The sequence below is a fragment of the Enterococcus sp. DIV1726a genome (genome assembly GCF_051710985.1).
Lineage (GTDB): Bacteria > Bacillota > Bacilli > Lactobacillales > Enterococcaceae > Enterococcus_B > Enterococcus_B hirae.
Genome location: NZ_JBIOLS010000001.1, coordinates 1 through 115,343, shown reverse-complemented (window position 1 = coordinate 115,343; position 115,343 = coordinate 1). Strand labels below are relative to the sequence as shown.

Annotated in this window: 115 protein-coding genes (1 of these 115 running past the window's edge); 13 read left to right on the top strand and 102 right to left on the bottom strand. The window is 37.2% G+C overall.

Translation table 11 applies throughout. From position 1 onward, the window contains the following. The 12 genes from smc to IGJ27_RS00520 all read right to left on the bottom strand — a co-directional run. Nucleotides 1-2,154, bottom strand: the 5' portion of a protein-coding gene (smc, locus tag IGJ27_RS00575) for a chromosome segregation protein SMC (protein WP_096709756.1). 1,425 nt of this gene lie to the left of the window's left edge; the window shows 2,154 of its 3,579 coding nt (coding positions 1-2,154); the start codon lies at nucleotides 2,152-2,154; its stop codon lies beyond the left edge, outside the window. 21 nt (nucleotides 2,155-2,175) lie between these two features. Continuing rightward, nucleotides 2,176-2,862: a ribonuclease III gene (gene rnc, locus IGJ27_RS00570; RefSeq protein ID WP_010720414.1), complete on the bottom strand. Its 687-nt coding sequence runs from the start codon at nucleotides 2,860-2,862 to the stop codon at nucleotides 2,176-2,178. Nucleotides 2,863-3,153: 291 nt separating this feature from the next. Further along, the gene (locus tag IGJ27_RS00565; protein ID WP_010720415.1) at nucleotides 3,154-4,932 is read right to left on the bottom strand and encodes an oligopeptide ABC transporter substrate-binding protein; all 1,779 of its coding nucleotides are present in this window, start codon (nucleotides 4,930-4,932) and stop codon (nucleotides 3,154-3,156) included. 27 nt (nucleotides 4,933-4,959) lie between these two features. Beyond that, the gene (locus IGJ27_RS00560; RefSeq protein WP_010720416.1) at nucleotides 4,960-5,874 is read right to left on the bottom strand and encodes an ABC transporter permease; all 915 of its coding nucleotides are present in this window, start codon (nucleotides 5,872-5,874) and stop codon (nucleotides 4,960-4,962) included. Between the two features lie 27 nt (nucleotides 5,875-5,901). Then, nucleotides 5,902-6,864 (bottom strand): oligopeptide ABC transporter permease, encoded by a 963-nt coding sequence (opp4B, locus tag IGJ27_RS00555; protein WP_010720417.1) that lies wholly within the window; start codon nucleotides 6,862-6,864, stop codon nucleotides 5,902-5,904. After that, a complete protein-coding gene (locus IGJ27_RS00550) occupies nucleotides 6,864-7,808 on the bottom strand; it encodes an ABC transporter ATP-binding protein (RefSeq protein WP_010720418.1) in 945 nt (314 codons plus the stop codon). Before IGJ27_RS00550 ends, opp4B begins: the two co-directional genes overlap by 1 nt. Then, nucleotides 7,809-8,813: an ABC transporter ATP-binding protein gene (locus IGJ27_RS00545; RefSeq protein ID WP_010736807.1), complete on the bottom strand. Its 1,005-nt coding sequence runs from the start codon at nucleotides 8,811-8,813 to the stop codon at nucleotides 7,809-7,811. A gap of 270 nt (nucleotides 8,814-9,083) precedes the next feature. Next, nucleotides 9,084-9,326 (bottom strand): acyl carrier protein, encoded by a 243-nt coding sequence (gene acpP, locus IGJ27_RS00540; RefSeq protein ID WP_010720420.1) that lies wholly within the window; start codon nucleotides 9,324-9,326, stop codon nucleotides 9,084-9,086. A 121-nt stretch (nucleotides 9,327-9,447) separates the two neighbouring features. Further along, nucleotides 9,448-10,449 carry a phosphate acyltransferase PlsX gene (plsX, locus tag IGJ27_RS00535; protein ID WP_178306272.1) on the bottom strand — a complete coding sequence of 334 codons (1,002 nt, stop codon included), beginning with the start codon at nucleotides 10,447-10,449 and terminating at the stop codon, nucleotides 9,448-9,450. Between the two features lie 47 nt (nucleotides 10,450-10,496). Beyond that, complete coding sequence (recG, locus tag IGJ27_RS00530) at nucleotides 10,497-12,533, bottom strand: ATP-dependent DNA helicase RecG (protein ID WP_178306273.1); 2,037 nt, start codon at nucleotides 12,531-12,533, stop codon at nucleotides 10,497-10,499. Nucleotides 12,534-12,656: 123 nt separating this feature from the next. Then, nucleotides 12,657-14,330: a DAK2 domain-containing protein gene (locus IGJ27_RS00525; RefSeq protein WP_034698624.1), complete on the bottom strand. Its 1,674-nt coding sequence runs from the start codon at nucleotides 14,328-14,330 to the stop codon at nucleotides 12,657-12,659. Between the two features lie 52 nt (nucleotides 14,331-14,382). Then, on the bottom strand, nucleotides 14,383-14,745 hold the full coding sequence (locus tag IGJ27_RS00520) for an Asp23/Gls24 family envelope stress response protein (RefSeq protein ID WP_010720424.1): 363 nt from the start codon (nucleotides 14,743-14,745) through the stop codon (nucleotides 14,383-14,385). A 270-nt stretch (nucleotides 14,746-15,015) separates the two neighbouring features. On the opposite strand from IGJ27_RS00520, the gene rpmB reads away from it, so the two are divergent. Together rpmB and IGJ27_RS00510 are read left to right on the top strand one after the other, a co-directional pair. Next, nucleotides 15,016-15,204: a 50S ribosomal protein L28 gene (gene rpmB / locus IGJ27_RS00515; RefSeq protein ID WP_010720425.1), complete on the top strand. Its 189-nt coding sequence runs from the start codon at nucleotides 15,016-15,018 to the stop codon at nucleotides 15,202-15,204. Nucleotides 15,205-15,564: 360 nt separating this feature from the next. Beyond that, nucleotides 15,565-18,189 carry a YfhO family protein gene (locus tag IGJ27_RS00510; protein ID WP_126344849.1) on the top strand — a complete coding sequence of 875 codons (2,625 nt, stop codon included), beginning with the start codon at nucleotides 15,565-15,567 and terminating at the stop codon, nucleotides 18,187-18,189. A gap of 486 nt (nucleotides 18,190-18,675) precedes the next feature. On the opposite strand, the gene IGJ27_RS00505 is transcribed toward IGJ27_RS00510, so the two are convergent. The 50 genes from IGJ27_RS00505 to rpsL form a co-directional block, all read right to left on the bottom strand. Next, nucleotides 18,676-20,913, bottom strand: a complete 2,238-nt coding sequence (locus IGJ27_RS00505) for a hypothetical protein (RefSeq protein WP_256733884.1) — start codon at nucleotides 20,911-20,913, stop codon at nucleotides 18,676-18,678. 145 nt (nucleotides 20,914-21,058) lie between these two features. Then, nucleotides 21,059-21,502 carry a hypothetical protein gene (locus IGJ27_RS00500; RefSeq protein WP_178306274.1) on the bottom strand — a complete coding sequence of 148 codons (444 nt, stop codon included), beginning with the start codon at nucleotides 21,500-21,502 and terminating at the stop codon, nucleotides 21,059-21,061. Between the two features lie 344 nt (nucleotides 21,503-21,846). Further along, nucleotides 21,847-22,185 carry a hypothetical protein gene (locus IGJ27_RS00495; protein WP_096709759.1) on the bottom strand — a complete coding sequence of 113 codons (339 nt, stop codon included), beginning with the start codon at nucleotides 22,183-22,185 and terminating at the stop codon, nucleotides 21,847-21,849. A gap of 310 nt (nucleotides 22,186-22,495) precedes the next feature. Continuing rightward, nucleotides 22,496-25,198 (bottom strand): hypothetical protein, encoded by a 2,703-nt coding sequence (locus IGJ27_RS00490; protein ID WP_178306275.1) that lies wholly within the window; start codon nucleotides 25,196-25,198, stop codon nucleotides 22,496-22,498. 361 nt (nucleotides 25,199-25,559) lie between these two features. Beyond that, nucleotides 25,560-27,116, bottom strand: coding sequence for a hypothetical protein (locus IGJ27_RS00485; RefSeq protein WP_256733885.1), 1,557 nt, complete (start codon nucleotides 27,114-27,116; stop codon nucleotides 25,560-25,562). Nucleotides 27,117-27,500: 384 nt separating this feature from the next. Further along, nucleotides 27,501-28,247, bottom strand: coding sequence for a tRNA pseudouridine(38-40) synthase TruA (gene truA, locus IGJ27_RS00480; protein ID WP_010720434.1), 747 nt, complete (start codon nucleotides 28,245-28,247; stop codon nucleotides 27,501-27,503). Between the two features lie 15 nt (nucleotides 28,248-28,262). Continuing rightward, nucleotides 28,263-29,060, bottom strand: a complete 798-nt coding sequence (locus IGJ27_RS00475) for an energy-coupling factor transporter transmembrane component T family protein (RefSeq protein WP_178306276.1) — start codon at nucleotides 29,058-29,060, stop codon at nucleotides 28,263-28,265. Next, on the bottom strand, nucleotides 29,050-29,919 hold the full coding sequence (locus IGJ27_RS00470; RefSeq protein WP_178306427.1) for an energy-coupling factor ABC transporter ATP-binding protein: 870 nt from the start codon (nucleotides 29,917-29,919) through the stop codon (nucleotides 29,050-29,052). The genes IGJ27_RS00475 and IGJ27_RS00470 overlap by 11 nt, the downstream gene beginning before the upstream one ends. Continuing rightward, nucleotides 29,895-30,734, bottom strand: a complete 840-nt coding sequence (locus IGJ27_RS00465; RefSeq protein WP_034697737.1) for an energy-coupling factor ABC transporter ATP-binding protein — start codon at nucleotides 30,732-30,734, stop codon at nucleotides 29,895-29,897. Before IGJ27_RS00465 ends, IGJ27_RS00470 begins: the two co-directional genes overlap by 25 nt. A gap of 272 nt (nucleotides 30,735-31,006) precedes the next feature. Continuing rightward, on the bottom strand, nucleotides 31,007-31,387 hold the full coding sequence (gene rplQ, locus IGJ27_RS00460; RefSeq protein ID WP_005880733.1) for a 50S ribosomal protein L17: 381 nt from the start codon (nucleotides 31,385-31,387) through the stop codon (nucleotides 31,007-31,009). A 27-nt stretch (nucleotides 31,388-31,414) separates the two neighbouring features. Beyond that, entirely contained in the window at nucleotides 31,415-32,353 is a 939-nt protein-coding gene (locus IGJ27_RS00455; protein ID WP_005880735.1) for a DNA-directed RNA polymerase subunit alpha, read from the bottom strand. Nucleotides 32,354-32,432: 79 nt separating this feature from the next. Next, nucleotides 32,433-32,822, bottom strand: coding sequence for a 30S ribosomal protein S11 (gene rpsK / locus IGJ27_RS00450; protein WP_002288714.1), 390 nt, complete (start codon nucleotides 32,820-32,822; stop codon nucleotides 32,433-32,435). A 27-nt stretch (nucleotides 32,823-32,849) separates the two neighbouring features. After that, nucleotides 32,850-33,215 carry a 30S ribosomal protein S13 gene (rpsM, locus tag IGJ27_RS00445; protein ID WP_002288713.1) on the bottom strand — a complete coding sequence of 122 codons (366 nt, stop codon included), beginning with the start codon at nucleotides 33,213-33,215 and terminating at the stop codon, nucleotides 32,850-32,852. A gap of 17 nt (nucleotides 33,216-33,232) precedes the next feature. Next, on the bottom strand, nucleotides 33,233-33,349 hold the full coding sequence (gene rpmJ, locus IGJ27_RS00440) for a 50S ribosomal protein L36 (protein WP_002288710.1): 117 nt from the start codon (nucleotides 33,347-33,349) through the stop codon (nucleotides 33,233-33,235). Between the two features lie 32 nt (nucleotides 33,350-33,381). Then, nucleotides 33,382-33,600, bottom strand: coding sequence for a translation initiation factor IF-1 (gene infA / locus IGJ27_RS00435; protein ID WP_002288695.1), 219 nt, complete (start codon nucleotides 33,598-33,600; stop codon nucleotides 33,382-33,384). A 191-nt stretch (nucleotides 33,601-33,791) separates the two neighbouring features. Then, a complete protein-coding gene (locus IGJ27_RS00430; protein WP_010720438.1) occupies nucleotides 33,792-34,439 on the bottom strand; it encodes an adenylate kinase in 648 nt (215 codons plus the stop codon). Between the two features lie 59 nt (nucleotides 34,440-34,498). Further along, nucleotides 34,499-35,794 (bottom strand): preprotein translocase subunit SecY, encoded by a 1,296-nt coding sequence (secY, locus tag IGJ27_RS00425; protein WP_010720439.1) that lies wholly within the window; start codon nucleotides 35,792-35,794, stop codon nucleotides 34,499-34,501. Next, nucleotides 35,794-36,234 carry a 50S ribosomal protein L15 gene (gene rplO / locus IGJ27_RS00420; RefSeq protein WP_010720440.1) on the bottom strand — a complete coding sequence of 147 codons (441 nt, stop codon included), beginning with the start codon at nucleotides 36,232-36,234 and terminating at the stop codon, nucleotides 35,794-35,796. Before rplO ends, secY begins: the two co-directional genes overlap by 1 nt. Nucleotides 36,235-36,295: 61 nt before the next feature. After that, entirely contained in the window at nucleotides 36,296-36,475 is a 180-nt protein-coding gene (gene rpmD / locus IGJ27_RS00415) for a 50S ribosomal protein L30 (protein WP_010720441.1), read from the bottom strand. A 14-nt stretch (nucleotides 36,476-36,489) separates the two neighbouring features. Then, complete coding sequence (rpsE, locus tag IGJ27_RS00410) at nucleotides 36,490-36,990, bottom strand: 30S ribosomal protein S5 (protein ID WP_002288681.1); 501 nt, start codon at nucleotides 36,988-36,990, stop codon at nucleotides 36,490-36,492. 20 nt (nucleotides 36,991-37,010) lie between these two features. Beyond that, nucleotides 37,011-37,367: a 50S ribosomal protein L18 gene (gene rplR, locus IGJ27_RS00405; protein WP_005880747.1), complete on the bottom strand. Its 357-nt coding sequence runs from the start codon at nucleotides 37,365-37,367 to the stop codon at nucleotides 37,011-37,013. Between the two features lie 158 nt (nucleotides 37,368-37,525). Further along, nucleotides 37,526-38,062 carry a 50S ribosomal protein L6 gene (rplF, locus tag IGJ27_RS00400; RefSeq protein WP_010720442.1) on the bottom strand — a complete coding sequence of 179 codons (537 nt, stop codon included), beginning with the start codon at nucleotides 38,060-38,062 and terminating at the stop codon, nucleotides 37,526-37,528. 31 nt (nucleotides 38,063-38,093) lie between these two features. Then, nucleotides 38,094-38,492, bottom strand: a complete 399-nt coding sequence (rpsH, locus tag IGJ27_RS00395; protein ID WP_002288675.1) for a 30S ribosomal protein S8 — start codon at nucleotides 38,490-38,492, stop codon at nucleotides 38,094-38,096. Between the two features lie 36 nt (nucleotides 38,493-38,528). Further along, entirely contained in the window at nucleotides 38,529-38,714 is a 186-nt protein-coding gene (locus tag IGJ27_RS00390) for a type Z 30S ribosomal protein S14 (RefSeq protein WP_002356214.1), read from the bottom strand. Nucleotides 38,715-38,732: 18 nt separating this feature from the next. Beyond that, entirely contained in the window at nucleotides 38,733-39,272 is a 540-nt protein-coding gene (rplE, locus tag IGJ27_RS00385) for a 50S ribosomal protein L5 (RefSeq protein ID WP_002288671.1), read from the bottom strand. A 25-nt stretch (nucleotides 39,273-39,297) separates the two neighbouring features. Next, nucleotides 39,298-39,609, bottom strand: coding sequence for a 50S ribosomal protein L24 (gene rplX, locus IGJ27_RS00380; RefSeq protein WP_010720443.1), 312 nt, complete (start codon nucleotides 39,607-39,609; stop codon nucleotides 39,298-39,300). A 36-nt stretch (nucleotides 39,610-39,645) separates the two neighbouring features. After that, on the bottom strand, nucleotides 39,646-40,014 hold the full coding sequence (rplN, locus tag IGJ27_RS00375) for a 50S ribosomal protein L14 (protein WP_002288669.1): 369 nt from the start codon (nucleotides 40,012-40,014) through the stop codon (nucleotides 39,646-39,648). Between the two features lie 57 nt (nucleotides 40,015-40,071). Then, on the bottom strand, nucleotides 40,072-40,338 hold the full coding sequence (rpsQ, locus tag IGJ27_RS00370) for a 30S ribosomal protein S17 (protein ID WP_010720444.1): 267 nt from the start codon (nucleotides 40,336-40,338) through the stop codon (nucleotides 40,072-40,074). Between the two features lie 24 nt (nucleotides 40,339-40,362). Next, complete coding sequence (gene rpmC / locus IGJ27_RS00365) at nucleotides 40,363-40,551, bottom strand: 50S ribosomal protein L29 (protein WP_002288664.1); 189 nt, start codon at nucleotides 40,549-40,551, stop codon at nucleotides 40,363-40,365. Beyond that, nucleotides 40,541-40,975, bottom strand: coding sequence for a 50S ribosomal protein L16 (gene rplP, locus IGJ27_RS00360; RefSeq protein ID WP_010720445.1), 435 nt, complete (start codon nucleotides 40,973-40,975; stop codon nucleotides 40,541-40,543). Before rplP ends, rpmC begins: the two co-directional genes overlap by 11 nt. A 2-nt stretch (nucleotides 40,976-40,977) precedes the next feature. Further along, the gene (gene rpsC, locus IGJ27_RS00355; protein WP_010720446.1) at nucleotides 40,978-41,634 is read right to left on the bottom strand and encodes a 30S ribosomal protein S3; all 657 of its coding nucleotides are present in this window, start codon (nucleotides 41,632-41,634) and stop codon (nucleotides 40,978-40,980) included. 13 nt (nucleotides 41,635-41,647) lie between these two features. Beyond that, the gene (gene rplV / locus IGJ27_RS00350; protein ID WP_002288657.1) at nucleotides 41,648-41,995 is read right to left on the bottom strand and encodes a 50S ribosomal protein L22; all 348 of its coding nucleotides are present in this window, start codon (nucleotides 41,993-41,995) and stop codon (nucleotides 41,648-41,650) included. A 21-nt stretch (nucleotides 41,996-42,016) separates the two neighbouring features. Further along, nucleotides 42,017-42,295 carry a 30S ribosomal protein S19 gene (rpsS, locus tag IGJ27_RS00345; RefSeq protein WP_010720447.1) on the bottom strand — a complete coding sequence of 93 codons (279 nt, stop codon included), beginning with the start codon at nucleotides 42,293-42,295 and terminating at the stop codon, nucleotides 42,017-42,019. 42 nt (nucleotides 42,296-42,337) lie between these two features. Further along, nucleotides 42,338-43,171, bottom strand: a complete 834-nt coding sequence (rplB, locus tag IGJ27_RS00340; RefSeq protein ID WP_010720448.1) for a 50S ribosomal protein L2 — start codon at nucleotides 43,169-43,171, stop codon at nucleotides 42,338-42,340. 39 nt (nucleotides 43,172-43,210) lie between these two features. After that, a complete protein-coding gene (gene rplW / locus IGJ27_RS00335; RefSeq protein WP_002290449.1) occupies nucleotides 43,211-43,501 on the bottom strand; it encodes a 50S ribosomal protein L23 in 291 nt (96 codons plus the stop codon). Then, a complete protein-coding gene (rplD, locus tag IGJ27_RS00330; protein ID WP_010720449.1) occupies nucleotides 43,501-44,124 on the bottom strand; it encodes a 50S ribosomal protein L4 in 624 nt (207 codons plus the stop codon). The genes rplW and rplD overlap by 1 nt, the downstream gene beginning before the upstream one ends. Nucleotides 44,125-44,151: 27 nt before the next feature. Continuing rightward, nucleotides 44,152-44,781 (bottom strand): 50S ribosomal protein L3, encoded by a 630-nt coding sequence (rplC, locus tag IGJ27_RS00325; protein WP_002290445.1) that lies wholly within the window; start codon nucleotides 44,779-44,781, stop codon nucleotides 44,152-44,154. A gap of 30 nt (nucleotides 44,782-44,811) precedes the next feature. After that, complete coding sequence (gene rpsJ / locus IGJ27_RS00320) at nucleotides 44,812-45,120, bottom strand: 30S ribosomal protein S10 (RefSeq protein ID WP_010720450.1); 309 nt, start codon at nucleotides 45,118-45,120, stop codon at nucleotides 44,812-44,814. Between the two features lie 459 nt (nucleotides 45,121-45,579). Next, nucleotides 45,580-46,479, bottom strand: coding sequence for a ketose-bisphosphate aldolase (locus tag IGJ27_RS00315; protein ID WP_096708610.1), 900 nt, complete (start codon nucleotides 46,477-46,479; stop codon nucleotides 45,580-45,582). An 18-nt stretch (nucleotides 46,480-46,497) separates the two neighbouring features. Then, nucleotides 46,498-47,349 carry a class II fructose-bisphosphate aldolase gene (locus IGJ27_RS00310; protein WP_010720452.1) on the bottom strand — a complete coding sequence of 284 codons (852 nt, stop codon included), beginning with the start codon at nucleotides 47,347-47,349 and terminating at the stop codon, nucleotides 46,498-46,500. Between the two features lie 24 nt (nucleotides 47,350-47,373). Then, complete coding sequence (locus IGJ27_RS00305; RefSeq protein ID WP_010720453.1) at nucleotides 47,374-48,456, bottom strand: PTS fructose transporter subunit IIC; 1,083 nt, start codon at nucleotides 48,454-48,456, stop codon at nucleotides 47,374-47,376. A 15-nt stretch (nucleotides 48,457-48,471) separates the two neighbouring features. Next, nucleotides 48,472-48,786, bottom strand: coding sequence for a PTS fructose transporter subunit IIB (locus IGJ27_RS00300; RefSeq protein ID WP_010736797.1), 315 nt, complete (start codon nucleotides 48,784-48,786; stop codon nucleotides 48,472-48,474). A 20-nt stretch (nucleotides 48,787-48,806) separates the two neighbouring features. Next, nucleotides 48,807-49,295 carry a PTS sugar transporter subunit IIA gene (locus IGJ27_RS00295; RefSeq protein ID WP_053766556.1) on the bottom strand — a complete coding sequence of 163 codons (489 nt, stop codon included), beginning with the start codon at nucleotides 49,293-49,295 and terminating at the stop codon, nucleotides 48,807-48,809. 1 nt (nucleotide 49,296) lies between these two features. Continuing rightward, nucleotides 49,297-50,766 (bottom strand): BglG family transcription antiterminator, encoded by a 1,470-nt coding sequence (locus IGJ27_RS00290; protein ID WP_178306277.1) that lies wholly within the window; start codon nucleotides 50,764-50,766, stop codon nucleotides 49,297-49,299. A 240-nt stretch (nucleotides 50,767-51,006) separates the two neighbouring features. Next, nucleotides 51,007-52,983: an N-acetylglucosamine-specific PTS transporter subunit IIBC gene (gene nagE, locus IGJ27_RS00285; RefSeq protein ID WP_081128374.1), complete on the bottom strand. Its 1,977-nt coding sequence runs from the start codon at nucleotides 52,981-52,983 to the stop codon at nucleotides 51,007-51,009. 9 nt (nucleotides 52,984-52,992) lie between these two features. After that, nucleotides 52,993-53,829 carry a PRD domain-containing protein gene (locus IGJ27_RS00280; RefSeq protein WP_010736794.1) on the bottom strand — a complete coding sequence of 279 codons (837 nt, stop codon included), beginning with the start codon at nucleotides 53,827-53,829 and terminating at the stop codon, nucleotides 52,993-52,995. A 353-nt stretch (nucleotides 53,830-54,182) separates the two neighbouring features. After that, the gene (tuf, locus tag IGJ27_RS00275) at nucleotides 54,183-55,370 is read right to left on the bottom strand and encodes an elongation factor Tu (protein WP_010720459.1); all 1,188 of its coding nucleotides are present in this window, start codon (nucleotides 55,368-55,370) and stop codon (nucleotides 54,183-54,185) included. Between the two features lie 171 nt (nucleotides 55,371-55,541). Next, on the bottom strand, nucleotides 55,542-57,626 hold the full coding sequence (gene fusA / locus IGJ27_RS00270; RefSeq protein ID WP_010720460.1) for an elongation factor G: 2,085 nt from the start codon (nucleotides 57,624-57,626) through the stop codon (nucleotides 55,542-55,544). 78 nt (nucleotides 57,627-57,704) lie between these two features. After that, nucleotides 57,705-58,175: a 30S ribosomal protein S7 gene (rpsG, locus tag IGJ27_RS00265; protein WP_010720461.1), complete on the bottom strand. Its 471-nt coding sequence runs from the start codon at nucleotides 58,173-58,175 to the stop codon at nucleotides 57,705-57,707. 91 nt (nucleotides 58,176-58,266) lie between these two features. After that, nucleotides 58,267-58,680: a 30S ribosomal protein S12 gene (gene rpsL / locus IGJ27_RS00260; RefSeq protein WP_002294318.1), complete on the bottom strand. Its 414-nt coding sequence runs from the start codon at nucleotides 58,678-58,680 to the stop codon at nucleotides 58,267-58,269. Nucleotides 58,681-58,988: 308 nt separating this feature from the next. On the opposite strand from rpsL, the gene rpiA reads away from it, so the two are divergent. The 3 genes from rpiA (at nucleotide 58,989) to gpmA (ending at nucleotide 61,386) form a co-directional block, all read left to right on the top strand. After that, entirely contained in the window at nucleotides 58,989-59,672 is a 684-nt protein-coding gene (gene rpiA, locus IGJ27_RS00255) for a ribose-5-phosphate isomerase RpiA (RefSeq protein ID WP_010736793.1), read from the top strand. 137 nt (nucleotides 59,673-59,809) lie between these two features. Further along, nucleotides 59,810-60,391 carry a recombinase family protein gene (locus tag IGJ27_RS00250; RefSeq protein ID WP_010720463.1) on the top strand — a complete coding sequence of 194 codons (582 nt, stop codon included), beginning with the start codon at nucleotides 59,810-59,812 and terminating at the stop codon, nucleotides 60,389-60,391. 308 nt (nucleotides 60,392-60,699) lie between these two features. After that, a complete protein-coding gene (gene gpmA / locus IGJ27_RS00245; RefSeq protein WP_010720464.1) occupies nucleotides 60,700-61,386 on the top strand; it encodes a 2,3-diphosphoglycerate-dependent phosphoglycerate mutase in 687 nt (228 codons plus the stop codon). A 54-nt stretch (nucleotides 61,387-61,440) separates the two neighbouring features. Here gpmA and deoD read toward each other — a convergent pair whose 3' ends face one another. The 13 genes from deoD to IGJ27_RS00180 form a co-directional block, all read right to left on the bottom strand. Beyond that, entirely contained in the window at nucleotides 61,441-62,148 is a 708-nt protein-coding gene (deoD, locus tag IGJ27_RS00240; protein ID WP_010720465.1) for a purine-nucleoside phosphorylase, read from the bottom strand. 21 nt (nucleotides 62,149-62,169) lie between these two features. After that, complete coding sequence (locus IGJ27_RS00235) at nucleotides 62,170-62,988, bottom strand: purine-nucleoside phosphorylase (RefSeq protein WP_010736792.1); 819 nt, start codon at nucleotides 62,986-62,988, stop codon at nucleotides 62,170-62,172. A gap of 211 nt (nucleotides 62,989-63,199) precedes the next feature. Next, complete coding sequence (gene deoB / locus IGJ27_RS00230) at nucleotides 63,200-64,366, bottom strand: phosphopentomutase (RefSeq protein WP_010720467.1); 1,167 nt, start codon at nucleotides 64,364-64,366, stop codon at nucleotides 63,200-63,202. A gap of 97 nt (nucleotides 64,367-64,463) precedes the next feature. After that, the gene (locus IGJ27_RS00225; RefSeq protein ID WP_010720468.1) at nucleotides 64,464-65,420 is read right to left on the bottom strand and encodes an ABC transporter permease; all 957 of its coding nucleotides are present in this window, start codon (nucleotides 65,418-65,420) and stop codon (nucleotides 64,464-64,466) included. Beyond that, a complete protein-coding gene (locus IGJ27_RS00220) occupies nucleotides 65,420-66,553 on the bottom strand; it encodes an ABC transporter permease (protein WP_010720469.1) in 1,134 nt (377 codons plus the stop codon). Before IGJ27_RS00220 ends, IGJ27_RS00225 begins: the two co-directional genes overlap by 1 nt. Then, nucleotides 66,546-68,108: an ABC transporter ATP-binding protein gene (locus tag IGJ27_RS00215; RefSeq protein ID WP_010720470.1), complete on the bottom strand. Its 1,563-nt coding sequence runs from the start codon at nucleotides 68,106-68,108 to the stop codon at nucleotides 66,546-66,548. Before IGJ27_RS00215 ends, IGJ27_RS00220 begins: the two co-directional genes overlap by 8 nt. Nucleotides 68,109-68,610: 502 nt before the next feature. Continuing rightward, on the bottom strand, nucleotides 68,611-69,693 hold the full coding sequence (locus tag IGJ27_RS00210) for a BMP family lipoprotein (RefSeq protein ID WP_010720471.1): 1,083 nt from the start codon (nucleotides 69,691-69,693) through the stop codon (nucleotides 68,611-68,613). 73 nt (nucleotides 69,694-69,766) lie between these two features. Then, complete coding sequence (locus tag IGJ27_RS00205; protein WP_010720472.1) at nucleotides 69,767-70,165, bottom strand: cytidine deaminase; 399 nt, start codon at nucleotides 70,163-70,165, stop codon at nucleotides 69,767-69,769. Between the two features lie 17 nt (nucleotides 70,166-70,182). Continuing rightward, on the bottom strand, nucleotides 70,183-70,845 hold the full coding sequence (gene deoC, locus IGJ27_RS00200) for a deoxyribose-phosphate aldolase (RefSeq protein WP_010720473.1): 663 nt from the start codon (nucleotides 70,843-70,845) through the stop codon (nucleotides 70,183-70,185). A gap of 14 nt (nucleotides 70,846-70,859) precedes the next feature. Next, on the bottom strand, nucleotides 70,860-72,161 hold the full coding sequence (locus tag IGJ27_RS00195) for a pyrimidine-nucleoside phosphorylase (protein WP_010720474.1): 1,302 nt from the start codon (nucleotides 72,159-72,161) through the stop codon (nucleotides 70,860-70,862). 140 nt (nucleotides 72,162-72,301) lie between these two features. After that, complete coding sequence (locus tag IGJ27_RS00190; RefSeq protein ID WP_010720475.1) at nucleotides 72,302-73,318, bottom strand: LacI family DNA-binding transcriptional regulator; 1,017 nt, start codon at nucleotides 73,316-73,318, stop codon at nucleotides 72,302-72,304. 168 nt (nucleotides 73,319-73,486) lie between these two features. Continuing rightward, the gene (locus IGJ27_RS00185; protein WP_438791682.1) at nucleotides 73,487-75,808 is read right to left on the bottom strand and encodes a hypothetical protein; all 2,322 of its coding nucleotides are present in this window, start codon (nucleotides 75,806-75,808) and stop codon (nucleotides 73,487-73,489) included. A 353-nt stretch (nucleotides 75,809-76,161) separates the two neighbouring features. Continuing rightward, nucleotides 76,162-76,767: a class I SAM-dependent methyltransferase gene (locus tag IGJ27_RS00180; RefSeq protein WP_010736788.1), complete on the bottom strand. Its 606-nt coding sequence runs from the start codon at nucleotides 76,765-76,767 to the stop codon at nucleotides 76,162-76,164. A 265-nt stretch (nucleotides 76,768-77,032) separates the two neighbouring features. Between IGJ27_RS00180 and coaA the strand changes: the two genes are divergently transcribed. Then, nucleotides 77,033-77,956, top strand: coding sequence for a type I pantothenate kinase (coaA, locus tag IGJ27_RS00175; RefSeq protein ID WP_010720479.1), 924 nt, complete (start codon nucleotides 77,033-77,035; stop codon nucleotides 77,954-77,956). 59 nt (nucleotides 77,957-78,015) lie between these two features. Continuing rightward, on the top strand, nucleotides 78,016-79,581 hold the full coding sequence (guaA, locus tag IGJ27_RS00170; RefSeq protein ID WP_010720480.1) for a glutamine-hydrolyzing GMP synthase: 1,566 nt from the start codon (nucleotides 78,016-78,018) through the stop codon (nucleotides 79,579-79,581). 81 nt (nucleotides 79,582-79,662) lie between these two features. Here guaA and IGJ27_RS00165 read toward each other — a convergent pair whose 3' ends face one another. The 6 genes from IGJ27_RS00165 to IGJ27_RS00140 form a co-directional block, all read right to left on the bottom strand. Next, the gene (locus IGJ27_RS00165) at nucleotides 79,663-80,793 is read right to left on the bottom strand and encodes a hypothetical protein (protein ID WP_178306278.1); all 1,131 of its coding nucleotides are present in this window, start codon (nucleotides 80,791-80,793) and stop codon (nucleotides 79,663-79,665) included. Nucleotides 80,794-81,277: 484 nt separating this feature from the next. Beyond that, nucleotides 81,278-82,444, bottom strand: coding sequence for a helix-turn-helix domain-containing protein (locus tag IGJ27_RS00160; RefSeq protein ID WP_096708617.1), 1,167 nt, complete (start codon nucleotides 82,442-82,444; stop codon nucleotides 81,278-81,280). 36 nt (nucleotides 82,445-82,480) lie between these two features. Then, complete coding sequence (locus IGJ27_RS00155) at nucleotides 82,481-82,861, bottom strand: hypothetical protein (protein WP_256733888.1); 381 nt, start codon at nucleotides 82,859-82,861, stop codon at nucleotides 82,481-82,483. Nucleotides 82,862-82,865: 4 nt separating this feature from the next. After that, nucleotides 82,866-83,186 (bottom strand): hypothetical protein, encoded by a 321-nt coding sequence (locus IGJ27_RS00150; RefSeq protein WP_256733889.1) that lies wholly within the window; start codon nucleotides 83,184-83,186, stop codon nucleotides 82,866-82,868. A 781-nt stretch (nucleotides 83,187-83,967) separates the two neighbouring features. After that, entirely contained in the window at nucleotides 83,968-84,519 is a 552-nt protein-coding gene (locus tag IGJ27_RS00145; RefSeq protein ID WP_178306279.1) for a hypothetical protein, read from the bottom strand. Between the two features lie 374 nt (nucleotides 84,520-84,893). Beyond that, nucleotides 84,894-86,342: a helix-turn-helix domain-containing protein gene (locus tag IGJ27_RS00140; protein WP_010720482.1), complete on the bottom strand. Its 1,449-nt coding sequence runs from the start codon at nucleotides 86,340-86,342 to the stop codon at nucleotides 84,894-84,896. Between the two features lie 532 nt (nucleotides 86,343-86,874). Between IGJ27_RS00140 and IGJ27_RS00135 the strand changes: the two genes are divergently transcribed. Continuing rightward, a complete protein-coding gene (locus IGJ27_RS00135) occupies nucleotides 86,875-87,324 on the top strand; it encodes a hypothetical protein (RefSeq protein ID WP_010720483.1) in 450 nt (149 codons plus the stop codon). Between the two features lie 513 nt (nucleotides 87,325-87,837). Here the strand turns inward: IGJ27_RS00135 and IGJ27_RS00130 are convergent. Together IGJ27_RS00130 and IGJ27_RS00125 are read right to left on the bottom strand one after the other, a co-directional pair. Further along, nucleotides 87,838-87,978, bottom strand: coding sequence for a hypothetical protein (locus IGJ27_RS00130; RefSeq protein WP_014834373.1), 141 nt, complete (start codon nucleotides 87,976-87,978; stop codon nucleotides 87,838-87,840). A 90-nt stretch (nucleotides 87,979-88,068) separates the two neighbouring features. Further along, nucleotides 88,069-88,650 carry a TMEM175 family protein gene (locus IGJ27_RS00125; protein WP_010720484.1) on the bottom strand — a complete coding sequence of 194 codons (582 nt, stop codon included), beginning with the start codon at nucleotides 88,648-88,650 and terminating at the stop codon, nucleotides 88,069-88,071. A 216-nt stretch (nucleotides 88,651-88,866) separates the two neighbouring features. Between IGJ27_RS00125 and IGJ27_RS00120 the strand changes: the two genes are divergently transcribed. Beyond that, nucleotides 88,867-89,058, top strand: a complete 192-nt coding sequence (locus IGJ27_RS00120) for a hypothetical protein (RefSeq protein WP_010720485.1) — start codon at nucleotides 88,867-88,869, stop codon at nucleotides 89,056-89,058. Between the two features lie 98 nt (nucleotides 89,059-89,156). Here the strand turns inward: IGJ27_RS00120 and IGJ27_RS00115 are convergent, their stop codons facing one another. After that, the gene (locus tag IGJ27_RS00115) at nucleotides 89,157-89,975 is read right to left on the bottom strand and encodes a ZIP family metal transporter (protein WP_178306280.1); all 819 of its coding nucleotides are present in this window, start codon (nucleotides 89,973-89,975) and stop codon (nucleotides 89,157-89,159) included. A gap of 167 nt (nucleotides 89,976-90,142) precedes the next feature. On the opposite strand from IGJ27_RS00115, the gene spxB reads away from it, so the two are divergent. Beyond that, nucleotides 90,143-91,873, top strand: coding sequence for a pyruvate oxidase (gene spxB, locus IGJ27_RS00110; RefSeq protein WP_178306281.1), 1,731 nt, complete (start codon nucleotides 90,143-90,145; stop codon nucleotides 91,871-91,873). 99 nt (nucleotides 91,874-91,972) lie between these two features. Here the strand turns inward: spxB and IGJ27_RS00105 are convergent, their stop codons facing one another. Then, nucleotides 91,973-92,494, bottom strand: coding sequence for an HdeD family acid-resistance protein (locus IGJ27_RS00105; protein WP_010720488.1), 522 nt, complete (start codon nucleotides 92,492-92,494; stop codon nucleotides 91,973-91,975). A 394-nt stretch (nucleotides 92,495-92,888) separates the two neighbouring features. Here IGJ27_RS00105 and IGJ27_RS00100 point away from each other — a divergent pair, with 394 nt between their 5' ends. Further along, complete coding sequence (locus IGJ27_RS00100; RefSeq protein WP_178306282.1) at nucleotides 92,889-94,511, top strand: ABC-F family ATP-binding cassette domain-containing protein; 1,623 nt, start codon at nucleotides 92,889-92,891, stop codon at nucleotides 94,509-94,511. 306 nt (nucleotides 94,512-94,817) lie between these two features. Here IGJ27_RS00100 and IGJ27_RS00095 read toward each other — a convergent pair whose 3' ends face one another. The 6 genes from IGJ27_RS00095 to dnaB form a co-directional block, all read right to left on the bottom strand. Next, nucleotides 94,818-94,904: a putative holin-like toxin gene (locus IGJ27_RS00095; RefSeq protein WP_223603319.1), complete on the bottom strand. Its 87-nt coding sequence runs from the start codon at nucleotides 94,902-94,904 to the stop codon at nucleotides 94,818-94,820. 367 nt (nucleotides 94,905-95,271) lie between these two features. Next, complete coding sequence (locus tag IGJ27_RS00090) at nucleotides 95,272-95,358, bottom strand: putative holin-like toxin (RefSeq protein WP_223603319.1); 87 nt, start codon at nucleotides 95,356-95,358, stop codon at nucleotides 95,272-95,274. Between the two features lie 383 nt (nucleotides 95,359-95,741). After that, nucleotides 95,742-95,834: a putative holin-like toxin gene (locus tag IGJ27_RS00085; RefSeq protein WP_370566778.1), complete on the bottom strand. Its 93-nt coding sequence runs from the start codon at nucleotides 95,832-95,834 to the stop codon at nucleotides 95,742-95,744. A 248-nt stretch (nucleotides 95,835-96,082) separates the two neighbouring features. Beyond that, nucleotides 96,083-96,946 (bottom strand): DegV family protein, encoded by an 864-nt coding sequence (locus tag IGJ27_RS00080; protein WP_373191516.1) that lies wholly within the window; start codon nucleotides 96,944-96,946, stop codon nucleotides 96,083-96,085. Between the two features lie 336 nt (nucleotides 96,947-97,282). After that, nucleotides 97,283-98,575: an adenylosuccinate synthase gene (locus IGJ27_RS00075; RefSeq protein ID WP_010720491.1), complete on the bottom strand. Its 1,293-nt coding sequence runs from the start codon at nucleotides 98,573-98,575 to the stop codon at nucleotides 97,283-97,285. Between the two features lie 437 nt (nucleotides 98,576-99,012). Continuing rightward, nucleotides 99,013-100,380: a replicative DNA helicase gene (gene dnaB / locus IGJ27_RS00070; RefSeq protein ID WP_010720492.1), complete on the bottom strand. Its 1,368-nt coding sequence runs from the start codon at nucleotides 100,378-100,380 to the stop codon at nucleotides 99,013-99,015. A gap of 468 nt (nucleotides 100,381-100,848) precedes the next feature. Here dnaB and IGJ27_RS00065 point away from each other — a divergent pair, with 468 nt between their 5' ends. Beyond that, nucleotides 100,849-101,511, top strand: coding sequence for a glycine zipper family protein (locus IGJ27_RS00065; protein ID WP_256733890.1), 663 nt, complete (start codon nucleotides 100,849-100,851; stop codon nucleotides 101,509-101,511). A 393-nt stretch (nucleotides 101,512-101,904) separates the two neighbouring features. Here the strand turns inward: IGJ27_RS00065 and rplI are convergent, their stop codons facing one another. Together rplI and IGJ27_RS00055 are read right to left on the bottom strand one after the other, a co-directional pair. After that, nucleotides 101,905-102,357: a 50S ribosomal protein L9 gene (gene rplI / locus IGJ27_RS00060; protein ID WP_010720494.1), complete on the bottom strand. Its 453-nt coding sequence runs from the start codon at nucleotides 102,355-102,357 to the stop codon at nucleotides 101,905-101,907. Between the two features lie 5 nt (nucleotides 102,358-102,362). Beyond that, the gene (locus IGJ27_RS00055) at nucleotides 102,363-104,342 is read right to left on the bottom strand and encodes a DHH family phosphoesterase (RefSeq protein ID WP_081115160.1); all 1,980 of its coding nucleotides are present in this window, start codon (nucleotides 104,340-104,342) and stop codon (nucleotides 102,363-102,365) included. Between the two features lie 238 nt (nucleotides 104,343-104,580). Between IGJ27_RS00055 and IGJ27_RS00050 the strand changes: the two genes are divergently transcribed. Further along, entirely contained in the window at nucleotides 104,581-104,988 is a 408-nt protein-coding gene (locus tag IGJ27_RS00050; protein WP_178306283.1) for a hypothetical protein, read from the top strand. A 148-nt stretch (nucleotides 104,989-105,136) separates the two neighbouring features. Here IGJ27_RS00050 and rpsR read toward each other — a convergent pair whose 3' ends face one another. The 9 genes from rpsR to dnaA all read right to left on the bottom strand — a co-directional run. Beyond that, nucleotides 105,137-105,373, bottom strand: a complete 237-nt coding sequence (gene rpsR, locus IGJ27_RS00045) for a 30S ribosomal protein S18 (RefSeq protein ID WP_002288370.1) — start codon at nucleotides 105,371-105,373, stop codon at nucleotides 105,137-105,139. A gap of 25 nt (nucleotides 105,374-105,398) precedes the next feature. Then, nucleotides 105,399-105,911: a single-stranded DNA-binding protein gene (gene ssb, locus IGJ27_RS00040; protein WP_010720497.1), complete on the bottom strand. Its 513-nt coding sequence runs from the start codon at nucleotides 105,909-105,911 to the stop codon at nucleotides 105,399-105,401. A 51-nt stretch (nucleotides 105,912-105,962) separates the two neighbouring features. Next, the gene (gene rpsF, locus IGJ27_RS00035; RefSeq protein ID WP_010720498.1) at nucleotides 105,963-106,262 is read right to left on the bottom strand and encodes a 30S ribosomal protein S6; all 300 of its coding nucleotides are present in this window, start codon (nucleotides 106,260-106,262) and stop codon (nucleotides 105,963-105,965) included. Between the two features lie 399 nt (nucleotides 106,263-106,661). Next, complete coding sequence (gene gyrA / locus IGJ27_RS00030) at nucleotides 106,662-109,160, bottom strand: DNA gyrase subunit A (protein WP_010720499.1); 2,499 nt, start codon at nucleotides 109,158-109,160, stop codon at nucleotides 106,662-106,664. A gap of 19 nt (nucleotides 109,161-109,179) precedes the next feature. After that, nucleotides 109,180-111,126: a DNA topoisomerase (ATP-hydrolyzing) subunit B gene (gyrB, locus tag IGJ27_RS00025; RefSeq protein WP_010736776.1), complete on the bottom strand. Its 1,947-nt coding sequence runs from the start codon at nucleotides 111,124-111,126 to the stop codon at nucleotides 109,180-109,182. Further along, entirely contained in the window at nucleotides 111,127-112,248 is a 1,122-nt protein-coding gene (gene recF / locus IGJ27_RS00020) for a DNA replication/repair protein RecF (RefSeq protein ID WP_034697664.1), read from the bottom strand. Beyond that, entirely contained in the window at nucleotides 112,235-112,477 is a 243-nt protein-coding gene (gene yaaA / locus IGJ27_RS00015; protein WP_010720502.1) for a S4 domain-containing protein YaaA, read from the bottom strand. Before yaaA ends, recF begins: the two co-directional genes overlap by 14 nt. A 211-nt stretch (nucleotides 112,478-112,688) precedes the next feature. Continuing rightward, on the bottom strand, nucleotides 112,689-113,819 hold the full coding sequence (gene dnaN / locus IGJ27_RS00010) for a DNA polymerase III subunit beta (protein ID WP_010720503.1): 1,131 nt from the start codon (nucleotides 113,817-113,819) through the stop codon (nucleotides 112,689-112,691). 189 nt (nucleotides 113,820-114,008) lie between these two features. Further along, nucleotides 114,009-115,343, bottom strand: a 1,335-nt coding sequence (gene dnaA, locus IGJ27_RS00005) for a chromosomal replication initiator protein DnaA (RefSeq protein WP_010720504.1), incomplete at its 5' end; no start/stop codon positions are given.

Genomic DNA, 115,343 nt, shown 5'->3' with positions numbered 1-115,343 from the left:
CAACTTTTCTTGTTTTTGGCTCAAGTCAGCGACTTTGGTTTGTAGTTCTTGAACAATTTTTTCTTGATTTTGCAACTGCTGATCTGCTTGTTCATATTCTGCTGTCAGCTGTTTCAATTCTTGATTTTGAGAGAAGAGACTGCCTTGATTCCCCCGTTTATTTGCTCCACCCGTCATGGAACCACCAGCATTCATCACGTCTCCTTCCAGAGACACTACTCGGTATTGGTATCGTATGGTCTGAGCAATAGCATTGGCACTAGTTAGATCCTTCGCTAATAAGATCGTTCCCAATAAATTGTGGACCACGGTTTGAATTTCTGCAGGGAATGTCACCTGTTCACTTGCAATACCTAAAAACCCATCTACCGTTGCTGCTTGCGAAAGAACGTGCGCAGGTAACTGTCTAGGTTTAATCGTTGTTAACGGTAAAAAGGTCGCTCTACCCCCTCTTTGCTTTTTCAAATAAGTGATTGCTTGACGTGCATCGTGTTCGTTTTCAACAATGACGTGTTGCGCTGCTCCGCCTAGAGCTGTTTCGATTGCAAGGGTAAAAGAGCTAGGTACATCAATCAACTCAGCGACTGCACCTACGATACCAGATAATTGTTGTTTATGTTGTAAAACTAACCGAACGCCCTGGTAAAAACCAAAATAGTTTTCTTGGATTTCTTGTAAACTTTTTTGGCGTGCCTTTAATTGTTGGACTTGGTTCATCAATTGGTACATTTTAGGTTGTTCATTGGTTAATTTAGTTTGTACTGTTTTCCCTTTTGTTTGAACCTCTTCCAACTCATGTTGGTTCTTAACTAAAGCTTGTTGAAGATTTGCTTGTTTTTCAGATAGTTCCTGTTTTTGAGAGGATAACGCCAAGACAGAGGCTTCTACTTCTGATTGCTTCGCTAATGTTTGTTTACTTTTGGACGTTTCTTGTAAATATTGACGTTCAAGATATTTCAATTCATTTCCGACATTCGCTTGTTCTTGCATCAAATCAACATATTGATCTCGTAATTCAGATAATAATTCCTTCGTTGATTTTTGATATTTTTCCAATTCTTGTTGTGTCTTCATCAACTGTTGTTGTGCTTCTTGGATTTCTGTTTCTTTTTCAGTTGTTTCTTTTGTCAATTTTTCCTGAAGTTCCTCAAAATGCGCTACTTTCTTTTGCGCCTCGGCCAAAGAAGCCTGATATTCTTGCGTACTCTTTTGTGTATGCTTTGTCCGCTCTATTAAGACATCTTTTTGCCCTTCTGCTTGTTTTAATCTTTCAGACAATGCCAACAGACTTTGTTGACCTTTTTCAATTTGACGGTCTTTTTTGGCGTTTTGCTTTCTTTTTTCTGATAGCACGGCTTCTTGCGATTGGATATGTGTCGCTAATTTTGTCAGCTCTTGATTGAATTGTGTCAGCTGAGTTTGTTTTTCTTCCCACTCTTTTTTCGCTACGTTGATCTCTGTAATCATCAACGCTATATCCGTTTGGGTTAATTCTTCTTTTAACTGCAAAAATTTCTTAGCGATTTCACTTTGCTCAGCTAGAGGTGTTAATTGCTCTTGCAACTCGTAAATAATGTCTTGCACTCGACTAAGATTATCTTCTGTTTCAAATAACTTTTGTTCCGCTTTTTTCTTGCGTTGTTTATATTTTAATACACCTGCTGCTTCTTCAAATATTCCCCGACGGTCTTCTGGCTTACTACTAAAAATTGCTTCTACTTTCCCTTGTGAAATGATCGAAAACGATTCTTTTCCTAAACCTGAATCTAAGAACAGTTCTTGGATGTCTTTCAATCGACAAGGTTGTTTATTGATAAAAAAATCACTTTCGCCTGTTCGTCGATAGCGACGAGTCACGCTGATTTCTTGATAATCCAATGGTAAATAATGATCGGTATTATCCAAAAGTACTGTAACTTCTGCCACATTCAAAGGCTTACGAGAGTCTGAACCAGCGAAAATAATATCGGGCATTTTCCCACCTCGAAGGCTCTTAGCAGATTGCTCGCCTAAAACCCAGCGGATTGCTTCAGTGATATTACTTTTGCCACTCCCATTTGGTCCAACGACGGCTGTCACACTATTTTCAAAATCAATCACTGTTTTATCTGCAAAGGATTTAAATCCAGCTATTTCAATTCGTTTTAAATACACGAAGCGTTCCCTCACTTACTTTTACAGTGCTGCCAGTGCATTTTCTGCAGCAGCTTGTTCTGCTAGTTTTTTCGATTTTCCTTGCCCAGTCCCAATCAACTTGTCATCTACATAGACTTCGATCCAAAAAATCCGTTCATGTGCCGGACCTTCCTCTTTTATTAATCGGTATTCAATAAATACATCACCTGATTTTTGCAACACTTCTTGCAACTTCGTTTTATGATCCATCTCATGTGAAAAAGCACCTGCTTTGACTTTTGGAAAGACAACTGTTTGAAGAAAGGCATGGGCTGCTTCAAACCCTTGATCAAGGTACAAAGCACCTAGAAAGGCTTCAAATAAGTCACAAAGAAGAGCTGGTCTGGTTCTTCCCCCAGAATTTTCTTCTCCTTTACCTAACATGATATATTTATCAAATCCACATTCTTTGGCAAACTTGGATAAACTATCTTCACGAACGATCGCCGCACGTGTCTTTGTTAGTTTACCTTCTGGGATATCTGGATATAAACGATATAAATATTCTGAAACCATTAATTCTAATACGGCATCTCCTAAAAATTCTAATCGTTCGTTATCTGATAGTTGAAGGTTGCGATGCTCATTCACATAGGATGAATGGGTAAAAGCTTGTTCAAGTAGATTGAGATCGTGAAAAACGATAGTATACTTTTCTTTTAATTCATTTGTCAGCTGATTGTCCATTTTTCACATTCCTTTATGGATATTTTTTCAATACTTCCTTATTATACTGGTTTTTGTCTAAATTTGAAATGGTTCCGACAAAAGGTAAGTAAAGGTTTAATAAACCTCAAGGATCCAATGATTTTTTCGATTAAAGAATTTATTAGCTGATCATTTGATTGATTTGATAAATAGTATTCAAAAGTTGCCAGCTATACGAAAAGACCTCCCAAACCGTTTCCGTGTTTGGGAGGTCTTTCTCATTGCCAGATTCATTCATTACTTTCGCTAAACGGCATGTATGTCCTTATTTTAAGAACGTGATTCTGCTGTTACCGTTACTTTCGCCCATGGATTTGGTGCATCATATGACCAATCCCAATCTTTAGTACGATCGCTTACTGGTAGTACTTCATTACGGAACAATGTTGGAATTGCGAAAGCTTCTTCAAATGCATATGCTTGCCATTTTTTATATGCTTCTTTTTGGTAATCTGCATCAAATGCTTCACTTGAATTGATATCATTGATCAATTTCGTATTTTCTTCTGATTCAAAACGAGTGTAGTTGAATGCTGCATTTGGTCCCCATAGTCCGTTTGGATTTGGATCAGTTCCTGTACTCCAAGCTGCTTGATATACATCAATTTCAGGATCGTCATTTTCTAATTTATCGTAGAATGAGTTAAATTCGATTAAACGTCCAGTCGTGTATTTCACATCTAAGCCGATTTTTTTCCATTGTTGCACATAGTAATCAGATAATGGTTGCGCTGTTTCGCCACCTGACATTGAAGCAAAGTTGATCGTTAATTTATTTCCGTCTTTATCTTCACGTAACCCATCACCATCTACATCTTTATAGCCAGCATCATCCAATAATTTGTTTGCTTTATCGATATCTTGCGTAAATCCTTTTAGATCGTCATCGTGGAATGATTCAAATACAGGAGGAATCAATGAAGTAGCATTGCTTCTTAACCCTGCATAGAAACGTTCCCCTACTGCATCGTTATCTAATGCATAACCCATTGCTTGTCGCAATGATTTATCTGCCATTTTAGAATTTGGATCGTATTCGACACTGCTCTTTTCAGCATTCCATTTACCTAATTTGAAGCCTAAGTAAGTGTATGATGTTTGTTCACGTCCTAAGTTTGTGTAACCTGAGACATCTTTATATGTGTCATACGTATCTGTAGGCATTTGGAAAATCATGTCATAAAGTTTTGAGTTCAAAGCTTCTGTTGCACTAGCAATCGGCAATGATTTCATCGTGATTTTTTTCAATTGTGGTTTGCCATTCCAGTAATATTCATTTGGTAGATACTCTACTGATTCTCCTGCAACGATATTACTCATGTAATATGGACCAAAAGTCACTGGATTTTTACGTACTTGATCACTTGATTCCATGTCTTTGATTGCTACACCTTCAAGTGTGTGTTTTGGAGCTGCATATGCCCAAATCCCACCACCTGATTGAAGCATACTTGGTTCCACTTTTTTATATTCGATTTCAACTGTCTTATTGTCCACTTTTTTGATACCTGAGATTGTCGGAGCGCTACCGCTATGGTATTCTTCCATCCCAACGATGTTTCGGAAGTTATCATCATAACGGATACCTGTATAATCCTTGTTACCGATAATTTCATAAGGGAAAATCACGTCATCTGCGGTTACATCTTTACCATCTGACCATTTTACATTGTCTTTTACTTTGATCGTTGCTTTTTTCGTCTCTTGGTCTAAATCTAAACTCGCTGCACCATCATTTGTGATCTTGAAGTCCGCATCATTTGTAAATAGTGCTTCATGAGAAGGTGCCATAAATGCTGCATCGTAAGAATCTTGATAAAATTCCCATTGGAACAATCCTTTGAATTGACTATCGGTTGCTACTGCAGCCTCCAATTCGCCATCTTTTATTGCATCTTTATCATTTTTCGTTGAGATTGGAAATGTTAATTCCTTCTTCTCACCGTTATTTGCTGAACTCCCAGAAGAGTTAGAACCTCCGCCGCTTCCACAAGCAGCTAATGCCATTACTGAAAAAAGTGTAACAACGCCTAAAATTGATTTCTTCATTCCTTATTTCCCCCTTTGCTTTCTTCTTTAACCTAATCGTTGGCGTGCATCGGCAGAACGCTTAAACGCTTGTCCAACATAGTTTATACTCAACATCAATACTAAAATTAGAATTGACGCAGGTAACCAGATCCATTGTCGATTCACTAAAACCTCACCGTTGCTGGCGTAACCGATTAGTGTTCCTAAACTAGGAACATTTGCTGGTAAGCCAAACCCTAAGAAAGTCAAAGTGGTCTCGATCCCAATATTTGCTGCAAAGTTCATCGTTAAGTTGGTAATGATCAATGAACTTAAGTTAGGCATGATTTCACGGAACATGATTTTAAAATCACTTGTTCCCATTGTTTTTGAAGCACTCACATAATCACGCCTTGCTTCTGATAAAGTTTTACTTCTGAATAATCGAGCTTTAGCAACCCAATAAAATGCACTCATAATGAAGATGAACGACCAAACATTATATCTAGAGATAATCGATACAAATACGATAATAATCAACATAATCGGTAAAATCATAATGAAGTCAACGATACGCATCAAAATGTTATCGATGATCCCCCCATAAAACCCAGAAATGATCCCTAGTCCAACCCCGATAATCGAAGTGATGACTGTGATTGCAAAACCAATGGTGACGGAGTTTCTTGCACCGATAATCAGTTGTCCTAAAACATCCCGACCACCTTCATCTGCTCCTAAAATAAATTTTGTCCCCTCGGTAGAAATAGCACCTGGAGCTGCATATTTATCAAAGATGCTGACATACATTACTTTATCTTGGTCTGTAAATAACGCACCGATAAAGATAACTAACAATAAAATAACGAGTAAGCCTAATGAAAAAATAGCGATTTTATCTTTTTTAAATTCACGGGCAATCATTCGTAACCCCATTGGCGGGATACTTTCTTGCACAACGTCTTTCTTTTTATCACTCATTTGTCTTTTCTCCTTTCTGATTGAATTTTATTGGATACGGATACGTGGATCAACAATGCTCATGATGATATCTGAAAGCAAGGTTCCGATCAACGTCGCAATTCCTAAAATCAATACTAAGGAGGTAATAACTGTATAGTCACGTTGTCCGATCGAATCAATAAACAATTTACCGACTCCTGGGTAGCCAAAAATCTTTTCAATAACTACTGAACCAGCAATCAAGGAAGTAATTTCATAACCCATTTGTGAAGCCATCGGCAATGCCGCGTTTCGGAAAATATGACGACTAAATACTTTATTGGTTGGTACCCCTTTTGAACGGGCAGTTCGCACAAAGTCTAAAGATTTTGAATCAATGACTTCGCTACGTAAATACTGGATCGTTACAGCTGTAGCTAAAAAGGCTTGAGTGATCGATGGTAAAATGATGTATTTCATGCGATCAATCAACTGGGTGAAAAAGCCCCCTTGGATTCCTAACGTCTGGGAGCCGCTGGTTGGAAACCAACCTAGACGATAACCAAATACAAATAACATAATCAATCCAAAGATAAATAACGGAACAGCAAAACTAAAGAAATTGTAGATTACAACAGCTTTATCCAAAAATGAGTTTTGGTATCTGCCCGCCAACATACCTAGTGGTACAGCAATCAAATAAGTAATGATAACTGTTAAGATCGACAAGTAAAGAGTATTGACGATACGCTCACCAATCAAATCAGAAACTGAACGTTTGTATAAGAAACTTTGACCGAAGTCACCTTGTAACGCATTCCCGATCCATCGGAAATACTGGACATACCAAGGATCATTCAAACCAGCTGCCTGTCTCATTTGCTCGATGACTGCTGGATCTTGGTTGGGGTTAATCAACCCGGTAAAAGGATCACCAGGCATCGCTTTTGCCAACATAAAGATCAAAATACTAAGAATAATAACTTGTGGGATCATTAATAATACACGTCGTAATATCGTTTTCCACATTAGCTGGCACCTCCATCTTTCAACGCTACTTTATGCGTCGGTGTGATCGTACGGAGATCGTACACTCGACCAGTTGCATCGTAGTACTCCTTTTGATTTTGGATGTACTCACGTTCCACTCTTCGTCGATTCTCTTTGTGTAACTCCCGATTTTCGACATCAATCCGAGGGATAGCAGACAGTAAACGTTTCGTATAGATATGACGTGGATCATTATAAATATCTTCTCGTGTACCAATTTCAACGAATCGACCTTTATACATAATTGCGATATTATCACACATATGTTTCACGACTCCCAAGTCATGAGAAATAAATAAATAACTTAAACCAAATTCTTGTTGGATTCGTTTCATGAAATTTAATACTTGCGCCTGAACGGATAAATCCAATGCAGAAACTGGTTCATCTGCTACGATGAGTTTTGGGTTTGTCGCAACTGCACGTGCAACCCCTAAACGTTGACGCTGTCCACCTGAAAACTCATGTGGATATTTATACAGCGCATCTTCCGGCATCCCTACGATATCCAGTAGATTTTTCACTTTTTTCTTTTCCTCTTGATCACTCAAACGTTCAAAGTTACGGATCGGTTCTGCAATAATATCCAATACTCGCTTTTTAGGATTCAAGCTGGACATTGAGTCTTGGAAGATCATTTGAACATCTTTGTTATAGCCAATTTTTTGTCGGTTACTTTTTTTAGTGACATCTTTACCTTCATAAATGATTTGTCCTGAAGTCACTTTTTCTAATCCAACGACTGCTTTCCCTGTCGTTGATTTACCAGAACCAGATTCTCCGACTAAGCCATACGTTTTTCCTTTTTCAATAATGAAGTCGACACCATCTACTGCATATACATGATCCGTTACTCGATTAAAGAATCCACTACGAATAGGATAGTGTACTTTCAAATCGCTGATTGTAATTAATTCTGTCATCTACACCTCTCCTTTTTCGTCTCTAAAGTGGAAATGTTTGTAGCAAGAGCAACGAACCAAATGATTCGGAGCAATTTCATGAAGGACAGGGTTTTCTTCGTGATCACTGGCTGGAATCCAAGGAATCCGAGGAGCAAAACGACAACCAGTTCGTGGCATATTTTTCAAAGAAGGAACAACGCCTTCAATCACATGGAGCTCAGCTTCATGGTTCCCCTCTTGAGGAATAGAGTTCAACAATGAACGGGTATAAGGGTGTTTAGGATTTTCAAAAAGTTCTTTGACCCCAGCTACTTCAACAAATTGACCGCCATACATTACCGCTACCCGATCAGCCATTTCTGCCACGACACCTAAGTCATGCGTGATCAGAATGATTCCTGTTTTGGTTTCTTCTTGTAAGTCTTTTAATAAATCAAGGATTTGCGCTTGAATCGTTACATCTAGCGCTGTCGTTGGCTCATCCGCAATAACAATCGGTGGCTTACACGCAATCGCAATGGCGATGATTACCCGCTGTCTCATCCCCCCAGATAATTCATGGGGATATTGTCGTCCGACTCTGGCAGGATTAGGAATCCCAACTTGCTCCAACAATTCCAAGGCACGAGCTTGCCGTTGTTCAGCGTTCATTTTGGTATGATAAGATAACCCTTCCTTAATTTGATCTTCAATACGCATCAAAGGGTTTAACGCAGATAACGGATCTTGGAAAATCATCCCAATATCATTCCCGCGGATTTTGTTATACAAAGTTTCATTCAATTCAATCAAGTTTAAATCATTATATAAAATTTCGCCTGTGATCTTTGTGTTGTTTGGATCAAGTAACCCCATAATAGTAGTCGCTAATGTACTTTTCCCGCAACCAGATTCTCCAACGATTGCTAAGATCTCGTTTTTATCTAATGTAAAAGAAACGTCATCTACTGCATCGTAATACTCATCTTTAAGACGGAAGCCTGTATGTAGGTTCTGAACATCTAATAGTTGATTATCTGACAATCGAATACCCCTCTCTGCTCCCTGGTTGGAAGTTTTCTTAATAAAAAATGATATCCCACAGAATAAAACGTTTTATAATAAGCGTTATTCTAAGGATAGTGCAATATATTATTAATAATTATATATAAAACCCCTCTACAATGCAAGAAAATTTCAGTCAGTTGCCAGAATTGTCAGAAAAATCTATTTAAAATAAAGATAAATCACTTGAAAAATTAAAAAAAAGTGAGTAAAGATCCGATTGATCTTTACTCACTTTCATGCTGATGATTAGTTAAGATGATTGCTGATGTAGTCAACTGCCCCACCAACTGTTTCAATTTGTTCTGCATCTTCGTCAGAAATTTCTGTTCCAAACTCATCTTCAAGTTCCAAAACAAATTCCATGATGCTGATTGAGTCAGCTTTTAGGTCATCTTTGATATTTAATTCATCAGTTACTTTATCTGTATCAATTTCAAAATGATTTGAAATAATTTTCGCTACTTTATTAAATACTTCTTCACGTGACAATGTTTTCACCTCCAACAATTATCAAAATTGCCGATTTCCTTCACCAAGGCTAATTTTACTGACATTTTCTAAGATTGTCCACCTTTTTTTCTATAGGGTCATCGACAAGCACCCACAAACATTATTCTGCAGGTTTTTCGAATTGTTCAACTAACTGCCCTACCACATTGGTTTCCAGCATAGTGTGGATTTGTCTGATGGTATGTCTCACTGCATCTGGTCCAGTCGCACCGTGAGTTTTGATGACTGGTGCCTTTAATCCAAAAAGAACTGCTCCGCCATGTTTTGAATAATCCATTTCTGATTTTAATGAACGTAACCCATCTTTCAACAATAGTGCGCCCATTTTTCCTTTGATACCTTCATTTAAAATGGCAGCTTTCAAAAGGTCCATCAGATTCATTGCTGTCCCCTCAATGGATTTCAATACTGCATTGCCTGTAAATCCATCGGTTACAACAACATCTGCTACCCCGTTCAATAGTTCCCTCGCTTCAACGTTTCCAATAAAATTCAAACTGGTTTCATTTTGAAGTAATTCGAAAGCTTTTTTAGTTAATTCGCTTCCTTTTGTTGCTTCCGTCCCATTATTCAATAAAGCAACTCGAGGTCTACCGATTCCTCGGACTTTTCTTGCATAAAATGAGCCTAAGATTCCATATTGTAATAAATGTTCCGGTTTATTTTCAGCATTTGCACCTAGATCAAGCATATCAAACCCTGCATTGGGTTGACCGACTACCGGTAAAGTAGACATCAGACCAGGGCGTTCGATGTTTTTGATACGACCAACAATAAAGAGTCCAGCTGCTAATAATGCGCCAGTGTTCCCCGCTGAAAAAATCGCGTCTGCTTCACCATTTTTGACAGCTTGTGCTGCCAAAACCATCGAAGCATTCTTCTTACGGCGAATGGCTTTAACTGGTTCATCATCACTATCGATTTTTTCATCTGTATGAATGATCGTCACATTGTGTTCTGTTGTTAGATATTTTCTTATTTCATTTTCCTTACCATAAAGGATAAATTCCACATCTGGGAAATCTTTTTGAGCTAAAGCCACACCTTCCACAATGGCTTGTGGTGCGTGATCTCCACCCATTGCATCTACGGCAATTTTCATTATTTCCACTCCTTTTTTATCATCACTATAAAGTATAGCACAGTCTATTAATCAAAATAACGATTATCTTGATTTTCCAAGTCTAAACTACGGACCAAATGTTGGTATTCTGGCAATAGTTGCCAATCCTTTAACTGCCATAGCTTTTGTGCCTCATCACGAGCTACCTCTAATATATTACTATCTGTTACAAGATCAGCAATTGCAAATTGCGGTAAGCCTGATTGGCGAAAACCAAATACTTCTCCTGGTCCACGCAACTCTAAATCTTTCTCACTTAGAATAAAGCCATTGTTCGTTTCTGTCATTATTTTCATTCGCTCAATCCCTAATTCATTTTTAGGATTAGCTACCAATACACAATAAGAAGCATCACTACCACGTCCAACACGTCCACGTAATTGATGTAACTGTGCTAATCCAAAACGATCAGCATCCATGATCAACATGACTGTAGCATTCGGAACATTTACACCCACTTCGATGACCGTCGTTGAAACCAAGATTTGCATCTTGTTTTCTTTAAATGTTTCCATAATTGCTTCTTTTTCCTGGTTCTTCATTTTACCATGTAACAATCCGACTTCATACTGAGGCGCAAAAAGCGCACTTAATTTTTCATAAATTTCAACAGCGTTTTTAACGTCTAATGCTTCTGACTCTTCAATCAACGGGCAAATGACATACATTTGATGTCCTTTCGCCAGCTCCTTCCATGTCCAATCTAACACACTATTTAATTGTGGCGTACGAACCCATCTCGTCTCTATTGGAATCCGGCCAGCTGGAAGTTCGTCAATTACCGAAACATCCATTTCTCCGTATGCAGTAATCGCTAAAGTCCGAGGAATTGGTGTGGCTGTCATAAATAAAACATCTGGACGCCAGCCTTTTTCACGGAGTACTTTTCGCTGATTCACACCAAAACGATGTTGTTCATCCGTAATAACTAAACCTAAGTGTTGAAATTCGACTCCTTCTTGAATCAACGCATGGGTACCGACAACGATATCGATTTCTCCTTGTTCCAGCAATTCGAGTAGTTCTCTTCGTTCTTTGGCTTTCGTCGAACCCGTTAACAGAGCAAGTTTAACTTCTTGCGCATCAAATAATTGAAGAAGGCTTTCCATGTGTTGTTGTGCCAAAATTTCAGTTGGTACCATCAATGCGCCTTGAAACCCTGCAGTGACCGCCGCATATAAGGCAATTGCTGCAACAATCGTCTTTCCGCTACCTACATCACCTTGCAATAGGCGTTGCATATGTTGCGGACTTCTTAAGTCACGACAAATTTCATTCGTGACTCTTTTTTGGGCATCCGTCAATTCAAAAGGTAGTTTTTGAATAAATTGTTTCAAGCGCTGGATGTCATATAAAATTTCAATGCCATTTGTTTCTGCTTTTTCCGATTTTTTAAGCCCTTGAAGTCGTATTTGAAATAAAAAGAATTCTTCAAAGACAATTCTTCGTTTTGCTTGATGGTTTTCTTCATGATTTTTCGGAAAATGCATGCTCTTAACAGCTGTTGGCCGATCCAACAGTCGATATTTCTCAACTAATCCATTGGGAAGATTCTCTTCGATCAAATCACCATACTCTTCGAACCCTCTTCGAATCAAATCGACTAAAGTTGTTTGACGGATTGATTTATTGACATGATAGATTGGAGAAAAATCATCCACCGCTTGAGAACCCAAAATTTTCATACCATTTAATGACTTCCGTTTCGCATCCCATTTTCCATAGACAGCAATTTCTTCGGATAAGATCACTTTATCTTTCAAATATGGTTGATTGAAAAAAGAAACATTGAAAACAGCATGATCCTGCATCATACGAAATTGGAGTCGATTCTTTTTGTAGCCAAAGCGACTCATTACTGGTGGTGAAACAACCAGGCCTTTTAAAGTCACTTTTTCTTGATCAAGTATTTCATTTAAATTTCTTTCTTGAATGTCTTCATAGCGAAAAGGATAATAGGTCAATAGGTCTTCGATGGTTTGGATTCCCAGACTAGCAAGACTATCCGCCCTTTTTGCTCCCACACCGGCTAACATCGTCACTGGATCATTTAAAGACCTCATATTTCACCCTCCTTTACCGTATGTTTCACTATCAATCCATTCCTTAGAAATAGGGCTGCACCAACAACCTGGTACAGCCCCCGTTCTTTTACCGTTCGTTCAGGCGAAAAGGATTGTCCTTTTCTATTCTGCAGAGAATAAATACGGATAAACCGGTTGATCGCCTTGATGAATTTCAATTTCTAAATCTGGATATTGTTCAACTAATTTAGCTGATAATTCTTCTGCTTGATGAACCGAACCACCTTCACCTGCTAAAATCGTCACAATTTCTGTTTCTTCAGTGATCATTTTTTCTAAGGTAGCGAATGAAGTTGCCATCATGTCAGAATCTGAGATAACGATTTTCCCATCAATCATCCCTAAGAAATCGCCCTCAGTAATTTTCACACCATCAATGGTTGTGTCACGAATCGCATGAGTAATTTGCCCACTAACGACACTTGCAAGCATTTCTGTCATAGTCGCTTTGTTTTCTTCCAACGATACTTGATCATTAAATGAAAGCATCGCAGTTAGTCCTTGAGAGATCGTTTTTGATGGTACGACCGCTACTGGGATATCTGCTACTTCAGCCGCTTGATCCGCAGCCATGAAGATATTTTTATTGTTTGGTAATACGATGACTTTATCCGCATTGACTTCCTTGATTGCTTTAACGATATCTTCCGTACTTGGGTTCATCGTTTGTCCACCACTAATGACGTAGTTTGCTCCTAAACTTTCAAATAACTCTTGCACTCCTTTACCGGCTGCAATCGCTACGATCCCATAAGGTGTACGAGCTGCTTTTTGTGGCTTCGCTTGCTCATCGTGTTCTAAAATCGTTTCATGCTGTAAACGCATGTTGTCGACTTTGATTTTTACTAATGAACCAAATTTTTGTCCATAATTTAATACTTCACCTGGATTTTCGGTATGCACGTGGACCTTAATGATCTCATCATCATTAACAACCAATAATGAATCACCGATTCCATCTAAGTAATTACGAAATTCTTCATAGTCAAATTGGCTATCAACGGTTGGTCCTTCACCGATTTTTACCATGATTTCTGTACAGTAACCATAATGGATATCTTCTGTTGCTAATTGACCTTGGACACTGCGATGATGCTCAGCGTTGACCATTTCATCCATTTCAGCTGGTGATGGTTCATAGACTTCTGTCATTTTGAACTCACCATTCAAGGCACTTAAGAAGCCTTCATATACAAATAGCAAACCTTGACCGCCACTATCGACGACACCGACTTCTTTTAACACTGGTAACAAATCTGGTGTTTTCGCTAAGGCACGTTTCCCACCTTTTACCACAGCCGTCATCACTTCAACAACGTCGTCACTTGTTTTAGCTTTCTTTTCTCCAGCTTTTGCAGCTTCACGGGCTACTGTCAAAATGGTTCCTTCAACAGGCTTCATGACTGCTTTATAAGCTGTCTCAACGCCATGCGTAAAAGCCGCAGCTAAATCTGCAGCGTTTAACACTGTCACGTCAGGTATTTGCTTTGAAAAGCCTCGGAATAATTGAGACAAAATAACTCCTGAATTTCCTCTGGCTCCCATTAGTAGGCCTTTTGATAACATTGCTGCTAACTCGCCTACTTTTTCAGAAGTAGAATCAGCAACTGCTTTAGCTCCACTTGTCATAGATAAATTCATATTGGTACCTGTATCTCCATCAGGAACTGGGAATACATTTAACGAATTGACATATTCTGCATTTACTTGCAGACGATTCGCGCCCGCCTGAACCATTTCCTGGAATTGGCTTGCACTGATTTCTGTTACACTCACCTAGATAATCCTCCTTCAGATCGACTGCTGAATCATTCAGCAAGCCTTCTGCCTAGTCTGGCAGTACACGAACACCTTGGACGAAAACATTAACAGAATTGGCTGTTACACCTAGTAATGTTTCCAAGTTGTATTTTACTTTTTCTTGGACATTGCGAGAAACTTCTGAAATTTTTGTACCATAACTAATGATCGTATAAACATCTACTGCGATACCATTAGCTTCTTGGCGAACAACTACTCCTCGAGAATAATTTTCTTTTCGTAGAATTTCAGTAATATTATCTTTTATTTGGTTCTTGCTGGCCATTCCTACAACACCGAACACATCTGTTGCGGCGCCACCAACAACTGTTGCAATCACATCATTGGTAATTTCAATGGTTCCAGCTGACGTTTGAATTTTTACAGCCATGAATGAGCCTCCTTAACGGGCAAAATACTCCCATTTTTCTTCTATCATATTTTATCATAGCGTCACCCGAAATAAAAGGCAGTTACCCTAAAGTACTCAAAAACCGCTGAAAATTTTAAAATTAGTCCTGTATAATTTACAATTATTCCCATGGATTGTCAATTCTTGCTATGAAAAGACACTTGCATATTACCCCTTCATATGATATGTTATTCTGGTATGAGCTGAATTATTCTATCGCTCCAAATCGAGGTAAAGGGGGAAAATTACATGGCAAAAGTTTGTTACTTTACTGGTCGCAAGACAAAAAGTGGAAACAATCGTTCTCATGCGATGAACTCAACAAAACGTACTGTTAAACCTAACTTACAAAAAGTTCGCGTTATGATCGACGGAAAACCTAAAAAAGTTTGGGTGTCAACTCGTGCTTTGAAGTCAGGAAAAGTTGCACGCGTTTAATTGAATGAAGTTTGAACCGTTCGGTGCGTGAACGGTTTTTATTTTTATTATAATGCCTTACTTTTCATAAAAGAAGTTAGTTGAAAAGCCTACAAATGATCTTGATGAACGATCATTTGTAGGCTTTTTAGGTTTTGCCAAGTCCTAAATATTAAACATGTATTCTTTTAAAAACTGGTATTTTATTATTTATAAAATCAGTTTATATAAGTTTTTTTGCCTTTTATTTTCAAAATAAACGTTATTTATTATTGTTTTTTTATTTTTTTGGAAATGCCAAGTCTTTTCATGTAGTTAAAAATATGAATATGATAAACTAGAGATAACTTCATATTTCATAGAAATTTGGTGAATGAATCAATGAAAACAAAAATCAAACTTTTTTTTAAAGAAAATGGTCGTTATGCTTTTGCTAGTTTTCTGATCCCTTTTTTGATACTTGCGTTAGTTTACTTAAGTATCGGAATTTATCCAGGAAGTAGCCGAAGCATTCTTGCAAGTGATGCATTTTCTCAATTTTCAAATTTCCATGCAAGCTTTCGGAACATGTTATTAGGAAAGCAAAGTATTTTTTATACTTGGAACGCCTCATTAGGTCTGAATTATTTATCTTTAATTTCATATTACTTAGGCGGATTATTTACTCCGCTTGTTCTTTTGTTTCCTAATAATATGATGCCTGATGCTTTATATTTTCTAACTCTGCTTAAAGTTGGGTTTGCTGGATTATCTTTTTGGTTCCTTGCGCGGACGTATAAAATTCCACGTTGGGGACAAGTGGCTTTAAGTGTTAGCTATGCTTCGATCTCTTTCATTACCGCTCATTCTGAGATCATTATGTGGTTGGATGCGTTTATTTATCTTCCACTTATTATTTTGGGTATCCATCGGGTCATGGATTATAAACGACCAACATTATTATTTGTTAGTTATTTATTGCTCTTTTTATCCAGTTTTTATATGGGCTTTATGATCGGTATTTTTTCTTTTCTTTATTTTATGGCAAGGCTGTTTACAAAATGGTCACTCTACAAAAAATCGATTGTACCTTATGGGATTACTTCCTTATTAGCTGGTGGAGCATCAATGATCATTATTCTTCCAGCAGTCTTGGATCTCCGATCAAATGGCGAAACATTAACACAGATCACTACACTAAAAACCGAAGCTACCTCATATTTGGATATCATCATGAAAAACATGATCGGTGTCTATGACACAACCAAATATGGCTCCATTCCTTTTATTTATGCTGGTTTGTTTCCATTAGTTTTATGTCTATTTTATTTTGCTAGTCGAAAAATCAACTTAAAGAACAAACTTTTGTATGGTAGTTTATTTGCTTTATTGATTGCTAGTTTCTATCTTGTACCACTCAACCTCTTTTGGCATGGTATGCATGCGCCTAATATGTTTTTGTTCCGCTATTCCTATTTGTTTTCTTTTCTCGTCCTTTTGTTAGCGGCCAAAGGATGGGAACGAATAACTAAAGAGGATCAAGGCTTACTCCTCAGTATCATCATCATTTTAGCAGCAGTTTTTGCTATCGCATGGGGCCTTAAGCCTAATAATAGTTACTCTTATATTACAACGACATCGTTTGTCTTAACGATTGTTTTCTTGAGTCTTTACGCATTAACAATTGGCTTTTTCCAGCAACCAAAACAGCCCGTTAAATACCTTAGCTTATTGTTACTGTTACTGATGACAGGAGAAGCAAGTGTCAATACGAATAGTATGATTCATGGGATATTAGATGATTGGAATTATGCTTCACGAAGCTTATATACTGATCCTGCTCCTAGCATCAAGTCACTTGTTGACCAGACAAAAAAAGAATCGGATACTTTTTATCGATTAGAAAATCTTGATCCGATTTCTCCTAATGATTCCATTAACTATGGCTATAGTGGTATCAGTTTGTTTTCTTCTATTAGAAACAGGAACTCTTCTGCTTATCTAGATTCGTTAGGCTTTCGTTCAAGGGGAACAAATCTTAATATCCGATACGCAAACAATACCTTATTGATGGATGGGTTTACAGGAATAAAATATAACATTGCTAAAAACGACAGTAGCTTTAGCAAATATGGCTTTGTGAAAGAAAGTCAGAGCGGTGACTATACACTCTATAAAAATCTAAATGCTTTACCGCTAGCTTTTACAGCACCATTAGATATTAATCACGTGGAACAACCATTAACTGACAATCTCACGAGTCAAACCAATTTGATCAATCGGCTGGCTGATTTAAATGAGCGGTATTTTACTTTCTACACACCAACTTTGAAAAGCCAACAAAACGTTACAGTAAACAAGACGTCTACCGGGGTGACTTATTCTGAAACCACGAATAACCAGCCCAAAACGCTCACTTGGGAAGTGCGTGTACCAGCAAACACACAAGCTTATCTCAGTTTGTTCCCTACTAACTATGCCCAATTAGAAAGTTCTACCGCCACGATTACTGTCAACGGTGTGTCACGAAAGACTCAGATCAGTATTTCTGGACAATATTATGATCTAGGATATTATCCTCAAGACACAACAGTTACTTTCTCCGCTAGTTTTTATGGCACAAAAGAGGTTAGCTTTATGGAACCTAAAGTTCTTGGACTTGATGTTGTTGCTTATCAAGCAGCAATGAACCAAATCAAAGAAAATGGTGTTGCTATGAAAACGACCGGCCGAACAGCCACTGGTACTGTCAACACATCCGAAGAAAGAATGCTAGTCACAACGATCCCTTATGATGCTGGCTGGTCCGCAAAAATCGATGGAAAGGCAGTCAAAGTCGAAAACTTCAAAGATGCCTTTGTAATGATCAAACTACCTGCAGGCAAACATACCGTCACTTTTAGTTACTTACCTCAAGGTTTTATCATCGGATCGATTTTGTTCGTTCTTTGTATCGGACTTTTTATCCTATATGTGTGGTATCAAAAAAAAGAGCCCAAAGTAAATAAGCGATATAAACATAGTTAATGATCCAATCAGCGCCATCATTTCTAAAATTGAAATGATGGCGCTGATTTTTACGTTGATGACTCTTATAGTTCTGATTACTTATCTACTACCGTATTCAGTAATTTCATTATGTTCTGTTATCTTCCTTACAGGACTTGTGGAGCCTGCAATCCTTGACGTTGATTGCAGACTCGAACTTGATTCACGTCTTTTCTCCAAAAGCTCTCTTAAGCGTTGAACATCACCCTGTTGATTAGATGAACTGCCCTTATTTAAATTCCCACCTCCGGAAAGAGAGGGTGAATTGTCAAGGATCCAATCGCTTATTTTTATTATTTCAACCTACAAAACATGTTCCGTCATGGCAAAACCTACCAAATAAAAAAAGACAGAAAGAAACTTTTCTTCTTTCTGTCCCAATTATTCTATCTCTCATAACCAACATCAATTTCTGATCATTCCTCAACGAAGTTAAAAAGTTAAATGTTCTGGTTTATTGATTACTCATCTGTCGTACCCAACGGCGCCCTTAGGATTATTTACCCGGCTTACAAGATTTGGAGATGCTGTAGGTCTTTCAGACTGCGAATCTATTTTGGCCTCCTGTGTGCCACAGTTTCCTAAAATTACTCTCAGTTCTTTTTTCTGACTATTACTCAACCTACCGTTATCTACCTTTCCATTATCTACTTCTCCGTTATTAAACTTGCCATTATTCCCCACTTCATTACTTAATTGTCTAGCTTTTTTTTGATATATTAAGTTGTCTTGCAAGTCTCTGATATCCGCATATGTAGCTCTAAACAAAGATGTTTTTTTGGTTTGAGAGGTATGTTGATCTAAACTGCCTGTTTTTCCTTCTTCCTTGCTGTTTCCACTAAGCTGTGTTACTTCTGGATTTGGATTAATCTCTTTATCTGTTAAACTACTCTGGTTTGAAGTATTGGAGCCAGTTTTAAAGTTACAAGCGGGTTTGCCTAAACCGTCTGTTGCTCCTTTTATCTCACTAGCTAATGTAGTATTTCTCGCTTCTAGATATAAATTTGTTTCTTCTGGATTTACATCATTTTCTTTATCCAATAAACTACTACTAATTGAAAATTCGGAGCCGGCTTGAGAGCTACGAGCTGATTGATCGAAACTACTTCTACTTGATTGTCCTTCTTCCACAGATAATCGTGGTTCCTGTAAGTGTTGATTTTCGGTTAACTCATCCGTTTCAAATACATTGTTTATTTTTGAAATAAGGGTGTTTATCTCCCTATTCGCTTTCTTCCAGTATTTTTTTTTATCATCCTGTTTTATGCTCTCGTAGCTCTCAGCAACAAATTTTAATTCTGACTTTGTTTCTTCAACATTTCCATTATACGTTTTTAATGTTTCTACTGCTTTTTTTTGAAACATATAATGTAATTTTTGTGGATCTTCCCCTACTCTTCGAGCATATTTTTCACAAAACTCTTGGAGGTCAATACCAACAAATCCGTTTATATCTCGCAATACACGATGATGAAGAGAAGTGTCCTCTATTTGAGCTGTTAATTCAGCTAATCCCACTTCCATTTGCTTTTTCAGCCGAGGATCTGTTTGTTCACTTGATTGTTTATCAAGTGTATTCTTCAGATTTTTCAAATCAGCTAATTCTTGTTCCAATTCTTGCTCATTTTTTGTAAGATATTCTTGATCTTGTTCATTTAATGTGTATTCATTTTCCTTACTGAGAATCATCTTACTATCTATGTTATGTATACCTGCTTTTTTTAACGTATTGCTTGTGCTGAGATCGTAATAATTATAGCTTTTTGTTGCGACTGAATTTTCCGCTTTTGTCATTAGGATAAAAACATTTCGTTTCAACCCTTTTTTCATTGCAATTTGGTAACGAACTTCTAGTAAATCTCGTAAATTTTCTTTAAAGCTTGGAGTGTCTATATACCCGTTTTGATACGCCGTAATAATCTCATCATATAATTTCTTTTTTGTTTTCCTCAAATCTTTTATTCCTAATTTTACATACTCACTTCGTTCTTTTGAAATTTCAGGAACAGCATTTTCTAAATCATTTTTGTACTTATAGGCGTTAGCTTCTATCAAGCCATTATGTTCAAGTACCTGAAATATTTTAGAACAGAGTTCGGTTATCTTCTTCTTCGATTCATTCCAGGTTATTTCACTATCCGTTTTCTTTAATTCTTGATATTCTTTATCAATAGATTGCCGTTCACTGAAGTTAGTCCCCGACGTTTTTAAATGATCTGCCAGTGTCAATTGAAACGACCGATAGAGTCGTTGCGGATTTTCCCCTATTCTTGGAGCATATTTTTCACAAAACTCGCGCAGGTCAATACTAGAAACACGATCCACGTTTCTTACGACATAAAGATGAAGACGGACATCACGTAGTCGTCCTATAGTCCATTTAATAGACTCATTCAAACTAGAGGTTTCTTGCTTTCTTGATTGTTTAATCAACGAAGCAAGTGATTTATTGTACTTCTCTTCTAGTTGCTTTAGTTCCTTCTTATTTTTAGTATGAATGTCAAAGTCAAATGTTTTATGATTATAGCTTCTATGAGTTAAACGTTCTTTGCTATTTGTTATAAGTATATTTTTACTATCTATATCGTGTATCCTTGCTTTTTGTAAAGTTTTGCTTCGACTTAGATCGTAATAATCATAGCTATGTCGATCGTTTAGGTATTGTAATATTTTATACATTTCAGGTTGAAGTTTGTTATGCAAAATCTTAACTAAACTCCTTGCTTTTTCTAAATCTTTTGTTTCTAACTTCTTTATTTGCTTATAGAGCTTACCAATTTCTTTTAGATCTTTTTTTGATGGTTTAGCTAAATAATCTACTGATTGTTCTGGAGGGTCTGAGATTCCATTAGAAAGAGCAACTATTTTTTTTGTATGTTTGATTCAATGGTTGCCCTTCTACGCTTCGATCATCAAACAAATGATCTTTATGATACAAAGCGTGAACATCAATACCGAATTGTTTTTTAAGCTGATTTCTAGCAAGAATTTGGTATCGTATGTTTAACAAGTTACGTAATTTTTCTTTCGATTGATTGGTATCCAAATCCCCTTCTTCATAAGCTGAGATGATTTCTTTGTACAAATCTTCTTTCTTGTGTTTCAACTCTTTCATTGTTAGCTTACTATAGTCAACGATCATGGCTTGGTTTTCGTTAGCCCCAGCATTCTCCCTTGGGTCTGCAGCTTGTTCAAACTCATCCTCAGAATCCGAACTATCGTCAAAACTTTGATGGTAAGTAATACGGTTAAAGCTTGATGTTCCTAGATATTTATCTTCTTCAGTTCCCATAAAATAACTCTCCTTTCGTTAATAAACCTACTAAGTCCTTCACATTATATACTCAAAACAAGTGATTCCTAGTCCATTTTTTTCTTTATTTTTAAAATTTAAGTTCTGTATAGTAACAGAGGATTCAGTAAACTGATTGATCTATTTTAGAATGTACCCGTAGTACGCGAGCTTACCTGAGTCTTCCAATTAGGAACTCCAAAAATAAAATAACACAAATGATACATCCTGGCTGAATGCTTCTGCCACTCTTGATGCTTTATTTATCTATTAGTTAAAAAGAACGATCATTTCTGGTTACAGGTTTCGATCGACTATTAGAAAAACTATTTGTTGATGGTAAATTATACCGAAGGACCTTCTGATGATTGCTGGTTTTTTTGATAAAGTTCAGTCATTTTATTTTTGTAAATTTGATTTAAAGGTTGTATTGATTCTAAAGTTTGCTCCAAACTTGATTCTATAGCTGGCATAGTAAATAATGACTCTTTTTGATAAAAAATGGAAATATCTACACCAATACTTTGTTCAAATTCTTTTTTTATTGCAAGTTGATATCTTATTTCCAACAAATTAGATAGATTTTCTTTAAATGTTTCGGTATTTACCTCCCCTTTTTTAGATAACGCAATAATAGTTTTATACAATTCTTTTTTTGTTTGTTGCAATTGTTTTATTGTCATTTGATGATACTTGGATCGGATCGCATTGCCTGCTCTTTAGGGATACCATCGTTCTTTTTATTTTCCATGGTGCTTACCTTGTCCTATTGATTGCTTATTTTCCATAATTTTTTTCTCCCTTCGCTCTTTCAGACTTTATGTCATAGGTAAATTATAATGTTGTGGTGTCTTTTTTTGTCCCTTACTTTTTTGTCTATTTATTCATAAAACTACCGACCCCCAGAAGTTAGTTTTTGAGCTAATCTTTAGGGATCGGTACAAAAATGGTTTCAGATTCTTTAACTGTTTGTTTTACATTTTATAATTTAAATTAGACACTAGTCTCTCTTAATAATTCATTACTAGGCTTTCCTTTAGACGGATCAAGTTGTTGATTTTGCGCATCCTGATGTACTTTACTTTGTGCTCCATTTATTATATTTAATAATCGTCCTTGGGCATTTTCTGGATTCATTCCCTTATTTTTATTCACTTCAGCGTAAAGGGGTTCTATTTTTTTCACAGGATCTGGTAAATACTCACGGCAATCTTTAATTCCTAAGTTCTTTAATGTAGGACACTCATTAATAGGGGTATTAATGTGATAAAATGGTTGTTCGATTAGCGTGTATTGATTAAGTAGCTTATCTATTTCTGGTAGTAGCTTTATGAACTCTTCATTCGCCCTTTTATATGATCCCTCTTTATCCAATCGTTTTATATAATTGACCTTATTAATAATCCAAGCTCTATCTTGAGCATAATCAACCTTTTTGGAGTCTAAATATTTCTTCGCTATTCTAGCCTTATATAGATCCATATTAAAAAATTCATTCAACTTCCCAACTGATAACGGGTCAGCACTCCTTGTCACATCCTGAAATCTTTTGCTAACCTCCTGTGTAAAATCATCCACCAGATTAGGACTTTTATCTTTTAATTGCGTTGCTGCTGTCTCCTGCCATGCATGAATGATTTTTTGGGGATCAACGTTGTTTCGCTCAGCAAATTTGTGACAAAATTTCTCATAGTCCATCCCAAGCATGTGTTCGATCGTTTTTCTAGTCTCAAGTTGATGATGGATGTCACGTAAGTTGCTTAGATTAGTGATGAATTCTTTTTCATGCACATCCTTATTTAGTGAAGTTTTAGCATTTTTAAAAAGCTTATAAAATTTAGTAACTTGTTTATTGAAAACCAATTCAAGTTCCTTTAACTCTTTTTTGCTTTGTTTAACGTACTGCAAGTTTTTAGTATCAGGTGACGGATAATTAAACTTTAATCGATTCGAAGCATCCAATATCTTCTCAACATTTCCCCATTTATGAAGACCGGCCTTTTTCAACGTTTTACTTTTACTCAAATCGTAATAATCATAGGTCGATAGGTTATTAGGTATATTTTTGTTCAATACTTCTACTATAAGTGGATAAATCTGTGCAGCTGATTCTCTTCCAGACAATGTTTGATTGGTATTAAATTGATGTTTCATTTTCTGATATAATTTAGCTCTTTTTTTCTTATTCTCATCTTTAGTATTGTCAGTTGTTACTTGTGGTATATTAGTTTTCGTTTGGTTTATAAAATTACTGATTGCATCATCATATTTGTTTATCATGTCTGGATTGTCTCTACCTAAAAATTTAGAATTATTTAAAATTTTTGTGAAATCAAAACCAACCTTTTGAATCAGTTCTTTTTTTATGGCGATTTTATAGCGAATATCTAGTAATCTTTCTACTTTTTCAGAAAATTCTTTTGTACCTACTTTATGTTCTTTAGATAACTGAATGATCTCTTTATATAGTTTTTGCTTTTCATTTCTTAAAGAGTTCATGGATTGCCAAAGTTCCGGTTTTGGCCCTTGATCCCGGTTATTATCTACGACTTCATAATCATTATTAATATCCGCAACTTCATCATAGATGCTAAAAGATATTGAAGACGTGGTAGAAGCATTACTTGGACGAGGAGTTGGCTCTAAACTTACTTCCTCAGGATTCCCGTTCTCCCCATAAATGTCTACTTCATCATATTCAACTGGTTCGCCATACACATGAGCAGCAACAGCACTTGAACGAGGAGTTAGCCCCTCAGGATTCCCGTTCTCCCCATAAATGTCTACTTCATCATATTCAACTGGTTCGTCATACCCATTATCATCAACAGCACTTGAATGAGGAGTTAGCTCCTCAGGATTTTCGTTCTCCCCATAAATGCCTACTTTACCATATTCAACTGGTTCGTCATACCCATTATCATCAACAGCATGATTTCCGTTTTGTCCTTGACTCGTAAGTTGGGAACTATGTATTGTGTTGTCCTCTGAACTGTTTTTTAGACTCTCTTGTTGTTTCTTTTGGAATTCTTTAAATTTCATTTTAACCACTTCTGCTAAACTAACCGAAGAGTTTTGGCTATTAGCACCAACACTTAAATCTTGCCTTCGAATTTGTTTTAAACCAAGTTGTTCCCTTACTTGATGTATCATGTGATATGTATTTAAAAAATTCTTTCTCTGAAATAATAGAGATTCTATTACTGCAGTGTTAGTCATTCCATCAGGAGCAATACCCTCGTCTTTTTTTAATAGGTTCAAATTGTTCTTAGCAGCTTCCCAACCTTCTTCAATTGAACTAATTAGCTGTTCTCTTTCATGCGGTCTAGCTTTCTTCAGTGATTCCACTCCATCACTAATACTTTTGTTATATGCTAGTATATCTTGTAAAATACCATCTGAATCTTGCTTTTTTTCGCTTACAGCACGTGTAAATAAACGTGCGCTTTTACTTGCTACTAGCCTTTCATCTGCCTTTAGTTTAGTTTTTATAGTATTCGGTATCATTTCAGTTAAGTTCATCACTGCTACTTCTAGTTTTTCTTTGGTTAATTGCTTATTGTCTTTCGATAACGTTCTCTTTGTTTCTTCACTTATTTTTTTATGAAATGTTTCGCTATCATAAAATCCTAGATTGTTAGCTATCGCTATAAGGTCTCCATGTATAGTCTTCAATGTTTCCTGATTATTTTCCATTAAAAAATCTCCCTCCGTTAAGTTAGTCCATATTGTATACTAAAATCCAATCATTCCTTTACCTATTTTTTCTTTTTTTTAAAATTTATGTTTCGCTTAGTAAAAATGTTCGACATTCGTACACATCGTCTAACTTAATATCTAGTCATTATTTTTCATATCTACTCTTCCAATATTTAGCTGAGTACTGAACTCGATTCGCATATTCATAAAACAAAATCATGAATTGAAGCATTCTATCCTACAAAAATGGCTCACCTTGAGTAGCTATGGTACGTTCTCAAATAATTAAACAACAGGTGTACTCACTAGCCGTATAAAATCCATCTGACTTCTTTATTTAAGGGTTGATTATCAGCTATTACCTAGATAAAGATTGTCCATTTGTCACAGTATTTTGGGAAATTCTATTTTTTTCTAACTCTGCACCTTGTTTTGCTCTATCACAAGCTTCGTTTATAGAACTCTTTGTTTCAAAAAACTTAGTTAACGCTTTGACATTTGTTTTTGGTACCAGTTGATTGGTTTTATTGTTATGTTTTTCTTGATCAACTTCTAGTTTCGAAGAAGTGTTTTCCGTAAGATCTCTTCTTGTTGGCCCAGGTTGCTCTAGCTTCTCCTTACTCGGTAATGTCAAAGGGATGTTTTCTGTAAATTCTTTTTTTGCTGGCTCGGGTTGTTTTGGTTTCTCTCCGCTCAATAGTTTCGAAGGATTATCGTCTGCCGAGTTTTCTACTGTTTGTTCTACTGATATTTTCTGTGCCGTTAGTTTATTTAACATTAACTGATTTAATACAATATCAAAGTTTGATCGTTGCAGTTTTTGATTACCTTGTAGTTTTGAAGAATTTTTTTCCGTAAGATCTGTTCTTGTTGGCATGGGTTGTTTTGGTTTCTCCTCATTTGTTAATGCCGGAGGAGTGTTTTCCGTAAGATCTATTCTTGTTGACTCGGGTTGTCCTGACTTCTCCTCACTCGGTAATATCAAAGAGGTGTTTTCTGTAAATTCTTTTTTTGCAGACTCTGCTGTTCTTTCTTGTGCTACTGGATTATTTAACTTTATTTGGTTTAATACATCAACGAATTTTCTTCTATGCTCTCCTTGATCAGAAGGTTTAGTTTTTGACGATTCCTTTGTTATTGGCATTGGTATTACTGTTGTCTGATGTATGGGCAGGTTCTTTAGGAATATGTTACCCATAGCGTTTTTAAAAATTTCTTTCTCAGTTGCTGTCATAGCCATAAACGATTTTGAACCGGTTGTTTCTCCTAATATGCTAGTTGGATTTTCCATCTGCGCACTCGATGGTATTGATGGATTATTGTTTGCCGAATTTTTTGCTGGATCTGGTGTTACTATTTTTGGCTGTATGGATGGGTTTTGTTGGAATATATTACCCATAGCATTTTTAAAATTTTCTTTCTCAGCTGCTGTCATAGCCATAAACGATTTTGAACCGGTTGTTTCTCCTAATATGCTAGTTGGATTTTCCATCTGCGCACTCGATGGTATTGATGGATTATTGTTTGCCGAATTTTTTGCTGGATCTGGTGTTACTATTTTTGGCTGTATGGTTAGGTTTTGTTGGAATATATTACCCATAGCGTTTTTAAAAATTTTTTTCTCAGCTGCTGTCATAGCCATAAACGATTTTGAACCGGTTGGTTCTCCCAATATGCTAGTTGAATTTTCCATCTTCGCACTCGATAGTACTGATGGATTATTGTTTGCCGAATTTTTTGCTGGGTCTGGTGTTACTATTTTTGGCTGTATGGATGCGTTTTGTTGGAAAATATTACCCATAGCGTTTTTAAAATTTTCTTTCTCATCTAGTCTCGTCTCAATAAAGGGTTTTTCCTCATGTACTTCTCCCAGTATGCTGATTAAAGTATTCTGATCTAATTTTTCATTGCTCATGTCATTTATTCTCCTTTCGCTCATTAGGTTCTATTATAAAGAAAAGAATCCTCTCTTTAGCAACAACTTTTTCTTTTTTATATACTTTATGTTATTTCGATTGTTATTTTAAATAATAGTTATTTTATATTTCTATAAAATTGATCATTTAGCTACTTATATGCTAGTAATATCTTGTTACTGTTATTATTTTTTGGGGAGTTAAAACTCATAAAAAATAAAAAAACGTTCCGTTTAGAGAAATATTTTTTCTCTAAACGAAACGTGTGAATAAAAGGTCTTTATGGATTCATAAAAAGAGCTATTTTCTCTTAACCATTTAACCCTCTCATCCTTTTTTGAAGTTTATTACCTCCAATAGGATCTATTTGGAACTTTTCTTTATTAATCATACACCACTTCATACAGATATAACCCTTCTGGATGAGCTGTGGGTCCTGCAGCATTTCGATCTTTTTTCGCAATGATTTCGGGTATACTATCCTCTGAGAGTCGCCCGTTCCCAATCTTCAGCAACGTACCGACAAGGATCCGAATCATCTTGTACAAGAAACCATTCCCACGAAAAGTAAATAACAACTCATCCCCGGCCTCATTGACTTCCATCTTTGCTTCATAGATCGTTCTTACTTTGTCCTCGATTGAACTTCCAGAAGCACAAAAAGAAGTGAAATCATGGGTACCTATTAAGTCGGGCAATGCTCGTTGAATTTTCGATAAATCAAGTGGATAGGGGAAATAACTTGCGTAATGCCGACGAAACGGACTGCGTGGTTTTCCAATATCGACCCGAAACTGGTAAGTTTTTTCTTTTACTAAATAGCGCGCGTGAAAATCATCTGAAACGATCTCAACGGCTTTAACTGCGATATCTTCTGGCGATTGCGTATCTAATGCAAAACGCATACGTTCTAAAGGTCGTTCTTCAGGGTAATCAAAATGGATCACTTGCCCCATCGCATGGACCCCTGCATCAGTACGGCCAGAACCAAAGACAGTAATCTCTTTTCCATTGGCCATTTTCTTTAGCGTTTTTTCCATTTCCTCTTGGACAGTACGACCATTTGGTTGCTTCTGAAAACCATTAAAATGGGTACCATCATAGGCAATAATTGCTTTATAACGTGTCATACTTTCACCTACTCATCAACTTCTTAAAAAGACTAATGCAATGGTCATCAAGACAAAAACAACAAGGACCATCGTATCTCGTTGATGCCAATGCAGTATGCGGTACTTTGTTCTTCCTTCACCACCTTGGTATCCTCTTGCTTCCATGGCAGTCGCTAAATCTTCTGCCCGGTTAAAACTGCTAACAAACAAAGGAATCAGTAAAGGAATAACTGCTTTCATTTTTTGGACTAGACTTCCTTCACCAAAATCAACCCCACGGGCTCGTTGTGCATTCATGATTTTCTCTGTTTCATCCATCAACGTTGGTACGAATCGTAGAGCAATCGAAAGCATCAACGAAATTTCATGCACCGGAAAGCGAACTGCTTTTAATGGGCGAAGTAAATACTCAATCGCATCAGATAATTCCAAAGGTGGAGTCGTTAATGTTAATAAGGTAGACATAAAAATGATTAGTACAAATCGGCAAAAAATAAACAGCCCATTCATTACACCGAACTCCGTAATATTGAAGATTCCCCAACTCCAGTAGGTAGCACCACCGCTAGTAAATAATACTTGGAGTGCCACTGTAAATAAAATCAACCAGATCAAAGGACGGATGCCTCGGATGAAAAAGTTGAAATCTACCTTTGAGAGAAAGACAGCAAGTAAAGTGAAAACAGCTAATAACGCATAAGTCTGCCAATTATTTGCTAAAAAAATAATTCCAATAAAGTAGAAACTTGCTAATAACTTTGCTCGAGGGTCTAATCGATGGATCAAGGAATCTCCAGGCATGTATCGACCAAAAATTAATTTATTCATCATCAGGTTGTCCCCCTACTAATGCTACGAGCTGATCTGCTAATTCATCTGCAGTGATTGGAAGTTCGGAAAAAAGCGCTGTTCGACTATTCAGCTTTTCCGCAAATTCTGTCGCAGTCGGAACACCTAATTGCTTTTCTTTGAGCCAAGATAGATTTTGAAAAACTGCATGAGGTTGACCGCTATTTACAATCCTACCTTTTTCTAAGACATAAACATAATCCGCGTAATTTGCCACATCATCCATTAAATGAGTGACCAATACGATCGTGATTTTATGTTCTTTGTGCAGTCGCCAGAACATATCCATCATTTCTTTTCGACCTTGAGGATCAAGTCCAGCCGTTGGTTCGTCTAATACTAGTACTTCCGGCTTCATAGCAAGTACACCTGCAATCGCTACTCGACGCATTTGTCCTCCTGATAATTCAAAAGGAGAACGCTCTAAGTAAGTTTCATCTAAACCAACTTGTGCTAATGTTTCTTTAGCTAAGTCTCGTGCATCTTCCTCACTGACACCAAAGTTCTTTGGTCCAAAAGCAATGTCTTTTGCTACCGTTTCTTCAAATAATTGGGCTTCAGGAAACTGAAAAACAATGCCCACTTTTTTACGAATGGGTTTTAAGTTTTTATTATTCGTATCGGGCTTGATTTGTCGATCGCCAATATGTACGATCCCACTGGTAGGTTTAATCAACGCATTCAAATGTTGCAGTAAGGTTGATTTCCCACTTCCAGTATGCCCGACTAAGGCTGTGTAGCTATTTTCTTTAATCATTAAATCAATATCAAATAATGCACGTTGTTCGAATGGTGTGTTTGGTTGATAGGTGAAATCTACTTTTTCAAAACGGATGTCCATAACCATTCCACCATCCTTTCTTCTGTCATATATTCACTAGGAACATCAATTCCTCGTTGCTTCAAGGCGCTTTTCAATTTTTCAGGAAAAGGAAGATCTAACCCTAAATTGATCAATTCTGGACCAGCAGAAAAGATTTGTTCTGGTGTGCCTTCATTGACTAATTCTCCTTGTTTCATCACTAATATCCGATTGGCATTTGCTGCCTCATCGATATCATGAGTGATAGATATGACGGTCAAATTACTTTCATCTTTGATTTTTTTAATCGTGGAAATCACTTCTTCACGACCTTCTGGATCAAGCATACTAGTAGCTTCATCTAAGATAATAATATCTGGACGTAGAGCTACGACTCCAGCAATGGCTACTCGTTGTTTTTGTCCACCAGAAAGTCTTGCTGGTTCACGTTTGGCAAAATCGATCATACGTACCTTTTCTAGCGCATCTTGTACACGGATCACCATTTCTTCTCTAGGTATACCTTGGTTCTCAAGACCAAAAGCAACATCATCTTCAACAGTAGATCCAACAAATTGGTTGTCTGGATTTTGGAAAACCATTCCAACCATTCGACGGATCGACCAGATATTTTCTTCATTAAGTGTTTGATTGCCAACTTTCACAATACCAGACTCTGGTAGAAGCAACCCATTGATTGTTTTTGCAAGTGTTGATTTCCCTGATCCATTATGTCCGATGATTGCGATCCACTCACCTTGCTTGATGGTAAATGAAATGTCTTTTAATGCTGGACGAGGGTCATCAGGTTGATATTTGTAATTAATCTTTCCTAATTCAATTATTGGCTCCATAATTACTCCTTCTCCATCCTAAGTTCCTACTAACACTATCAAAAAACACCTGATTTTTCAATTGTTTCCGTTTTAATTAAAGTGTTTTTTTACACCTTCAATTAGATGTCTTGACAGGTAATTGAAGGTACAAAAAAACACTTTATGATGAGTGCATACTCCCCAAACCGATAGATTTGGGGAGTAGCGCTGAGCTAGACTCGGAAGAGTTAACTTCCAACATCATAACACTCTAAAAGAATCATCTATAAAGTGATGTTATTAGTGTGATTTTAGACAAGTTCTAAGACAACCATTGGTGCACCATCACCGCGTCTTGGTTCTGTCTTCAAGATACGAGTGTAGCCACCTTGACGTTCAGCATAACGAGGTGCAATATCATTAAATAGTTTTTGTAAAGCTGATTCAATGACGATGTCCTCATTTTCTTCACGTACGCTAGCAACTTCATTACGTACAAAAGCCGCAGCTTGACGACGTGCATGTAAGTCTCCACGTTTGCCTAAAGTGATCATTTTTTCTGTAGTTGAGCGAACTTCTTTCGCACGAGCTTCAGTAGTCACAATACGTTCGTTAATTAATAAGTCAGTTGTTAAATCACGCAACATCGCTTTACGTTGGCTAGATGTGCGTCCTAGTTTACGATAACTCACGTTGGTTTCCCTCCTTCGTAAAAGGTTTTAATCTTCCTTACGTAAACCTAAACCTAAGTCGTGTAATTTAGCTTTCACTTCTTCTAATGATTTACGTCCTAAGTTACGGACTTTGATCATTTCTGGCTCAGATTTATTTGTAAGTTCTTGTACAGTATTGATTCCTGCACGTTTCAAACAATTATAAGAGCGAACAGACAAGTCTAATTCTTCAATTGTCATTTCTAACATTTTTTCTTTTTGTGTTTCTTCTTTTTCGACCATGATTTCAGCATTTTTAGCTTCATCAGTTAGGTTTACAAAGATGTCTAAATGTTCTGTCATGATTTTTGCAGATAAACTCATTGCTTCCAACGGTTCGATTGAACCATCTGTCCAAATCTCCATCGTCAATTTATCAAAATCTTCACGGTGTCCAACACGAGTGTTTTCTACTTGGTAGTTCACACGACGAACTGGCGTGTAGATTGAATCGACTGGAAGTACACCAATTGGCATATCTTCTTTTTTGTTTTCATCTGCTTGAACATAACCACGTCCTGGCTTCACTGTTAAGCGAGCGTGGAACGTAGCTCCTTCAGAGACGCTACAGATGTACATATCTTTGTTAAGAATTTCTACCTCACTATCAACGATAATATCGCCAGCAGTTACTGTAGCAGGTCCGGTAATATCGATTTCAAGGGTTTTTTCTTCTTGACCATACATTTTAAGTGCTAAGCCTTTAATGTTCAAGATGATTTGAGTGACGTCTTCTCTTACCCCTTTAATGGTAGAGAATTCATGCAGTACACCATCGATTTGAATATTAGTGATGGCAGCACCTGGCAAAGAAGATAATAAAATACGACGTAGGGAATTCCCTAAAGTAGTCCCATATCCTCTTTCAAGAGGTTCAACGATGAACTTGCCATAATCTTTTTCTTCATCAATTTTTGCGATTCTTGGTTTTTCGAACTCAATCATTCTTATCTTTACCCCTTTCAAAACGAAAAGTGTCTTGTTCAATGACGTTACTAATAGAACTCAAAATGAGCGGCACTCATTAAACACGACGGCGTTTTGGAGGGCGGGCACCATTATGAGGAACTGGAGTCACGTCACGAATTGCAGTCACTTCTAAACCTGTAGCTTGTAATGAACGAATTGCTGCTTCACGTCCAGAACCAGGTCCTTTAACTGTTACTTCAACAGTTTTTAATCCGTGTTCCATTGCTGCTTTTGTAGCTGTTTCTGCTGCCATTTGAGCGGCAAAAGGAGTTGATTTTTTGCTTCCTTTGAAGCCTAATGAACCAGCTGATGACCACGCTAATGCATTTCCGTGAGTATCAGTGATCATGATGATAGTGTTGTTGAATGTAGAATGGATATGTGCAATACCTGCTTCTATATTCTTTTTCACACGGCGTTTACGATTCACTTTTTTTGCTGCCATGAAGTTCTAACCTCCTTCACTTAAGAATTATTTTTTCTTGCCAGCGATAGCGCGAGCTGGACCTTTACGAGTACGTGCATTGTTTTTCGTGTTTTGTCCACGAACAGGCAATCCACGACGATGACGGATTCCACGGTATGAACCGATTTCCATCAAACGTTTGATGTTTAAGTTCACTTCACGACGAAGGTCACCTTCAACTTTTAATTTATCTACTTCTGCACGGATAGCATCTGTTTGTTCATTCGTTAATTCACGAACACGAACATCTTCAGATACACCAGCATCAGCTAAGATTTTTTTAGCAGTAGTGTTACCAATACCATAGATATAAGTAAGAGAAACTACTACACGTTTATCACGAGGAATATCTACTCCTGCAATACGAGCCATATTTATTGCACCTCCAATTATCCTTGACGTTGTTTATGTTTTGGATTTGCTGGGCAAATCACCATAACGCGTCCTTTACGACGAATTACTTTACAATGTTCGCACATTGGTTTTACTGATGGTCTTACTTTCATGATAATACCTCCTGTAGTTTTACGGAGTACAATTATTTAAAGCGATAAGTAATACGGCCACGGTTTAAATCATACGGAGACAATTCAACCGTCACTTTGTCACCAGGTAAGATACGGATGTAATGCATACGGATTTTACCTGAAACAGTAGCAAGAACTTGGTGTCCGTTTTCTAGTTCAACTTTAAACATTGCATTCGGCAAAGTTTCGACGACTGTACCTTCGACTTCAATCATATCTTCTTTTGCCACGCACAGTACCTCCTTGTACTTGTTTCGCATTTTCACACGATAAAATGGCGGAAACTGCAGTTCCCACCTCAAAATTCTCAAAATGGATCATCTAGAGGATTTCTCTAGAAGTCGGACTGACATATTCTATCATAATTTATTGAACTTGACAAGAGTAACTGCTTAATGCAAGTCGGCTACGGGCAATCGTGCTATTTTTCAATAATTTTTTGGACATCAGTAAATACAGCATCGATTTCACGATCACCATCGATAGTGTTTAGCAAACCTTGTTCTTTGTAATAGGCCAAGATTGGTTCACTATTTTTGATGTTGATAGCCAGACGATTTTTAACCGTCTCAGGTTTATCATCTTCTCTTTGATAGAATTCATGCCCACCACAACGATCACATGTATCTTCAACTTTTGTAGGGTTAAAAATTTTATGATAAGTTGCTCCACAATTGCTGCAAATGAATCGGCCAGCTAAACGCTCAACCAATACATCTTCACCAACATGGATATCGATGACTGCATCAATTTTTTTGTCTAAGTCTTTTAACATTGCATCTAGCGCTTCCGCTTGCTCAAGTGTACGGGGAAAACCATCTAATAAGAAGCCTTTTTCCGTATCAGGTTCAGCTAAGCGCTCTTTCACGATTCCATTTGTTACTTCATCAGGAACTAATTCACCTTTATCAATATAAGACTTTGCTTCCAAGCCAAGAGCTGTTTCATTTTGCATTGCTGCACGGAACATGTCTCCTGTTGAGATGTGAGGAATATGATAAGCATCAATGATTTTTTCTGCTTGTGTTCCTTTACCTGCGCCTGGTAGCCCCATTAAAATGAGGTTCATTGTTTTCCCTCCTAATAAATGTGAGAACGTGTGTTGAGGAAAAACCTCAACACGCTTTCTTACTCGATAAATCCAACGTACTTACGTTTCAGCATTAAGCCTTCTAACTGTTTCGCAGTTTCTAAAGCTACACCGATGACGATCAGTAAGCTAGTACCACCTAACCCAATGGACTGAGGCAGATTCCAAATCATTTGAGCAATGATCGGTAATAAAGCCACTAAACCAAGGAAAATCGCACCGACTGTACTTAAACGCATCAATAAGCTTGAGACATACTCTTCAGTTCCTTTACCAGGACGTACGCTTGGTATATAGCTTCCTTGTTTTTGTAAGTTTTCCGCTAATTTCTCAGGGTTTACTTGAACAAAAGCATAGAAGAATGTGAATGCGACGATCAAGATCGTATAAATAGTTGCACCAGGTGCAGTATTATAGTTAAAGATCTGCATCATTATTTTATACCAGTTTTCAGCCCCAAATCTTCCACTCAATGCTTGTAAAACCGCATTAGGTGTCGCAATAAACGAACTTGCAAAGATAACCGGGATAACCCCAGCCGCATTGACTTTCAACGGTAGATAACTACTTGTTGGCGCCCCTGCTACACGTTTCGTATATTGAATTGGGATTTTGCGTTCAGCTTGTTGGAAAAATGTAACGCACGTTACGATCAATAAGATTGCAACGATTAAAATAGCAATGAAAATTGCAGATTTCCAGATATCTGATTGATTGATATTTACGAAATAGTCTTCATAAATTTCTTTTACACTTTCAGGAAGTCGAGAAATGATCCCTGCAAAGATGATCATTGATACTCCGTTACCGATTCCTTTTTCTGTGATTTGTTCTCCTAACCAAGTGACAAACATTGTACCAGCAGTCAAAATCAGACCGATAGTAACATAGGTTGAAACGTTAGGGTTATTCACAAAACCTAGTTGAGCATATTGGTTAAATCCAGCAGTGATCCCAACAGATTGGACAAATGCCAATACTAATGTCAGGTATCGAGTTGCTTGATTCAACTTCTTACGACCAACCTCCCCTTGTTTTGACCATTCAACAAAACGTGGCACGATATCCATTTGTAACAATTGGATAACGATCGAAGCTGTAATGTAAGGCGAAACCCCCATTGAGAAGATGGAGAAGTTTTGCATCGCACTACCACTCACCAAGTTCAACATGTTGAAAAAAGGCAAAGAAGAAAGGTTTTGCAATGAACTAGCATTTACTCCGGGCACAGTGATATGAGCACCTAAGCGAAATACAAATAGAACAAAAACAGTAAATAGGATTTTGGATCTAATGTCTTTTACTTTAAAAGCATCTTTTAACAGTTTGAACATTAGATCACCTCAATTGACCCACCAGCAGCAACGATTGCTTCTTCAGCTGCCTTAGAGAATTTTGCGGCTTTCACAGTCAATTTCTTAGTTAACTCACCGTTAGCTAATACTTTGATTCCAGATTTTTCGTTTTTCACGATTCCAGCTTCTACTAAAGCAACTGGAGTTACTTCAGCACCATCTTCAAAACGATTTAGGACATCAAGGTTGATGACTGCATAATCTTTGCGGTTCACGTTTGTGAAACCACGTTTTGGTAAACGACGGAATAATGGAGTTTGACCCCCTTCAAATCCTAGACGTACACCACCGCCTGAACGAGCTTTTTGACCTTTTTGACCACGTCCAGCAGTTTTTCCGTTACCAGAAGAAGTACCACGTCCAACACGGTTACGTACTTGTCGTGAACCTTCTGCAGGTTTTAATTCATGAAGTTTCATAGGTTTGGCACCTCCTTAATATTCTAGTTCATATTTCTTACTATATACTAGGTTTGTTTAATTAGATTTCTTCAACGTCCACCAAGTGAGAAACAGTGTTGATCATGCCTTTGATTGCTTCATTAGCAGGTTTAACCACTGAGCTGTTAATCTTTGTAAGACCTAACGCTTTTACTGTATCACGTTGGTTTTGAGGACGTCCGATAATACTGCGTTTTAAAGTAACTTTTAATTCAGCCATTATTTTTGTCCTCCTTATCCGATTAATTCTTCAACTGATTTGCCGCGAAGTTCTGCAACTTCTTCTGCACGTTTCAATTGTTTCAAACCTTCAACAGTTGCACGAACAACGTTGATTGGTGTATTTGAACCTAAAGATTTAGAAGTGATATCTGCTACCCCTGCTAATTCCAATACGGCACGAACTGGTCCACCAGCAGCAACCCCAGAACCTTCAACAGCAGGTTTCATTAGGATTCTACCACCACTAAAAGCACCGATGACTTCGTGTGGGATTGTTGAACCAACCATAGGTACTTCAACTAAGTTTTTCTTCGCATCTTCAATTGCTTTACGGATTGCTTCAGGTACTTCTTGTGCTTTACCAGTACCAAATCCTACATGTCCGTTTTTGTCACCGACAACAACTAAAGCAGCAAAACGTAGACGACGTCCACCTTTAACAACTTTTGTTACACGGTTAATTGCAACAACGCGGTCTTCTAATTCCAAATGTTTTGGATCGATATAAACCATGAATGGTATTCCTCCTTTTCCTAAAATTCTAGTCCATTTTCGCGAGCAGCTTCAGCTAAAGCTTGCACACGGCCATGGTAAAGGTATCCACCACGGTCAAAGACTACTACTTTAATGCCTTTTTCAGTTGCACGTTCAGCAACTAATTTACCGACAGCTTGTGCTGCTTCTGTTTTTGTTCCACCTGAAATTTCTTTATCCAAGGTAGAGGCACTTGCTAGCGTTACACCCGCTACGTCATCAATAATTTGAGCGTAGATGTTTTTGTTAGAACGAAAAACGTTCAAGCGTGGGCGCTCAGCAGTACCAGAGATATTGTTACGTACACGACGATGTCTTTTCTGACGTGTTTTGTTCTTATCTGGTTTTGTAATCACAATTGTCACCTCTTTAATTTTATTGTACTGCACTTAGGCAGAAACACCAAAGTCTCGAAAAATAGAAGCTGCGGCACAAGTTAAATTTCTTTTGAATGAAGGTAAACTTCTGCAAAATCCTTTTTTCCTGCTGCTGGCTTCTATGCAATTTTTCTAAACTATTTACCAGTTTTACCTTCTTTACGGCGTACATATTCGCCAACATAACGAATACCTTTACCTTTATAAGGTTCTGGAGGACGAGTTCCGCGAATGTTCGCAGCTAATTCGCCAACTTCTTCTTTGTTCGCACCTTTAACAATTACTTGTGTGTTAGCTGGTACTTCAACAGTTACGCCAGCTGGTGGTGTGATTTCTACTGGATGTGAGTAACCTACGTTCAAGACAAGTTTTGATCCTTGTAATTGCGCACGGTACCCAACCCCGATCAATTCTAATGCTTTTTGGAATCCTTCACTAACACCTACAACCATGTTGTTGAAGTTAGCACGAGTTGTTCCATGGATTGTTTTCATTTCTTTACTGTCATTTGGACGAGTGAAAGTCACTTCGTTTCCTTCGATATTCATTTTGATATCAGAAGAGAAAGTACGTGTTAATTCACCTTTAGGTCCTTTAACTGTAATGTTGTTTCCATCTTGAGTAACTGTTACTCCTTCAGGGATCACAACAACTTTATTTCCAATACGGCTCACTTAAAGACACCTCCTTGTAAATTCTAGTTGATTACCATACGTAAGCGATAACTTCGCCGCCGATATTTTTTTCACGAGCTTCTTTATCAGTAACAACACCTTCAGAAGTCGAAATGATTGCGATACCTAAACCGTTCAATACTTTTGGTACTTCGTCAGCTTTGACATAAGCACGCAAACCTGGTTTAGAGATACGTTTTAAGTTAGTGATAACACGTTCGCCGTTTTTACCAAATTTTAGGAAAACACGGATCACGCCTTGTTTGTCATCTTCGATATATTCAACATCACGAACGAAACCTTCACGTTTTAAGATTTCAGCGATGTCACGTTTAATTTTTGATGCAGGAACTTCTAAAGACTCATGTTTAACCATGTTTGCGTTACGGATACGAGTTAGAAAATCTGCAATTGGATCTGTCATGACCATTGATCTTTTACCTCCTTCTTATGCGAATTTACTTTTTTACCAGCTAGCTTTCTTCACGCCGGGAATTTGACCTTTATAGGCAAGTTCGCGGAAGCAAATACGGCAAAGATGGAACTTACGATAAACTGAATGTGGACGTCCGCAACGTTCGCAACGAGTGTAAGCTTGTGTTGAATGTTTTGCAGGGCGTTTGTTTTTAGCAATCATTGATTTTTTAGCCACGTAGTTCGCCTCCTTTAATTATTTTTGGAATGGCATGCCTAATTGTGTCAACAACTCACGAGATTCTTCATCTGAGTTAGCTGTCGTTACAATAACGATGTCCATACCACGTACTTTATCTACTAAATCGTAATCTACTTCTGGGAAGATCAATTGTTCTTTAATACCTAAAGTATAGTTTCCACGACCGTCAAAGGCTTTTTTACTTACACCATGGAAGTCACGTACACGTGGTAGAGAAACTGAAACCAATTTGTCTAGAAATTCGTACATTCTTTCTCCGCGCAAGGTAACTTTTGCCCCAATTGGCATTCCTTCACGTAAACGGAATCCAGCGATTGATTTTTTAGCTTTAGTAATCATTGGTTTTTGTCCAGTGATCAAAGTTAATTCTTCAACTGCTTTATCTAAGTTTTTAGCGTTTGATACCGCATCACCAACACCCATGTTGATGACGATTTTTTCAACTTTAGGTGTTTGCATAACAGAGCTATAGTTAAATTTTTCCATCAATGATGGAGTTACTTCTTTAAGATATTTTTCTTTTAGGCGGTTCATTCAGTAAGCCCCTCCTTCCTTAAACTTATTTATTATCTAAAACTTCACCGGTTTTTTTAGAAACGCGGACTTTTTTGCCATCTACTTCTTTGTAGCCAACTCGGCCAGCTACGCCAGTAGAGTCGATCACCATCACGTTAGAAACATGAATTGGTGCTTCCATCTCAACAATTCCACCTTGAGGAGCAGCTTGAGAAGGTTTTTGGTGTTTTTTAACAACATTCACACCTTCGACAATGACTTTATCTTTTTTCGGAAACGCTGCTAATACAACGCCTTCTTTATTTTTGTCTTTTCCAGTGATAACTTTAACTTTATCGCCTTTTTTAACAAACATAACTGTTTCGCACCTCCTTTGATAAGTGTCTCAAGATTATAAAACTTCTGGTGCTAGTGAAACGATCTTCATGAAGTTGTTTTCACGTAGTTCACGTGCAACCGGCCCAAAGATACGCGTTCCACGAGGGCTTTTATCATCACGAATAATCACTGCAGCATTTTCATCAAATTTAATATATGAACCGTCTGTACGACGAGCTCCTGATTTTGTTCGAACGATAACGGCTTTTACGACGTCACCTTTTTTGACAACCCCACCTGGCGTTGCTTGTTTAACCGTAGCAACGATCACATCACCGATGTTAGCAGTTTTACGACCAGAACCACCAAGGACTTTGATCGTCAAAATTTCACGTGCGCCTGAATTATCAGCGACTTTTAAACGACTTTCTGCTTGGATCACGTTGTGTATCCTCCTTTCAGATTTTGCATTCAATCTATATAGGAAAATCTCGTGTTATTAGATAATAACTGCTTCTTCGACTACTTCCAACAAACGGAAACGTTTTGTAGCTGATAATGGACGAGTTTCCATAATTTTCACGATGTCGCCAACTTTAGCTGTGTTGTTTTCATCATGCACTTTGTATTTCTTAGAATAGTTCATGCGTTTGCCATAGATAGGGTGGTTTTTCTTTGTTTCAACAGAAACTGTAATGGTTTTATCCATTTTGTCAGATACCACGCGACCTTGATAAACTTTGCGTTGATTTCTTTCTTCAGTCATACGCTTAATGGCCTCCTTCCATAATTACTTAGCTTGTTCACGCAATACAGTTTTGATGCGTGCAATCGATTTACGTACTTCTTTAATACGTGCAGTGTTTTCTAATTGACCTGTTGCTAATTGGAATCTAAGATTAAACAATTCTTCTTTTAATTGTTTTTCTTGATCAAGCATTTCGGCAGTGGTTAATTCTCTGATTTCTTTAACCTTCATTCGATTCACCACCCATTTCCTCACGTTTTACGATCTTAGTTTTCATTGGTAATTTGTGAGAAGCTAGACGTAACGCTTCACGAGCCACTTCTTCAGACACGCCTGCAATTTCAAACATGATTTTACCACGTTTTACTGGTGCAACCCATCCTTCAGGTGCCCCTTTACCAGAACCCATACGTACCCCAATTGCTTTGGCAGTATAAGATTTGTGAGGGAAAATTTTAATCCATACTTTCCCACCACGTTTCATGTAACGAGTCATTGCGATACGAGCAGCTTCGATTTGGCGGTTAGTGATCCAATGTGAATCAACAGCTTGCAAACCGTATTCACCGAATGCTACTTCTTTACCACCTTTGGCTTCCCCGCGCATTTTTCCGCGGAATTCACGACGGTGTTTTACACGTTTAGGTACTAACATGATTATTTCCCTCCTTTCTCAGTGTTTTTTTTAGTTGGAAGAATTTCTCCACGATAGATCCACACTTTAACTCCTAGTTTTCCGTATGTTGTATCTGCTTCTTCCCATGCGTAATCAATATCCGCACGTAATGTGTGAAGAGGAACAGTTCCTTCTGAGTATCCTTCTGAACGAGCGATGTCCGCACCGTTTAGACGTCCAGATACTTGAGTTTTGATCCCTTTAGCGCCAGCACGCATTGAACGTTGGATGGCTTGTTTTTGAGCGCGACGGAAAGCAACACGATTTTCTAATTGACGTGCGATTCCTTCACCTACTAATTTTGCATCTAGATCTGGTTTTTTGATTTCCACGATGTTGATATGGATTCTTTTACCAGTTAATTTATTTAATTCTTTTCTTAGGTTTTCGACTTCAGATCCGCCTTTACCAATAACCATACCTGGTTTTGCTGTGTGAATTGAAATGTTAACACGGCCTGTAGCACGTTCGATTTCAATTGTTGATACAGCAGCATCAGCAAGTTTAGTTGAAATAAATTTACGGATTCTTAAATCTTCGTGTAAGAACTCTGCATACTCTTTTTCAGCATACCATTTAGCATCCCAGTCGCGGATGATGCCTACACGCATTCCAATTGGATGTACTTTTTGACCCACTGATTATCCCTCCTTATTTTTCTGATACGACTACCGTGATATGACTTGTACGTTTGTTGATTGGAGAAGCTGATCCTTTTGCACGTGGACGGAAACGTTTCATTGTTGGTCCTTCGTTAACAAATGCTTCAGATACTACCAAGTTTTCAACATCTAAGTCAAAATTGTTTTCTGCATTCGCAACTGCTGACATCAATACTTTTTCAATGATTCCAGCAGATTTGTTTGGTGTGAATTTCAAGATTGAAATTGCATCCGCAACACTTTTACCTCTGATAAGGTCAATTACTAAACGGGCTTTTCGAGGTGAAGTGCGAACTGTTTTTGCAGTTGCTTTAGCTGATGTGATTTGTTCTGCCATTTGGTTTTATCCTCCCCTCAATTAGCGTTTCGTTTTCTTATCGTCTGCAGCATGGCCACGATAAGTTCTTGTTGGTGCGAATTCACCTAGTTTGTGTCCTACCATATCTTCTTGGATGTAAACTGGTACGTGTTTACGTCCATCGTATACTGCGATGGTATATCCAACAAAACTTGGGAAAATGGTCGAACGACGAGACCAAGTTTTGATAACTTTTTTCTTTTCAACCCCTGCTTGAGCTTCAACTTTGTTCATTAAATGCTCATCAACGAAAGGTCCTTTCTTTAAACTACGACCCATGGTGAACCTCCTCTCAAAATGTGCGACACATGGTCAAAGAAATTATTTATTTTTACGACGACGAACAATAAGTTTGTCTGATTTAGCTTTTTTATCACGAGTTTTGTAACCAAGTGCTGGTTGTCCCCAAGGAGAAACTGGTGCTTTACGTCCGATAGGAGCTTTACCTTCACCACCACCGTGTGGGTGATCGTTAGGGTTCATTACGCTACCACGTACAGTTGGGCGTTTACGCATCCAACGAGAGCGTCCAGCTTTACCGATGTTGATCAATTCGTGTTGTTCGTTACCTACTGAACCGATTGTTGCACGGCAAGCAGCTAAGATCATACGAACTTCACCAGAGTTTAAGCGGATCAATACGTATTTGCCTTCTTTACCAAGTACTTGAGCACTTGTACCAGCAGAACGGATTAATTGTCCACCTTTACCAGGTTTCATTTCAATATTGTGGATAACAGTACCAACTGGAATGTTTTCTAAAGGAAGAGCATTTCCGACTTTGATATCTGCATCTGGACCTGAAACAAGTTTCATTCCAACTTGTAGTCCTTTTGGTGCTAAGATGTAAGCTTTCACTCCATCTTCATAGTGTACTAACGCGATGTTAGCTGAACGGTTTGGATCGTATTCGATCGTTTGAACAGTTGCAACAACGTTATCTTTGTTACGTTTGAAGTCGATCACGCGATATTGGCGTTTGTGTCCGCCGCCTTGGTGACGTACAGTGATGCGGCCGTTATTGTTACGTCCAGCATGGTTTTTCAATGGTTGTAACAATGATTTTTCAGGTGTTGATGTTGTGATTTCAGCAAAATCAGAACCTGTCATGTTACGACGACCATTTGAGGTAGGTTTGTACTTTTTAATCGCCACGTTTTTCCCTCCTAATTTAATGAGTTATCTAGTAAGTGCTTATTCAGCAGCTTCGAATAATTGGATTTCTTTTGAATCTTCAGTCAATGTAACGATCGCTTTGCGACGTTTTTTTGTATATCCTGCATATTTGCCCATACGTTTGAATTTCGCACGTACGTTCACGATGTTCACGTTTTTAACTTTTACGTCAAAAGCAGCTTCAACCGCTTGTTTTACTAAAGTTTTGTTTGCACGAGTGTCCACTTCAAAAGTATATTTCTTGTCATCCATGGCAAGCATTGATTTTTCAGTGATCACTGGGCGTTTGATTACGTCTAGTAAGTTCATTATGCAAGCACCTCCTCAATTTGAGTAAGAGCAGTTTGTGTTGCTAACACTTTTGTATTTGAAACAACATCTAGAACACTTACGTTATCAGAAGTTACTACAGTTACGTTTGGTAAGTTACGTGCTGATAAAGCAGCAAAGTCGTTACCATTCTCTAGAACAACCAATACTTTAGAGTCAATAGATAAGTTAGCAAGAACTTGTTTAAATTCTTTTGTTTTTGGTGCATCGAAGCTTAATCCTTCAATTGCTACCAAGTTGTTTTCAGCAACTTTTTCTGACAATACAGATTTCATTGCTAAACGACGAACTTTTTTAGGAAGTTTGTAGCTGTAAGAACGTGGTGTTGGTCCAAAGACTACGCCACCTCCACGCCATTGTGGTGAGCGGATTGATCCTTGACGAGCACGACCAGTTCCTTTTTGACGCCATGGTTTACGTCCACCGCCTCGAACAGCACTACGGTTTTTAACCGCATGTGTTCCTTGTCTTAATGACGCACGTTGCATAACGATTGCATCGTAAACAACACTTTCATTTGGTTCAATTCCGAAGATTTCTTCGTTAAGTGTGATTTCACCGTTTTGGCTTCCATCTTGTTTGAATAATGCTACATTCGGCATTCCTTAGTTCCTCCTTTCTTCCTACTATTATTTAGCTTTCACAGCTGATTTGATAGTGATTAATGATTTTTTAGCTCCAGGAACATTTCCTTTAATTAAGATAACGTTTCTTTCTGCATCAACGCGAACAACTTCCAAGTTTTGGATTGTTACGCGGTTGCCACCCATACGGCCAGCAAGACGTTTATTTTTGAATACACGGTTAGGTGCAACTGGACCCATTGACCCAGGACGACGATGGTAGCGAGAACCGTGAGCCATTGGTCCGCGGCTTTGGCCGTGACGTTTGATAACCCCTTGAAATCCTTTACCTTTCGTAGTACCTGTTACATCAATAATGTCTCCTGCTTGGAAAACATCTACTGTAATTTCTTTTCCTACTTCATATTCTCCTAGCTCAACATTTTTGAATTCACGAATGAAGCGCTTAGGAGCCGTGTTTGCTTTTGCAACATGACCTTTCGCAGGTTTGTTTGATAAAACTTCACGCATATCTTGGTAACCAACTTGAATAGCTTCGTAGCCATCAGTTTCCATTGTTTTCACTTGTAGCACTACGTTTGGAGTAGCTTCTACAACAGTTACTGGAATTAATTCGCCAGATTCAGTGAAGATTTGTGTCATTCCCACTTTTTTCCCTAAGATTCCTTTGGTCATGAGTACACCTCCATTAATTTTATTTTAATATTATAGTTTGATTTCGATGTTAACACCAGATGGTAAGTCTAGCTTCATCAAAGCATCAACAGTTTTTGGTGTTGGGTTCACAATGTCGATAAGACGTTTGTGTGTACGCATTTCGAATTGTTCGCGTGAATCTTTGTATTTGTGAGTCGCACGAATAACTGTGTAAAGACTGCGTTCAGTTGGTAATGGAATTGGACCAGACACGCTAGCTCCAGTTCTTTTTGCAGTTTCCACGATTTTATCCGCCGCTTGATCTAAAATACGGTGTTCATACGCTTTTAAACGGATACGAATTTTTTGTTTTGCCATCTTGTTCCCTCCTTCGCCTATTTTGAAAAGTAGACATAGCTCCACGAAAATTTCCGTCACGCTCGTTCGTGGCAAAGCGTCCGGGCGTGTCGCAACCTCTCGTTTCTTAGCCGACGAAATCCTATAGATTACGTCTGTGACATTTACGTTTAGGTAAACGCACCTTTGTAATTATAATATATCTAAATCCACAAAGCAAGGCTTTTTTCCTGTAAAAAACAATTTGTTTTCATAAGTTTTCATTTAGATAACTTTAGATGCCTCTTATCCTTAAATGTCACATTTTATTTCTACTAAACTTCCTTCCTATAGTAGTTCGCCTATCTTCAGTTATTCAAAAAAACCGCAGAACCCCCAATCATGTTGGTTTCTACGGTTTTTTATTCTATTAACTATCGGAAGTGATAGATGATCTAAGCCATACACTTTTCTTGAAAAACAAAGTTTGGATTATTTTTTTTAGTTCTGTTCTTGTCGCCAAGGTTGAATATTCGCTTGACGATAGACTTTTGCTTGGTTGATTGAATGGAAGAGTTCCATCTTTTGTTTCACCACTTCTTTTGCTGCTGCGATACATTCAGGATAAATGGCATTTGGATCCCATAGCTCTGTTGTAGCTAAGATCTCACGACACTTTTTATAAAAAGCATATTTATAGTCGGATGAAATATTGACTTTCTGAATACCGATTTGCACTGCTTTTGCAATTTCTTCGTCTGGGTTAGCAGATCCTCCATGTAAAACTAGCGGAATGGTTACTTTTTCTTTAATACTTGTTAAAACATCCATTTTCAATGCTGGCTTGACATCTTTTGGATAGATACCATGAGCGGTTCCGATTGCCACCGCTAACGAATCGATTCCTGTACGTTCCACAAATTCCTCTGCATCTTCCGGCTTCGTATAAATGACTTCCGATACACCGCCTTCTACTGAAGTACCCGTGTTACCAATCGTTCCTAGTTCGCCTTCAACTGAGACCCCGATCTTATGGCAAACATCTACCACTTCTTTTGTTAGTGCAATATTTTCTTCAAATGGCAACAAGGAGCCGTCGATCATAACTGAACTAAACCCACAATGAATCCCTCGCATAATACTTGCTAAGCTATCGCCATGATCCATATGGATAACGAAAGGCACAGCGCTGTTTTTCGCTCGGCTCACTGCATATTGGAAAAACTCATCTTTGGTAAAGTCTAATTCTGTCGGATGGACTGCAATGATTGCGGGTGCATCATTTTCTTCTGCCGCCTCAATGACTACTCGTAAAAAGTTGCTGTCAGCAACGTTAAACGCCCCTACTGCAAAATGATTTTCCTTGGCAATTTCTAACATTTGATTCATATTGATTAACATCGTCTATTTTCTCCATTTCTATGATTTATTGGTTGAACCTGATAGTTGAATGTATTGCTGAACTAACTCTTTTCCTGCTATGACTGTTTGTTGGATGAGAGTGGGGTATTCGATCGTTGGCTCCTGTTGTAGAAGCTGTTGGCATCTTTGTTGTTGCGCCTTCATAAAATCAGAACCAACATTAATCTTATTGATCCCTAACTCAATGGATTGGCGAATGTTGTCTTTTCCCGCTCCTGACCCCCCATGTAAAACTAACGGAAGTTGAGTCTTCTCTTTTATTTCTTGAACAATATCGAAACGAAAACGTGGTTTGTACCCTTTAGGATAATCTCCGTGACTGGAGCCATAGGAAATCGCTAAGCAGTCCACACCCGTTTCATTGATCAATCGGATTGCTTCTGCTGGGTCCGTACACATGGCATCATCTGTAAAATGGTCGCCTGTGACTGCCCCCATATTTCCTACTTCTGCTTCTACGCTCGCATCATACGTTTGGGCAAATTGAACCATCGCTCTCGTTATTTCGATATTCTGATCCAAGGGATACATCGAAGCATCCATCATGACGCTGGAAAATCCTTCTTGTAAGCACTGTTTGACAAATGCGATGTCTTGACCATGATCTAGATTAATCGCTACTTCGACTTTGGCATCCTGTGCCATACGGATGATGGGCTTCGTTAAATAATGATAATTGATGTGTTGCTTTAAGTGATCTTGCAATAAATCTATGATGATCGGCGCATGTAATTCCTCAGCAGCTTGGATCGTTGCTTTTGCTGTTTCTAGATTAAAACAATTGATCGCCATGACAGCATAGTTTTCTTGATTTGCTTTTTTGAGCATCTCTTTCATTGACACATACATATCAAATCCTTCTCCCTACAGTTTTTAAGATAATTTAATAGAAGAAAAATCTACTTCTTCCTCTTCTTCCTCTACGACAGGGTGTTCAGCTGGCGCCTTTTTCAAAACAAACAATAGAATGCCGGTAACTGCAGAACCAATCAATAAGGCAAAGGTAAACTTCAACGGATCAGTCATTGCTGGGATAATAAAGACCCCACCAGAAGGAACTGGTGACCCAATTCCCCACGACATACTCAAACCTCCGCCAATCGCTGCACCAGCTGTACACGAAATGATCACACGAAGCGGATCAACTGCCGCTAAGGGGATAACGCCTTCCGTAATCATGCAAAGTCCCATCGGAAAAGCAATCTTAATGTTGTTTTCTTCTTCTTTTGAATATTTTGTTTGCCGAAATAACTTAGATAAAACCCATGAAATGGTGACACCGAAAGGCGGAACCATTGACGCTAACACTTTCACAGCTTCTGGTTCTTGCACACCTTCCAAAAGCATCCCATCAGCAAACAATGAGGCTACCTTATTGACTGGTCCACCAAAATCAAAGGCAGCCATCCCACCGACAATTGACCCAAAGAGGAATTTTCCAGAACCTTGTAGTCCTTGTAAAAAATCGGTCATCGCTTCTGTTGCCCAAACAATCGGCACACCTACCACGAAAAACATCAATAAACCGATACTAAGGGTCGCTAACAGTGGGATGATCATCATCGGCATCAATCCTTGTGCCCACTTAGGAACTTTGAGATATTTCACCAATAATAGGACAAAGAACCCCACCAAGTAACCGCCTAACATACCACCTAAAAAACCTGCGCCAATGGCATTGGCAATTAACCCCATAAACAAACCTGGACCAATCCCTGGGCGATCGGCAATGGAATAGGCAATCGCTGCAGAAATCACTGGAGCCAATAATCCCATGCCCAAAACCCCTAGAGAAACTAAGGCATCGGGTACAGAATAAGACGCTTGATAATCATTGATGACTTGCCCACCTGTTAAATTCCCAATAGCGATCAAGAGTCCAGCGGTCACAACAACTGGTAACATGTATGAAATAGCTGTCAGTGCATGCTTTTTTAATTGTAGTTGACGAAGCATCCAATTCCTCTCCTTTTATGTTTTACTGAGTTCTTCTTCAATTTTAGTAATCAACCCTTTTGGTGCTTTAATGACCATGTTCGTAGGAATCTCAATCACTTTTTTTCCTTCGAACCGCTCCTTGCCACCAATTTTGATATCTGCTGCAATAATGACGACATCTGCCTGCTTGATCTCCTCCTTCGATAACTCGTCTTCTGTACCAATTGTTCCTTGTGTTTCGATGTGCACTTCATGTCCTAATGCTTTTGCTGCTTTTTCTAATTTTTGTTTGGCAATATACGTATGTGCAATTCCTGAAGTACAGGCTGCTACTCCGACGATCTTCATTTTTTCTTCCTCCTTTTCTTTTAGACAGTTGGTTCTTTTGCTAATAGTTCCATTAATTCTGCTTTACTAGTTGCCTGATTCATTTTTTCGATAATGGTATCTTCTGCTAATAACATTGCTACTTTTTGTAACAATTTGATATGAACGGTATTGGCATCTGTATCTTTTACTGCAAATAAGATAATGACCTTTACAGGCTGCTCATCTAATGATTCCCAAGGGATCGGGGTCTCGACTTTACCCACAACCAAAGAAGTCTGAATGACACTCGCTGATTTTCCGTGGGGAATCGCCACACCGTTTCCAATCCCTGTGATTCCTTCTTTCTCCCGTTGAAAGACATCTGATGAAAAATCATCAACATCTTTGATAATGCCGTTTTCTTTTAGTAATTCACTTAATTCGAGAATCGCTTCTTTTTTGGTTTTCGCTTTCATTTCTAAACGTATCAGTTTTTCTGTAATTACATTTGCGATACTAAATTCTGACATTACCTGTTTTGTAACCATTTCACATCTCTCCTAACATTTGCTTCACACGTTTTTCGTCTTGCTTGGTAAATACTGAGTTTACTAATATCGTGGGAATCTTCGGTGGCTCATTCAAACAAACCGTTGTTAAAATCAAATCGATCTTACTAAATTCCGCTTGGTTTTTCTGGTACTGCCGAGAAGATAAAACAGTAATAATCTCTAATTCAGGAAAGGCTTTTTTTACTTTGACTTTCAATAGTTCTGAAGTTCCAACACCACTACTACACATGATCAATACACGTTTTTTTATTGGGGCTAACTCTTTGTATCTCACAAAGTATAATGTTAAAAATCCAATTTCATCTTTGGATATATGGTTTGTATGAAATTTTTTTTGGACCATTTTACTGACAAATTCTACTAATTGAAACGTTTCCTGGTACTCTAATTCAATATCGTGCAATAAATCATTTTTGATTGTGATCTCATGTTTTAATCGATACAATAGCGGCTGAATGTGACTATACAAATCATGTCGGTTTCGTTCTTGATCAATCGCCACTCCCATGAGCCGGCTCATCGTAGCAGAAAAAAAACGGGTGATTTCTTCAGCTTCATTTGAAATATTTTGATGTTTAATCGAACCATTTTCGATCCTGGAGGAAATCAAGTATTGAAAAAGATAAAAAGTTTCACTTTCAGGGAGAGTCGTATTTAAATATTGACCTAATTTGAGCATGACTTGCTTTGATAGTTGGTACAGTTCCTGGTTATAATGGATCAGCGCCTGATCTTCTTCATCTAAATCCCACGTATCTTCTTCTAAATACACGACCCCTTCACGAAAGCGTTTGACTAAGATATAAATATGAGAAAAAATATTCATTGCATATGGATAGGCAATTCGGCTGACTAGTTTTTGTTCGATAAACTCAACGATCGAAGTAATAAAATTGATATCAAATGAGCTGATCATTGGGTGACTAGGAACCACTTTTTTATCTTCCAATAAATGGATACTTAATAGCATATTCACTACTTTACGAATATGTTTTTCTGTTCCTTCGATACCAATTCGGGTACCTTGTCGTTTAAGTTGGAGGTGGTTTTTCATTAAAAATAAACTGATCTTAGCCAAATCATTACTAATTACCGGATCACTCACATAATACGGATGGAACAATTCATTGATTAATAACTTCTTGGGTGCCTTAAACAACAAATTAAGCAAAATCGCATTTCTTCTTTCCAAAGGTCCTTGACTCGTTCGACTTTCATTATGCGTTGCACTCACATTTAAATATTTATCGTAGTCTAACCGAAATCCTTTGCCTGCCTCTGCCAAAATGATTTCCCCGTTTTCAGACACATCATTTATCTTTTTAATCGTACGGTAGACCGTTTTCGTAGAAACATGGGCAAATTCAGCTAACTCCTGAGCTGTAAGGGATAAGCCATGTTTAACAAAGTATTCGACCATTTCTTTCTCTCTTTTGCTTAGCTGCATTTGTTCAACCTCCTTGTTTATACTATAACGGAATTTTCTGACAACTCATTTTTTGTTCTGTCCATTACTCTGGACATTTTTAAAAGCGTTTACAAAAAATGGCAAAAAAGACAAAAAACATCGAAGCAGGCAAAAACCTGTCTTCGATGTTTTACACGATACATCAGAGTGCATAAAAGTAATGAATAGACGAAACGATGAAAATAAGCAACTATTGATTGGTGTCAGTAGTTTTCTTCCTTAATTACTCTTAACATGACCAATCACAGCATTTGCTTTAACTACCCCACTAGCATCCATCGTTAGCTTCGCCACTTTTTCACCATTGGTAAAAGCAACGATCAGATCTGATTGTTTGTTTGCCGATTGTAGTGCCACCAAGTCCATGGTTGCAATTAATTGACCACGTGCGACTTTTTGTCCCTCTTCAACGTAGATCGTAAAAGGCGCTCCTTTTAAGTTCACGGTATCGATCCCCATATGCAAGAGAACTTCAATTCCTGATTCCGTTTTGATACCAACTGCATGTTTCGTTGGAAAAATATTGATAATCGTACCAGCGATTGGAGCAAACACTTCGCCATTCGTTGGTAGAACCGCAAACCCGTCTCCCATCATTTTTTGTGAAAAGACATCATCTGCCACTTCTGTGATTGGCATTAGCTTCCCATTTGCTACCGCAAAAATATCTTGGTTTTGTGGATCAACGACTGTTTTGGTTGTCACAGTAGGCGTGGACTGAACAGTTCCTTTGCCGCTACTTCCATGAATTTTTTTCATTTCATCTGCAACAAATTGGACTTCCGTTCCAACGATCACTTGAATATTTTTGGCATCAATTACTTTCAGACCTGGAACGCCAGTCGCTTTGATTTTCCCTTGATCAACTTTTGCCGTATCTTTTACATACAAGCGTAAACGTGTCGTGCAATTGTCAATGGAAACAACGTTCGCTGCACCACCTAATGCTTGATAAAGTTGATTAGCTAGCGTGGCAAATCGATTGTCACCAGTTGGCACTGTTCCTACTTCCCCATTTTCTGCAACTCCAGTATCTTCTTCACGCCCCGGCGTCATCAAATTGAATTTTTTGATGACAAATAAAAATGTAAAGTAATAAATCACACCCATCGCCAAGCCTAATACCAATAGCATTAATGGTTGATTGGCAATAGGTACACGTAAGCTTAGGAAGAAATCAATAAAGCCGGCGCTAAAATTAAAGCCCGCTGTCCAATGGAAGGTTGCTGCGATAAACATCGAAATCCCTGTTAAAGCAGCATGAACGACGTACAATGGCCAAGCGACAAACATAAATGAAAATTCTAACGGTTCAGTCACTCCTGTAAAGAAAGAAGCGAAAGCGGCAGCTAACATCAAAGATGCTGTCACTTTTTTCTTTTCTGGTCGCGCACATTGATAGATAGCAAGTGCACCAGCAGGTAACCCAAACATCATGACCGGGAAGAAACCAGCTTGATACATACCAGTGACTCCTTTTACCCCTTCACTTGCCCAGAATTTACCGATATCATCAATTCCAGCTAAATTGAACCAAAAAACATTGTTCAGTGCATGGTGTAAACCAGTTGGAATCAGCAAACGGTTGAAGAAGCCATATAGACCAGCACCTAACGCGCCCATTCCAGAGATCAATTCACCGAAACTAACCAATGTATCATAAACTGGTGGCCAAACAAAAATCAATAAAGCAGAAATAATTGCCATTAAACCAGCTGTTACGATCGGTACTGCTCGTTTTCCACTAAAGAAAGACAACGCCATTGGTAATTTAACTCCGCTGAAGCGATTATACATCGCACCAGCGACTAAGCCTGCCAAAATTCCAATAAATACATTTTTATTATTGATTGCATCAAAAGCGATATTCACTTTTTCAACATCCACTTTAGTAAACAATGCAACAGAAGCACTATTGACTAATGTGACTGGTGCTAAAAAGGCGATCAATCCTGCCAATGCTGATGAACCATCTTTGTCCTTAGACATCCCCAATGCTAATCCAACAGCAAAAATGATTCCTAAATTATCTAAGACTGTTCCTCCAGCTTTGATCATAAAAGCGGCAAAAATGTTATTGCCACCCCAACCAGTCGGATCGATCCAATAACCAATCCCCATGAATAAAGCAGCTACTGGAAGGGTTGCTACTGGTAACATCAAGGAACGTCCCATTCGTTGTAAGTATGTTTTCATTTTGTTCTCCTATTCTGTTGTCCCTCGCAAGCGTTCGATATGAATAACTAAATAACCAAGTTCTTCGCTTGTAATAGACATTTGATATTGTTTAGTTAAAAGTACTCGAATTTTTTTTGCGACTGCATAACTTCCTGAATATTTTCGTTTGACTATCTCAATAATCTCCTCGTCTAAGACCGCATACTGCTGATTGTGATACCGTTGGATCAACAACCGAAGATGGTTTGCTAAACGAGAATAATTCAGTGCCATTTGTTCGGAATGGATATCGATCCTCAGCTCTTTTTCAATCAACTGGATAATTTCCGACACGATCGTGACTTCGCGAATGCTACGATGATTACTAGTTTGTCCGCTATGACCACTATGGATATGTATCGCTATATAACCCGCTTCATCATATGTATAAGGAATAGCTAAAGTGTGATTCAAATAATCAACTGCCCATTGCGCAATACTAAATTCTTCGTGGTACAGCGCCTCGATTTCTCGCAGTAATTTATTTCGAATAACAATTCCATTACGAATATTTTCAGCAGCAAAAGCAATATGATCCGTTAACGCGATCAACACATGCTCATTCAGCTTTTTCATTAAAACTGTTTCTGCATGATCAATAATGTGTTCAGCAGCAAAAAGAAACTTTTCGTCAATTTGATTCAGCAAACTTTGTAGTTTCATTTGACTTTCTGGCTCCATCACAAACATCCGCTCAATTTCTCGATGAAAAATCAAGTCATTGCGCTTTTTATCGAATCCAACACCTTTACCAATTGCGACCTTTTCTTGTCCATCGTCATCGACTAAGACCGCATTTTGATTAAAAATCTTTTTGATTTTCATAATAATAACCCTTTTTCTGCAGAATTAAAGTTACTTCATGGACCAATCATCCTTTATCAATCTTAAGCTTGACAACAAAAAAAGCATAGAAAAATTCCACCAAAGTCTCCTTATCGACGGAATCTTCCCATGCCTAGTATGATCTAGTCACATGAAAAATAAATATGTTAACGCTTTAATTTTATCGAGGGAACGTTTTTTTGTCAACATCTTTTTTTCCTTTTGTCAAACAAAATGCTTTCATTTACTCAATAAAGTTTAAAATAAGCCATAAAAAAAGCCATGATGTCTAATGACACCATGACTTTTTATTGTCCGAATACAATGTTGCTTACAATTCAGTTGATCAAAGATTAAGCTTTGATTTCAGTAACGACACCGGCACCAACTGTACGTCCGCCTTCACGGATTGAGAATTTAGTACCGTTTTCGATAGCGATTGGGTGGATTAATTCAACTTCCATTGTTACGTTGTCGCCAGGCATAACCATTTCAGTTCCTTCTGGTAATTCAACAACACCTGTTACGTCAGTTGTACGGAAGTAGAATTGTGGACGGTAGTTAGTGAAGAATGGAGTATGACGTCCACCTTCTTCTTTTGTCAACACGTATACTTCTGCAGAGAATTTTGTATGAGGTGTGATTGTACCTGGTTTAGCTAAAACTTGTCCACGTTGGATGTCTTCACGTGCAACACCACGTAGTAAAGCACCAATGTTGTCTCCAGCTTCAGCGTAGTCTAATAATTTACGGAACATTTCAACACCAGTAACTGTTGTTTGAGCTGTTTCTTCTGCGATACCAACGATATCTACAACGTCACCAACGCGAACTTGTCCACGTTCAACACGACCTGTAGCAACAGTACCACGACCAGTGATTGAGAATACGTCTTCGACTGGCATCATGAATGGTTTGTCGTTGTCACGTTCTGGAGTTGGGATATATTCGTCAACTGCAGCCATCAATTCAAGGATTTTTTCTTCGTATGAAGCGTCGCCTTCTAAAGCTTTCAAAGCTGAACCAGCAACTACAGGAACATCGTCACCAGGGAATTCGTATTCTGTTAATAAGTCACGAACTTCCATTTCAACTAATTCTAGTAATTCTTCGTCGTCAACCATATCTACTTTGTTCAAGAATACAACGATGTATGGAACACCAACTTGACGAGATAATAGGATATGTTCACGAGTTTGAGGCATAGGACCATCAGCAGCAGATACTACTAAGATAGCTCCGTCCATTTGAGCAGCACCAGTGATCATGTTTTTAACGTAGTCCGCGTGTCCTGGGCAGTCAACGTGAGCGTAGTGACGAGTGTCAGTTTCGTACTCAACGTGAGCTGTTGAAATTGTGATTCCGCGTTCGCGTTCTTCTGGAGCACCATCGATTTGATCGTAAGCCATAGCTTGGCCGCCGTTTTTCTTAGATAGTACAGTTGTGATTGCTGCTGTTAAAGTTGTTTTACCGTGGTCAACGTGTCCGATTGTACCAATGTTAACGTGTGGTTTAGAACGGTCAAATTTTTCTTTTGCCATTTTAAAATGTCCTCCTAAAAATACAATATATTTTTTATTTGTCTGATAGGTATGTGATAAACCAAAAGTCTATCACATGCCCATATCATCGATAATTATTTTACACGAAACTATATTAAAAATACAGTCTCTTTAGATAATCTGTCAAACAGACGATCTTGTTTTAAGAAATTATTCAGCTTTACCGCCGTTTTTCTTAATGATTTCTTCTTGGACTGATTTAGGAACATCTTCATAGTGGTCAAATACCATCATAAATGTACCGCGTCCTTGAGTTGCTGAACGCAATGTTGTTGCGTAACCGAACATTTCAGCCAATGGAACAATCGCATTAACGATTTGTGAGTTACCATGTGCTTCCATACCTTCAACGCGACCGCGTCGGCTAGTTACGTGTCCCATGATATCACCTAAGTAATCTTCTGGAACAGTAATCGTTACTTTCATCATTGGTTCTAAAATAACAGGACGTGCGTGTTTTGCAGCAGCTCTTAAAGCCATAGATGCAGCAACACGGAAGGCTGTTTCATTTGAATCGACGTCATGGTATGAACCATCGTAAAGTTTTGCTTTGATATCCACTAATGGATAGCCAGCAAGAACACCGTTATTCATAGATTCTTCTAGTCCTTTTTCAACAGCAGGGATGTATTCACGAGGAACGACCCCACCGACGATTGCATTTTCAAATTCGAAGCCTTTACCTTCTTCGTTTGGTGTAAATTCAACCCATACGTGACCGTATTGACCTTTACCACCAGACTGACGTACGAATTTACCTTCAGCTTTTGTTGCTTCACGGAATGTTTCACGGTATGAAACTTGTGGAGCACCAACGTTTGCTTCAACTTTAAATTCACGTTTCATACGGTCTACTAAAACGTCTAAGTGCAACTCACCCATACCTGAGATAACAGTTTCACCAGTTTCAACGTTTGTTTCAACTCGGAATGAAGGATCTTCTTCAGCAAGTTTTTGCAACGCAACACCCATTTTATCTTGGTCTGCTTTTGATTTAGGTTCAACAGCAACTTGGATAACTGGGTCAGGGAATTCGATTGACTCAAGAATAACCGGTGAGTCTAATGCACATAATGTATCCCCAGTTGTTGTATCTTTTAATCCAACAGCAGCGGCGATATCACCTGAGTACACTTTATCAATTTCTTGACGAGTGTTGGCGTGCATTTGTAGAATACGTCCGATACGTTCTTTTTTGCCTTTAGAAGCGTTCAATACATATGAACCACTTTCAAGGACACCAGAATAAACACGGAAGAAAGTTAGACGACCTACGAATGGGTCAGTCATTACTTTAAACGCTAATGAAGCAAAAGGAGCTTCATCGTCAGCTGGACGTGTTGTTTCTTCGTCTGTTTTTGTATCGATCCCTTTGATTGCTTCGATATCAACTGGAGAAGGCAAGTAATCAAGAACGGCATCCAACATTAATTGAACCCCTTTGTTCTTGAACGCTGAACCAGCTAACACAGGGAAGAATTCAACATTAATTGTTGCACGGCGGATACCAGCAATCAATTCTTCTTGTGTGATTTCTTCACCTTCAAGATATTTCATCATTAGTTCTTCGTCTGTTTCAGCAACAGCTTCGACTAATTTTTCGCGCCATTCTTGAGCTTGTTCTAAATATTCTTCAGGAATTTCAGTTTCTTGAATATCTGTTCCTAAGTCATTTGTATAGATTTCAGCTTTCATTTTAACCAAGTCGATGATACCAGTGAAGTTTTCTTCAGCACCGATTGGCAATTGGATTGGATGCGCGTTTGCTTGCAAACGATCATGCAATGATTTTACTGAGTACAAGAAGTCCGCACCGATTTTATCCATTTTGTTACAGAATACGATACGAGGCACTCGGTACTCAGTTGCTTGACGCCAAACTGTTTCAGTTTGAGGTTCAACACCTGACTGTGAGTCAAGTACAGTTACCGCACCATCTAATACACGTAGAGAACGTTGAACTTCAATTGTGAAGTCTACGTGTCCTGGTGTGTCGATGATGTTTACACGGTAACCTTTCCACTGCGCTGTAGTCGCAGCAGATGTAATTGTGATACCACGTTCTTGTTCTTGTTCCATCCAGTCCATTTGTGAAGCTCCTTCGTGGGTTTCACCAATTTTATGGATTTTACCAGTATAGTACAAGATACGCTCTGTTGTTGTAGTTTTACCTGCATCAACGTGAGCCATGATACCAATATTACGAGTTTTTTCTAGCGAAAATTCTCTTGCCATTTTCTTACTCCTCTCTTTATTTAAATCGATTGTAAATTGACTTTCTGCTGTCGTTTAACCCAACAGGCAGAGAGGATCTTACCAACGATAATGAGCAAATGCACGGTTGGCATCAGCCATTTTATGAGTGTCTTCACGTTTTTTAACAGAAGCACCAGTGTTGTTTGCAGCATCCATGATTTCTTTTGCTAAGCGTTCTTCCATTGTGTGTTCACCGCGCAGGCGAGCGTAGTTTACTACCCAACGAAGAGCTAAAGTTGTACGACGTTCAGGGCGAACTTCAACTGGTACTTGATAGTTTGAACCCCCAACACGACGTGCTTTAACTTCAAGAACAGGCATAACATTTTTCATAGCTTGTTCAAACACTTCTAATGGATCATTACCTGTAGATTCTTTAATCAAATCAAAGGCGTTATAAATAATACTAGCTGCAACACCGCGTTTTCCGTCAACCATTACACGGTTGATCAAGCGAGTTACTAATTTTGAGTTATAAATAGGATCTGGTAAAACATCACGTTTTGCAACAGGACCTTTACGTGGCATCCGTAACTCCTCCTTCCGAAATATTCTTCATAGTAATTGCCTTACTCTCTTAACATAGTAAGAACAAGTTTCATTTGTTTAATAATTAAAATTAAGCTTTAGGTTTTTTAGTACCGTATTTAGAACGGCTTTGTTTACGGTCGTTTACACCAGCTGTATCAAGTGCACCACGAACGATATGGTAACGTACCCCTGGTAAGTCTTTTACACGTCCACCACGTAGTAATACTACGCTATGTTCTTGTAAGTTGTGACCAATCCCTGGGATATAAGCAGTAACTTCAATTAAGTTTGACAAACGAACACGAGCATATTTACGTAAAGCTGAGTTCGGTTTTTTAGGTGTCATTGTACCCACACGTGTTGCTACCCCACGTTTTTGAGGAGAGTTCACGTTTGTTTGAGTTTTCTTAAAGCTGTTATATCCTTTGTTCAAAGCAGGTGAATTAGATTTTTCCACCTTTGATTTACGAGGTTTACGTACTAATTGGTTAATTGTAGGCATTCCTTGTTTCCTCCTTCCCACGATTCGCGTCTAGTTCCACACATCCAGGTGGTTCTTTTTTTGCGATAAAAAATAAATGCAATTCTGCATCTTTATCAAATATGCTTTGATAAACAGTCAGCACGTCTCTTTACCAGAGACCTGTAGATAAAGCACCTTGGTTAGGATATCATGAATAAAGTACTCTGTCAACCAGTGTTATGTATTTTTTTTAGCCATTTGAAATTAAAAAAAGGACGCTATCTTTTTCCAATCATTCAATATAAAATAGCTATGAATAGAGACGAAAGAAAAGGTGGGAACAACAGATGAATTTGAAACAAGCAGCTGGAATTGAAGCAGCTAAATTTGTGAAGGACGGAATGATCGTTGGTTTGGGTACCGGTTCTACAGCCTATTATATGGTAGAAGAAATTGGTAGAAGAATGCGTGAAGAAGGATTAAACATCACTGGTGTCACTACATCGAATGCCACTAAAGAACAAGCAGAAAAATTAGGTATCCCTCTTAAGAGTATTGATGAAGTACCCGTAGTTGATCTCACGATCGATGGGGCTGATGAAATCAGTAAAGCATTTCAAGGAATTAAAGGTGGTGGCGCAGCATTACTTTTTGAAAAAATTGTTGCTACGTATTCAAAACAAGTCATCTGGATCGTTGATGAATCAAAATTAGTGGAGCAACTTGGGCAGTTCCCTCTTCCAGTAGAAGTGATTCCTTATGGCGCTCAACAATTGATGCGGATCTTTGATGAGAAAGGTTACCAACCTGTTTTACGTCAAACCGAAACAGGTCAGATAGTCAAAACGGACAGTGGTCATTACATTATTGACTTACATTTAGAAGTGATCAATGACCCTGAAGCTTTAGCAACGTACCTTGATCAACTGGTTGGTGTCGTTGAACATGGACTGTTTTTAAATATGGTTTCAAAAGTCGTTGTCGGCTCCGCACAAGGCGTATCAATTATCGACTCACCTCATCAAAAATAACAACCCTGATATTAGTTATAAAAATTAGCAAAAATAGTTCATTTTAAAAACATAAAAAAACTATCTTTTCAATGGACTTTATGCTACATTTTTACTGTTATCTATAGACAGAAAATCATTGCTAGAAAGGAATCACCATGAAGATTATTGGTTATGCACGCACAACCATAAATGATGTTGATCTTACAACACAAGTGGAGCAACTCTCTAATTTTGGTTGTCAGGAGATTTTTCACGAGACATACAAGTCTAAAGATGCGGTGTCTAATAATATTTGTTTAGAAAAAGTAATCAAGGAAATGCGACAAGGCGATACTTTAGTTATCTGTCAACTTCATCGTCTAGGGAAGTCTACTCGTCAGCTAACAGAACTCACACAATTATTCAAAGATCGTGGCTTACACCTAGTTAGTATCCAAGAAGAGATCGATACGCGTACACCGATGGGGAAAATCTATTTTCAACTAATGGAAGGATTAGCCATTATGGAGTGCTCTTTAATCAAGGAACGGACACTTGTCGGGTTAGATGAAGCACGTAAAAAAGGTAAAATCGGGGGTCGTCCAAAAATCGATCCAAAAACAATTAAAAAAATTCGTCGGCTTTATTATGAAAAAAAAGAAACGATCCAATTAATTTCTACTAAATGTGGTGTATCAGTCGGAACCTGTTATAAATATATCAATCTTCCAGAAAAAGAGATTCAGCAATTATCTTAAACGACTGCCTACATCTTGATATTCTTTCATTTAAAAATGGATTGGCGCAACAAACGCAGACTGTCTGCTAAAGACGAATCAACTGTATATAATGAATAGGTAGGTGGATCAATGACAGTGCAGCCATTGACCCACCTACCTCTGTTTATCTGTCACTGTAAGAATTATTTTTGTTTTTTTATCTGTCTATCTTCTGATTTTCCCTTTCATTAACTTCATTTTTCAATGGAAATCTAGTCAAAAAAATTGTACAATAAAGCAGAACTGAAATTTTCAGAAATATAACCTATTTTAAAGGAGAGCTAAACATGCCAAAATTAGTTTTTTCTCGTCATGGTCTTAGTGAATGGAATGCATTAAACCAATTTACTGGTTGGGCTGACGTAAACTTAGCACCAGAAGGAATCGAAGAAGCCAAAGAAGGCGGACGCAAAATCAAAGAAGCTGGAATTGAATTTGATGTTGCTTACACTTCAGTTTTAACTCGTGCCATCAAAACATGTAATTTGATTTTAGAACACTCAGATCAACTTTGGGTTCCTCAAATCAAATCATGGCGCTTAAACGAACGTCATTATGGTAAATTACAAGGATTGAACAAAAAAGAAACAGCTGAAAAATATGGAGATGACCAAGTACACATTTGGCGTCGTTCATACGACACTCTTCCTCCATTGATGGACGAAAGTGACGAAGGTTCTGCTGCAAACGATCGTCGTTATGCAATGTTAGACAAACGCGATATTCCTGGTGGCGAAAACTTGAAAGTTACTTTAGAACGTGCTTTACCATTCTGGCAAGACGAAATTGCTCCAGCTTTACTAGACAACAAAACTGTTTTAGTAGCTGCACATGGTAACTCTCTACGTGCTTTAGCAAAACACATCGAAGGAATTTCTGATGAAGATATCATGGATCTTGAAATTCCAACTGGTCAACCACTTGTTTATGAATTAAACGATGACTTGACAGTTGCTAAAAAATACTATTTATAATAAATAAAAAAAGTGGGCAAGCGATTCAATTGAATCACTCGCTCACTTCTTTTATTAATCTGCGATTGCTGTTTCTAATCCGACTTCGATCATTTCGTTAAATGTCGTTTGTCGTTCTTCTGCAGTTGTTTCTTCTCCGGTAAGCAAATGGTCACTCACCGTCATGATTGCTAATGTTTGGACATGATATTTTGCTCCTAAATAGTATAAAGCAGCTGCTTCCATTTCCACACCTAGCACACCTAATTCAGCTAATTTAAACGTTTCTGTTGAATCATCTTTATAAAATGAATCTTCCGAGAGAACATTCCCTACATGTGTGGTAAATCCTTTGTCTTTTGAAATTTCATACGCCTTCAACAATAAATTAAAATCACTGATCGGCGGAAAATGAAAGGCTTGGAAATTTTTCTCGATCATCGAAGAACTAGTAGCTGCTCCTTGAGCTAAAACAAGATCACGAACATGGACATCTTTAGATAATGCACCACATGTACCCACTCGTATCAATTTTTTCACACCGTATGAATGAATCAATTCATGGGCATAGATCGTCGCTGACGGCATCCCCATCCCCGTTCCTTGTACCGAAACACGTTCGCCTTTGTAGGTTCCAGTAAAACCTAACATCCCACGAACTTGGTTGTAACATACTGGATCTTCTAAAAATGTTTCAGCAATATATTTTGCTCGTAAAGGATCGCCTGGAAGTAGTATTTTATCAGCGATCTCTCCTTGTTTTGCTTCAATGTGTACGCTCATCTGACACTCTCCTTGATTCAGTTATAGTAATACTAATACTTCTTTAATCAATGCCTTAAATGATTGTTTGACACGTTGCGTTGTTTCCACCACTTCTTCATGGTTAAGGTTCGCTTGCATGCCTGCTGCTAAATTAGTGATACATGAAATGCCGAGAACTTTCAATCCGCTATGTGCTGCAACGATCACTTCTGGCACAGTGGACATTCCGACTGCATCTGCTCCCATCGTACGTGACATCCGAATCTCTGCAGGTGTTTCGTATGTTGGTCCAGAATAGCCCATATATACCCCTTCTTTAAGAGTCAAATCTAATTGGCTCGCAGCCTCTTTGGCTACTTCACGATAAGTTAAGGTATACGCCTCGCTCATATCAGGGAAGCGTGGACCGATCTCATCTTCGTTAGGACCAATCAATGGGTTTTGACCTGTGAAGTTGATATGATCAGTAATCAACATCAAATCGCCAGGAACAAATGATTCATTTACCCCACCACTTGCATTCGTGACGATCACCGAATGAGCCTTTAATGCTGCCATTACCCGCACAGGATAAGTGACAGTTTGCATTGAATGACCTTCATAAAAATGGAATCGTCCTTGCATTGCCAGAACTTTTTTACCAGACAAGGTACCATAGACTAATTGACCAGCATGGCCGACAACTGTTGATGTTGGGAAAAATGGGATTTGGTCATAAGGAATCACGATTGCTTCCTCGATTTCTTCCGCTAACTCTCCTAAACCTGAACCTAAGATCAAACCAAAATCAATTTCTTTTACGCCCTTTTCTAGAATAAATTGAGTCGTTTCTTGTAACATTTCGCTTAATTGGGTCATTTACTTTCTCCTATTAACTATTTTTTTCTACAGAAGTCAAGAAGTTAGAAGCCCTGTCGTTCGACTAGCTAAAAAAACAGGTATGCCTGATTAACAAGGCTTTTCACCTCTTGATTGATACTGTTAAAGCAAGATGGCTCTTTGAACAAAATGATTGACCTATCTTAGTTACGCTTTTTCAGGTCAAATTTTCAAACGCGGTCTGTCATTCCTATTTCAAAAGTTTTAAGAAACTTTCGCCGTTTTCGGTAGCAGGAACATCGAAGTTTTCAGCAATCGTTGCTGCGATATCTGAATAGTAGCCTTGTGGCAAGCTTCCTTGTCCTTGCATTTTTTTGCTGAAAACTAATAATGGTACATATTCACGTGTATGATCTGTTCCAGGGAATGTTGGATCGTTTCCATGATCAGCAGTAATCATCAGTAAGTCGTCCTCTGCCATTGCCTCTAATATTTCGGGAATACGTAAATCAAAATCTTCAATTGCGTGGGCATAACCTACAACATCCCGACGATGTCCAAATAATGCATCAAAATCAACTAAATTAGTAAAACTGATCCCTGTAAACTCTTTTTTCATCACATTTAATAATTGGTCAACGCCATCCATGTTGCTTTTCGTACGGACGAACTCTGTAATCCCTTGACCGTTGAAGATATCGTTGATTTTTCCAACAGCGATAACGTCTTTTCCTGCTTCTTTTAATGAATCTAAAACCGTATGACCGAATGGATCCAATGCGTAATCATGTCGGTTGCTCGTACGAGTAAAATTACCAGGTTCTCCAACGTAAGGTCGCGCAATAATTCGACCAATCATGTATGGGTCGTCTTTAGTAATGTCACGAACGAACTGACAAATCCGATAAAGTTCTTCTAAAGGAATAATTTCTTCATGCGCAGCAATTTGTAGAACCGGATCTGCGGACGTATAGACGATCAAATCACCAGTTTTCATTTGATGTTCACCATAGTCATCTATAACAGCGGTTCCACTATATGGTTGATTGCAAACAATTTTGCGTCCTGAGAAGTCTTCGATTTGTTTGAGTAATTCATCAGGGAACCCGTTAGGAAATACTCGAAATGGTGTCTTGATGTTCAGACCCATGATTTCCCAGTGACCGGTCATTGTATCTTTTCCTACAGATACTTCCTCCAATTTAGTGGCATAGCCTTGGTGGTTTTTAACCGCTTCGACACCTTCTAATGGGCGAATCGTTCCTAATCCTAACTGTTCTAAATGAGGAATTGTCAAACCAGCTTCTTTTGCGATATGCCCTAGTGTATCTGAACCTTTATCACCAAATTTTTCAGCATCTGGCGCTTCACCGATTCCTACTGAATCCATGACAATCAAATGTACACGTTTAAACATGATTATTCCTTCTTTCTTTTTTATTATTGCTATTAAATCAAAAAGGGCGAGTCGAAAAAACATTTCCCGTAACCCACCCTTTTTATTCACTAAAAGTTTATTTTGATTTTATATAATTTTTACCGTTTGCTTTAGGTCCAGATGCTTTTCCTAAGAACGCTACTAACACAATAACGGTTAATAGGTAAGGTGCAATCTGCAGCAATACTGGCGGTATCGAAGAAATCACTGGTAATTGAGCCCCGATGATACTTAAACTTTGCGCAAAGCCAAAGAATAAAGAAGCGCCCATTGCCCCTAGTGGATTCCATTTACCGAAGATCATAGCAGCCATTGAGATAAACCCTTGACCTACGATCGTTCCGGCAGAGAAATTCCCTGAAATCGATTGAGCGAATACTGCGCCACCCATTCCGCCAAGTAAACCAGAGATCAATACCCCAGAATAACGCATCGCGTAAACATTGATTCCCAATGTATCCGCTGCTTGAGGATTTTCACCCACTGAGCGTAAGCGAAGTCCAAACTTTGTTTTAAAGATAATAAACCAAGCAAGAATCGCAATTAAAATGGCACAATAAGCTGGTAAAAATGTATTTTTAAAGAAAATTGGTCCAATCACAGGGATTTTTGATAATCCAGGAAATGAGAAATATCCTAAGTTAACTGAAATATTATCAGTTTGTCCTTTTCCATACCATGTTTTGATCAAAAATACACCCAAAGCTGGTGCCATCAAGTTGATAACTGTCCCGCTGATGATATGGTCTGCACGTAAACTAACAGTTGCTACTGCATGTAATAAAGAGAATAACACACCAACTATCCCACCGACTAAAATAGCAATCCATGGTGTCATGTCTCCTAAGGTAGGACTCATGGTTAGATTAAATACTACCGCACTGAAAGCACCCATAACCATGATGCCTTCTAAACCTACATTGACAATCCCACTTCGTTCAGAAAAAGTTCCACCTAAAGATGTAAGAATTAATGGTGTTGAATAAACCAACGTTGAAGTGAGGATTAAAGCAATTAACTCAGTTGTTGACATTATAATTCTCCTCCTTCTTGACTCTGATTTGTTGGTTTCGATTCAACAGTCTCCACGATCGCTTCTTGTTTTTTACCTTGGAAGAATTTCGCCATAATGAAACGAATCAAGAAGTTGATCCCAACAAAGAAAATAATCAATGCAATCGATACATTTACGATTTCAAATGGTATACCGGCACCTGTTTGCATCCCCAAACCACCGATTTTCAAGATACTGAACAAGAGTGCTGAAAGTAAAATTCCAATCGCTGAACCAGAACCTAACAGTGACACAGCCATTCCGTCAAATCCGATGGCTAATGAAGTTGTTTGGACGAAAAAGTTTTGATACGTTCCTAATCCTTCGACTACTCCACCAAGTCCTGCTAAAGCGCCTGAAATCATCATGGAGAAGACGATCGTACGTTTACTACTCATTCCAGCATACTCAGAAGCAAAAGGATTTAGACCTACCGAACGAATTTCAAAGCCTAACGTCGTTTTCTTCATCAATAGCCAAACAACAACCAGTGCAATCAATGCTAAAAACAAACCAGCATTCACACGAGAACCGCCAAACATCTGTGTCAGCCAAGGTAATCTAAGAGAAGCATTTTGCCCAATCAAATTTGAAGAATCTAAGCTTGAACGATACGTGTCTGGCATGATGTCATGTAAAGCAAAAGTACTTAAATAAAGTAAAATATAGTTCATCATAATAGTGACGATTACTTCACTTGTACCGAAAAAGGCTCTTAACACCCCTGGGATAGCCGCAGCCAAGGCTCCTGCCAAAGCACCTAAAATCACACAAGTCGGTAATAAAATGACTTTTGGCAGATCAGGAAAGGCAAGTGCTACCCACACACTAACGATCCAACCACAGAGTGCTTGTCCCGAAAGCCCGATATTGAAGAATCCTGCTGAGTTCGCAACAGAAAAACCTAATGCAGTAAAAATCAACGGTGTTGCTTGCCGTAACGTTTCACCAATACTTCTTTGAGAACCAAGGGACGCATTTAACATTGAAGAATAACCTTGGCCTGGGTTATAACCAAAAGCTGCCATCAAGATAGCACCTAAAACTAAACCTAGAATTACCGAAAAAATAGGAACTAGGAGATTACGTATCTTTTCATTGCGATCATTCATGTGCGCCACCAACCTTTTCTAACTCTTTTCTTGCTTCTTCTAAAGAATAGCCCGCCATAAGTAATCCTAGTTCATTTTCAGAAGTTTCTTTTGGATCAACGATTCCCACGATTTTTCCTTCGTGGAGTACCGCAATACGATCAGAAACATTCAAAATTTCTTCTAATTCAAAACTAATCAATAAGACCGCTTTGTATTTGTCTCTTTGTTCAATCAAACGTTTATGAATAAACTCGATTGCTCCAACATCTAGCCCACGTGTCGGATTAGCAACGATCAACAAGTCAGGATCACGATCGATTTCCCGAGCGATGATTGCTTTTTGTTGGTTCCCACCTGATAATGCTTTTGCTGGCACAAGTTCATTCGTTGTCCGAACATCATACTCTTCGATTAATTCACGTGCATGTTCATTTATCAAAGAATAATTCAATAAGCCATTTCTACTGTAAGGTTTTTGGTAATAATTTTGTAAAGCAATATTCTCCGCTAACGTCATATCCAGAACTAAGCCATACTTATGACGGTCTTCGGGCACATGTCCTACACCAGCCTCCGTAATTTTTCTTGGCTTTTTATTCGTGATATCTTCATCTTTTAAGCGAATCGTTCCACTTTCTGCTTTACGTAAACCGGTTAACGCCTGGATCAATTCTGACTGTCCGTTACCATCAATACCAGCAATTCCTAAAACTTCTCCTGCTCGTACTTCTAAACTTAGGTCTTTGACTGCGTCCAATCCTCGGTTTTCTTTAACCACTAGATTTTCAATCGATAACACAACTTCTTGAGGCTGACTTTCTTTCTTCATTGTCTTAAATGAAACCGTACGTCCAACCATCATATCTGCCAATTGTTGTGAAGAGACATCTTTTACATTTACTGTACCAATCCCTTTACCACGACGGATAACTGTACAACGATCTGCTACAGCTTTAATCTCATCTAACTTATGGGTGATCAAAATGATCGATTTTCCTTCTTTGACCAACTCTTTCATGATTACAATCAGTTCGTCAATCTCTTGTGGCGTTAATACCGCTGTAGGTTCGTCAAAAATCAAGACATCTGCCCCACGATAAAGTGTTTTTAAGATTTCTACCCGTTGTTCCATTCCAACAGAGATATCTCGGACATACGCATCAGGATTGACCGATAAACCATATTGTTCAGAAAGCTTTTGGATTTCTTCACGTGCTTGGCGACGATCAAGTACCCCTGCTCGACTTGGCTCACTTCCCAAAACAATATTTTCAGTAACAGTAAATGCATCCACAAGCATAAAGTGCTGATGGACCATTCCGATACCTAGCTGGTTCGCTTTTGTCGGACTTGTAATTTTCACTTCTTTCCCATGCATCAGTATTTCACCTGATGTTGGCTCTAAAAGGCCTGAGAGCACATTCATCAAGGTTGATTTTCCGGCACCATTTTCTCCAAGTAAAGCGTGGATCTCTCCTGCTTTCACTTGCAAGTTGATGTTGTCATTTGCTTTGAACGTACCAAACTGTTTGGTGATATTCCGCATTTCGATGACAATATTTTCTTGAACCACAATTTTTCACATCCTAACGATTTCTATCTAGGCAACGATTAACAAAGATTTTTCATAAAATCTCAAATTGAAGCAAAAACTTCAGGGGATTATTCCCTTATCAAGAGGCTGTGAAAAGAGCGTTTTGACCTGAGCATTAAGGAAGAAAATCTCGAAACAGCTTTTCATGTTTTGAGATTTTTTGACTTAATGCCGAAGGTCAGCTCTTTGAACGCCGTTTAGCAAGAGGCTGTGAAAGAAGCGTTTAGCTCCGAGCAAATAAGAGAGGATTTTTTAAAATAGCTTCTCATATTTTTAAAAATCCTCGCTTATTGTTGAGGAGCTGCTTCTTGAACGCCGTTTAGCAAGAGGCTGTGAGCAGCATGTTCTACTTCAAGAATTAAGAACAAAAAAACGAAAATAGCTTTTCAGCAACATCTTGATAAAGAAACAATCGTTAGTTATTTACTAAACCATAGCCTTGTCAAACAATTGTCCAACAAGGCTATAGAAATTCGTTTGATTATTTTTCAGGAGTTTCTGGTACTTTGATATCTCCTGAGATGATTTTTTCTTTTGCTTCATTCACAGCTTTTTCTGCTTTTTCTGAAAGTTGACCTTTTGTGATACCAACACCGTCTTCTTTCAATCCGTAAACGGTATGTTCTCCACCAGGGAAATCACCGTCAGCTGATTTTTGAGCTAAGTCTTCAACAACAGTTCCTACACCTTTTAGAGTTGATGTCAAAGTAAAGTTTTTCTTTTCACCGTTTAAAGTGTATTCGCCTTCGTCCGATTGGTCACGGTCAACCCCGATAACCCAAACTTTTTTGTCGCCTGATTCGTTTAATGATTTCGCTTCTTGGAATACACCGTTACCAGTACCACCAGATGCGTGGAAAATGATATCTGCATTTTGTGCATACATTCCTTGAGCAATTGAACGTCCTTTATCTGGCGCTGAGAAGTCTCCTGCATATTGATTCAAGACTTTAATTTCTTTGTTTAAAGCTTTTGCACCAGCATCTACACCAGCTTTGAATCCTGCGTCAAAACGATCGATTACTTCACCTTTTACTCCACCAATGAAACCAACAGTGTTTGTTTCAGTTGTGTAAGCTGCGGCAATCCCAGCAAGATAAGAAGCTTCGTTATCTTTAAATGTTGCTGAAACCACGTTGTCTTTGCCGTCGATAACGTCATCAATAATAGCAAAGTTTGTTTCAGGATTTGATGCAGCTTGCTCTTCAATAGCTGGCTTCAATTTATAACCAATACCAAAGATTGTTTTAAAACCTGCATTCAAAGCTTGGTCAATATTAGGGATATAATCTGATTCATTTGCTGATTGGAAATATTGGAACCCATCATTCCCACGTGATAGATCATGATCTTTCCCCCAAGCTTGTAGTCCTTCCCAAGCTGACTGGTTGAATGAACGGTCATCAACACCGCCCGTATCTGTGATCAATGCTGCAGTTGCTGTTTTTGAACCGCTGTTTCCACCGGTTGAATCAGTTGAATCTGATCCGCTGCCACATGCGCCCAATAATAACCCAGCAGATAACGCTACAGCACTTAAACCAAATAATTTTGCTTTTTTCATTTCTGTAAAGCCCCCTAAAATAATTGTTTTATTTTTCAACAGTCAGCTGACTGAATGAACATGAGTGATAATTCTATAGATCTTTTTCTGTAAAGGCGTAAGGTAATAGTTCTTTAACCGTCATTGCCTTAGTCACACCGTTATCCCCTACTAAAGTTACCGGCATGTCTGGTACACAAAACTCAGCCATTACTTGACGACAAGCACCACAAGGAGAAATTGGCTCTGGCGTATGACCAGCCACTACTAAATGAGTAAACTCTTTTTCTCCTTCAGAAACAGCTTTGAAAAAAGCCGTGCGCTCCGCACAATTGGTTAAACCAAACGAGGCATTTTCGATGTTGACTCCTTGATACGTTTTTCCAGATTCAGTGACTAAACATGCGCCTACTGGAAAATGTGAATATGGTACATATGCTTTATCCAATGCTTCTACTGCAATGTTGATCCATTCTTGCTTCACTTCTGTCATAAGCTTCCCCTTACTACTTAATAGCCTTCGCCAGTAGATCCTGACATAATCGAAACTCCTGCACTGGTGCCAATTCTTGTCGCACCAGCTTCAATCATTGCCAAAGCTTCAGCTTCGTTATGGATACCACCAGATGCTTTCACACCCATTTCAGGTCCAACGGTTTCACGCATTAAACGAACATCTTCGACTTTTGCTCCGCCAGTTGAAAATCCTGTAGAAGTTTTAACAAAGTCTGCCCCAGCAGCTTTTGCCAACTCACAAGCTTTTACAATTTCCTCATGATTTAATAAAGCTGTTTCGATGATGACTTTGACTAAAGCACGATCTTTGGCCGCTGCAACCACTGCTTCAATATCTTTTTGGACTTTATCAAACTGTTGAGACTTCATTGCCCCAATATTGATGACCATATCCACTTCATCTGCGCCATTTTCAATCGCATTTGTAGTTTCAAAAGCCTTAGTTTCAGCAGTATTAGCTCCTAAAGGAAAGCCAATTACTGTACATACTGCCACTGGTTCGCCTTTTAATTGTTCTTTTGCTAGTGCGACCCAAGTTGGGTTGATACAAACAGAATAGAAATGGTATTTCTTTGCTTCTTCAATAATTCGCATGACGTCTTCTTGAGAAGCATCTGCTTTTAAGATGGTGTGATCGATCATTCGGTTCAATTCCATTTTTTTCTCTCCTTTTACTCGGTAATGATATCATGTATCAATGTAGGCTTTTCAGCCGAGTCACTAATTTGGATATTTTGATAGAGCAATTCTTGAACAGAAGAAATCTCTTTTGTATTACTGTAGATTGTCAACAATGATTCTCCCTCTTTTACAGGATCACCAATTTTTTTATTTAATTTAAGACCAACTGCGTGATCAATATCATCTTCTTTAGTTTTGCGTCCTGCACCTAACATCATAGCTGCAATCCCCAACTCATTCGCAACGAGTTTTGAGACAATACCACTCGCTTTGGCTGGCAACTCAACAACATACTTAGCTGTCAGTAACCGTTCTGGTTGGTCTACGATAGAGTCATCTCCACCTTGATTACGGATCATTTCCTTAAATTTGTCTAAGGCTTTGCCAGATTCTAGTGCTTCTTGCAGTAAACTTCTAGCTTCTTCGATTGTTGCTGCTTGATTGGCTAAGACCACCATCTGACTCCCTAATGCATAACACATTTCCAGCAAGTCTTCTGGTCCATTGCCGTTTAACGTTTCAATTGCTTCTACAACTTCAAGACTATTACCAATTGCTTCACCAAGAGGTTCAGACATATCAGAAATTACGGCTACTGTCTGACGATGAGCTAATTTTCCAATACTAGTCATTGTTTTTGCTAAACGTCTAGCATCTTCAATATTCTTCATAAAGGCGCCGTCACCTGTCGTCACGTCTAAAACGATCGCATCTGCTCCTGCGGCAATTTTCTTACTCATGATCGAACTGGCAATCAAAGGAATCGAATCCACTGTCGCAGTCACATCCCGCAAAGCATAAAGTTTTTTATCTGCTGGTGCAAGATTTCCTGATTGTCCAATAACAGCCACTTTACTCTCATTGACAATTCGGATAAACGCTTCATCAGAAAGCTCGATTTGAAATCCAGGAATTGCTTCTAGTTTATCCAGCGTACCACCTGTATACCCCAAACCTCTACCAGACATTTTGGCAACTGTAACACCCACACTTGCGACTAAAGGTGCTAAGATCAACGTTGTCGTATCTCCCACACCACCTGTAGAGTGTTTATCCACTTTGATCCCATCTAAAGGACTTAAATCAATGACATCTCCTGAGTGGGCAATGGCAAGTGTTAAATCCGTGATTTCTCTATCGGTCATATCTTGATAAAAGATCGCCATCAACAATGCGCTGATTTGATAATCTGGAATTTCACCATTCGTGTATTTTGTAATAATATACTCGATTTCTTTTGTCGATAATTCATTTCCGTCTCGCTTTTTTTCAATCAGATCCACCATTCGCATTGCTTGATCCTCCTCGTCTTCATTCGGTATTATACAGGAATTTTCCAAAAGGTAAACCACTTTAGTAAACCAGTTTACTAAGAATACAAAGAGCTACTCACCGCCTTTGTAAACACTTACATAAGCAATATAACGCTGAGTTATCCCTTTGTCAATGTTTTTATGCTCTCACGAATAATTAATTTTGTTTCAAAGACTTTGTTCGGAACTTTGCGTTGTGGGAACTCGATCGTGTCGATCAAAAATCTTGCGGCATAAAATCCAATATCAGAACTTGGCTGTTTCACTGTTGTCAATTGAGGGATCATATACTCGGATAACTTCAACCCATCGAAACCAATAACTGAAATATCATCGGGGATTTTTTTGCCTAATTCATCAATCGCTTGGTAACAACCAATCGCCATTGCATCATTTCCACAAAAAATTGCTGTAAGATCTTTGTGCTTTAAGAGCCGTTTAGACGCCTCGTATCCACCTTGGACCGTCAACTCCCCTTGTTCTACATACTTTCCATTGAAAGGGATTCCATGATCCTTTAGTGCATGACGATACCCGTTGAACCGTTCTTCTAACTGGTAATAGCCTGTTGTTTCTTTGAGCATACCGATTTTGGTATGACCGTTCTTAATAAACAAAGAAACTGCTTGATAAGCCCCCTCATACTCTTTTACGATCAACCGACCATTATCTCTGGTATTCAATCCACGATCAATCAAAATAATCGGCATATTTTTATAAAAACCACTATCTAAAGAATAGTCATCTGGCAAAACATTGGGCGTAGCCAATAAGATTCCATCCACTGAGCGATGAGCCAATTCTTTTAAATACTTGATTTCATTTTCTTGACTATGACGAGAGTTGCAAAGCATGATCACATACCCCAGTGGATTCAAGTAACTCTCGACCCCTTCAATCAATTTAGAAAAGAAGAAGTCAGTGACATCTGGCACGATCATACCAATCGTTTTAGAATGACGATTGATCACATTCGAGGCAAAGTAATCTGGTTTATAATGGTGCTCGTTAACAATATTCAGGACTTTTTTTCGTGTTTTATCACTAAAGCGGCTCCCTTTATTATTTAAAATTTGTGATACAGTGGTGACTGAAACACCTGCCATTTCTGCAATGTCTCGGATCGTTAGTTTCACTTCTTCTCCTCCTTTATGATGTAAATTCTTTTTTAGTTTACCAAAAGCATATAAAAAAGAATAGATAGAAAAAAATAAGAAAAAATCTTTTATTCACTAATAAAAATAAATAGCTTGGAAAGTGCCAATTTCCTAAACTGACTTCTTAAAAACTTCTGTAACTGCCGATCATCTGTCATTGTTCTTCTCTTTCATAGGAGTTTTTTCATTGGCTTGAGTAACTAGCGATTGATCTTTTCTATTATTGATTGCACTAGTTACTTTCTCACTCAAAGAAGACTTCTGACTTTGGGTTACTAAATGATCAGCAGCTAGATGTTCAGAATCCCGTTTTTCAATCGCTCCTACCATTCCATCTACCTGCTTGAGAAGTATTTTTTTCTCATCATGAGCTATTTCCTGATCGTTTAAGATTTCATTATGGAGTTCTAGAATCTTTTCTCGAACAGATGAAAAAAGTTGAAGCTCTTTTTGATAACCTGCCGTTCGATCCGTGGCGATTATCGTTGTTAGCTGTTCAAGGAAAGGTTTTTTATTTTCAATAGGAATCTTTGGATCTTGCCTTACTTGTTGCCTAAGATTTAAAAAGTTTAAATCATGTTTATCGACTGCCTGAAAATAGTCTGCCGTATTTCCTTTCATAAGAAGCTCTCCGATATCCATAGCTAGCCTCTGCTCTTCATTCTCTTGCAAATCTTTTTTAGTCAGCGTAGCTTGTTGACTGCCTTTTTCTTGTTCATCCTTGGGAACAGAAATCTTTCCCCCATCCCCTATCAGTTGTTTCTCCTGGCTCTCAAATCTATTTATGGCATCAAAGAGTCCTGTTCTTATCTTTAGAATTTTTTGTAACTTTTGTTCGTATTTAATCATGCGATGATCAATTTGTTGTTCCTTCTTCGTCTTTTGAGAAACCTCTTGTTGGTATCCTAGTTGTATATTTTGAACGTGAGACTTTAAAACAAGAGCAACAAGTGTGGAATCTTGCCGATTTTCTCCACCAACTCGTTGATTTTTTGCTGTTGGTTCCTTTAACTCAGATAAAACGATTACTTTCAAATGTGGAGGGATTCGTTCCTCTTGATTGATTCTTTTAATCATTTCCTCTTCCCATTTATTTTCACTTATAAACTTTTGGCACTCTTTGATATCACTTTGAGCAGTTACATGTTCCTTTTGTTTTTCATTACTATTCGTGACTTTTTCTATTTGTTCAAAAAGTGGCTGATAGGTTTTATCCGTTGCCACTCGTTCTTTTAGTACTTCTAACAGTTGCTTTCTAATGAAAAATTCCTGTTTGATAACTGATATTTTTTTGATGTTGTTCTTTTTCGCTTCCTCTGAGGGATTAATTTCAGAAATGAGAGCTTTTTTTATTTCTTCTGAATACTCTTTGCTTTGTTTGATGCTAGCTATCACTTCTCGGGTCAATTGTTTGTCACTCATCAGTGCTTTATATGTATCTAGTTTTTCTTGAGCCCCTTGTTTTCTTACTAATTCTTCGGTCAACACATTCTTTGTTAGCCAATCCAAATTTGACTCATCTTTGATTCGTTTGAGCAAGTCAATTCGCTCTTGTGGTACATCTTTTTTGAACATCTTATGTAAATCCTTATTTTTTTCACTTAGATCCGCGACTGCTTCTTCAAACAGTATAGCTTGACTATTAAATTTGGCGATACGTGCATCTAAATCGTTATGAAGTGCCTGTTTTTCTTCTGGAGTCAATCCATCTTGATGATCAATTTGTTCTTTCACATGTTTTACTTTAGAATAATCTGCCACACTTCTAATACTAACAAACTCCCAATAGACTGTTTTATTTCTCTGTGAAAGCTTGTCAAGCGTTGCCGCAGGACGATTTTGAATTTCTTGATTTAAGTTGTCTCGTCGCTGATCGTTGGGAATCGTATGGGTTAGAAATTCTTTTACCAGTTGTTCCCTCTCTGAGCGAGAAAAATCAAGTAGTTCAAACAGCAGCATGTTTCCAACAAATAGGACATCGTTGTTTTTTTGAGAATGGTAGCCTTTTTTGATCTGAGCAAATTTCTTTGGCTTTTTTTGGTAAAGCTTAATCATAGGCTTGTCGTTCATGATTTGAGTGAACCCGTTCTTAGCATCTCGATTCTTAAGTAAGAAATCAAATTTTTCTTGATCTTTCCATATCAATAGATTTTTATACTTAGACACTAGTGTGGGACGATACTGATGTAAGCCATGATGTACTAATCCATCTAAGAGATCTAAAAGTTCATTTGTTAAAGCAACATGTTGATCATCTGGCTGAACTTCACTTTTTTCTCTTTTGCTATTTAATTTTTCTCTTTTCGTTTTATTGTTCTGGACGATCCCCTTCGCCTTTTCTTCCCATGCTTTAAATGTTGTAGCCATTTCGATATGGTCTTTTTCTAAATACCTTAATACGTTTTCCTGGTTATACATGGGTAATTCTAAAATAGATTTAGTATCTACTATCATTCTGGTTTGTGTCATCTTTTTATTCTCCTTTCAAGTCACTCAAATTTTTCAATACCATGCTAGTTTTGTTTTCTAAAAAAGGAAGAAACGTTATTCAATTATTAGCTCCTTGAAATACGCCACTTTTCAATAGGAAAAAGTTCCACTAGTTAGCGAAGTGTCTCACTCCTTTCATCAACTTTTTTACGATCTCCATATTCCCATGACCTAGAGTACCTATCGCCTGTTTTTTAATAGAAAGAAAGGGACAAAAATAAACCGAAGGACCCGCAAATAGTTACTTCTATTTTAGGATTCTTCGGTTGCTTTTAGAGTGTGTTATTTTATCATAGCTTTTTATTTAGTCTCAAACACCCACAATCAAACAGTTATTCTTTGATACTTTTGATGATATAGTACCCTTTCTCTTTATGGACGATTTCAGCATTCCCAAAGGTCTCTGCCATTTTGCTTTTTGCACTAGGAGCCCCTTGTTTTTTTTGAATGACAATGGTTAGTGTTCCACCCGATTTTAACCTTGGATATGCTTCGGTTAAAATTTCGTGTACCACTTTTTTACCGGCACGAATTGGCGGATTGCTGACGATTGCTGCATAAGTTTCTTCATGAACTGCTTCATAGATATTCGATTGATGAATATCCACCTGTTTGATCCCATTGCGGTTCGCATTTCCTTGAGCTAATTCTACTGCCCGAGAGTTAATATCGACCATCTCAACAAATCGCTGACTAGCAAAAGCGATCGCCAATCCAATCGGGCCATAGCCACAACCAACATCCAAAATTTTGCCATCAGCTGGCAACTCTTCCCAATTAAAGGTATCAATTAACACTCGTGAACCAAAGTCGACTGTTTCACGTGAAAATACTCCTGAATCTGTTACAAATTGGAAGTTTTTTCCTTTTAATTCAAATGACCATTGTTCAAAGTCATGTTCTGTCGTTGGCTCTTGCGAATAATAATGATTCGTCATATCGTTCATCCTTTTTATATTGTTTCTTGTTTCTTAGTCTATCCTTTTATCAATTGGCATGCAATGTCTATTTTTCCTAGTTTAAATAAATAGTTGATCAGAAACACGAACAGAATGAATTTTGATATGTCATCCTTTTTATTTATTCAGTTAACAGTTATTCACTTAAAAATAAGAGACTTATAACCATTCTCGTTTAGTGGTGGGGTTTAGCCGTGTTTTATGTTAAAATGATTCCATTGATGGGAGAATGCAGGAGGCTATTATGAATGATCCAATGAACTACTACCGTGTGGCAAGAGAAGAATGGCGTGAATTTTATCGTAATGGACAAGCACCTTTGACCCAAGACGAGCTAGATAACATCAAAAGTTTAAATGACCGTATTTCAATGCAAGATGTTCGAGATATCTATGTTCCTCTTGCTCATTTGATTTATCTATATATGAAAGAATTTGAATCTCTTTCATTAAGTAAAGGTCTATTTCTTCATAAATATGTCGAAGTACCGCCATTTATTATTGGAATTGCTGGGAGTGTTGCCGTTGGAAAAAGCACAACAGCTCGCCTGTTACAAACGATCTTATCACGTACATTTAAACGCAGGAATGTTCAGTTGATTACAACTGATGGTTTTTTGTATCCTAATGAAACGTTAAAAGAACGAGGGATCATGAATCGTAAAGGATTCCCAGAAAGTTATGATATGGAGATGTTGATCGATTTTCTTAATCGAGTAAAATCCGGTCAGGAAGAAATAAAAGTACCTGTTTATTCACATGACATTTACAATATCATTCCTGGCGAATATGAATTGATCCAACAACCTGATATTCTGATTGTTGAAGGAATCAACACGCTACAACTGCCTGCTAATCAACAAATCTATGTCAGTGATTTTTTTGATTTTTCTGTTTATGTTGATGCTGATTCATCATTAATTGAAAAATGGTATTTAGATCGATTCGGTGCCTTACTCGACACCGCTTTTCAAAATCCACAAAATTATTACTATCAATTTGCTATTGGCGATCGTGACGATGCATTTAAAATGGCGCAAGAAGTATGGAAAAATGTGAATTTGAAAAATTTAAACGAATATATCTTGCCTACTCGTGGCAGAGCAGATATAATTCTCCATAAAACTGAAAATCATATTATTGATTCGATTTTCATGCGAAAATATTAGCATTTTAAAATAGTTTATTCTATTTTGAGATAAAATTTAAAGGGATAGGGGTAATAAATGTGACAAACGTTGCCGACATGACAAACGTTGAAAAGATTATCGTATTAGACTACGGTAGCCAGTATAACCAATTGATTACACGACGCATCCGTGATTTAGGAGTTTTTTCTGAATTATTGAGCCATCGGGTTTCTGCTGAAGAAGTAAAAGCAATGAATCCAAAAGGAATCATTCTTTCCGGTGGTCCTAACAGTGTGTATGATGAAAATGCTTTTGGAATCGATCCAGAAATCTTTAACTTAGGGATTCCTGTATTGGGTATTTGCTACGGTATGCAATTGATTACGTATAAGCTAGGTGGGAAAGTTGAACCAGCTAAAAACCGTGAATACGGAAAAGCTCAGTTAGAAGTAACCAGTGACGATGCAGTATTGTTCAATGACACACCTAAACAACAAACCGTTTGGATGAGCCACGGGGACTTAGTAACCCAAGTTCCTGAAGGATTTGAAATCGTTGGTACAAGTAAAGACTGCCCGATCGCATCCATCCAAGACACAAAACGTAATTTCTATGGTATCCAATTCCATGCAGAAGTTCGTCATTCTGAATACGGAATCGAATTACTCCGTCATTTTGCTTTTGATGTTTGTCATTGTGAAGGAAACTGGACAATGAATAACTTCATTGATATGCAAATCGAAAAAATTCGTGAACAAGTTGGCGATAAAAAAGTATTGCTTGGACTTTCTGGCGGCGTGGATTCTAGTGTCGTTGGTGTTCTTTTACAAAAAGCAATCGGTGATCAGCTAACTTCCATCTTTGTTGACCATGGTTTATTGCGTAAAGGTGAAGCAGACCAAGTAATGGAAAGTTTAGGCGGGAAATTTGGTCTAAATATTATCAAAGTGGATGCAAGAAAACGTTTCTTAGACAAGTTAGCCGGCGTTTCTGATCCTGAGCAAAAACGTAAAATCATTGGTAATGAATTTGTGTATGTTTTTGATGATGAAGCAACAAAATTAGCGGGAGAAGAAGGAATTGCTTTCTTAGCCCAAGGAACACTTTATACTGATGTGATCGAAAGTGGAACGGAAACTGCTCAAACGATCAAATCTCACCATAACGTGGGTGGTCTACCAGAAGACATGCAATTCCAATTGATCGAACCTTTGAACACATTATTCAAAGATGAAGTCCGTGAATTAGGAACACAACTAGGAATGCCAGATTCAATCGTTTGGCGTCAACCTTTCCCAGGTCCTGGTCTAGGTATCCGTGTCTTGGGAGAAATCAGTGAAGAAAAACTAGAAATCGTCCGTGAATCAGATGCGATCTTACGTGAAGAAATCGCAGCAGCTGGCTTAGACCGTGACATTTGGCAATATTTCACTGTTCTACCAGGAATCCGCTCTGTCGGTGTAATGGGCGATGGCCGTACTTACGACTATACAGTAGGTATCCGTGCAGTCACTTCTATTGATGGGATGACAGCAGACTTTGCCCGTATCCCATGGGATGTTTTACAAAAAATCTCTGTCCGCATCGTAAACGAAGTCGCTCACGTCAACCGTATCGTGTACGACATCACTTCTAAACCACCTGCAACTGTGGAGTGGGAATAGATATTATTTAAGCCTATAAGTTGATTTTTCAACGTTTATAGGCTTTTTTCTTCACTTTGGTACCTTGAATGTACCTGTTACCTAAACCAATGCAGTTATTTCATCCAATATTTCGATCAATTTATTCATATCTCTTTCTATGTTACCAAAAACGCAATTGAAATCTTGTCTAATTTGAAATTCTATCATGCTGATAAAATAATCATTCTTCATTACCATATGAACATTATCATCAGAAAAGCGATAATGGTATATATTGTTTCTTAAATTGTTGTCCGAAAAAATATTATTAAAGTTAATGAGCAATTTATCTAAGATTTCCATTTTGGTGCTGCTTAGTAGGAGTTTCCCTTTTTTTATTAAGAAATCTATCGTTTTCATGGATTGATAATATACTATAAACTCTACTCTAAATCTTAATGCATGATTCCTATCGATAATTTTGGGTGCTAGTTTTAATGCAAAAGACATTTGACATTTGATATTAAATAGATATAAGGAAAGATTTTTATTTTCAGAATGTAAAAATATATTTCTTTTCCTTTCATCTATAAAAATGAAATCTTTCTCTGAAAAATCATTATCACTAATATCAAGTTTACATTTTTTAGAGTCAATCTTAGGCAAAACTTTCCCTTCAATAGCAGATGCAAAAGTACTAATGCTGTTAGCTTGGCTAGCACTAAAATCTCTGATAATAAAACCTAGTGTATTATTGCCAAGATTATCTATGGCAATTTGCCTAAACATATCTTGATAAATTGATAGTTGACTTGTATTTGAAAAAGCAACGTTTTCAAAAAAATATATCCCCAAATCTGGCTGCCCAAACATTGAAATATAAGCTCTTTGTAATAAATTGTAGTCTCTAACCGAATCTTGATTAAATACTATAAGTTGCTTATCAATTGTTTTTATAGCTCTTGTAATTTTTTTGTCTGTTAGCAACTTTACACTAGCTCGATTTTGATTCATTAGTTTTGTAAAACTCATTCCATAAATTAACCCGTAATTTTCTGAAAACTTAACATCATCCTCACTAAACAAGTTGTCAATTCCTTCACATAAAAGTGAAAGAAATGGCGAAATGGACATAGAAATCAAACTCTGATATTCAGTGGGCAAATTCAATATTCTATATAGCATTTTCTTAGCTTCATAAATCTCAGTAAGAAGCTGTGTTCTAGAAGCCTCTAATATACTTGTTATCATAATATCCCTCCGCAGTTTGACAATTAATTTCTTAAGGTATTATATCATCCTACACTATTTTCTAAATTGACTCCCATTCCAATTTATCAAACTTTTATCCACTATTAATATTAATAATTCCACCCAAGTTTTCTACAACCTCTCTGTCAATAGTTGGATAAAGATGCTAGTAGCCCCTAAAGACATGTCAATTATAATTTGGTACCCTTGATAGTACCAAACCACTATTTTTAACAATAATTCAACTGTTCCGATTCAACCTTAACCCTTCTAAAATAAGATAAATCATCTTAAACATATCTATACAAAAGTCGAGTGGGAATAAGAAACAACCCGCTAGAAAAGCCTATGTCATAGGTTTTCTAGCGGGTTTCTTTTAGTGTGATCACAGTTGGGACACACTTGTGTTTATTATTCTTTTTTTCTGTCACTAAGTGATCCTTAGTTTCTAAAATCAAATCTATCCTTTGATAAAACTTGTAAACTATACAGAACCAAAATTAAGTTTCAAAACATTATTTAAATCTGTAAAATTTTCTTCTTTTGCAAAGGGAACGAAGAAATCAGGTTCAATCGAAAACATTTTTTCTAACAAGCTTCTATTCATCCTAAAATTATTTTCAATGCTTGATAAATCAGTTAACTTATTCGTTAGAACCAAGTTGAAAATACTTCGGATTTTTCCAGGACGTTTAAATACAATTTCCCTATCCAAAGGTTCTTCTAATCTGTAATTTTTTATAGCAATTTGTCGATAAAAATAGCTATGTTGTTTTGGTGTAAGAAATCCTAATTTATAAGCTCGCATTTCAAGAGCTTGAATGGATACATTGTATTTGGCCTTTAAAGAGATATAACTATCTGGATTTGATATCTTCTTTATTTTTTCTAAGTCTTTTTGAATAATTTCTGACGGCAATAAAAAACATGAAGCAAAATAATCTGCTTCTCTTTCTACTTGTTGTCGTTCATTTTTATCTAACAGAGAAAAGTCAACATACGGGTGTAGTAACAAATGTCCTAATTCATGAGCTAAATCAAAATTTCTTCTCACTGCCGATTTTTTTATACCTAATACAATGATTGGGACATCTTCTGTTGACCACGCACTATAAGCATCTGCCTTCCCACCAACATTTTTTTCTAAAACATAAATTCCTGACTTTTCTAATGATAATAATAGGTTACCATTATCAGATTGAATTTCTAAAAACTTTCTAGAAAGAGTAGCAATCTTTTCTATTTTCTCATTTGTTATTTCATCAAATAAAATTTCAGAACTTTTTTGTCTAAAATCTAATAACTTATTAGGTGGTACATTTAGAAAGCTTTCTAAATAATTAATCACTTTAGAAGCCACATTTAAATAGACTATCTCACTATTAGTTTTTTTTCTAGAAGAAATATCTGCTTTTCTATACGCAACATTATTTTCAAAAAAGGTCTTTTCAACACGGAATTCTTCAAAGAAAAAAGTGGATTTCACTTGCAAAATTTCTTTCATTTGTAAGATATTTTCAAATGATGGTTCTATCATTTGTTTTTCAAATTGCCATATCGATTGTTCAGATACTCGTAGTTTTTCTCCAAGTTCCTTACGTGAAAGACCATGCAACATCCTAATTATTTGCAGATTTTTCCCATAAAACATTGTGCTCTTCCTTTCTTAATACACTGCACTGGGAAACTAATTGGAGATTTCTTTTTCCTCTTTAGGAATTGTATAATCATAGAGATCACCAATTTCTTCTTTTTCACCAACTACAGCAGAATATTCTTCATCTTCTATAATTATAGACGTAGTTTGCAAATACGGTGTTAAATTTTGAATTATATGTAGTTCTTTTGTTTCGTCATCAGGTAAAACAAGTGAAACTGATTCTATCACTTTTGCCGTATTCGTTTTATAAACCACTATGTAAAAATTTTCATATTTTGATAACTCTTGTTCTGAAATCATTGGTTCTTCCAATGGAAGCTCTAATTGAATTGAGGTATTAGGCACTTTCTTTTGACCTTTACGAACTGAATTAAGGATAGGTTTATTTATCTTAGCATAATCAGACAAATATTTACTTACTTTTTTCTTTTGAGAAAGTTTGATTTAATCTATAGTCATTTTTTACGATAAAAAGAGAAGGTTTTTCTCCACCAAAGGAAAACTCTAAATATTCCCAACTTTCGCCTGCTTTTTCGCGTTTATTTTCTGCAAAATTAAAAGTTTTTCTAGCAACACCGTCATCAATAAAGTTCCCTTTTGTAAAAGCAAATCCAGCAGAAACTTTCAATCTTCCTTTCATCTCTTTACGAATATCTAGATATTCTTTGTAACCAAGTAATAACCCATCAACAACCAATTGTGCTTCTTCCGCATTTAGAACTTCATTTGCCATCTGTCCAACTCCAATCTACTTATATTTGAAGTAATTATATCTTATATTTTTTTAAATTAAACAAAAGAATACAAAAAAGCTGTTTTTTTTAAAGCGAGATTTAAAAAGTAAAAAAATAGAAGTCACTATCAACATGTACTTCTATTTTTATAGTTCCAGACTAAATTAAATACTCTTTTCTTATTTTCATAGTATCACCTTAGAAGAAAACAAAGACGACAGTTTTCGCAGCCAAATAAGCAGTATTTCTATGAATATGGAACAAAAAAATTCATTTGCTTCAAAAAATAAGATTGGTTATGTATTTTAAAAATTTCGCTTTAATAAATGATGAAAGTGACGCAAGTAATTTGTTTATAGCATTGAACAAAAAGGAATTGTTGAAGAAAGAAAAAAGTTTATGGATTAAGTTGCAAGAAACAGCAACAAGTGGCATTAGATAGATTAATTTTAAATAGAAATAAATTCAAAAAGAACTGTGAAGCCTTTGATATCAAAGGTGCTCACGGTTCTTTTTTTCAAACAATGAATCTTTATAACTCTCTAGCAAAGACAATCTACTTCCTGTTTTTTATAAATACTATCAAAGAGTATCATATCGTTCATGTGAAGCCACCCAATCAACAAAATAATGGTAGACTGCATGTATTTTCTTTATAAAAATTACCTGCAGCCTTTTGATAAAATTCTTTCTGTCTCCATTTCCAGTCAATCGTTCTAATTTCTTCCCCCTCTTATTTTTGACAATCAATTGACTATTCGTATAAAATCGGAGATCTTGCTAAAAATAAAGAACGTAAAAAATCAGAAAAGCTAACTCGATGACCATAAAGTTAATAACTTGTTTTTTTCTTATTGCAGTTATCTTTTCGACATCTTCCCTGTCCAACAGAACGATTTTCAATGGATTATCGGGATGTTGATTTAGATAATTCTCCCAAAACTGTGCTTGTTTCTGACTTGACGGAGCGATTATACTAAGAAGTAAAATACAAAAGGTTAATCCAATGATAAATAGGAAACTAGTCGAAAAATCTTGATAAAGCATACTAGTGACCAAAGCGCCTATAATACTTGCAAGTAATGAAACAGTCAATAATATTTGAATACCTCTTTTAAAAGTGGTATTCAGATACATATTTTGATAATTTATAATTGCTGTTTTTCTCAGCTTTAAGTCCTCTTTACTAAGTTCGGGGAACATTTCACTCACTTTATTTTTTTTCTTCTTTTCCATAGCCCTTCTTTGATTACGTAATCTAAAACCACAAAAAATAAAGACGGGTATCGCTATAATTGCATAAAATTGACTAACTAATCTCAGTACTTCCATTGAGAACCTCCATCTGTCTCCTAATTAATTAGTCCATAATAGCAAAGTACATTAAACTTTTCATTAATATTAAATGAGTAATTTTTACTGCAAACTTACTTGAATTACTACCAAAACAATGAGGAAATATTTGCCTTCTCTAAAAGAACAGAAAGAAGTTTTTCTTCTTTCTGTCCAAATGATTCTAAGATTTCTCTTCACCAATATCCTATCATTTAACAAAGAGCCCATAAAATTAGGTTAACTTTTAACCTATCTCTTCTTTTTGTTTCTTTTATCTGTGGAATATTCATTCACCATTGATCAGCGTTTCCCTTTATTGACCACCTATGTTCAAACTAACAATTTCTCAAAGTTAATAAATATCAAACACGCTATGTAATTTCTGTTCTTGTTTGTTGATAAAAGAAAATCAAGTTTTGAATTTCTCTTGATTTGGGATATATAGAAATACCAAATATAGGGATATTGAACTGTCTGTTCAGCATCGTATTGGAAACAATACAATCATAGTTTTCCTTATGTAGCATCTGATCTGTAACTACCGGGGTTTTGCTGGCTACAAAACGATATCGTCCTCCTAGATAAAGCTCAAGCTTTGCAATAATGTAGCTAGCATATTGTTCAGAATTGGTTACAATCAAAGCCCTAATTTGTTTACTCGTTTCAATCTTTTTTAGCAGATCATGCCAGTAGACAAGTAACAAAGCGACTAATTTTCTGGTAAATTCGTCATTTTTCATATACTTTAATAACTCTTTTTGATCCTTGTTAATTAAATAATTCTTTAGTCCTACTTGAATACTTTCGATTTCTGGAAGTATCTGTTTTAAAAACTGATGATGTTTATCATATAAAATAAAAGAAAGATTTTCCATATAGTCGCCATCATTAATTATTTTATAGCAGATTTCTTGTCGTTCTTCACATTTGATCTGATATTTTATTTCCAAATAATCAAGCAATATCCCAACCATCTTTGTTAAATAAGGTTTTTGTTGGTAGTCATCGCTGTTGTTCTGTATATCCAGTAGCGAACAAACAAACGGCTGTTCAAAGATGTATTTTATCAGATCCTGATCCTCTTCAAGAGATAACCATAAAGAAGTATTTTGCTTCTCATTTGATTCTAGGCATAAAAGATTATTCTGCTCTTTTTCAATAAATTGTTTTTCGTTTTTTACTTGGTAAATTTTCATAGCAATATAAAATAAAAGCTGATTATGTTTTCGGTGTTCCAGTTTACGAATTATATCTTGAAGTTGATTATTCGTTATGTATTTTAAGTATAATTGCCGACTTTTTTGACAAATTTCTTCATTGAAGGCCTCTTCTAAACACACATATTTTTCTAAAAGTAACTGGATCGTCAACTTTTCAATTAACTGTGTATTTCCCGTTAATCGAATCAATCCTCGAATTCTTAAGTGATATTGCTCTAAGGAAAGGTTGATGCGCTTCACCATTCGTCTTAAAGTGCTCTCTGAAATAAATAGTTGTTCCGTTACTTCCAAGTAGTTCGTATATTTATTTAACACGATTGCTTCTAAAAATTGATACTCAATCGATTCATTCATAATAATTCGGTAAATATATTCTTCTGTGACATGAGGAGCAATTTCTGCAAATATCCCATTCTCACGATCAGTATGTATATTAATTTCTTTTGCATAAGAATCGATATCCATCAAGTCATTTCTCAATGTTTTTGAAGAACACTTTAATTGAGATTCTAAATCTTGAAAGCGATAGGTTTCTCCTTCAAAAAGCAATTCCAGTAGAAGTAACTGTCGTTTCATTTTTTTCGATAAAATATTTAACATTTACTTCCTCCCCTCTTTTTACCAAATAGAAAAAAGCATTCACTTTTTTCTATTTGAATGTTCCTATTTATATTTTAAAGAAAATTTTTAACGAATTAGAATTTTTTTTTCAAAAAAATAGTAAAAATGGGTATAAAAAATATGAAAAATAAGCAATCCTATCTACCAATTTTATAAATAGATCATCTATGGCCTTTTTTTGCCCTTAGACCTTGCAAATAAACAGAATGCTGATCTTGCCAACAGACAATAGTATCATTCGCCTCCTCATTTTAAAAAATAACTAAATAAATTTTTTTTAGCGAAATAAATTATTTGATTGAAACATTTCTTCAGTAAAATAAACTGCTAAAATTAAGTATTTTATGCTTTATTTTTTTTATATTTAAATTTATACTGTTTTTAAAGCAATTAATTAATAACAAAAATTAATAAAAAAAGGCATATATTATACCATTTTTAATGATTAAAAAACTATTTTTATCATAAATGTACTTTTTTACGTCATAACTGTTAGATGGGAGTGTCCAAGGTGAAGAAAACAATTATTATAGTTAGTAGTTTTTTAGGTTTAATTGCTTTATTTTTTATGATTGAATACTTTGCTTCTCCTGTAAAAGATGTTACTTCAAAAGCTGAAATGAAAATGACTACTGGAGCTAAGATGGAATATGTGCCAACAAAAGATGAACTAGTAAAAATTGAAGGAGATCAACTTCAATTACTGGGCATTTATACAGTAGTTGGTATCCATTTCGACAGACATTCTTATGTGACGTTAGCAAATGCCGAACAAGAAGAAATCAACTTTTCTATTTCAATTATAGACAAACAAAAACAGACATTTTCAATCCCCGCCATACAATTCTCACCTCAAAATTTACAGCTATCTGATTCTTTTGGCTTAGCAAAAAAAGAAGCACGCTACTTTGCTTATAAAAAAAATTATCCTGTCGCAAGTGCCACTCATACAACAGACTGACCAATTAAATATACCTTGTAGGGGTATATTTAATTGGCTTTTATCTTTTTCAATGGAAAGAACCTCGAATAACTTTTCTGTTTATTCTTTTTTTCTTCTCCCACTCGACCATTGATCTTTTATACTAACTATTTAATTCGAGACGGCTTGTTTCCTTTGTTTTTCGTCATTTTTCCTAATTTATTTGATCCTTCTTGTGAAGAAAATAAACAAATTATTAAATCCGTTATTTTAAAAAGATAAAATAACACTATACTCAAAAGCTAAAAGTTATTTAATCAGATGGATTAATCTATATAAATTGTTGTCTGCCTATTCATTTAATATTTATACAAAAATATTGTATACCTGCTTTTATCGATAGGTTGGAACTTTTCGTTTTCGTTATACCCTGTGGAAAACTTTCAGAACAGATTACCTCTCTGATACGTATCTGTGTATAATTAGATACAACGAATCCCGGATCTTTCAATTCTTTAGACTGAAAGATCCGGGATCAAAAATAAACGCTTCTTACTTCTTTAATGCTACAACAAATGGAATCATCATAGATAACAAAATAACCAATAAACTACATTGCCGATGATCTATATAGATAAGGATCGTTATCATGCTCGTAGTTAGACCGATATTCAATTTTTTTTGATTGATCATAAGCATCCCTCTTCAAGGAAGATTTTCCTCTAGAAGTTCGACCATTTTTTTATCTTTTTGTTATATTTCTCTTAATTTTTTTGAACATCTTTAATTACTATATTGAGATTCGATTTTACGGCTAGGAATCAGCCAACCAAGTAAAATCACAGCATTCGTTACTAAAACAGCTATTGGTGTAATGACATAGCCTAAAATAATTCCTAAAATATTTAACCCAATTGACCAGTAGGATTTTCGATAGTTATCTAGTAATTCTTTGATATTCTTTTTATTTTTAGGATCTGACTGAACCAACTCTCTTGCTAAAATATAGTAAGCAATATTAGCTCCTAAAGTTACTACACCGTATGTGATTTCTGGCGCTAAACTATGACTATACTCGCTGATCCAAGACGTGACAAAGGGAAAAAATGATAAAGCAAAGATAAAAAAGCTATTCGCCCATAAAACTCGCCAATTTACTTTATGAACGACTTGAAACATATGATGATGATTATTCCAATAGATGACCAATGTAAAAAAGCTGACAATATAGATCATAAAACGATATCCTAAGGCACTTAGCGCTTGCCAGGTGTCAGTGTTCGGCTGGTGAAGCTCTAAGACCAAGATAGTCATAATGATCGCGATAACTGCATCGGTAAAAGCTTCTAAACGATTTTTTGGCATATTTTTGCCTCCTTTTCTGACTTATTGTAGTAAAGATAGCTAGAAAAAAGCAACTAAATCAGTCTATAGTTGGAGGTAATGCTCACTTTATACTGCTATACTCAATGAAACAAGAGGATTTAACTATCGTAGTTCTCTAATAAATAAGCTAAGTTCTAAGTACATTTTTATTAAATTTAACTTATTTTGGGAACTAGCAAGAAATGAGGGGTTTGTATGGGACAAAGAAATACTTTTTTAACTATTTTCATGCTAATAATGGTATTGATTATAGGTAGTTTTGTAATTAGCCTTTTTACTAGTATTTTATGGTTTGCAATTAAATTACTCATTCCTATTGCAATCATTATTTGGCTAATTCGTGTAATTTCTGGAACAAATCGTCGACATCATCGAAAATATTACTAATATTGAAAAAAGCAGCACACGACAGATTCCCCAGTCTTGTGCTGCTTTTTTCGTTATATTTTTATCAGTTGTTCCAAATGATATATCATTTGATGGTATTACCCTAAAGCTACATCTAGTACCATCATAATGATAAAACCTAACATCACCCCAAAAACGGCAAAATGTCGTTTACTTGATAATGTTTGTTGGGCTTCGGGAATTAATTCCTCAACAACCACATAGATCATCGCACCTGCTGCAAATGCCAGTGCATAAGGTAAAAGGATGGTTACTCGTGTCACTAGCACCGCACCAATCACACCTGCGATCGGTTCAACAATACCTGAAGCTTGTCCATATATAAATGCCTTTGTTCGACTCAATCCTTCTTGTCTTAAAGGAATCGAAACAGCTGCACCTTCCGGAAAATTCTGAATTCCAATACCCAATGCAACCGAAATGGCTGCCAAAACGGCCGCTGTTGGATTATCGGCTGTACTGGCAGCCCCAAATGCTACCCCTACAGCCAAACCTTCAGGGATATTGTGCAAGGTGATCGAAAAAACTAATAAGATTGTTCGTTTTAAATGCGTAGGTAGACCTTCTTTTTCGTGCTGTGGGCCAAAGTGCATATGAGGAAGCGTTTTATCAGCGATATAAAGAAAGACACCACCTAATCCAAAACCAATACTGACGACCAGCCAAGCGATATCGCCATTTTCTTCAGCTTTTGTAATCGCAGGATCAAGCAATGACCAAAAACTAGCAGCAATCATGACCCCCGAAGCAAAACCAAGCATGAGATTCAATACTTCTTTCTTGATTTCTTTAAAGAAAAATACCAACCCAGCCCCCAGAGCTGTCATAATATACGTAAATGCTGTCCCCGCTAATGCTTGTTGCCACGGGGCTAAGCTTAGTAGCCATTCTGTCATTTTATTCTCCTTTCGTGCCTTTACTTATTACTCTAGCATATTCAAAAAATCATGACTACTGTTTGTGTAAAAAAGCGAATCAGTTGGGCTTTTATTCTTAAAGCACTATACTTTAATTAATAAAGTTACGAAATTTTATCATTCATTTGATAAAGGAGTGGGAGAATATGGCAACAATCAATGCTGGTATCGCAATGGTCAAAGTAATGGAAAGTTGGGGAATCGAGCACATTTATGGGATTCCTGGTGGTTCGTTTAATTCAATCATGGATGCTCTTTATCATGAAAAAGATCAAATAAAATATATCCAAGTACGTCACGAAGAAGTAGGAGCGCTAGCCGCAGCAGCCGATGCGAAACTAACAGGAAAAGTTGGCGCTGTTTTTGGTTCTGCTGGACCAGGTGCCACGCATTTGATCAATGGTTTGTATGATGCACAAATGGATCATGTTCCAGTTGTTGCGTTGCTTGGACAAGTTGCAACTACTGCTATGAACTATAACTCTTTCCAAGAATTAAATGAAAATCCAATTTTTGCAGATGTTAGTGTCTATAATCGGACAGTTATGACACCTGAAAGTTTACCTCATGTCGTGGACGAAGCAATTAAAGCAGCCTATGAAAATAAAGGAGTAGCTATTGTAACCATTCCTGTTGATTTAGGTTTTGCAGACATTGAAGAAGAGAAAATATCTAACGCAGCTACTCATAAAACAGGTACTATCCTTCCTGATGAAAAAGATGTAATTGCTGCTCTTCCTTTTATTGAAAAAGCTAAAAAGCCTGTACTTTACATTGGACAAGGCACTCGTAATGGCTTTTCACAAATCAAAGATTTTACAGAACACTTTTCCATGCCAGTTGTTGCTTCTGTTTTAGCGAAAGGCATCATTCCAGATAACTATAAAAACTTTCTAGGCTTTGCTGGACGTGTGGCCACAAAACCTGCAAATGAAGCATTAGCAGAGGCCGACTTGATTTTATTTATGGGTAGTGACTTTCCTTTTGGTCGTGCGTTCTTTAACCCAGAGGCTGAATTTATCCAAGTGGACATCGATGCTTCAAAATTTGGTCGAAGACATGCTACCTCCCATACCATTTTAGGGGATGCCAATACCACATTAGCGAGATTAACACAGCTGGGCAAACCACGTCCTGAAGATCGCTGGTATCTAGCCAACCAAGAAAACAAAGCGAATTGGGTAAACTGGTTAAACTCATTCGCTGACCTTGAAGACCAACCGATTCGTCCTGAAGCTGTTTATAAAGAAATCAATCGGATCGCTGAAGAAGATGCGATTTTTGTAACAGATGTTGGGAATACGACGATCCATTCCATTCGATTATTAGACATGAACGGCAAACAAAAACACACGACCTCTGGTTGGTTCGCTACAATGGGGAATGGTGTTCCAGGTGGCATTGCCGCACAATTAAGTTATCCTGATCGACAAGTCTTTACTTTAAGCGGTGATGGTGGTTTTGCAATGGTGATGCAAGATATCATTACACAAGTGAAATACCAACTACCGATTATTAATGTGGTTTTATCGAATACATCGTTTGGGTTTATTGAAGCAGAACAAGAAGATACTGAACAGAAAAAATTTGGTGTGTTTTTAGAAGAGGCTGACTTCGGAAAAGCGAGTGAAGCACTGGGAGCTGATGGTTTCACGATTACTGAGTATCACCAATTAAGACCTGCATTTGATGCTGCTAAAAAATCCCAACGACCAGTAGTTATTGATGTAAAAATCAATAACAAACGTCCTTTACCGGTTGAAGATCTTCATCTTGATCCAAGAAAATATACAGAAGAAGAAATCAAACAATTCAAAGAAAAATACGAAGTGCATGATTTACCTGTATTGAATGAATTATATGAAAAAAGGAAATAATTGAACCTCTACTCTTTGAGAGATTCAGAAATATCAACTATAAAAAAGAAGCAACCAGGAAAATTCAGCCTGATTGCTTCTTTATATACTTTACTTTGTTTATCTGAACGCATATACGATATGGTTGATCCCAAAGAGCATAAAATAAAAACCGACAAGAAAACTTAAAGTCAAAGCGGAGGAAATAGGATTAAACAATAGTATACATCCTAATACCACACCCAAAATATTGATGATTACTGTAAACCAATAGTAGCCTGTGCTATAACCTTTCGCTAAATCAGCTGTAAATAAAGCTAAGATAGAGTCGGCAATAAACCAAATGGCAAAAACAAACGGTAAAGCAACTACTCCTGCACCAATATTGAACAAGAAGAAAATCCCGACTAAAATATCAATGATACCAATAACCAACGGCATTTTCCCTTTATATCCTGTCAATTCTTTCATGCGATTTCGTACAAATAATTCAAAAATTCCTTTTAAAAAGGCAAAAATAGCAAAAACAACGACAATCGCCACTAAATTACCAACAGGATCTTGAAAAGAGATTAATGAAACAAGGACAAATAAAATCCCTAAAATTAATGATCCCCAGTCTAGTGTTTTTCTTTCATTCATTTTCATTCCAACTTTCATTTTAATCTATTATTATACTAACGCTCTCTTTAAATAACGTCAAAACATATGCTGGCGATGAAAAACTAAAGTAATTTCTTTTCTGATCAGCTTTTGCTACTATTATTTTTTAGTAAAAGCTGCTCCACCTTTAACTTTCTGTAAACTCATTACCAACTTATTCTTCTACTAAATAATAAACATTTTGTCTTTCTTAACCACTTTCGAATCTCATCATTGCTTCATAGATACAATTTTTTCCATTCTTTCATGAGTTTTTGTCGTCATGTTCCACGTGAAACACAAAGAATAATTGATTACCTTGAAACTTTCTCTTTTCCCCTATATAATTCTAGGAGGCTCGTTAAATATTATAAAGATAAAGTGAGGAAAAAAATTGATTACTGTAAATGATGTAAGTTTGCACTTTTCAGACCGCAAACTATTTGATGATGTTAATATTAAATTTACTCCAGGAAATTGCTATGGCTTAATAGGTGCAAATGGTGCAGGTAAATCAACGTTCCTTAAAGTATTATCAGGAGACTTACAACCTTCTACGGGGACCGTTTCCATGGGACCAGATGAGCGAATGGCTGTATTGAAACAAAACCATTATGACTATGAAGAATATACAGTTTTAGAAACAGTTATTATGGGACATAAACGTTTATACGAAGTTATGAAAGAAAAAGACGCTATCTATATGAAGGAAGATTTCACTGATGAAGATGGTATCCGGGCAGCTGAATTAGAAGGTGAGTTTGCTGAATTAAATGGTTGGGAAGCTGAACCTGAAGCTGCTGTTTTACTACAAGGACTGAATATTCCAGAAGAATTGCACCATCAATTGATGAGTGAACTTACTGGTGGTCAAAAAATCAAAGTACTTTTAGCTCAAACATTGTTTGGTAAACCGGATGTATTACTCCTTGATGAGCCTACGAATGGATTAGATATCCAATCCATCAACTGGTTAGAAGAATTTTTAATTGAATTTGAAAATACGGTTATCGTTGTTTCTCATGACCGTCATTTCTTAAATAAAGTATGTACCCATATGGCAGATTTAGATTTTGGAAAAATCAAATTATACGTTGGTAACTATGATTTTTGGTTAGAATCAAGTCAACTTGCTGCAAAATTACAAGCAAATGCCAATGCCAAAAAAGAGGAACAAATCAAAGAACTACAAGAATTTATTGCTCGTTTTAGTGCGAATGCTTCAAAATCTAAACAGGCAACTTCTCGTAAGAAAATGTTAGAAAAAATTACTCTTGACGATATTCAACCTTCTTCACGTCGTTATCCATTCGTTGGATTTAAACCAGAACGTGAAATTGGTAATGATCTTTTACAAGTCGAAAATGTGAGTGTAACGATCGATGGTAAGAAAATATTAAATGATATATCATTTAACTTAAGTAAAGAAGATAAAGTTGCGTTCGTTGCTGAAAATGATATTACAACAACCACTTTATTTAAAGTAATCATGGGTGAGATCACTCCTGATACTGGAACTGTAAGATGGGGCGTAACAACGAGCAATTCTTATCTACCAAAAGATACAACGAAAGAATTTGATAATGAATTGACGATCTTAGATTGGTTACGTCAATACGCAAGTAAAGAAGAAGACGATAATACGTTCTTACGAAGCTTTTTAGGACGCATGCTGTTTTCTGGAGAAGAAGTATTAAAACCTGTCAATGTCCTTTCTGGTGGTGAAAAAGTGCGTTGCATGCTTTCTAAAATGATGCTTTCTAAAGCAAATGTCTTAGTTTTAGACGATCCTACGAATCATTTAGATCTAGAGTCGATTACAGCACTAAACGATGGCTTGATGGCCTTTACTGGCTCTATCCTTTTTGCTTCACATGACCATCAATTTATCCAAACATTGGCTAATCGTATCATTGCCGTTTCTGATAAAGGTGTTATCGATCGAGCAGATACAACCTATGATGAATTTTTAGAAAATAAAGATATCCAAAAACAATTGGATGAGCTTTGGAAATAAGACAACATCATTGTAGACTTAAGAAAAGGGCATCTCATCAGTCGGTGAGATGTCCTTTTCTTCTACGATAAACACTGTCTTTCACAACTACCAAGACACCTTCGATCCATTTACTTTCTATATTCATCATTTTCTCTTATTTCGCTTAATCAACCGCTTTATTTTTTCTGATGTGTAAGCTATAATAGAAAATGAAAAAGGGATTGCGCAAACAATCCCTTCATCAGTAACTCGTGCCGTTAAAAAGACGGTAGCCTTTTTAGAATGGTGACCATCTAAAACTTCTGCTAAAAGTGATTTAGATGGTTATTTTTTTTGGTCTTTTTTGTCAATTAACAACAACACAAATGTCGCAAATGCGAGCATGAGTTGTATTGCTTCATATACTGACAACTTTATTCCTTTCCAGGGAAAAAGCTCTTAACCATAAGCATCACCCCTTATCTAAGAGATTAGCTACCATCTTTTACACTCCACGAATTACTGGTTTTATTGTAGCAAACTTATCGAAAACTTGCTATCCTCATTAACTTTATTTTTAAATAATAATGTTATTTTTTACCTGACATGTATTTGATTCGTGTGCCTTCATTTTTTTTAATCAACAGCTTTACTTTTTTCCAATTGATAAGCTATAATGGATAGTGAAAAAGGGATTGCGCAAACAACCCCTTCATCAGTAATTCGTGCCGTTAAAAAGACGGTAGCTTTGTTTAAGTAATTAACCATCTAAAAACTCTGCTAAAAGTGATTTAGATGGTTATTTTTTTTGGTCTTTTTTGTCAATTAACAACAGCACAAATGTCGCAAATGCGAGCATGAGTTGTATTGCTTCATATACTGACAACTTTATTCCTTTCCAGGGACAAAGCTCTTAACCATAAGCATCACCCCTTATCTAAGAGATTAGCTACCATCTTTTACACTCCACGAATTACTGGTTTTATTGTAGCAAACTTATCGAAAACTTGCTATCCTCATTAACTTTATTTTTAAATAATAATGTTATTTTTTACCTGATATATATTTGATTCGTGTGCCTTCATTTTTTTAAAACTATTTTTTAATCAACCGCTTTACTTTTTTCCAATTGATAAGCTATAATGGAAAATGAAAAAGGGATTGCTCTAACAACCCCTTCATCAGTAATTCGTGCCGTTAAAAAGACGGTAGTTTTATTTTTTGGGTATATATACCATCTAAAAACTCGGCTAAAAGTGATTTAGATGGTTATTTTTTTTGGTCTTTTTTGTCAATTAACAACAATACAAATGTCGCAAATGCGAGCATTAGTTGTATTGCTTCATATACTGATAACTTTATTCCTTTCCAGGGACAAAGCTTTTAACCATAAGCATCACCCCTTGTTCAAGAGATTAGCTACCATCTTTTACACTCCACGAATTACTGGTTTTATTGTAGCAAATTTAGGAAGTACTTACTATCGACAAAAGATTTAACTTAATATAAATCAGTTATTTTATATTCTAAAAAAGAATCACTCGAAGAATATTCTTTTTCTTCTGAATGGTTCTTTTTTGGGGCATTTCTTCTACAATGACTACAATTTTTTATCGAGTGATTCCCATTGAGAATATCGCAATACATCCATATCCTGTATGGCTTGCGATGGTAGGCCCAAGCGGATATAACTTGACTTCTTTCATCTTAATATTCTCTTCAAGTAATTGTTTTGTTTTTTCAGCACTTTCTAAATCTCCTGCATAAGCAATATAAACAGTTTGTTCTAATGGGGCGACAATGGTTTTGACAGTTTCCTCAACAATTTTTTGTATCGATTTATTTCGTCCTCGTACTTTGCTGATATTCGTCAAACGTCCTTCCTGATCGACTGTGATAATTGGCTTCACGTTTAGAATACTACCTAGTGTAGCACTAGTTTTAGAGATACGTCCCCCACGTTCAAGGTGTTTGAGATCATCAACGGTTACCCAAGAATGTACTTTTAAGTAATTGTTTTTTAACCATTCTAAGTTCTCTTCTAATGTTTTCCCCTCGTTTTTCAACCGAACAGCTTCCAATACTAATAACCCTTCCCCAACGCTTGCGGCTTTTGTATCAAAGACCTTTACTTGTGGATCTGGATATTCTTCTTTTAATAATTCTACTGCTTGTAACGCACTATTATAGGATCCACTTAAAGCACTGGAAAAAGCAACATAAAGGATAGGAATATTTTGTTCAACATAAGGACGGAAAAATTCTAAGTATTGACCCACATTGATTTGTGAGGTCGTTGGGGTAGCCCCATTTCTTAATTGTTCCATATAATGATCATAATTAAACGTTTTTCCCAGATCATCTACTAATTCTTCTTCATCTAACTGGATCTTCATTGATAAATAATCAACCTTGGCTGCTTGTAGCACTTGATAAGGCAGATCACAACATGAATCGGTTACGATTTGATACACACCCTTCAACTCCTTCAACTTTTCATTTTACCCTTAACTCCTATTATAGCAAATCTCTTGCATGGAAAATAACGTTAACTATGTTTGTAAAAAGGAAAACCATTGTCTTCGTAAAATTTTAATGGATGATTAAAAAGAAGAACAACGCTCACCGCTAAACCAACTTTGATTACTTATTGAAAAAAAACGCCAAAATCTACAAAAATGTTAAAAACAAATTTCGCAGTTTCGACGTTTTCTTTCTTTACCGCATGAGCATTCTTACCTATACTTCTGCTATTTCGTTCATTCTTAAGGAACAAGAATGTCCTGTCTCAACGAACTTAGCTGAATGGCTTAAATTTGTGCCCAGACGCTTTCTAAGATATTTGTTTGTGTTCTATCAGGTCCAACAGAAAATGTTGAAATACGCACACCTACGAGTTCAGAAATACGTCTGACATAGTTACGTGCATTTTCTGGTAATTCAGCAAGTGTTTTGCATGCTGTAATATCTTCAGACCAACCTGGAAGTTCTTCATAAACAGGTTTACAACGTTTCAATTCTTTCAAACTTGCTGGATAATGATAAATCAATTCTCCATCGAGCTCATAAGCTGTACAAATTTTTACTGTATCAAGTCCACTTAAGACATCAATTGAATTAAGGGATAGATTAGTAATTCCTGAAACACGTTTTGAGTGACGCATCACTACTGAATCAAACCATCCCACACGTCGTGGACGACCTGTAGTCGTTCCGTATTCGCGACCAACTTCACGAATTTGTTGTCCCGTCTCATCAAACAATTCAGTTGGGAATGGACCATCTCCTACACGAGAAGTATAAGCTTTACATACACCAACAACTTTATTGATTTTAGATGGACCTACGCCACTACCGATCGTTACGCCACCTGCGACTGGGTTTGAAGAAGTAACAAATGGATAGGTTCCTTGGTCGATATCCAGCATAACCCCTTGTGCGCCTTCAAATAATACTCGTTTTCCTGCATCTAGGGCATCATTTAAAATGACAGATGTATCGGTAACATACTGTTTGATTTGTTGACCATATTCATAATATTCTTCAAATATCGAGTCAAAATCAATTGGCTCAGAATCAAACATTTTTACAAATTGACGGTTTTTATCTTCTAAGTTTAAACGTAAGCGTTCTTCAAAAATTTCTTTGTCTAGTAAGTCAGCGATGCGGATCCCTACACGAGCTGCTTTGTCCATGTATGCTGGTCCGATCCCTTTGATTGTTGTACCGATTTTATTTTCACCTTTTGCATCTTCTTGTAATTGATCTAACTTGATGTGATAAGGCAAAATAACATGTGCTCGGTCAGAAATACGTAAGTTATCAGTAGTTACACCTTTTTCATGTAAATAAGCTAACTCTTTGACTAATGATTTAGGATTGACTACCACACCATTCCCGATCACACTGATTTTATCTTTATAAAAAATCCCCGAAGGAATCAAATGCAGTTTATAAGTAACACCGTTGAATTTGATCGTGTGTCCTGCATTATCGCCACCTTGGTACCGTGCGATCACTTCAGCATTTTCACTAAGAAAGTCAGTAATTTTTCCTTTCCCTTCGTCGCCCCATTGTGTACCTACCACTACTACAGATGACATTTGAACACCTCGTTTTATTTTATTTAATCCTGAATTATTGTAACAATAACTCATTACTTATTCAACTAAAATCGAATGATTCTTTTATTTATTTTATAAAAACGCTTGAAAAACGAACGATGATAAATTTTAAATAGAAACTAGTGTAAACCAAACTATTCAGAGAAGAAAGTTCCTTTAGTACAAAGCAAATAAGATAGTTTTTTAGGGTTTATTACTCGTTGCCACTGACAGAATCGTAATCTAAACATCTTTGCTTATTAGAAATAATGATTACTAGGGTAGACTGCTTCCTAATTTACTATACTATTATTTCCCAAATGTGATTCTGCTGCGTTTTCTTTTGATAAAGAACAGTTGGAATGATCGATAGCTAAAAAAGCACCTCCAAATTAACGAGATAATTTGGAGGTGTTTTTTTATAGTCAATATTATAATCAATATTCTTCTCTCGGGGATAACGACGAAAATTTGTTGTATTCTTTGATAAACAGTAATTCTACTGTACCACGGGCACCACTACGGTTTTTTTCGATGATGACTTCAATGACATTGTCGTTTTTTGGTTCGTTATCCTCATTGTCTTCGCCACCTTCTCTTTCATAGTAATCATCTCGATATAAGAAGGCTACGATATCAGCATCTTGCTCAATGGAACCCGATTCACGGATATCACTTAATACAGGACGTTTATCTTGACGTTGTTCTACTCCACGGGAAAGCTGGGACAACGCAATAACTGGTACTTTTAATTCTTTGGCTAGCTTTTTTAATTGACGTGAAATATCAGATACTTCTTGTTGACGATTTTCTCTCCCGTTTCCTTCAATCAATTGCAAGTAGTCAATCAAGATCAATCCAAGATTTCCTTTTTCCTGCGCTAATTTTCGGCATTTGGCACGAATCTCAGAAATTTTTATTCCTGGAGTATCATCAATAAAGATATTTGCCCGTGACAAACTCCCCATTGCAACGATCAAATTAGACCACTCTTCTTCAGAAAGTTGACCGGTACGCAAATGGCTTGCTTCGATCGATCCTTCCGCACAAAGCATCCGATTGACAAGCGATTCAGCCCCCATTTCCAAACTAAAAATAGCAACTGAACGATCGGTTTTTGTCCCGACATTTTGAGCTATATTTAATGCGAAAGCTGTTTTCCCTACCGCAGGCCGAGCTGCTAGGATGATCAATTCCTCAGGTTGAAAACCTGCTGTCATTTTATCAAGTCCTTGGTATCCAGTCGGTAATCCTGTGATTTCTTCATTATTTTGGGCCAGCTGGTCAATATTTTCAATGGTTGAGTTCAGGACTTCTGCAATAGATAGAAAGCCACTGCGGTTTCTTTTTTCTGATACTTCTAAAATACTGCGCTCGGCATCATCCAGAATCGACTGGACTTCTTCCCCTTGTTCAAACCCTTTTGTCACGATCCCAGTAGCTGTTTGGATCAGTGTGCGAAGCAATGATTTTTCTTCAACGATTTTCGCATAGTAGACGATATTTGCTGCAGTAGGTACTGCTAACGCTAAATCTGAAAGGTAGCTTAACCCACCAGCATCTTCTAATAAGTTCGCTTGCTCCAACCGATCTTTTACAGTCACTACATCTATTGCTTCATTACGGTCATTTAATTCGATCATTGTTTCAAAAATGATTTGATGTCCCCGACGATAAAAGTCTTTCGGTTCTATGTACTCCATGGCATCAATGATCGTTTCAGCATCTAAAAAAACCGATCCTAAAACCGCTTGTTCAGCTTCAATATTTTGCGGTGGAATTCGATCCTGCCACACTTCATTCATACATATCGCTCCTTGTCTTCAATTGCTTTATTTTACAAGAAAATCGTAAAAAAGTCACTTTAAAAAAGTGAGTGTAATGGTTGCTTATCTTTCGAAATCAATAAAAGAGACAGTCAATACCAAGAATAAGTACAAAAAATACATATGTAGATTCATCAAAATCTTAAACTAGCAAAAACTTTGAGAACGAAGATCCCTTGATAAAATGAAACAACTATAAAAAGTATATCAGTCAAGTGATCCTTTACGCTAGTACCAAACTAGCTATATGTTCAATAGGTTTTGTCATAATCGAAAAAGAAAAAAAAGGAAACTTTTTTTATTTTTTCCTATTTTTTCATTTTTGATAAAAAATAGATCACTTATGATTATTTAATACTATATACTATTGATTGTGCTAGAATTCATTACAGAAAACGTTTTCTAGTCCGCACAAAAAATTTTAGGAGGAAATGTGTTACGAAAAAAATGAAACTCGTTGCTATTTTATTGTCTTGTCTGTCTTTACTTGGATCTGTAGTACCAGGAGTAACACAAATCGTTGATGCAGCTGAGAAAACCGCTAGTGTACCAGCTGAAAACCATTTTCAACTAGATAAAGTCACGATTGTCGAATCCAATGAATTATACAAAAATTTTGTGCAAGAAGTGAATCGTCCAGAGATCAAACAACAGTTAATGAATCAGCCAGACTCAGCAGAAACAAAAGCTTTGATCCAGTCTCTTATCTTAAAATATGATGGCGCTGAAGTCCACTATGCTTATGGTGACAATACGTTCGCACGAGGACTTTACGATACTACCGGGTGGTCAGAAAAATTTGTGAATGGTGGTATCAACGATTATGCCACTAGTAAGACAGGATTAGCTAATTTAAGAGACTATTTAGGTTTTTGTTCTGTTGGTTTAGCAGTAAATGGTGCGGGTTATGGTGCTGTAATTGGTGGTGTGATTGGAGCTGTAGTTGGGACAATTATTGGTGCTGCAGTATTAGCCAAACGTTGCGATCAAGGTCAAAGTGATGTAAAAACAATGATTAGTAAAAATAGATCAAATGGAGGAGTGCGGATGACTTTAACAGCAGAATTTCCGATTTGCAGTTTAACGTCACAAACGCAGTGTAGTATATGAGACTGGGAACTTTATTAATTTATTCAACAATCCTTGTGATGATATTACTATTTTTGAAATATCGCAAGAAAAAATAATCTAAGCTTAAAGAGTCTAGGGCATGAACAAAAAAATCTGGTTAATATCCCACTTTTTTGATCTAGGGTATTAAAAAGCACATAATCTTGTAAGAATAAAGTAGCTAAAATCAATCGAAAAGAAAGTATGCTTTCTATACCATCCTATCAAATATCTTTACCATTAAATGAAGAAAATCAGCCGGATTTTGACATGATTCATCAAAATCCGGCTGATTTTCTTTTTGAAAAGAACTCTCAATCTCTGCGATCATTTCTCAACAAGTCCTATTACAAAACCTCAAGAGACTGCTAACAGAAATGATTGGTGAGGTGGCTATTCTGCTACCACATGCACTTTGATCGTTGCAGTCACTTCATGATGCAATTTGACTGGTACGTTCGTGTAGCCTAACGTACGGATTGGATTATTCAATTCGATTTTACGTTTATCTAGTTTTACTTTGTATTGTTTGTTCAATCCTTCAGCAATTTGTTTTGAAGGGATTGAACCGAATAAACGTCCATCTTCACCCGCTTTGGCTTTCAGTTCGACAACCGTTTCTTCTTTTTCTAAAAATCCTTTTAGTTCTTTTGCTTCTTCTAAAATTTCAGCTTCTTGTTTTTCTTGTGCCTTTTTTTGTCCAGCTAATTGGCTAATACTACTTTTATTTGCTTCTTTTGCCAGATTATTTTTTAATAGGAAATTTTGTGCGTAACCATTCGGTACTTCTTTAACATCACCTTTTTTTCCTTTACCTTTTACATCTTGTAAGAAAATGACTTTCATATCCATTACTCCTTATCATATAATTGATTCCTATTTTCTTTGATTGCAGCAAGTAAACGCTGTTTGGTTTCTTCTACTGTGACACCTTCCAATTGGGTCGCTGCATTGGTGAAATGACCGCCGCCGCCAAGAGACTCCATGATCACTTGAACATTGATCGTGCCCGAACTACGAGCACTGATCCCGACTAGCCCGTCCGTTCGTTTCGTGATGACAAAAGCCCCATTGATATTGATCATTGATAAGAGGGTGTCTGCCGTTTTCGCAGCGATCACACTATTATATTCCTTTTCATCTGTCCCAGCTGCTACGACAATATCTGAAGTTACATATTCGCTCTGTGCAATCAAATGGCTGATTTCCAAATAGGTTGCTAAATCTGAACTCAATAAATATTGTACTAGGGAAGCATCCGCACTACAAGACCTTAAATAACTTGCTACATCAAAAGTTCGTGCCGTTGTGCGTACATTAAAACTGTTCGTATCAACAGTCATGCCTGCCAATAACAACGTCGCTTCAAAACGATCTAAGCGATTCGTGCGATTGCTTTGATACTGAATTAGTTCTGTCACTAACTCTGAAGCAGAAGAAGCAGAAGATTCGATATACGTCAACAGCGGCTTACTTGGGAACTCCTCCCCACGTCGATGATGATCAATAATAACGATCTTATCAAATTGCTCATATAGGCTCTGAGAGATCGATAGCGAGGGTTTGTGGTAATCTACCATAACTAGCAGGTCTTCTTCTTTTTTAAGCTCCATCGCTTTTTTGGGCGAAATCAGCTGTGCTTCTAGTTCAGGGTGTTTATGAATTTCCTCTAAACATCGTTCTACGTCTGGAATAATCTCGTTTTCATCAAGTACGATATACGCTTTTTTTTGATTGAAACGAGCTAAGCAACTTACCCCAAATGCTGAACCAATGGCATCCATATCGGGGAATTTATGCCCCATGATAAATACATCGCCAGTTTCAGTAAAAATCTTACGAAGTGCAGTACTCATCGCTCGTGAACGTACACGGGTTCGTTTGACTGACTTAGCTGATTTTCCTCCATAGTAAACAGGTTTTGCTCCCTCACGTAGTTCTTTCACGACAACTTGGTCGCCACCTCGAACTAGAGCAATGTCCAAATTATTTTGGGCTTCTCCCCCAATTTCATCTAACGAATCTTGACCGTAAGCAATCCCCATACTTAGAGTAATTGGCAAATTTTGTCGCTCTGCTTCTGCACGTAAACGATCCAACAGATCAAATTTTTTGTCCATCATTTTTTTCAAATCAATCATTTGTGCGACAAAGAAAAAGCGTTCTGCAGTGATCCGCTTAAAAAAGACATGGTATTCATTCATCCAATCAGACACCATTGTAGTCACAAACGAATTGAGATAAGAAATTTCTTTGTCATCTAACTTATCGATAGCATCTGCATAATTATCAATTGATAAGATACCAATCACTGGTTGGCTGTTGGTTTGATGGAGCTTCAACAATTGATTTTGGGTGATATCGTTGAAATAAACGACCCCCTTTACTGTATCCATTTCAAATTGAAAGGTTCGATCTGCTAAATATACTTGTTTTTTCTTTTTCTCTTTTGCCGAAAAAAAAGCATCTAATAGTTCTTCTTCTGTTAAGCTGCTTTGATCTTTGATTTTTAAGGCGAGTGGGTTCAACCATTCAATTTTTTGGCTTGTTGGTTGGTACGCAATCACTCCTACTGGCATCACTTCGGAGACATAAGCAAGATTGTTCTCAGCCACCGTTGAGGCTTGTTGGATTTTTTCACGATTTTTTATCATTAGCCATCGTTTTAATTTCAACCAATAACGTAAGCCAAAAAGGTTCATCAAAAGCACAACCAAAGCGCTAACAAAACGAAATGGCATAAATAATACAACCAGTACTTCAAGCAATAAAAATAAAAAAATGAAGAGAGGTCTAGGGGTTAAGTTTTCTTTTTCTTTTTCTTTTTCCATCTTCTTCCTCCCATAGTTGATTAGTTTAATTTTACCATAACTTCCCGTATTCAAGCGACTAAACAAATGCTTGATTATTTAACTGAAAATACTTTTCACTGTATTAAAAAAAATGGTAGAATAACTTGTTTTCAACCTTGAAATGACAGTTATCATCTAACCTCAAACCGAAATAAAGCAAATTATTACTACTTTGAATGTTCAAAGGAGCAATTTATAAAAGGCAAAGGAGCATTATATGAATAAAATGAACAAATTAAGCTTCCATCATATCGGTAAACCAATCGATCTGGAAGAAATCAAAGATCATCCAGAAACAAAGTATAGTCCTTTATTCGATATGTACTCACTGGATGTGAAAAATTCTTTATCTATGCCAATCGAACTCCATGCCTTTGGTCCCGATTGTCGTATTGATCCAATCATTCAAAAAGAAGCTCATGTTGCTTTTACAGTCGATAACATTGAGCTAGCATTGAAAGGACAAGAAATCATCATGCCTCTTTATCAACCTTTCGCTGGCTACCGTTGTGCAATGATCTTAGTCAATCAGCAACCGATCGAGTTGATTGAGAGCAGCTTGTCGGAAAGTCAGATTTGGGGAGATGGAATTTTTAAAGATAGTATTCTTTATCCCCAATCCTAAACGAAAATCGTGGATGCTTTTCTCTATGATTCTTCTAAGTATAGATGACACTCTTTTTTTTTGATAATAAAACATCTAAACATTCATTCTCAAAAAGTAAAAAACGAGGGAACGGTAGTAAAACCATTTCCTCGTTTCATTATTTCAATTAATCTTCACTTACGAAAGGTAGTAAGCCCATGATACGTGCGCGTTTGATAGCAACAGTAATTTTACGTTGGTTTTTAGCGCCTGTACCTGTTACACGACGTGGCAAGATTTTTCCACGTTCTGAGATAAATCTTTTTAGTAATTCAATATCTTTATAATCGATATATTCAATATGGTTAGCAGCAATATAGTCTACTTTACGACGTTTACGTCCGCCTCTTCTTTGTTGTGCCATTCTATTTCCCTCCTATCAAATTCGTTTAGAATGGTAAATCATCGTCTGAAATGTCGATCGTTGAACTTGAACCAAATGGATCAGAATTGTCACGATCAAAATCAGGCATACCGTTGGATGATTGAGATGTTTGATTATAGTTATTACTTCCGCCAAAATCATTTGTCGATTGACCAGAGCTTTGGTAACCGCCAGTTTGTTGACGATTTTCAGATGCAGCACGACTTTCCAATAATTGGAAGTTTTCAGCAACTACTTCTGTTACGTATACACGTTGTCCTTGCTGATTATCATAAGAACGAGTTTGGATACGTCCAGTAACTCCTAAAAGAGTCCCCTTACGAGCATAGTTTGCTAATGTCTCTGCTGATTTACGCCAAATCACACAATTAATAAAGTCAGCCTCACGATTGCCGTTTTGGCTAGTAAAATTACGATTAACAGCTAAAGTAAACGTTGCTACTGCAGTGCCACTTGATGTATATCGTAAATCCGGATCTTTAGTTAGACGTCCAACTAGTACAACATTATTAATCAAAAGATTCATCTCCTCTCATCGTTGTTCTATTGTTCCACATGAAACAATAAATTATGCTTCTTCTTTCACGATCATGTGACGAATGATATCGTCGTTGATTTTAGCAAGACGGTCAAATTCATTGACAGCAGTTGCAGATGATGGAGAAGACACTTTAACGATGTGATAGATACCTTCACGGTAACCGTTCATTTCATACGCTAAACGGCGTTTTTCCCAATCTTTAGATTCGATAACTTCAGCTCCGTTATCTTTCAAGATTGCATCGAAACGTTCGATTAAAGCAGTTTTTGCTTCTTCATCAATGTTTGGACGAATAATGTACATGATTTCATATTTCGTATTTTCCATTGATTTTCACCTCCCTATGGACTTTCGGCTCTTAGATTCCCAAGAGCAAGGAGAGTTTTCTAATAAATTAGACTACTCACAATCTTTAATTATACACGTATAGAGTGAAAAAAGCAATAAGCTGAAGGGAAAATAGTGTAGAAAGAAGTTTTTAATAAAATGCTTTACTAAATGACTGCCGAAAGTTCTCTTTTTGAATCTCTTGAAAAACACGATCTCCTACAATAACAAAGTATAAAAACTACAAGAGCTATTCGTAGGTGGATTCTTTTTTATGTTGCAAAAGAATCCATGAACATAAAACAATAATAAGCCACAACTTCCGATAATCATTGTGTATCGGAGGTTGTGGCTTATTTTTACAAGCTTCCCATCGCTGAGACAAGCCCTGTTTTTTGACTATTCTTCTGTTTTATCTATTGTGGTATCTTCCACGGTCTCTGTTGGTGTCTCAGTTTCTTCTGTGCTTTCTGGCTCGACGGCCGCCATTGTCACAACCTTCGTATCAGCTTCCATTTTGATCAAACGTACGCCAAGTGTAGCACGTCCAGTTTGAGAAACAGTTGAGACATTGAAACGAATAATAACGCCTTTATCTGTGATCAGCATGATATCTTCTGTTCCAACAATCGTGGCTAGTCCAGCTAATGGACCATTTTTTTCAGTGATATTGGCTGTTTTGATCCCTTTACCGCCGCGACCTTTCACTGGATACTCTTTCACTTTCGTTCGTTTACCATAGCCTTTTTCAGTAATGATCAAGACTTCATGATTTTCATTCATCAAGGCAGCACCAATCACATAATCGTCTTCTCTTAAACGAATACCTCGAACTCCTGACGCTGTCCGTCCCATGTCCCGAACAGCTCCTTCCGCAAACGTTACCGAATAACCATCATGTGTACCAATGATAATGTTTGATTGACCATCTGTTAACAACACGTTGACTAATTCATCGTCTTCTTTTAAGCCAATCGCAATCAATCCATTACTGCGGATATTCGCAAAAGCAGTTACGGTGGTCCGTTTCACCGTTCCTTGACGAGTAGTGAAGAAGAGGTAATGTCCTTCTTGAGCTTCACCGGTGACTGCAATAATTGCTTGAATTTTTTCACTTGAATCGATCCCTAACAAGTTAATGATCGGGATTCCTTTCGCAGTTCGACCATATTCTGGAATTTCATATCCTTTGGCACGATAGACTTTCCCGTTATTGGTAAAGAACAGCAAGGTGTCATGTGTCGAACAAGAGACAAGGTTTTTGACGAAGTCATCGTTATGCACGCCCATTCCTTGTACACCACGTCCACCACGACGTTGTGCTCTAAATTCATTGTTCGCTAAACGTTTGATATACCCATTGTTCGTGAGTGTAATAACGATTTCTTCTTCTTCGATCAAGTCTTCATCTTCAAGACTTAAAACTTCACCCACTAGTAATTCTGTACGACGTTTGTCACCAAAACGTTGGTTTAATTCTGCTAACTCTGTTTTGATGATTTCGGTCACACGTTCTGGACGAGCAAGAATATCCGTTAAATCTTCGATCAATCGTAATAATTCTTGGTATTCATTTTCGATTTTCTCACGTTCTAAACCAGTTAGACGACGTAAACGCATATCTAAGATCGCTTGTGCTTGTCGATCAGATAATTCAAAACGATCAATCATCGTTGTTTTTGCTTCATCGTCAGATTTAGACCCACGGATAATTGCAATGATTTCATCAATATGGTCCAATGCGATCCGTAAACCTTCTAAAATGTGAGCTCGTGCTTCTGCCTTTTCTTTTTCAAAAATCGTTCGGCGAGTGATCACTTCACGCTGATGCTCTACATAGTTTTCAAGTATTTGTTTAAGACTCAGTACTTTAGGAACGCCTTTTTCAATGGCCAGCATATTGAAACCAAATGAATTTTGTAATGAAGTCAACTTATACAGGTTATTTAAAATAACCGAAGCACTTGCATCACGGCGGATATCGATAACGATCCGCATTCCTTCACGGGAAGACTCATCACGCAAATCCGTAATTCCTTCAATCCGTTTATCGCGGTGTAATTCAGAGATTCGTTCGATCAATTTTGCTTTATTGACCATATAAGGAAGTTCCGTTACGATAATTCGTTCTTTGCCATTAGGCATCTCCGTGATTTCTACTTTTGCTCGAACAGTTATTGAGCCTTTCCCCGTTTCGTAAGCACGGCGAATACCTGATTTACCCATCACGAGACCACCGGTTGGAAAATCGGGACCAGGTAAAACTTCCATCAATTCATTGGTTGTTACTTCTGGATTTTCCATCAATAGATCGATCGCTGCTACTACCTCAGATAAATTATGAGGGGGGATATTCGTCGCCATACCAACTGCGATCCCTGTTGTTCCGTTAACTAGCAGATTAGGAAAGCGTGCTGGAAGTACGACTGGTTCCCTTTCTGTATCGTCATAGTTACTTTGGAAATCTACAGTATTTTTATTGATATCCCGTAGCATCTCCGTGGCAATTTTACTCATACGTGCTTCGGTGTACCGCATCGCAGCTGCTCCATCACCATCGACAGAACCAAAGTTACCATGTCCATCCACTAGCATGTACCGATAACTAAATGGTTGTGCCATCCGTACCATGGATTCATAAATAGCACTGTCTCCATGGGGGTGATACTTACCCATAACATCCCCAACGATTCTGGCAGATTTTTTATGGGCTTTATCTGGGGTCACACCCAATTCGTTCATCCCGTATAAAATACGGCGATGAACAGGTTTTAACCCATCTCGAACATCCGGTAGTGCACGAGCAACAATAACACTCATCGCATAATCGATGAAGGAGTCTTTCATTTCGCTAGTTAGATTGACATCATGGATGTTCTCTCTGATTTCTTCACTCATCTTTTTTCCTCCTTCATGACTAAATATCTAAGTTTTTCACATAATGGGCATTTTCTTCAATGAATGCACGACGAGGTTCCACTCGATCACCCATTAACATTTCAAAAATTTGATCAGCTGCGATAGCATCATCCACACTAACACGAGCCATCATACGATTGCTAGGGTCCATCGTTGTTTCCCATAGTTGATGGTCATCCATTTCACCTAACCCTTTGTATCGTTGAACACTTGGTTTTGGTGTAGCTGGTAGAGAAGCAACTACTTGTTTCAAATCTTCTTCAGCGTTTTTACCGGGTTGTACATACGTGATTTTTTTCCCTTGTTTTACCCCGTATAGCGGCGGTTGTGCAATATAAACATATCCCGCTTCAACAATTGGGCGCATATAACGATAAAACAAGGTTAAGAGCAATGTTCGAATATGGGCACCATCGACATCGGCATCCGTCATAATCACTAATTTGTGGTAACGAGCTTTGGAAACATCGAAGTCTTCACCGAATCCTGTTCCCATAGCGGTAAATAAAGAGCGGATTTCTTCATTGGCTAGAATTTTATCCATACTTGCTTTTTCAACATTTAAGATTTTCCCACGAATCGGTAAAATTGCTTGAAATTCACGATTTCGCCCTTGTTTTGCTGAACCGCCGGCAGAATCTCCTTCGACGATGAACAATTCGCATTTTTCTGGATCATTACTTGAGCAATCCGCCAGTTTACCAGGCAAATTACTGATTTCTAATGCGCCTTTTCTTCTGGTTACTTCACGGGCACGTTTCGCTGCTAGACGTGCTTTAGAAGCCAACAATCCTTTTTCAATGATTTGTCGTCCAACACTTGGATTTTCTAACAAGAATTTCATGAAATGCTCGCTAAACAGACGATCTGTTACTGTCCGAACTTCAGAATTACCTAATTTTGTTTTGGTTTGCCCTTCAAATTGTGGATCTGGGTGTTTGATCGAAATTACTGCGGTCAGTCCTTCCCGCACATCTTCACCAGTTAAGTTATCATCATTTTCTTTCATCAATTTTTGTTTACGTGCATAGTCATTGATCACACGTGTCAACGCTGTCTTGAAGCCAGATTCATGCGTACCACCTTCATAAGTATGGATATTATTTGCAAAACTCATGATGTTGGAGTGGTAACCATCGGTATATTGCATGGAAACTTCTACCGTGATGTCTTGTTGTTCTCCTTCTAAATAAACTGGCTCTGGAAAAATGACCGTTTTATTTGCATTCAAATATTCCACATAGCTCTTGATCCCACCGTCATAATGGTACTCTTTTACTACTGGAGATTCTTCTCTCTTATCTTCAATCGAGATCTTCATTCCCCGGTTCAAGAATGCTAATTCGCGGATACGGGTCGCTAGCTTATTAAAATCAAAAACTGTTGTTTCCGTAAAGATTTCTGGATCTGGTATAAAATGAACAGTTGTCCCGTTTCGATCGGTTTGTTCAATAATCTTCAGATCATCGACAACAGCACCACGACGATATTCCTGATAGTACACATTTCCATCTTTGTAGACTTTTACATCAAGCTGAGTGGAGAGCGCATTTACAACCGAAGAACCTACCCCGTGAAGACCACCAGATACTTTATAACCGCCTCCGCCGAATTTCCCACCAGCATGGAGTACCGTAAACACCGTTTCTACCGCTGGACGACCAGTTTTGGCTTGGATATCAACGGGGATACCTCGGCCATCATCGATGACAGTAATACTGTTATCTTTTTCAATTATTACTTGGATTTTCGTCGCAAATCCTGCTAGGACTTCATCGATAGAGTTATCAACGATTTCCCATACTAAGTGATGTAATCCTTCCGAACTTGTGGAGCCGATATACATACCAGGACGTTTTCGAACGGCTTCAAGTCCTTCAAGAACTTGGATCTGACTGGCATCATATTCTTTTGCACGTTCTACTAAACTTTTTTCATCTGTCATTTAGCCTTCTTCTCCTTTTATTTCCCCTTGCTGAACATAAAAAATCTCTGGTTCAACAGTCATTTTGTTTTTTACATGATCAAGTGTCGTTGTTGTTAAGAAAGTCTGTACCTTTCCTTCAATCGTTTCTAGTAAATGTAGTTGGCGATTATCATCTAGCTCACTCATTACATCATCAAGTAAAAGAATTGGATACTCCCCAGTTTCTTCTTTGATCAAATCAATTTCAGCCAACTTAACACTTAAAGCAGTGGTCCGCTGCTGTCCTTGAGAACCATACGTTTGCACGTTTTTTTGATTGACGAAAAAAGAAAGATCATCACGATGTGGTCCAATTGTCGTTGTTCCGCGAAACATATCTTTCTTTTTGTTTTGATTCAACAATTCTAAAAATTGTGTTTGGATCTCTTCTTGTGTTTGTGTACTTAAAGAAGAAAACGAGGTGACATATTCAATCTCTAATTGCTCTTTTTGATGGGTGATTTGTTGGTGCAATGTATTTGCCCAAAATTCCAGTCGTCGAACAAACTGTGCACGTGCTTTCAATACTTTACTTCCAAATTCAGCTAACTGTTCAGATAAAATATCTAAATAAAGTAAATCTGTTTGTTTTTTTTCATTCAGTTGTTTCAAATATTGATTTCTTTGTTTTAGGATACCTTGATATTGAACCAAATCGTAAAGATAGATCGGATTGATCTGTCCTAACTCCATATCAAGAAATTTTCGCCTGATCTGCGGACTACCCTTTACTAATGAAAGGTCTTCAGGTGCAAATAAAATGACATTTAATTGACCAACATAGCTACTTAATTTTTTTTGTTCGATATGATTGATCTTTGTTTTGCGTCCCTTTTTTGAAAGAAGGATCTCCAAAGGAATCTTAGAGGTTCCTTTTGTCACTTCGCCCTGGATCAGTGCTTGCTCGCCTTGCCATCCGATCAATTCTTGCTCACTGCTGGTACGGTGACTTCTCGTCATAGCCAAAACATAAATACTTTCCAAAAGATTCGTCTTACCTTGGGCATTTTCTCCTAAAAAAATGACAAGGTTTTTAGTAAACGTAATCTTTAATTCCTGATAGTTTCGATAATTTTTTAGATACAGCTTATTCAGCCTCATTATCGTTTATTCCTTTTTTTACCATAAAAAAAGTTCCCACTTCTGGAACTTCAACCATCATGCCGGGATAAAGTTTTCGTCCACGACGATTCTCTGGTTCGCCGTCTACCAAGACAGTGTTTTCAGCTAAATACCATTTTGCTTGTCCACCACTGCTAATTACTGTGACTTCTTTTAGCATTTGACCCAACGTCATAAATTCTGTTTTTAGAATGACTTGTTGTTTCAATGTTCATCCCTCATTTTCATTAATAAATGTATACTCTATTATACCTTTTTTTAGGCAATAAAACAAATTTATCCATATATTTTTCCATATAAGACGATTTAAGCGAAAAAAGGTGTTTTAAACAAAAATAAACAAAAAGCCTTAAAAGTGATTTTATGGCTTTTTGTTTATTTTTTGTTTTTTTCATTACTTTTTCAAAATGATATACAGATTAGTTCGTACGTACTGGTGTGATTAACTGGATAAATTGAACACCATCTTCTGTTGGTTCTAATGTAAACGGACGAATAGAAGAAATAAATTTCACTTTGATACTCATATCACCAAACGCACGTAACGCAGCTTTCATGTAATCAGGGTTAAAGGAAATATCCAAAGGATCCCCACTACTTGCCACATAATTCAGACTTTCTTCTACTTTTCCGATTTCAGGTGAGTTTCCATATAGAATCACCGCATCTGATTGGATGGATAAACGAACGATATTATTACGTCCTTCATGAGAAAGTAATGAGGCACGTTCAATCGCTGCAAGGAAACTTGGAACAGAAAATTCTACTTCTGTGTTGAAGCTTGAAGGAATCAACCGATTCGTATCGGGGTAGTTTCCTTCCAACAGACGGGAATAAAAATACATGTTTTCTGTTTTAAAGAGTACTTGGTTTTCCATGATACTGATCTCAACGATTTCTTCTTCATTTGTCAATGAACGAGATAATTCAGTCAGACTTTTACCAGGAATCACGATATCAAAATGATCAGCTGCTTGTTCAACTGGAATCACTCGTTGGCTTAGACGGTGGGAGTCAGTTGCGACAGCCAAAAGAGAATTTCCTTCTAAAATAAAATGGACCCCTGTTAGAATTGGACGACTTTCATGTTGTGAGACAGCGAATACTGTTTCATTGATCAATTTCGTTAAGACATGTACCGGTAATTTCATTTGATTATGGCTTTCAACGACAGGTAAATGAGGGTAATTGTCTGCATCTAACCCATTGACTAAGAAGTTGGCTTTTCCTGAAGTAATGGCTACTTGTTTATTCTCTAAGACTTCAAGAGTAAAGGTGTCTTCTGGTAAGCGACGGATAATTTCACTAAAGAAACGAGCTTGTAACACAATTGCTCCAGTTGATTCAATTTGCATTTGGGCTTTTTCATTTTCAACAGATAAAAAAGTTTCAATAGAAATATCTGCATTACTCCCAGTTAGCGTTAATCCTTCTTGAGTCAAAGTAATTTTGACTCCAGTCAAGATTGGAATAGTGGTTTTACTTGAAATAGCACGTTGAACAGTTTGCAATTCTTGCATAAAACTTGCTCGATTTAAAGTTACTTTCATGTTGTGTCTCCTTTAAGCGTTTATTTATTATTAGTTAATATATAAATAATAAAAGTATTAGGTACTGTTGATTCTGTGGAAAACTAAAAAAATGCAAGAAATAAAAGAAAAAACAGCTGTGGAAAATCTGTGTATAACTTTTAGGCTTTTTTTGATTTTATCCACAAAGCGTTTTTTCGTTTTTCAAAGTTAATTTAATAAGAAATTTTTGATTTCGGATACTTCATTTTGCATGCTGACACTTGATTCCATTAATTGCTGGATTTTTTCGTGAGCATGAATCACTGTTGTATGGTCTTTCCCACCAAATTCAGCACCAATTTTTGGTAAAGAACTATCCGTTAGCTCTCTTGCTAAGTACATAGCGATTTGTCTCGGTACAACGATTGATTTGACACGTTTTTTTCCTTTTAGGTCTTTTAACTGAATATGATAATATTTCGCGACTTCTTCTTGGATCTGTAAGATAGATAATTGCGGATGACCTTTACCAGATTTTAGTGTTTTCAGTGCATCTGCAGCTAAACTAGTTGAGATATCTTCACTATTCATCGCAGCAAATGCTTGAACGCGAACGAGTGCTCCTTCTAATTCACGGATGTTTGAATCAATTTGTCCGGCAATGTAACTCAAGGTATCATCGGGTATTTCCAAACGTTCGGCTGCTGCTTTTTTACGTAAAATCGCAGTTCTCGTTTCTAAATCGGGTGGTGTGATATCAACTGACAATCCCCACGCAAAACGAGAAACCAAACGTTCTTGTAATTTTGGAATCTCATTTGGTAAACGATCACTCGTCAATACAATTTGTTTTCCTTCATTGTAGAGTGCATTGAAAGTATGGAAAAATTCTTCCTGTGTTGCTTCTTTTTCAGCAAAGAATTGAATATCATCGACCAACAAAAGATCGACGTTTCGGTATTCTTGGCGAAATTCCTCTGCAGTTTTGTTTTGGATCGAGTTGATAAAGTCATTGGCAAATGTTTCACTACTAACGTATTTGACCTTTGCATCAGGCTCGCTTAACAACATTTGATGTCCGATAGCATGCATCAAATGGGTTTTACCGAGGCCGACACCACCATAAAAGAACAAAGGATTATAAATGGAACCAGGGTCTTCTGCAACGACTAAAGCTGCCGCATGAGCCATTTGGTTTCCTTTACCGATAACGAAGGTATCAAATGTATATTTTGGGTTCAACATCGCCTTCTTTATTGGATTTGCAACAGGTATTTTAGGACTTTTGATTTCTTCGACGACTTCTTGCTCCACCTCTTCACCAGTTACAAACCTTGGAATGATCTCTTTTCCAGTTAGCATGTAACCAACTTCAACAATTTTGGTTGTTAGATTCTTTTCCCAATATTCTTTATGAATTTTACTTGGTACTTCGACGACTAATTGACTCTGATCCAATGAACGTGGATGAGCGGTTTCGATCCAAGTATTATAGCTCGCAGGTGAGAGATCCTTTTGATAAGTTGTTTTTAATTCGTTCCATAAAGCATCGAGGGATACCAT

Coding starts and splice junctions, on each gene's coding strand:
- rnc (WP_010720414.1), bottom strand. CDS start 2,862: ATGGACAATCAGCTGACAAATGAATTAAAAGAAAAGTATACTATCGTT.
- IGJ27_RS00565 (WP_010720415.1), bottom strand. CDS start 4,932: ATGAAGAAATCAATTTTAGGCGTTGTTACACTTTTTTCAGTAATGGCA.
- IGJ27_RS00560 (WP_010720416.1), bottom strand. CDS start 5,874: ATGAGTGATAAAAAGAAAGACGTTGTGCAAGAAAGTATCCCGCCAATG.
- opp4B (WP_010720417.1), bottom strand. CDS start 6,864: ATGTGGAAAACGATATTACGACGTGTATTATTAATGATCCCACAAGTT.
- IGJ27_RS00550 (WP_010720418.1), bottom strand. CDS start 7,808: ATGACAGAATTAATTACAATCAGCGATTTGAAAGTACACTATCCTATT.
- plsX (WP_178306272.1), bottom strand. CDS start 10,449: ATGAAAATTGCCGTAGATGCAATGGGTGGAGATCACGCACCACAAGCC.
- recG (WP_178306273.1), bottom strand. CDS start 12,533: ATGAGGTCTTTAAATGATCCAGTGACGATGTTAGCCGGTGTGGGAGCA.
- IGJ27_RS00520 (WP_010720424.1), bottom strand. CDS start 14,745: ATGGCTGTAAAAATTCAAACGTCAGCTGGAACCATTGAAATTACCAAT.
- rpmB (WP_010720425.1), top strand. CDS start 15,016: ATGGCAAAAGTTTGTTACTTTACTGGTCGCAAGACAAAAAGTGGAAAC.
- IGJ27_RS00510 (WP_126344849.1), top strand. CDS start 15,565: ATGAAAACAAAAATCAAACTTTTTTTTAAAGAAAATGGTCGTTATGCT.
- IGJ27_RS00500 (WP_178306274.1), bottom strand. CDS start 21,502: ATGGGAACTGAAGAAGATAAATATCTAGGAACATCAAGCTTTAACCGT.
- IGJ27_RS00495 (WP_096709759.1), bottom strand. CDS start 22,185: ATGACAATAAAACAATTGCAACAAACAAAAAAAGAATTGTATAAAACT.
- IGJ27_RS00490 (WP_178306275.1), bottom strand. CDS start 25,198: ATGGAAAATAATCAGGAAACATTGAAGACTATACATGGAGACCTTATA.
- IGJ27_RS00485 (WP_256733885.1), bottom strand. CDS start 27,116: ATGAGCAATGAAAAATTAGATCAGAATACTTTAATCAGCATACTGGGA.
- truA (WP_010720434.1), bottom strand. CDS start 28,247: ATGACACGTTATAAAGCAATTATTGCCTATGATGGTACCCATTTTAAT.
- IGJ27_RS00475 (WP_178306276.1), bottom strand. CDS start 29,060: ATGATGAATAAATTAATTTTTGGTCGATACATGCCTGGAGATTCCTTG.
- IGJ27_RS00470 (WP_178306427.1), bottom strand. CDS start 29,919: ATGGACATCCGTTTTGAAAAAGTAGATTTCACCTATCAACCAAACACA.
- IGJ27_RS00465 (WP_034697737.1), bottom strand. CDS start 30,734: ATGGAGCCAATAATTGAATTAGGAAAGATTAATTACAAATATCAACCT.
- IGJ27_RS00455 (WP_005880735.1), bottom strand. CDS start 32,353: ATGATTGAGTTCGAAAAACCAAGAATCGCAAAAATTGATGAAGAAAAA.
- rpsK (WP_002288714.1), bottom strand. CDS start 32,822: ATGGCAGCAAAAAAAGTGAATCGTAAACGCCGTGTGAAAAAGAATATA.
- rpsM (WP_002288713.1), bottom strand. CDS start 33,215: ATGGCTCGTATTGCAGGAGTAGATATTCCTCGTGATAAACGTGTAGTA.
- rpmJ (WP_002288710.1), bottom strand. CDS start 33,349: ATGAAAGTAAGACCATCAGTAAAACCAATGTGCGAACATTGTAAAGTA.
- IGJ27_RS00430 (WP_010720438.1), bottom strand. CDS start 34,439: ATGAACCTCATTTTAATGGGGCTACCAGGCGCAGGTAAAGGAACACAA.
- secY (WP_010720439.1), bottom strand. CDS start 35,794: ATGTTCAAACTGTTAAAAGATGCTTTTAAAGTAAAAGACATTAGATCC.
- rplO (WP_010720440.1), bottom strand. CDS start 36,234: ATGAAACTTCATGAATTAAAACCTGCAGAAGGTTCACGACAAGTACGT.
- rpmD (WP_010720441.1), bottom strand. CDS start 36,475: ATGGCTGAATTAAAAGTTACTTTAAAACGCAGTATTATCGGACGTCCT.
- rpsE (WP_002288681.1), bottom strand. CDS start 36,990: ATGGTTTATATCGATCCAAAACATTTGGAATTAGAAGACCGCGTTGTT.
- rpsH (WP_002288675.1), bottom strand. CDS start 38,492: ATGGTCATGACAGATCCAATTGCAGATTTTCTAACTCGTATCCGTAAC.
- rplE (WP_002288671.1), bottom strand. CDS start 39,272: ATGAACCGCCTAAAAGAAAAATATCTTAAAGAAGTAACTCCATCATTG.
- rplX (WP_010720443.1), bottom strand. CDS start 39,609: ATGTTTGTTAAAAAAGGCGATAAAGTTAAAGTTATCACTGGAAAAGAC.
- rpsQ (WP_010720444.1), bottom strand. CDS start 40,338: ATGACTGAAGAAAGAAATCAACGCAAAGTTTATCAAGGTCGCGTGGTA.
- rpmC (WP_002288664.1), bottom strand. CDS start 40,551: ATGAAGGTTAAAGAAATCAGAGAATTAACCACTGCCGAAATGCTTGAT.
- rplP (WP_010720445.1), bottom strand. CDS start 40,975: ATGTTAGTACCTAAACGTGTAAAACACCGTCGTGAATTCCGCGGAAAA.
- rplV (WP_002288657.1), bottom strand. CDS start 41,995: ATGGCAGAACAAATCACATCAGCTAAAGCAACTGCAAAAACAGTTCGC.
- rpsS (WP_010720447.1), bottom strand. CDS start 42,295: ATGGGTCGTAGTTTAAAGAAAGGACCTTTCGTTGATGAGCATTTAATG.
- rplW (WP_002290449.1), bottom strand. CDS start 43,501: ATGAACTTACTAGACGTAATCAAACGCCCAGTGATCACTGAAAAATCA.
- rplD (WP_010720449.1), bottom strand. CDS start 44,124: ATGCCGAATGTAGCATTATTCAAACAAGATGGAAGCCAAAACGGTGAA.
- rplC (WP_002290445.1), bottom strand. CDS start 44,781: ATGACCAAAGGAATCTTAGGGAAAAAAGTGGGAATGACACAAATCTTC.
- rpsJ (WP_010720450.1), bottom strand. CDS start 45,120: ATGGCAAAACAAAAAATTCGTATCCGTTTAAAAGCGTATGAACACCGT.
- IGJ27_RS00315 (WP_096708610.1), bottom strand. CDS start 46,479: ATGTTAATCAATATGAATCAAATGTTAGAAATTGCCAAGGAAAATCAT.
- IGJ27_RS00310 (WP_010720452.1), bottom strand. CDS start 47,349: ATGTATGTGTCAATGAAAGAGATGCTCAAAAAAGCAAATCAAGAAAAC.
- IGJ27_RS00305 (WP_010720453.1), bottom strand. CDS start 48,456: ATGCTTCGTCAACTACAATTAAAAAAGCATGCACTGACAGCTATTTCA.
- IGJ27_RS00300 (WP_010736797.1), bottom strand. CDS start 48,786: ATGAAGATCGTCGGAGTAGCAGCCTGTACTTCAGGAATTGCACATACG.
- IGJ27_RS00295 (WP_053766556.1), bottom strand. CDS start 49,295: ATGGTTACAAAACAGGTAATGTCAGAATTTAGTATCGCAAATGTAATT.
- IGJ27_RS00290 (WP_178306277.1), bottom strand. CDS start 50,766: ATGCAGCTAAGCAAAAGAGAGAAAGAAATGGTCGAATACTTTGTTAAA.
- nagE (WP_081128374.1), bottom strand. CDS start 52,983: ATGAAAACATACTTACAACGAATGGGACGTTCCTTGATGTTACCAGTA.
- IGJ27_RS00280 (WP_010736794.1), bottom strand. CDS start 53,829: ATGAAAATCAAAAAGATTTTTAATCAAAATGCGGTCTTAGTCGATGAC.
- tuf (WP_010720459.1), bottom strand. CDS start 55,370: ATGGCAAAAGAAAAATTTGACCGTTCTAAACCACACGTTAACATTGGT.
- fusA (WP_010720460.1), bottom strand. CDS start 57,626: ATGGCAAGAGAATTTTCGCTAGAAAAAACTCGTAATATTGGTATCATG.
- rpsG (WP_010720461.1), bottom strand. CDS start 58,175: ATGCCACGTAAAGGTCCTGTTGCAAAACGTGATGTTTTACCAGATCCT.
- rpsL (WP_002294318.1), bottom strand. CDS start 58,680: ATGCCTACAATTAACCAATTAGTACGTAAACCTCGTAAATCAAAGGTG.
- rpiA (WP_010736793.1), top strand. CDS start 58,989: ATGAATTTGAAACAAGCAGCTGGAATTGAAGCAGCTAAATTTGTGAAG.
- IGJ27_RS00250 (WP_010720463.1), top strand. CDS start 59,810: ATGAAGATTATTGGTTATGCACGCACAACCATAAATGATGTTGATCTT.
- gpmA (WP_010720464.1), top strand. CDS start 60,700: ATGCCAAAATTAGTTTTTTCTCGTCATGGTCTTAGTGAATGGAATGCA.
- deoD (WP_010720465.1), bottom strand. CDS start 62,148: ATGAGCGTACACATTGAAGCAAAACAAGGAGAGATCGCTGATAAAATA.
- IGJ27_RS00235 (WP_010736792.1), bottom strand. CDS start 62,988: ATGACCCAATTAAGCGAAATGTTACAAGAAACGACTCAATTTATTCTA.
- deoB (WP_010720467.1), bottom strand. CDS start 64,366: ATGTTTAAACGTGTACATTTGATTGTCATGGATTCAGTAGGAATCGGT.
- IGJ27_RS00225 (WP_010720468.1), bottom strand. CDS start 65,420: ATGTCAACAACTGAGTTAATTGCTTTAATCCTCACTTCAACGTTGGTT.
- IGJ27_RS00220 (WP_010720469.1), bottom strand. CDS start 66,553: ATGAATGATCGCAATGAAAAGATACGTAATCTCCTAGTTCCTATTTTT.
- IGJ27_RS00210 (WP_010720471.1), bottom strand. CDS start 69,693: ATGAAAAAAGCAAAATTATTTGGTTTAAGTGCTGTAGCGTTATCTGCT.
- IGJ27_RS00205 (WP_010720472.1), bottom strand. CDS start 70,165: ATGACAGAAGTGAAGCAAGAATGGATCAACATTGCAGTAGAAGCATTG.
- deoC (WP_010720473.1), bottom strand. CDS start 70,845: ATGGAATTGAACCGAATGATCGATCACACCATCTTAAAAGCAGATGCT.
- IGJ27_RS00195 (WP_010720474.1), bottom strand. CDS start 72,161: ATGCGAATGGTGGATCTGATTGAAAAAAAGCGAGACGGAAATGAATTA.
- IGJ27_RS00185 (WP_438791682.1), bottom strand. CDS start 75,808: ATGACACAAACCAGAATGATAGTAGATACTAAATCTATTTTAGAATTA.
- IGJ27_RS00180 (WP_010736788.1), bottom strand. CDS start 76,767: ATGACGAATCATTATTATTCGCAAGAGCCAACGACAGAACATGACTTT.
- coaA (WP_010720479.1), top strand. CDS start 77,033: ATGAATGATCCAATGAACTACTACCGTGTGGCAAGAGAAGAATGGCGT.
- IGJ27_RS00165 (WP_178306278.1), bottom strand. CDS start 80,793: ATGATAACAAGTATATTAGAGGCTTCTAGAACACAGCTTCTTACTGAG.
- IGJ27_RS00160 (WP_096708617.1), bottom strand. CDS start 82,444: ATGTTTTATGGGAAAAATCTGCAAATAATTAGGATGTTGCATGGTCTT.
- IGJ27_RS00150 (WP_256733889.1), bottom strand. CDS start 83,186: ATGGCAAATGAAGTTCTAAATGCGGAAGAAGCACAATTGGTTGTTGAT.
- IGJ27_RS00145 (WP_178306279.1), bottom strand. CDS start 84,519: ATGGAAGTACTGAGATTAGTTAGTCAATTTTATGCAATTATAGCGATA.
- IGJ27_RS00140 (WP_010720482.1), bottom strand. CDS start 86,342: ATGTTAAATATTTTATCGAAAAAAATGAAACGACAGTTACTTCTACTG.
- IGJ27_RS00130 (WP_014834373.1), bottom strand. CDS start 87,978: ATGATCAATCAAAAAAAATTGAATATCGGTCTAACTACGAGCATGATA.
- IGJ27_RS00125 (WP_010720484.1), bottom strand. CDS start 88,650: ATGCCAAAAAATCGTTTAGAAGCTTTTACCGATGCAGTTATCGCGATC.
- IGJ27_RS00120 (WP_010720485.1), top strand. CDS start 88,867: ATGGGACAAAGAAATACTTTTTTAACTATTTTCATGCTAATAATGGTA.
- IGJ27_RS00115 (WP_178306280.1), bottom strand. CDS start 89,975: ATGACAGAATGGCTACTAAGCTTAGCCCCGTGGCAACAAGCATTAGCG.
- spxB (WP_178306281.1), top strand. CDS start 90,143: ATGGCAACAATCAATGCTGGTATCGCAATGGTCAAAGTAATGGAAAGT.
- IGJ27_RS00105 (WP_010720488.1), bottom strand. CDS start 92,494: ATGAATGAAAGAAAAACACTAGACTGGGGATCATTAATTTTAGGGATT.
- IGJ27_RS00075 (WP_010720491.1), bottom strand. CDS start 98,575: ATGTCATCTGTAGTAGTGGTAGGTACACAATGGGGCGACGAAGGGAAA.
- dnaB (WP_010720492.1), bottom strand. CDS start 100,380: ATGAATGAAGTGTGGCAGGATCGAATTCCACCGCAAAATATTGAAGCT.
- IGJ27_RS00065 (WP_256733890.1), top strand. CDS start 100,849: ATGAAACTCGTTGCTATTTTATTGTCTTGTCTGTCTTTACTTGGATCT.
- rplI (WP_010720494.1), bottom strand. CDS start 102,357: ATGAAAGTCATTTTCTTACAAGATGTAAAAGGTAAAGGAAAAAAAGGT.
- IGJ27_RS00055 (WP_081115160.1), bottom strand. CDS start 104,342: ATGGAAAAAGAAAAAGAAAAAGAAAACTTAACCCCTAGACCTCTCTTC.
- IGJ27_RS00050 (WP_178306283.1), top strand. CDS start 104,581: ATGAATAAAATGAACAAATTAAGCTTCCATCATATCGGTAAACCAATC.
- rpsR (WP_002288370.1), bottom strand. CDS start 105,373: ATGGCACAACAAAGAAGAGGCGGACGTAAACGTCGTAAAGTAGACTAT.
- rpsF (WP_010720498.1), bottom strand. CDS start 106,262: ATGGAAAATACGAAATATGAAATCATGTACATTATTCGTCCAAACATT.
- gyrA (WP_010720499.1), bottom strand. CDS start 109,160: ATGAGTGAAGAAATCAGAGAGAACATCCATGATGTCAATCTAACTAGC.
- gyrB (WP_010736776.1), bottom strand. CDS start 111,126: ATGACAGATGAAAAAAGTTTAGTAGAACGTGCAAAAGAATATGATGCC.
- recF (WP_034697664.1), bottom strand. CDS start 112,248: ATGAGGCTGAATAAGCTGTATCTAAAAAATTATCGAAACTATCAGGAA.
- dnaN (WP_010720503.1), bottom strand. CDS start 113,819: ATGAAAGTAACTTTAAATCGAGCAAGTTTTATGCAAGAATTGCAAACT.